118 protein-coding genes (1 of these 118 running past the window's edge) are annotated in these 115343 nt (G+C 37.7%); 73 read left to right on the plus strand and 45 right to left on the minus strand.

What is annotated here, in order from left to right:
• The 4 genes from OQX63_RS19240 to yiaA form a co-directional block, all read right to left on the minus strand.
• On the minus strand, nt 1-400 hold a 400-nt coding region (locus OQX63_RS19240; RefSeq protein ID WP_265852437.1), incomplete at its 3' end, for a CYTH domain-containing protein.
• A 1-nt stretch (nt 401) separates the two neighbouring features.
• Nucleotides 402-2351, minus strand: a complete 1950-nt coding sequence (locus OQX63_RS19245) for a beta-N-acetylhexosaminidase (RefSeq protein ID WP_265852438.1) — start codon at nt 2349-2351, stop codon at nt 402-404.
• Between the two features lie 279 nt (nt 2352-2630).
• The gene (locus OQX63_RS19250; protein WP_265852439.1) at nt 2631-3356 is read right to left on the minus strand and encodes a gamma-glutamyl-gamma-aminobutyrate hydrolase family protein; all 726 of its coding nucleotides are present in this window, start codon (nt 3354-3356) and stop codon (nt 2631-2633) included.
• A 145-nt stretch (nt 3357-3501) separates the two neighbouring features.
• A complete protein-coding gene (gene yiaA, locus OQX63_RS19255) occupies nt 3502-3912 on the minus strand; it encodes an inner membrane protein YiaA (protein WP_265852440.1) in 411 nt (136 codons plus the stop codon).
• A 168-nt stretch (nt 3913-4080) separates the two neighbouring features.
• On the opposite strand from yiaA, the gene OQX63_RS19260 reads away from it, so the two are divergent.
• The gene (locus OQX63_RS19260) at nt 4081-5577 is read left to right on the plus strand and encodes an NAD(P)H-hydrate dehydratase (protein WP_265852441.1); all 1497 of its coding nucleotides are present in this window, start codon (nt 4081-4083) and stop codon (nt 5575-5577) included.
• A 105-nt stretch (nt 5578-5682) separates the two neighbouring features.
• Nucleotides 5683-6384, plus strand: coding sequence for an AIM24 family protein (locus OQX63_RS19265; RefSeq protein ID WP_265852442.1), 702 nt, complete (start codon nt 5683-5685; stop codon nt 6382-6384).
• A gap of 159 nt (nt 6385-6543) precedes the next feature.
• On the opposite strand, the gene OQX63_RS19270 is transcribed toward OQX63_RS19265, so the two are convergent.
• The 4 genes from OQX63_RS19270 to OQX63_RS19285 all read right to left on the minus strand — a co-directional run bounded on the left by OQX63_RS19270 (nt 6544) and on the right by OQX63_RS19285 (nt 9510).
• A complete protein-coding gene (locus tag OQX63_RS19270) occupies nt 6544-7401 on the minus strand; it encodes an anti-sigma factor (protein ID WP_265852443.1) in 858 nt (285 codons plus the stop codon).
• Nucleotides 7402-7403: 2 nt separating this feature from the next.
• Nucleotides 7404-7955 (minus strand): RNA polymerase sigma factor, encoded by a 552-nt coding sequence (locus OQX63_RS19275; RefSeq protein WP_265852444.1) that lies wholly within the window; start codon nt 7953-7955, stop codon nt 7404-7406.
• A 112-nt stretch (nt 7956-8067) separates the two neighbouring features.
• Complete coding sequence (gene lipA / locus OQX63_RS19280) at nt 8068-8961, minus strand: lipoyl synthase (protein ID WP_265852445.1); 894 nt, start codon at nt 8959-8961, stop codon at nt 8068-8070.
• 117 nt (nt 8962-9078) lie between these two features.
• On the minus strand, nt 9079-9510 hold the full coding sequence (locus OQX63_RS19285; RefSeq protein ID WP_265852446.1) for a GNAT family N-acetyltransferase: 432 nt from the start codon (nt 9508-9510) through the stop codon (nt 9079-9081).
• 325 nt (nt 9511-9835) lie between these two features.
• Here OQX63_RS19285 and cysS point away from each other — a divergent pair, with 325 nt between their 5' ends.
• From cysS to OQX63_RS19310, 5 genes are all read left to right on the plus strand, one after another.
• On the plus strand, nt 9836-11296 hold the full coding sequence (cysS, locus tag OQX63_RS19290; protein WP_265852447.1) for a cysteine--tRNA ligase: 1461 nt from the start codon (nt 9836-9838) through the stop codon (nt 11294-11296).
• A 44-nt stretch (nt 11297-11340) separates the two neighbouring features.
• Nucleotides 11341-12021, plus strand: coding sequence for an aspartate/glutamate racemase family protein (locus OQX63_RS19295; protein WP_265852448.1), 681 nt, complete (start codon nt 11341-11343; stop codon nt 12019-12021).
• 183 nt (nt 12022-12204) lie between these two features.
• Nucleotides 12205-13188 carry a M28 family peptidase gene (locus tag OQX63_RS19300; protein WP_265852449.1) on the plus strand — a complete coding sequence of 328 codons (984 nt, stop codon included), beginning with the start codon at nt 12205-12207 and terminating at the stop codon, nt 13186-13188.
• 88 nt (nt 13189-13276) lie between these two features.
• Nucleotides 13277-14134, plus strand: a complete 858-nt coding sequence (locus OQX63_RS19305) for a nuclear transport factor 2 family protein (RefSeq protein ID WP_265852450.1) — start codon at nt 13277-13279, stop codon at nt 14132-14134.
• A 238-nt stretch (nt 14135-14372) separates the two neighbouring features.
• Nucleotides 14373-15260, plus strand: coding sequence for a glycerophosphodiester phosphodiesterase family protein (locus tag OQX63_RS19310; protein ID WP_265852451.1), 888 nt, complete (start codon nt 14373-14375; stop codon nt 15258-15260).
• Between the two features lie 139 nt (nt 15261-15399).
• Here OQX63_RS19310 and OQX63_RS19315 read toward each other — a convergent pair whose 3' ends face one another.
• The 7 genes from OQX63_RS19315 to OQX63_RS19345 all read right to left on the minus strand — a co-directional run bounded on the left by OQX63_RS19315 (nt 15400) and on the right by OQX63_RS19345 (nt 20853).
• A complete protein-coding gene (locus OQX63_RS19315; protein ID WP_265852452.1) occupies nt 15400-15591 on the minus strand; it encodes a hypothetical protein in 192 nt (63 codons plus the stop codon).
• 140 nt (nt 15592-15731) lie between these two features.
• On the minus strand, nt 15732-16253 hold the full coding sequence (locus OQX63_RS19320) for a hypothetical protein (RefSeq protein ID WP_265852453.1): 522 nt from the start codon (nt 16251-16253) through the stop codon (nt 15732-15734).
• A gap of 255 nt (nt 16254-16508) precedes the next feature.
• Nucleotides 16509-17012: a hypothetical protein gene (locus tag OQX63_RS19325; protein WP_265852454.1), complete on the minus strand. Its 504-nt coding sequence runs from the start codon at nt 17010-17012 to the stop codon at nt 16509-16511.
• The gene (locus OQX63_RS19330; protein WP_265852455.1) at nt 17009-17596 is read right to left on the minus strand and encodes a class I SAM-dependent methyltransferase; all 588 of its coding nucleotides are present in this window, start codon (nt 17594-17596) and stop codon (nt 17009-17011) included. Before OQX63_RS19330 ends, OQX63_RS19325 begins: the two co-directional genes overlap by 4 nt.
• Nucleotides 17597-17884: 288 nt before the next feature.
• Nucleotides 17885-18847, minus strand: coding sequence for an AAA family ATPase (locus OQX63_RS19335; protein ID WP_265852456.1), 963 nt, complete (start codon nt 18845-18847; stop codon nt 17885-17887).
• Nucleotides 18848-18852: 5 nt separating this feature from the next.
• Complete coding sequence (locus OQX63_RS19340) at nt 18853-20211, minus strand: peptidylprolyl isomerase (protein WP_265852457.1); 1359 nt, start codon at nt 20209-20211, stop codon at nt 18853-18855.
• A 54-nt stretch (nt 20212-20265) separates the two neighbouring features.
• Entirely contained in the window at nt 20266-20853 is a 588-nt protein-coding gene (locus tag OQX63_RS19345) for a hypothetical protein (protein ID WP_265852458.1), read from the minus strand.
• 104 nt (nt 20854-20957) lie between these two features.
• Between OQX63_RS19345 and OQX63_RS19350 the strand changes: the two genes are divergently transcribed.
• A complete protein-coding gene (locus OQX63_RS19350) occupies nt 20958-21611 on the plus strand; it encodes a hypothetical protein (protein ID WP_265852459.1) in 654 nt (217 codons plus the stop codon).
• 91 nt (nt 21612-21702) lie between these two features.
• The gene (locus OQX63_RS19355; protein ID WP_265852460.1) at nt 21703-22275 is read left to right on the plus strand and encodes a non-canonical purine NTP diphosphatase; all 573 of its coding nucleotides are present in this window, start codon (nt 21703-21705) and stop codon (nt 22273-22275) included.
• A 2-nt stretch (nt 22276-22277) separates the two neighbouring features.
• Here the strand turns inward: OQX63_RS19355 and OQX63_RS19360 are convergent, their stop codons facing one another.
• Genes OQX63_RS19360 through OQX63_RS19370 form a run of 3 tightly spaced genes read right to left on the minus strand, consistent with a single transcriptional unit; the run spans nt 22278 to nt 25244 of the window.
• Nucleotides 22278-22583: a type II toxin-antitoxin system RelE/ParE family toxin gene (locus OQX63_RS19360; RefSeq protein ID WP_265852461.1), complete on the minus strand. Its 306-nt coding sequence runs from the start codon at nt 22581-22583 to the stop codon at nt 22278-22280.
• The gene (locus OQX63_RS19365; RefSeq protein ID WP_265852462.1) at nt 22583-22804 is read right to left on the minus strand and encodes a hypothetical protein; all 222 of its coding nucleotides are present in this window, start codon (nt 22802-22804) and stop codon (nt 22583-22585) included. The genes OQX63_RS19360 and OQX63_RS19365 overlap by 1 nt, the downstream gene beginning before the upstream one ends.
• A 37-nt stretch (nt 22805-22841) precedes the next feature.
• Complete coding sequence (locus OQX63_RS19370; RefSeq protein ID WP_265852463.1) at nt 22842-25244, minus strand: OstA-like protein; 2403 nt, start codon at nt 25242-25244, stop codon at nt 22842-22844.
• Nucleotides 25245-25309: 65 nt separating this feature from the next.
• Here OQX63_RS19370 and tilS point away from each other — a divergent pair, with 65 nt between their 5' ends.
• The 4 genes from tilS (at nt 25310) to OQX63_RS19390 (ending at nt 29440) form a co-directional block, all read left to right on the plus strand.
• Nucleotides 25310-26641: a tRNA lysidine(34) synthetase TilS gene (gene tilS, locus OQX63_RS19375; protein WP_265852464.1), complete on the plus strand. Its 1332-nt coding sequence runs from the start codon at nt 25310-25312 to the stop codon at nt 26639-26641.
• Entirely contained in the window at nt 26642-27130 is a 489-nt protein-coding gene (locus OQX63_RS19380; protein ID WP_265852465.1) for a hypothetical protein, read from the plus strand.
• Nucleotides 27131-27594: 464 nt separating this feature from the next.
• Nucleotides 27595-28737, plus strand: coding sequence for an N-acetyl-alpha-D-glucosaminyl L-malate synthase BshA (bshA, locus tag OQX63_RS19385; RefSeq protein WP_265852466.1), 1143 nt, complete (start codon nt 27595-27597; stop codon nt 28735-28737).
• Nucleotides 28738-28993: 256 nt separating this feature from the next.
• The gene (locus OQX63_RS19390) at nt 28994-29440 is read left to right on the plus strand and encodes a KTSC domain-containing protein (RefSeq protein WP_090502232.1); all 447 of its coding nucleotides are present in this window, start codon (nt 28994-28996) and stop codon (nt 29438-29440) included.
• A 396-nt stretch (nt 29441-29836) separates the two neighbouring features.
• Here the strand turns inward: OQX63_RS19390 and OQX63_RS19395 are convergent, their stop codons facing one another.
• From OQX63_RS19395 to OQX63_RS19410, 4 genes are all read right to left on the minus strand, one after another.
• A complete protein-coding gene (locus tag OQX63_RS19395) occupies nt 29837-30130 on the minus strand; it encodes a GIY-YIG nuclease family protein (protein ID WP_265852467.1) in 294 nt (97 codons plus the stop codon).
• A 231-nt stretch (nt 30131-30361) separates the two neighbouring features.
• Entirely contained in the window at nt 30362-30856 is a 495-nt protein-coding gene (locus OQX63_RS19400; RefSeq protein ID WP_265852468.1) for an SRPBCC family protein, read from the minus strand.
• An 18-nt stretch (nt 30857-30874) separates the two neighbouring features.
• Complete coding sequence (locus OQX63_RS19405) at nt 30875-31984, minus strand: lactonase family protein (RefSeq protein WP_265852469.1); 1110 nt, start codon at nt 31982-31984, stop codon at nt 30875-30877.
• A 271-nt stretch (nt 31985-32255) separates the two neighbouring features.
• Complete coding sequence (locus OQX63_RS19410; RefSeq protein ID WP_265852470.1) at nt 32256-33824, minus strand: pseudouridine synthase; 1569 nt, start codon at nt 33822-33824, stop codon at nt 32256-32258.
• 263 nt (nt 33825-34087) lie between these two features.
• Between OQX63_RS19410 and OQX63_RS19415 the strand changes: the two genes are divergently transcribed.
• The 7 genes from OQX63_RS19415 (at nt 34088) to OQX63_RS19445 (ending at nt 43573) form a co-directional block, all read left to right on the plus strand.
• Nucleotides 34088-34870 carry a lytic transglycosylase domain-containing protein gene (locus tag OQX63_RS19415; protein ID WP_265852471.1) on the plus strand — a complete coding sequence of 261 codons (783 nt, stop codon included), beginning with the start codon at nt 34088-34090 and terminating at the stop codon, nt 34868-34870.
• A gap of 412 nt (nt 34871-35282) precedes the next feature.
• Nucleotides 35283-36323, plus strand: coding sequence for a ferredoxin--NADP reductase (locus tag OQX63_RS19420; protein WP_265852472.1), 1041 nt, complete (start codon nt 35283-35285; stop codon nt 36321-36323).
• Between the two features lie 281 nt (nt 36324-36604).
• Nucleotides 36605-36886 carry a hypothetical protein gene (locus OQX63_RS19425; protein WP_265852473.1) on the plus strand — a complete coding sequence of 94 codons (282 nt, stop codon included), beginning with the start codon at nt 36605-36607 and terminating at the stop codon, nt 36884-36886.
• A 239-nt stretch (nt 36887-37125) separates the two neighbouring features.
• Nucleotides 37126-38085, plus strand: a complete 960-nt coding sequence (locus OQX63_RS19430) for a hypothetical protein (RefSeq protein ID WP_265852474.1) — start codon at nt 37126-37128, stop codon at nt 38083-38085.
• A gap of 112 nt (nt 38086-38197) precedes the next feature.
• Entirely contained in the window at nt 38198-41113 is a 2916-nt protein-coding gene (gene uvrA / locus OQX63_RS19435; RefSeq protein ID WP_265852475.1) for an excinuclease ABC subunit UvrA, read from the plus strand.
• A 262-nt stretch (nt 41114-41375) separates the two neighbouring features.
• Nucleotides 41376-42143, plus strand: a complete 768-nt coding sequence (locus tag OQX63_RS19440; protein WP_265852476.1) for a TatD family hydrolase — start codon at nt 41376-41378, stop codon at nt 42141-42143.
• A 410-nt stretch (nt 42144-42553) separates the two neighbouring features.
• On the plus strand, nt 42554-43573 hold the full coding sequence (locus OQX63_RS19445) for an asparaginase (RefSeq protein WP_265852477.1): 1020 nt from the start codon (nt 42554-42556) through the stop codon (nt 43571-43573).
• A 150-nt stretch (nt 43574-43723) separates the two neighbouring features.
• On the opposite strand, the gene OQX63_RS19450 is transcribed toward OQX63_RS19445, so the two are convergent.
• The gene (locus OQX63_RS19450) at nt 43724-43870 is read right to left on the minus strand and encodes a hypothetical protein (RefSeq protein ID WP_265852478.1); all 147 of its coding nucleotides are present in this window, start codon (nt 43868-43870) and stop codon (nt 43724-43726) included.
• 217 nt (nt 43871-44087) lie between these two features.
• Here OQX63_RS19450 and OQX63_RS19455 point away from each other — a divergent pair, with 217 nt between their 5' ends.
• The gene (locus tag OQX63_RS19455) at nt 44088-45500 is read left to right on the plus strand and encodes an MBL fold metallo-hydrolase (protein WP_265852479.1); all 1413 of its coding nucleotides are present in this window, start codon (nt 44088-44090) and stop codon (nt 45498-45500) included.
• Between the two features lie 155 nt (nt 45501-45655).
• Entirely contained in the window at nt 45656-46621 is a 966-nt protein-coding gene (locus OQX63_RS19460; protein WP_265852480.1) for a YpdA family putative bacillithiol disulfide reductase, read from the plus strand.
• Nucleotides 46622-46764: 143 nt separating this feature from the next.
• On the opposite strand, the gene OQX63_RS19465 is transcribed toward OQX63_RS19460, so the two are convergent.
• The 3 genes from OQX63_RS19465 to OQX63_RS19475 form a co-directional block, all read right to left on the minus strand.
• A complete protein-coding gene (locus OQX63_RS19465; RefSeq protein ID WP_265852481.1) occupies nt 46765-47409 on the minus strand; it encodes a hypothetical protein in 645 nt (214 codons plus the stop codon).
• Between the two features lie 75 nt (nt 47410-47484).
• Nucleotides 47485-47982, minus strand: coding sequence for a hypothetical protein (locus OQX63_RS19470; RefSeq protein ID WP_265852482.1), 498 nt, complete (start codon nt 47980-47982; stop codon nt 47485-47487).
• 236 nt (nt 47983-48218) lie between these two features.
• Entirely contained in the window at nt 48219-49211 is a 993-nt protein-coding gene (locus OQX63_RS19475; RefSeq protein ID WP_265852483.1) for an alpha/beta hydrolase, read from the minus strand.
• A 289-nt stretch (nt 49212-49500) separates the two neighbouring features.
• Between OQX63_RS19475 and OQX63_RS19480 the strand changes: the two genes are divergently transcribed.
• The 3 genes from OQX63_RS19480 (at nt 49501) to OQX63_RS19490 (ending at nt 53274) form a co-directional block, all read left to right on the plus strand.
• Nucleotides 49501-50472, plus strand: coding sequence for a polyprenyl synthetase family protein (locus OQX63_RS19480; protein WP_265852484.1), 972 nt, complete (start codon nt 49501-49503; stop codon nt 50470-50472).
• Nucleotides 50472-51527 (plus strand): TerC/Alx family metal homeostasis membrane protein, encoded by a 1056-nt coding sequence (locus OQX63_RS19485; protein ID WP_265852485.1) that lies wholly within the window; start codon nt 50472-50474, stop codon nt 51525-51527. The genes OQX63_RS19480 and OQX63_RS19485 overlap by 1 nt, the downstream gene beginning before the upstream one ends.
• A 298-nt stretch (nt 51528-51825) precedes the next feature.
• Complete coding sequence (locus OQX63_RS19490; RefSeq protein ID WP_265852486.1) at nt 51826-53274, plus strand: M20/M25/M40 family metallo-hydrolase; 1449 nt, start codon at nt 51826-51828, stop codon at nt 53272-53274.
• A gap of 178 nt (nt 53275-53452) precedes the next feature.
• On the opposite strand, the gene OQX63_RS19495 is transcribed toward OQX63_RS19490, so the two are convergent.
• Nucleotides 53453-53881 carry a CBS domain-containing protein gene (locus tag OQX63_RS19495; protein WP_265852487.1) on the minus strand — a complete coding sequence of 143 codons (429 nt, stop codon included), beginning with the start codon at nt 53879-53881 and terminating at the stop codon, nt 53453-53455.
• A gap of 141 nt (nt 53882-54022) precedes the next feature.
• On the opposite strand from OQX63_RS19495, the gene OQX63_RS19500 reads away from it, so the two are divergent.
• From OQX63_RS19500 to OQX63_RS19510, 3 genes are all read left to right on the plus strand, one after another.
• A complete protein-coding gene (locus tag OQX63_RS19500) occupies nt 54023-55339 on the plus strand; it encodes a hypothetical protein (RefSeq protein ID WP_265852488.1) in 1317 nt (438 codons plus the stop codon).
• A gap of 137 nt (nt 55340-55476) precedes the next feature.
• On the plus strand, nt 55477-56793 hold the full coding sequence (ahcY, locus tag OQX63_RS19505) for an adenosylhomocysteinase (protein WP_265852489.1): 1317 nt from the start codon (nt 55477-55479) through the stop codon (nt 56791-56793).
• 273 nt (nt 56794-57066) lie between these two features.
• Nucleotides 57067-57408 carry a DUF6370 family protein gene (locus OQX63_RS19510; protein ID WP_265852490.1) on the plus strand — a complete coding sequence of 114 codons (342 nt, stop codon included), beginning with the start codon at nt 57067-57069 and terminating at the stop codon, nt 57406-57408.
• A 170-nt stretch (nt 57409-57578) separates the two neighbouring features.
• Here the strand turns inward: OQX63_RS19510 and OQX63_RS19515 are convergent, their stop codons facing one another.
• From OQX63_RS19515 to OQX63_RS19525, 3 genes are all read right to left on the minus strand, one after another.
• A complete protein-coding gene (locus OQX63_RS19515; RefSeq protein ID WP_265852491.1) occupies nt 57579-58559 on the minus strand; it encodes a polysaccharide deacetylase family protein in 981 nt (326 codons plus the stop codon).
• A 308-nt stretch (nt 58560-58867) separates the two neighbouring features.
• A complete protein-coding gene (locus OQX63_RS19520; protein ID WP_265852492.1) occupies nt 58868-59248 on the minus strand; it encodes a GtrA family protein in 381 nt (126 codons plus the stop codon).
• A 1-nt stretch (nt 59249) separates the two neighbouring features.
• On the minus strand, nt 59250-60890 hold the full coding sequence (locus tag OQX63_RS19525) for an ArnT family glycosyltransferase (protein ID WP_265852493.1): 1641 nt from the start codon (nt 60888-60890) through the stop codon (nt 59250-59252).
• Between the two features lie 83 nt (nt 60891-60973).
• Between OQX63_RS19525 and OQX63_RS19530 the strand changes: the two genes are divergently transcribed.
• The 3 genes from OQX63_RS19530 (at nt 60974) to OQX63_RS19540 (ending at nt 63440) form a co-directional block, all read left to right on the plus strand.
• Nucleotides 60974-61690 carry a pyridoxine 5'-phosphate synthase gene (locus tag OQX63_RS19530; protein ID WP_265852494.1) on the plus strand — a complete coding sequence of 239 codons (717 nt, stop codon included), beginning with the start codon at nt 60974-60976 and terminating at the stop codon, nt 61688-61690.
• A gap of 103 nt (nt 61691-61793) precedes the next feature.
• A complete protein-coding gene (locus OQX63_RS19535; RefSeq protein ID WP_265852495.1) occupies nt 61794-62684 on the plus strand; it encodes an EamA family transporter in 891 nt (296 codons plus the stop codon).
• A gap of 192 nt (nt 62685-62876) precedes the next feature.
• On the plus strand, nt 62877-63440 hold the full coding sequence (locus tag OQX63_RS19540; protein WP_265852496.1) for a hypothetical protein: 564 nt from the start codon (nt 62877-62879) through the stop codon (nt 63438-63440).
• A gap of 42 nt (nt 63441-63482) precedes the next feature.
• Here the strand turns inward: OQX63_RS19540 and OQX63_RS19545 are convergent, their stop codons facing one another.
• From OQX63_RS19545 to OQX63_RS19555, 3 genes are read right to left on the minus strand one after another with little or no spacing between them, the layout of a single operon-like run.
• Entirely contained in the window at nt 63483-64805 is a 1323-nt protein-coding gene (locus OQX63_RS19545; protein ID WP_265852497.1) for a serine hydrolase domain-containing protein, read from the minus strand.
• A 4-nt stretch (nt 64806-64809) separates the two neighbouring features.
• Nucleotides 64810-65400 (minus strand): HAAS signaling domain-containing protein, encoded by a 591-nt coding sequence (locus tag OQX63_RS19550; protein WP_265852498.1) that lies wholly within the window; start codon nt 65398-65400, stop codon nt 64810-64812.
• Complete coding sequence (locus OQX63_RS19555; RefSeq protein ID WP_265852499.1) at nt 65397-65735, minus strand: PadR family transcriptional regulator; 339 nt, start codon at nt 65733-65735, stop codon at nt 65397-65399. Before OQX63_RS19555 ends, OQX63_RS19550 begins: the two co-directional genes overlap by 4 nt.
• A 464-nt stretch (nt 65736-66199) precedes the next feature.
• Here OQX63_RS19555 and gcvP point away from each other — a divergent pair, with 464 nt between their 5' ends.
• The 3 genes from gcvP to OQX63_RS19570 all read left to right on the plus strand — a co-directional run bounded on the left by gcvP (nt 66200) and on the right by OQX63_RS19570 (nt 70530).
• Nucleotides 66200-69076 carry an aminomethyl-transferring glycine dehydrogenase gene (gene gcvP, locus OQX63_RS19560; RefSeq protein WP_265852500.1) on the plus strand — a complete coding sequence of 959 codons (2877 nt, stop codon included), beginning with the start codon at nt 66200-66202 and terminating at the stop codon, nt 69074-69076.
• A gap of 401 nt (nt 69077-69477) precedes the next feature.
• Nucleotides 69478-69690 carry a helix-turn-helix transcriptional regulator gene (locus OQX63_RS19565; RefSeq protein WP_265852501.1) on the plus strand — a complete coding sequence of 71 codons (213 nt, stop codon included), beginning with the start codon at nt 69478-69480 and terminating at the stop codon, nt 69688-69690.
• 252 nt (nt 69691-69942) lie between these two features.
• Nucleotides 69943-70530 (plus strand): YceI family protein, encoded by a 588-nt coding sequence (locus tag OQX63_RS19570; RefSeq protein WP_183764989.1) that lies wholly within the window; start codon nt 69943-69945, stop codon nt 70528-70530.
• 609 nt (nt 70531-71139) lie between these two features.
• Here the strand turns inward: OQX63_RS19570 and OQX63_RS19575 are convergent.
• The gene (locus tag OQX63_RS19575; RefSeq protein ID WP_265852502.1) at nt 71140-71907 is read right to left on the minus strand and encodes an MBL fold metallo-hydrolase; all 768 of its coding nucleotides are present in this window, start codon (nt 71905-71907) and stop codon (nt 71140-71142) included.
• A 223-nt stretch (nt 71908-72130) separates the two neighbouring features.
• Between OQX63_RS19575 and recJ the strand changes: the two genes are divergently transcribed.
• The 12 genes from recJ to OQX63_RS19635 all read left to right on the plus strand — a co-directional run bounded on the left by recJ (nt 72131) and on the right by OQX63_RS19635 (nt 80725).
• Nucleotides 72131-73831, plus strand: coding sequence for a single-stranded-DNA-specific exonuclease RecJ (gene recJ / locus OQX63_RS19580; protein WP_265852503.1), 1701 nt, complete (start codon nt 72131-72133; stop codon nt 73829-73831).
• Nucleotides 73832-73931: 100 nt separating this feature from the next.
• The gene (gene lptB, locus OQX63_RS19585) at nt 73932-74672 is read left to right on the plus strand and encodes an LPS export ABC transporter ATP-binding protein (protein ID WP_090502159.1); all 741 of its coding nucleotides are present in this window, start codon (nt 73932-73934) and stop codon (nt 74670-74672) included.
• Between the two features lie 164 nt (nt 74673-74836).
• Nucleotides 74837-76354: a GH3 auxin-responsive promoter family protein gene (locus tag OQX63_RS19590; RefSeq protein ID WP_265852504.1), complete on the plus strand. Its 1518-nt coding sequence runs from the start codon at nt 74837-74839 to the stop codon at nt 76352-76354.
• Between the two features lie 31 nt (nt 76355-76385).
• Complete coding sequence (locus OQX63_RS19595) at nt 76386-76610, plus strand: hypothetical protein (RefSeq protein WP_227256344.1); 225 nt, start codon at nt 76386-76388, stop codon at nt 76608-76610.
• Nucleotides 76611-76615: 5 nt separating this feature from the next.
• Nucleotides 76616-77017: a putative toxin-antitoxin system toxin component, PIN family gene (locus OQX63_RS19600; RefSeq protein WP_265852505.1), complete on the plus strand. Its 402-nt coding sequence runs from the start codon at nt 76616-76618 to the stop codon at nt 77015-77017.
• An 18-nt stretch (nt 77018-77035) separates the two neighbouring features.
• Nucleotides 77036-77443, plus strand: a complete 408-nt coding sequence (locus OQX63_RS19605) for a hypothetical protein (RefSeq protein WP_265852506.1) — start codon at nt 77036-77038, stop codon at nt 77441-77443.
• The gene (locus OQX63_RS19610; protein ID WP_265852507.1) at nt 77444-78070 is read left to right on the plus strand and encodes a DUF2306 domain-containing protein; all 627 of its coding nucleotides are present in this window, start codon (nt 77444-77446) and stop codon (nt 78068-78070) included.
• 3 nt (nt 78071-78073) lie between these two features.
• Nucleotides 78074-78961 (plus strand): YARHG domain-containing protein, encoded by an 888-nt coding sequence (locus OQX63_RS19615; protein ID WP_265852508.1) that lies wholly within the window; start codon nt 78074-78076, stop codon nt 78959-78961.
• A 17-nt stretch (nt 78962-78978) separates the two neighbouring features.
• A complete protein-coding gene (locus OQX63_RS19620) occupies nt 78979-79407 on the plus strand; it encodes a YkvA family protein (RefSeq protein WP_265852509.1) in 429 nt (142 codons plus the stop codon).
• On the plus strand, nt 79391-79711 hold the full coding sequence (locus tag OQX63_RS19625; RefSeq protein WP_265852510.1) for a DUF2752 domain-containing protein: 321 nt from the start codon (nt 79391-79393) through the stop codon (nt 79709-79711). Before OQX63_RS19620 ends, OQX63_RS19625 begins: the two co-directional genes overlap by 17 nt.
• Nucleotides 79712-79719: 8 nt before the next feature.
• Nucleotides 79720-80217 (plus strand): CCC motif membrane protein, encoded by a 498-nt coding sequence (locus OQX63_RS19630; protein WP_265852511.1) that lies wholly within the window; start codon nt 79720-79722, stop codon nt 80215-80217.
• 97 nt (nt 80218-80314) lie between these two features.
• On the plus strand, nt 80315-80725 hold the full coding sequence (locus OQX63_RS19635; RefSeq protein WP_025145566.1) for a BrxA/BrxB family bacilliredoxin: 411 nt from the start codon (nt 80315-80317) through the stop codon (nt 80723-80725).
• 336 nt (nt 80726-81061) lie between these two features.
• Here the strand turns inward: OQX63_RS19635 and cdaA are convergent, their stop codons facing one another.
• Together cdaA and folP are read right to left on the minus strand one after the other, a co-directional pair.
• Nucleotides 81062-81853, minus strand: coding sequence for a diadenylate cyclase CdaA (cdaA, locus tag OQX63_RS19640; RefSeq protein WP_055907998.1), 792 nt, complete (start codon nt 81851-81853; stop codon nt 81062-81064).
• A gap of 213 nt (nt 81854-82066) precedes the next feature.
• Nucleotides 82067-82918: a dihydropteroate synthase gene (folP, locus tag OQX63_RS19645; protein ID WP_265852512.1), complete on the minus strand. Its 852-nt coding sequence runs from the start codon at nt 82916-82918 to the stop codon at nt 82067-82069.
• Between the two features lie 99 nt (nt 82919-83017).
• On the opposite strand from folP, the gene OQX63_RS19650 reads away from it, so the two are divergent.
• From OQX63_RS19650 to OQX63_RS19670, 5 genes are read left to right on the plus strand one after another with little or no spacing between them, the layout of a single operon-like run.
• Nucleotides 83018-83563: a DUF1599 domain-containing protein gene (locus OQX63_RS19650; RefSeq protein WP_265852513.1), complete on the plus strand. Its 546-nt coding sequence runs from the start codon at nt 83018-83020 to the stop codon at nt 83561-83563.
• Between the two features lie 32 nt (nt 83564-83595).
• Entirely contained in the window at nt 83596-84747 is a 1152-nt protein-coding gene (locus OQX63_RS19655; RefSeq protein WP_265852514.1) for a BT_3928 family protein, read from the plus strand.
• Between the two features lie 2 nt (nt 84748-84749).
• Nucleotides 84750-85805 carry an ABC transporter permease gene (locus OQX63_RS19660; RefSeq protein WP_265852515.1) on the plus strand — a complete coding sequence of 352 codons (1056 nt, stop codon included), beginning with the start codon at nt 84750-84752 and terminating at the stop codon, nt 85803-85805.
• Between the two features lie 3 nt (nt 85806-85808).
• Nucleotides 85809-86255, plus strand: coding sequence for a DinB family protein (locus OQX63_RS19665; protein WP_265852516.1), 447 nt, complete (start codon nt 85809-85811; stop codon nt 86253-86255).
• 19 nt (nt 86256-86274) lie between these two features.
• Complete coding sequence (locus OQX63_RS19670) at nt 86275-86778, plus strand: shikimate kinase (RefSeq protein ID WP_265852517.1); 504 nt, start codon at nt 86275-86277, stop codon at nt 86776-86778.
• Nucleotides 86779-86898: 120 nt separating this feature from the next.
• Here OQX63_RS19670 and crtD read toward each other — a convergent pair whose 3' ends face one another.
• Nucleotides 86899-88386: a 1-hydroxycarotenoid 3,4-desaturase CrtD gene (gene crtD, locus OQX63_RS19675; RefSeq protein WP_265852518.1), complete on the minus strand. Its 1488-nt coding sequence runs from the start codon at nt 88384-88386 to the stop codon at nt 86899-86901.
• A 39-nt stretch (nt 88387-88425) separates the two neighbouring features.
• Here crtD and OQX63_RS19680 point away from each other — a divergent pair, with 39 nt between their 5' ends.
• The gene (locus tag OQX63_RS19680; RefSeq protein WP_265852519.1) at nt 88426-89085 is read left to right on the plus strand and encodes a virulence RhuM family protein; all 660 of its coding nucleotides are present in this window, start codon (nt 88426-88428) and stop codon (nt 89083-89085) included.
• A 1-nt stretch (nt 89086) separates the two neighbouring features.
• Here OQX63_RS19680 and OQX63_RS19685 read toward each other — a convergent pair whose 3' ends face one another.
• Together OQX63_RS19685 and OQX63_RS19690 are read right to left on the minus strand one after the other, a co-directional pair.
• On the minus strand, nt 89087-90790 hold the full coding sequence (locus tag OQX63_RS19685; RefSeq protein WP_265852520.1) for a M28 family peptidase: 1704 nt from the start codon (nt 90788-90790) through the stop codon (nt 89087-89089).
• Nucleotides 90791-90834: 44 nt separating this feature from the next.
• Nucleotides 90835-91293 carry a DoxX family protein gene (locus tag OQX63_RS19690; protein ID WP_265852521.1) on the minus strand — a complete coding sequence of 153 codons (459 nt, stop codon included), beginning with the start codon at nt 91291-91293 and terminating at the stop codon, nt 90835-90837.
• A 296-nt stretch (nt 91294-91589) separates the two neighbouring features.
• On the opposite strand from OQX63_RS19690, the gene OQX63_RS19695 reads away from it, so the two are divergent.
• From OQX63_RS19695 to OQX63_RS19710, 4 genes are all read left to right on the plus strand, one after another.
• Nucleotides 91590-92660 carry a serine hydrolase domain-containing protein gene (locus OQX63_RS19695; protein WP_265852522.1) on the plus strand — a complete coding sequence of 357 codons (1071 nt, stop codon included), beginning with the start codon at nt 91590-91592 and terminating at the stop codon, nt 92658-92660.
• 179 nt (nt 92661-92839) lie between these two features.
• A complete protein-coding gene (locus OQX63_RS23415; RefSeq protein WP_025145553.1) occupies nt 92840-92950 on the plus strand; it encodes a hypothetical protein in 111 nt (36 codons plus the stop codon).
• A 206-nt stretch (nt 92951-93156) separates the two neighbouring features.
• On the plus strand, nt 93157-94569 hold the full coding sequence (gene rlmD, locus OQX63_RS19705) for a 23S rRNA (uracil(1939)-C(5))-methyltransferase RlmD (protein WP_265852523.1): 1413 nt from the start codon (nt 93157-93159) through the stop codon (nt 94567-94569).
• Nucleotides 94570-94640: 71 nt separating this feature from the next.
• On the plus strand, nt 94641-95054 hold the full coding sequence (locus OQX63_RS19710; RefSeq protein ID WP_265852524.1) for a hypothetical protein: 414 nt from the start codon (nt 94641-94643) through the stop codon (nt 95052-95054).
• Nucleotides 95055-95179: 125 nt separating this feature from the next.
• On the opposite strand, the gene OQX63_RS19715 is transcribed toward OQX63_RS19710, so the two are convergent.
• Both OQX63_RS19715 and OQX63_RS19720 read right to left on the minus strand, forming a co-directional pair.
• Complete coding sequence (locus OQX63_RS19715) at nt 95180-95884, minus strand: head GIN domain-containing protein (RefSeq protein WP_265852525.1); 705 nt, start codon at nt 95882-95884, stop codon at nt 95180-95182.
• A 178-nt stretch (nt 95885-96062) separates the two neighbouring features.
• Complete coding sequence (locus OQX63_RS19720; RefSeq protein WP_265852526.1) at nt 96063-97457, minus strand: serine hydrolase; 1395 nt, start codon at nt 97455-97457, stop codon at nt 96063-96065.
• A 133-nt stretch (nt 97458-97590) separates the two neighbouring features.
• On the opposite strand from OQX63_RS19720, the gene OQX63_RS19725 reads away from it, so the two are divergent.
• A complete protein-coding gene (locus OQX63_RS19725) occupies nt 97591-98097 on the plus strand; it encodes a phosphoribosyltransferase family protein (protein WP_265852527.1) in 507 nt (168 codons plus the stop codon).
• A 146-nt stretch (nt 98098-98243) separates the two neighbouring features.
• Here OQX63_RS19725 and OQX63_RS19730 read toward each other — a convergent pair whose 3' ends face one another.
• Nucleotides 98244-98789 carry an REP-associated tyrosine transposase gene (locus OQX63_RS19730; protein ID WP_265852528.1) on the minus strand — a complete coding sequence of 182 codons (546 nt, stop codon included), beginning with the start codon at nt 98787-98789 and terminating at the stop codon, nt 98244-98246.
• Between the two features lie 293 nt (nt 98790-99082).
• Between OQX63_RS19730 and OQX63_RS19735 the strand changes: the two genes are divergently transcribed.
• The 9 genes from OQX63_RS19735 to OQX63_RS19775 all read left to right on the plus strand — a co-directional run bounded on the left by OQX63_RS19735 (nt 99083) and on the right by OQX63_RS19775 (nt 105560).
• Nucleotides 99083-99706: a 1-acyl-sn-glycerol-3-phosphate acyltransferase gene (locus OQX63_RS19735; RefSeq protein WP_265852529.1), complete on the plus strand. Its 624-nt coding sequence runs from the start codon at nt 99083-99085 to the stop codon at nt 99704-99706.
• A complete protein-coding gene (locus OQX63_RS19740; RefSeq protein WP_265852530.1) occupies nt 99703-100800 on the plus strand; it encodes a glycosyltransferase in 1098 nt (365 codons plus the stop codon). The genes OQX63_RS19735 and OQX63_RS19740 overlap by 4 nt, the downstream gene beginning before the upstream one ends.
• Nucleotides 100770-101444, plus strand: coding sequence for a carotenoid biosynthesis protein (locus OQX63_RS19745; RefSeq protein WP_265852531.1), 675 nt, complete (start codon nt 100770-100772; stop codon nt 101442-101444). Before OQX63_RS19740 ends, OQX63_RS19745 begins: the two co-directional genes overlap by 31 nt.
• Nucleotides 101445-101476: 32 nt before the next feature.
• Entirely contained in the window at nt 101477-101683 is a 207-nt protein-coding gene (locus OQX63_RS19750; RefSeq protein ID WP_132403526.1) for a DUF2683 family protein, read from the plus strand.
• Entirely contained in the window at nt 101665-101946 is a 282-nt protein-coding gene (locus OQX63_RS19755; protein ID WP_265852532.1) for a Txe/YoeB family addiction module toxin, read from the plus strand. Before OQX63_RS19750 ends, OQX63_RS19755 begins: the two co-directional genes overlap by 19 nt.
• 16 nt (nt 101947-101962) lie before the next feature.
• A complete protein-coding gene (locus tag OQX63_RS19760) occupies nt 101963-102814 on the plus strand; it encodes a 4-hydroxy-3-methylbut-2-enyl diphosphate reductase (protein ID WP_265852533.1) in 852 nt (283 codons plus the stop codon).
• A gap of 183 nt (nt 102815-102997) precedes the next feature.
• Nucleotides 102998-103672: a fatty acid desaturase gene (locus OQX63_RS19765; RefSeq protein ID WP_265852534.1), complete on the plus strand. Its 675-nt coding sequence runs from the start codon at nt 102998-103000 to the stop codon at nt 103670-103672.
• Nucleotides 103673-104035: 363 nt separating this feature from the next.
• Nucleotides 104036-105046, plus strand: a complete 1011-nt coding sequence (gene hemH / locus OQX63_RS19770; RefSeq protein ID WP_265852535.1) for a ferrochelatase — start codon at nt 104036-104038, stop codon at nt 105044-105046.
• A 7-nt stretch (nt 105047-105053) separates the two neighbouring features.
• Nucleotides 105054-105560, plus strand: a complete 507-nt coding sequence (locus tag OQX63_RS19775; protein ID WP_265852536.1) for a gluconokinase — start codon at nt 105054-105056, stop codon at nt 105558-105560.
• Here the strand turns inward: OQX63_RS19775 and OQX63_RS19780 are convergent.
• Nucleotides 105538-106770, minus strand: a complete 1233-nt coding sequence (locus tag OQX63_RS19780) for a 3-deoxy-D-manno-octulosonic acid transferase (RefSeq protein WP_265852537.1) — start codon at nt 106768-106770, stop codon at nt 105538-105540. The genes OQX63_RS19775 and OQX63_RS19780 overlap by 23 nt on opposite strands.
• 134 nt (nt 106771-106904) lie before the next feature.
• Between OQX63_RS19780 and OQX63_RS19785 the strand changes: the two genes are divergently transcribed.
• From OQX63_RS19785 to OQX63_RS19805, 5 genes are read left to right on the plus strand one after another with little or no spacing between them, the layout of a single operon-like run.
• Nucleotides 106905-108215 (plus strand): UDP-glucose dehydrogenase family protein, encoded by a 1311-nt coding sequence (locus OQX63_RS19785; RefSeq protein WP_265852538.1) that lies wholly within the window; start codon nt 106905-106907, stop codon nt 108213-108215.
• Nucleotide 108216: 1 nt separating this feature from the next.
• Complete coding sequence (locus OQX63_RS19790) at nt 108217-109206, plus strand: UDP-glucuronic acid decarboxylase family protein (RefSeq protein WP_265852539.1); 990 nt, start codon at nt 108217-108219, stop codon at nt 109204-109206.
• 1 nt (nt 109207) lies between these two features.
• Entirely contained in the window at nt 109208-110230 is a 1023-nt protein-coding gene (galE, locus tag OQX63_RS19795; RefSeq protein WP_265852540.1) for a UDP-glucose 4-epimerase GalE, read from the plus strand.
• The gene (locus tag OQX63_RS19800; protein WP_265852541.1) at nt 110231-110788 is read left to right on the plus strand and encodes a hypothetical protein; all 558 of its coding nucleotides are present in this window, start codon (nt 110231-110233) and stop codon (nt 110786-110788) included.
• Nucleotides 110789-110802: 14 nt separating this feature from the next.
• Nucleotides 110803-111546, plus strand: coding sequence for a tyrosine-protein phosphatase (locus OQX63_RS19805; RefSeq protein WP_265852542.1), 744 nt, complete (start codon nt 110803-110805; stop codon nt 111544-111546).
• 205 nt (nt 111547-111751) lie between these two features.
• Here OQX63_RS19805 and OQX63_RS19810 read toward each other — a convergent pair whose 3' ends face one another.
• Together OQX63_RS19810 and OQX63_RS19815 are read right to left on the minus strand one after the other, a co-directional pair.
• On the minus strand, nt 111752-112981 hold the full coding sequence (locus tag OQX63_RS19810) for an ABC transporter permease (RefSeq protein ID WP_265852543.1): 1230 nt from the start codon (nt 112979-112981) through the stop codon (nt 111752-111754).
• 163 nt (nt 112982-113144) lie between these two features.
• Nucleotides 113145-113498: a HesB/IscA family protein gene (locus OQX63_RS19815; RefSeq protein ID WP_265852544.1), complete on the minus strand. Its 354-nt coding sequence runs from the start codon at nt 113496-113498 to the stop codon at nt 113145-113147.
• 92 nt (nt 113499-113590) lie between these two features.
• Between OQX63_RS19815 and OQX63_RS19820 the strand changes: the two genes are divergently transcribed.
• Together OQX63_RS19820 and OQX63_RS19825 are read left to right on the plus strand one after the other, a co-directional pair.
• On the plus strand, nt 113591-114121 hold the full coding sequence (locus tag OQX63_RS19820) for a hypothetical protein (protein ID WP_265852545.1): 531 nt from the start codon (nt 113591-113593) through the stop codon (nt 114119-114121).
• A 174-nt stretch (nt 114122-114295) separates the two neighbouring features.
• On the plus strand, nt 114296-115343 hold the 5' portion of the coding sequence (locus tag OQX63_RS19825) for an acyl-CoA mutase large subunit family protein (protein WP_265852546.1). The gene runs 500 nt beyond the window's last position; 1048 of the gene's 1548 nt are visible here — the first part of the coding sequence; it begins with the start codon at nt 114296-114298; the stop codon falls past the right edge of the window.

A 115343-nucleotide genomic window follows, 5' to 3' on the forward strand; every position in this document is an offset into this window, starting at 1 on the left:
TACCTATCCAATCTGGCAGATCAAAAGTTTCATCTTCGCTTTCCAGTTCAATTTCAGCAACAATTAAGCCTTCGTTGTCGCCAGAAAATACATCCACTTCCCAAAGCTTGCCGTTAAATGTAATTTCATAGCGTGTTTTAGACAGTTCTGATTGCGAGAAATTATCTAGCAGTTCTGTGGCTTCATCAACTGGGATTTCGTATTCATACTCCATCCGTGTAGCACCAATGGTTTGGCCTTTTATCGTTAAAAATCCTTTGGTTGCGGTTGCCCTTACGCGTATGGTTTTATCTTTATCAGTGAGTAAATAGCCCTGTCTAAAAAGTTTTCCTTCCGGCTTAATCAGGTCATCCCACTTTTGCTGATCGATTAAAAACTTGCGCTCTATTTCTTTCCCCATTTTATCTTGCCCTTTTCTGTAAATCTGCAACAGGCATGCTGATCAATCTACCGATAGGTTGTTTACCACGATAAGTAATTACGCGTAACATACTGGCATCTTTAGGTACCTGTAGTGCTGCTGTATATTTCGGGTAAAAACGATCGGGCGTAGAGTTGTCAAAACTGTAGTAAATATCCAAACCATCTATTTCTGTGGTCAGTTCTATCATCAATTGTTTGTCAGCACTACGTTTTACGATAAAAATCGGGTCGTAAATAGCAGGTGAGTATTTAATCTCTGCAAAATCCAATCGTTTGAAATGTTGTTGGGTACGATCGACAAAATTGGTCCAGTTTTTCTTTTCAATCGGACTCCAAATCGATTCGGCAATGGCGAATGCACGTGGATAAACCATGTATTCAACCTGTCGGAAGGTAAAAATCTGTTCTGTCCAGAGGTTAGCTTGTGCGCCGATAATATATTGGGCATTTACACCAGCAGGAACAGGATTAAATTGATAAGCTTTATTTAACCTAAGCGAAGCATATACTTTTGGTTCGGTAATGGCATCAGCCTGCATATAATCTAAATAGGCGAAATCAGTCGGACTCATCACTACATTATGTTTGTCATTAGCAGCCTGTATACCATATTTCATTCCTCTCCAACTCATCACGGCAGCTGTTGGCGAAACGCCTCCTTCAAGAATTTCATCCCAGCCCATAAATTTTTTACCTTTCGAAATCACGATCTGTTCTACACGTTTTTCAAAATATGCCTGAACCTGCGGCATGGTTTTTAAACCTTCGCGAACCATTAAAGCTTTAACCTGATCATTCTTTTCCCAAAAATTATGAGGTGCTTCATCACCGCCCATGTGGATATATTCGAAAGGGAACAGTTTGGCTACCTGGGTAAGTACCGAGTCTAAAAAGACATAAACTTTTTCGTTTGCCGGACAAAGTGTATTATCAACCAAAGCTGTTGGTGGCGCACCACGGCTCCAATCCATTATTTTCTCACCCGAGCGTACTTTATAATTTACCGCATCTGGTGTGCAGGATAATTCCGGATAAGAGGCAATAATGGCTAAGCTATGCCCTGGAACATCAATTTCTGGCAATATATTTACAAAACGCTCTTGTGCATACTGAACCAGTTCTTTAATGTCTTCCTGTGTATAAAAACCACCGTAAGTACGGGGTTCGTCAGCGGCAGGTGGGGTGAAATCGCCGAAAGTTCCGGTTTTTTTAACGCTCCAGGCACCAACTTCCGTTAATTTAGGTAAGCCTTTAATTTCAATCCTCCAGCCTTCATCATCAGCTAGATGTAAATGTAAGAGGTTGAATTTATAGCGAACCATGTCATCAATAAATTGTTTTACTTCTTGTTTGGTAAAAAAATGACGGGCAACATCGAACATTAAACCACGCCAGCCTAATTTTGGATAATCTATTACATCAACACAGGGGGCTTTCCATTTGATACCTTTTACAAGTTCTTTGCTTTCTATTTCAGCTGGGAAAAGCTGAAGTAACGATTGAACGCCGTAAAATATACCTGCGGGTTGATTGGCTGTGATGACAACCTGTGTAGAATTAACGTTTAATTTGTATCCTTCTTTACCCAATTGTGCATCTTGCTGGGTGTTTAAAATTAGTTTAACGCTAGGATGGGCCGAATTGCTTACGGTGCTCACAAATTTACCTGTAGCGGTAGTGATCCTGTCAGACAGATAATTAATGGATTGCTTCAGCTCTACACTTTTTACGGCCTGTATAACTACATTTTCGGGCAAAGTAAACATACCTGCCTTTTTTACCAGTGATACAGGCTCAGGTATAATGGCAATTGGTGTTTGTGCAACTTCACTTTCAGCATCGCCGATTTCAGTTTCTGTAACAATAGACTGAGCGGAGATATTAGCTGCAAAAAAACAGCAGGAGATAATCAGGAGTAATTTTTTCATTAAAATAATTAAATCGGATTGACCGGATAAGTATAATCTGCAATTTATTAAAAAAGATTTTAATCGGAGATATTTGTTTTCTCAATTTAACCACAGAGGTTAAAGAGAAAGGCACGGAGATAGCAGAGCCGGAGGCTGATAAGCCGGCGATTTGCCAGCCTGAGCGGAGTCGAAGACTAACAGCAAATCTATCCATGTCAGATTCTTCATTGAGTTATCAATAACGGATTTAAAAAAATCGATCGTCATCTCGACTGTAGCGCAGCGAAATGGAGAGATCTATCTTGGCAGATTTTCACGCTTAAGATTAGTCTTAACGGCATGAATAAAAGCCTGATGTATATTTCTGCTGAACGGGCTTTGCCGATCTTTCAGTCTTTCGGGATGCCATTGTACAAATAACAAGAAAGATTTTCCTTTAGGTTCGATCCGTTCCATGGCTTCGGTAACTCCATCAGAAGAAATGGCACTCACTACAAGTCCTTTTCCGGTTTTATCAGTACTTTGATGGTGATTGCTATTAACCAGTCCCTTATCGGTATCCACAATCTGGCTCAGCCAGGAAGAGGGATTTACCATAATCTCATGATAGCGGTCTGATTTATCGTGCATTTTAGAATGATCGAATTTTCCCCATGTCGGGATGTCTGGAATTAAAGTGCCACCAAAAAATACATTTCCTACCTGTATGCCCCTACAAATGCCTAAAACAGGAATAGAATTGGCTTCGGTATAGGTTAACACCTTAAATTCGAATTCATCTCGCTTTTCATCTACATCATCATCATAACAGTAATGGTAGTATTCAGGATGGTTATAAAATCGCGGGTGCACATCTTCACCACCAGTTAAAACAATACCGTTGCATTTTTTGATCTCTTCGAAATTATTGAGTTTATATCCAAGTTGGATTACGACTACATTTTTATTGTAAGATAATACCCAGTCGCGGTAAATTTCATATTTACTACAATCGGTAACGCCAATGATTATTTGATCAGACATATTAATCGCATAGATTTATCTTATTTGCTTTGAAGGTAATGTGCCAATATTTTAATTATACTGATGAGCTTCGCTATCTGAAACCGCAGGCATTATAAAGTAATTCATCATGCCTGCGGCTCGTTTTGTTAATGTACGCAGATATTTAACTGTCCTGATCTTTGTTTTTATTCACAATCTGGCTGTCCCTCGTGTTTTTCTGCACGGCAATGGCACCAAATAACGAGAGTAAAAAGGCAAAGGCATAAAATCCTTTTTCACTAGGTAACAAGGTGGCATTCCACAAACCGATTACCAGTAAGGTGATGGTTAATAAGGTAGAAAACCAACTGATGCCATAATAAATTTCGGTAACCGGAATTCCTTCCAATTTATCGCGAACAGCTTTTTGCAAAGAGATTACCGCGAACAGACCGAACATTAATACGGTAAAATAATATCCTTTTTCGTTAAGAAGCATATCAGAACGCCACAGGCCTACAATAAAGCCAATCATTCCGGTACCTAGTGCAATCCAGGAAGCTGCCACGAATGCATTTGATGGTTTTTGATTCATTGTTTTGAGATTTAATTTAATTCTATAGACAAAGCTAAAGTTGGGTAAAAGGTATAAAATTAAAAGCATTTGTTATAAAATGTTTTTAAAATCTGGAATCTTCTGATACAAAAAATCAAACAAAATTCTATCTTTTGCATTATAGCTGTATACTCTTATTTTAGTCATATGCGAACATTGCTTACTTCTGCTCAAATGCGCAGTGCTGATCAGTTTACCATCGCCAACAAACCTATTGCATCGATTGACTTGATGGAAAAGGCTGCAAGGGCCTTTGTACAGTGCTTTTTGAGAGAGGAGTTCGATACAAGCCAAAGCGTAGCTATATTTTGTGGGAAAGGAAATAATGGGGGAGATGGACTGGCTATTGCACATTTGCTTATTGCCAACGGATATGAGAATTTAAAAGTTTACATGGTTAATTTCTCTGAAAAACAGAGCGACGATTTTGCGATCAACCTGCAACTGATTGAGGAAACACGTTGTAAAAAAACAATCATTAATCAGGTTGCTGATCTAAAAAACCTGAAGGCCGATATCATTATTGATGCCATTTTAGGTTCTGGCTTAAATAAACCGTTAACTGGAGAATTTGAAGCCCTTACTCAGGTTATAAACAAGTTGAATAAAAAAGTATATGCGGTTGATGTACCTACCGGTTTTTTTGCTGAAGGTAAACTGCCTAAAGATTATAATGGTATAAGAGTCTATAAAACAATTTGCTTTCAAAGGCCGAAGATTAATTTCTTTTTCCCGGAGTCGGCCATGGCGACTGAAAAATATGAAGTGGTTGACATTGATCTGGATGAGAATTTTATACAAAAGCAAGAGACCGATTTTTATTTGCTGGAAGAACTTGATATAGAGAAAATCCTGCAGCCCCGAAAATTGTTCAGTCATAAGGGTACTTACGGCCACGCATTGATTATTGCAGGAAATAGCAATACCATGGGGGCAGCTTTGCTTTCAGCTATGGCTTGTTTACACACAGGGGCAGGATTAACTACTGCATGTATTCCACCAGATGGATTAATTGCCTTAAATGCTACTTTGCCAGAAGTAATGGCATTGCCGAGGGATGAATACACGAGGATAGAAAATCCAAAGAAATATCAGGCAATTGCTATTGGTCCCGGCTTAGGTACAGAAGCTGATCATGAAAAACTATTGGAAAGTTTGATTATGGTAAACCAGCCACTCATTATTGATGCAGATGCACTGAACATTTTGGGCGAAAGGCCTGATTTGCTTGATAAACTTGCTGCAAATACCATTATCACCCCGCACATGAAAGAGTTCGATCGGTTATTTGGCGGCCATGATAATTGGTGGGACAGGGTGCAAACGGCCAAAGTACGTGCTAAGAAGCAAGGAATCGTTATTGTGCTTAAAAATCAGTATACTTTTATCTGTCTGCCAACAGGTAAAGTATTCATCAATCCAACAGGTAATCCGGCAATGGCGCAAGGTGGAATGGGTGACGTTCTTACGGGCATGATTGCAGGTTTTATCGCACAGCGTTATTCAGCAGCAGATGCTGCTACCCTGGCCTGTTATATTCATGGAAAGGCAGGCGATTATTTAGCAGAAGAACAATTTGTGGTTGCTGCATCGCAGCTTGCCACTAGAATCTCAAAAGAGATCAGGGCGCTTGTATCTAAATGATTTAGATACAATTATGGAGAAAAATCATTAGCCTACATGCTTCTGATTTATAATTTTCAGAAATATTTTTAATTAACAGATATCTTAAAACGGAAAACAAATTTTATGGCACAAAGAGCGTACACACTAAATGAGTTAATTCAGGAATCGGCAGAAAACCCAAATGAAAATGATTTCTTTGAACTAGAGAAACCGGCCATGCTGGAGGTAAATCTTAAAAATCAAAAAATCCTGGCAAAGGCAGGCTCTATGGTCGCTTATATAGGAAGTATCGATTTTAAAAGAGAAGGACTATTGAGTAAAGGTTTAGGTGGTTTACTAAAAAAAGCGATCTCTGGTGAAGGCACTTCGCTCATGCATGCAACTGGAACGGGTAAATTATATCTGGCCGATGAAGGGAAGAAAGTAAAAATCATCAAACTTCAAAACGAAGCAGTTTTTGTAAATGGTAATGATGTTTTAGCATTAGAAGAGAATATTAAAAATGAAATAAAAATGCTAAAAAGTATTGCGGGGATGATGAGCGGCGGTTTATTTCAGGTTAAATTATCAGGTAGCGGTTATATTGCCATTACCACACATGGCGAACCCATTTTATTGAGGGTAACTGGTAACCAACCTGTATACACTGATCCGAATGCTACGGTAGCCTGGTCGGAAAATTTAACGCCGAACATTAAAACCAATTTAACTTTTGGCTCTTTTATCGGTAGGGGAAGTGGAGAATCTTTCCAATTAGAGTTTTTTGGCGAAGGATGGGTATTGGTACAGCCTTATGAAGAAGTGAAGTACGCAGCAAAATCTTAATCGTCGAATCGTCATCTCGACCGCAGTGGAGAGGTCTTAATCAATAAGTTTTCTCAACTGCCTTTCACTTCGCTCGAATTAATTTAGGGTGTAAAAACAAAAAAAAATCCCGGCATTTTTCAATGTCGGGATTATAATAAGTTATTTAATTATTATCCTTTACACCCCACCCATAACAGTTAGTTTATCCATTGTTGGATTAACACTTCCGCCCATAGGCTCTAGCGTTACTGCAAAAGCCTGCGCCTCTTGTATGGCCTGCATTTTTACCAATGCTTCATTATGGATAGAATCCGCTTTCCCGAAAACACCTAAACTTATCGGTTTGCCATTTACCAAAGCCCATAACTGATATTCATGCTCGGCATCGGTTTTTGGTAAATCCATTGCCACATAATTAATCAATACACTTTTATCTTTTTTATTCCAGTAAACCTTCATCTTAGATGTTGGACTAAAAGCCTGCCCCGCCATACGAATAGTTGCCCATTCTTTGCTATCGGCCATTGCGGCCATATTACCTAAGCCCTGGTTTTCAAACTCCAGCTTGCTAACCACACCTGCAAATTTTTGTTTATCCAGGCTTAAGCTCGCAATCTGGTCATGCGCAGCGTTTAACTTATTATACGTAATAAACAATGCTGCTGTACTCACTACCAATAAGGCTATACAAGCAACTAAGGCATAACGTAAAGTTCTCACCTTAGCATCACTTCCATTTAAACGTATAATTTTTGCTTCTTCTGTATAAATTGGTTCCGGTTGAACACTCACATGTTCATCAACTTCGTTTAATCCCAATTTTTCCAATAACCTTGTTTCTATATCCGCAGAAGGCTGAACGGCGTTTTGCATAGCATATTGCTCCAAAGCTTGCTCAATAGCGGCTATTTCATCCATTACACCAGGGTATTGAGATGCTATTTCCTCTACCCGTAATATTTCTTCAGGTGATAAATCACCTAAAACATAAAGTTCAAGTACTCCAGATTCGATATATGCTTTTAAATTTTCCACGCTCAATTAAAACTCCTTCTCAATTCAATAATAGCCAACCGGATCCGGGTTTTCACCGTACCTAATGGCAGATCTAACTTTTCTGCGGCTTCCACATGTGTGAAACCCTTGTAATAAACTAAATCAAGAACTGCTTGTAGATCCGGTTTAAGGTTATCTACAAGTTGCTTAACACCAAGAACATCCGGGTTAAACGTAACCTTGTTTTGCTCATCAACGAAACTTACGTTATTTTCTATATCTTGGTTTTTGAGTGAATTCTTAAAATCTTTAGAACGTAATTTGTCGATGGATAAATTGCGTGCAATATTCATCATCCACGTAAATAAACGTCCTTTAGTATGATCATAGTGTGCGGCAGATTGCCAGATTTTTACAAAAGTTTCTTGTAGCACATCCTCAGCAAGCTCTGTGTGGGTAATAATGCGTGAAATAACACCATAAAGTGCTGACGAGTACATACCGTACAATGTTTTTAGTACCGCTGGATCTTTCGATTGCAGTGCTAGCACAAGTTCTGGCTCAGTTAGGGTTAATTTTTTAAATGCAGTCACTATGGTTACTAAGATACAATACACAACAGCAAAAGCAAAAAAAAGTTTTATAAATACATTCCGCCAGGGAATACGATTATAAAACTTTCTTCAGTCTAATTGAATAAGTGAACTATATTATCCCTTCAATTGGGAAAAGATGTTTTTCAGCATGGTAGGATGAACGCACCAGCGGACCACTTTCTACATATTTTAAGCCTTTTGCCAGGCCGGCTTCTTTATACATGGCAAAGGTATCAGGATGGATCCAATCAACCACAGGATGGTGGTTGCGGGTTGGCTGTAAATATTGGCCCAAGGTTAGGATGTGAACGCCATTGGCCACTAAATCGTCCATCGCTTCAAAAATATCTTCCTCAGTTTCACCCAAACCAAGCATTATACCTGTTTTTGTTCTTAAACCAAATTCCGAAATTCTTTTTAATGCTTCTAAACTTCTATCGTATTTCGCCTGGATGCGTACCTGTCTGGTTAAACGCTTAACGGTTTCCATATTGTGCGAAACCACTTCCGGGCGTTCTTCTAAAACGCGGTATAAGTTATCCCATTGACCTTTAAAATCGGGAATCAAAGTTTCTAAAGTGGTAATTGGGCTTTCTCTGCGGATAGCTTGTAGGGTTTCTGCCCAAATAATTGAGCCGCCATCTTTTAAATCATCGCGATCTACCGAGGTAATTACGCAATGTTTAACCCCCATTAATCTCACTGAATCTGCAATACGGTTAGGCTCATCAACATCAACAGCCAACGGCCTGCCTGTAGCTACAGCACAAAAAGAACAGCTGCGGGTACAAATGTTCCCTAAAATCATGAAAGTTGCCGTACCTGCACCCCAGCATTCGCCCATATTAGGGCAATTGCCACTTTCGCAAATGGTATGGAGCTTGTGCGTGTCTACTAAACTGCGAACTTGCGCATATTCTTTACCAACGGGTAATTTTACACGTAACCAATCTGGTTTACGCTTTACTTCAGTCACAGCAGGTACTACCGGTAAATCAATCATGGTACAAAGTTAACGAATAGGATTGAATTGTTGCAATGGCGAAATGTTTGAGCGTTGTAATAAAGTTTAGCAAAGACCAGCATGTAATGTCAGATAGAAATATCTGACACCAGAAAGTTAATCCAGCTCCATTTCAAAAGCAATCTGACGTTTATGCTCTTTAAAGCCTGCCCGCTCATAAAATTGATGACTTTCCGTGCGTTTGGTGTTGCATCTAACCTTTAATTTTTTCACCTGATGCTGTTCTGCCCAAAGCTTTACGCCTTCAATTAATTGTTTTCCAATTTTTAGGTTGCGGTAAGCAGCATCAACAACCAATCCTCCGATTTCGACAAAAGGATCTGATTCTAGCCTTAAGGTATAAAAACCGTGGATCCAACCAACCACCTTATTTTCGAAAATGGCAACATAAGCGCAGTTCTCGTTGCTATTATTAATCTGCCTGATCCTAAACAATATTTGTTCGATATTGCTATCGTAACCCAATTGTGTGGATAGTCCGGCCACACTTTCTGCATCTTTTTCGGTTATTACTCTAATTTCGACCATTATTAATAAGGTATTATGTTGAACTAAATTAGGATTAAAAAATTATTCTACCATCAGAAGTTTACGGTCCCAAATGCACCAGGCCTTGCCACTTAAACCCTATTGAAACGGCAGCTCCCGATTTTTTCATCGGGACTACAGCGGAAAGAGGGACTGCTTTTTCCGATAAGCAGTACAGCACCTTTTCAAAAAAACAAATAATCTGAAAGCCTTCGGGCAAAGTAAATAATGACATATGCTGCCTGTAAATGTTAGCTAAAAATCATAAGCTTAACAATACCATTTTAAAGGTTTTAACTTTCTAACTAAATCTTACATTTGCAATATGGATAATGGTTTACAGCTTTACAATACGCTTTCACGCAAAAAAGAACTTTTTCAACCCTTAAATGCACCCAATGTTGGGATGTATGTTTGCGGTCCTACTGTCTATAGCGATGTGCATTTGGGCAATTGTCGTACATTTATTTCTTTCGATTTAATTTTTAGGTACCTAAAGTATGCTGGTTATAAGGTACGTTATGTACGTAATATTACCGATGCAGGCCATTTAGAAGGTGATAGAGACGAAGGTGATGATAAGTTTGCAAAACGCGCGAAACTGGAGCAGCTTGAGCCAATGGAAATTGTACAGAAATATACCTTAGGTTTCCATGATGTGATGCGCATGTTCAACACGCAGCCACCAAGTATCGAACCTACCGCTACAGGGCATATTATTGAGCAGATTGAAATGGTTAAAGTAATTATAGCCAACGGTTATGGTTATGAAGTGGATGGCAACGTATATTTTGATGTAGAAAAGTATAGCAAGGAGTATAATTATACGATTTTAACCAACCGCAACCTGGAAGATATGCTGAATAATACCCGCGAGCTGGGTGGGCAGGATGAAAAACGTGGAAGGTTAGATTTTGCACTATGGATAAAAGCAAAGCCAGAAACCTTAATGCAATGGCAATCGCCATGGGGCATGGGCTTTCCAGGTTGGCATATCGAATGTTCAGCCATGAGTGCTAAATATCTGGGCGCTGAATTTGATATCCATGGTGGTGGAATGGACCTGGCAGCAACACATCATACCAACGAAATTGCACAATCTGAAGCTTGCAGCCATAAACAGCCTGCACGTTACTGGATGCATACCAATATGCTTACCGTAAACGGTACACGCATGTCTAAATCGGCCGGCAATGGTTTTCTTCCTCTAGAGTTATTCACCGGTGACCACCCTTTGCTGAAAAAAGGCTATAGCCCGATGACAGTAAAGTTTTTTATGTTACAGGCGCATTATCGCAGTACTTTGGATTTCTCTAACGATGCACTGGATGCTTCGGAGAAAGGTTTCCGTCGTTTAATGTCGGCTATTGGCTTATTGGATAAACTATCTGTTTCTGAACAGAACGATTTTGATATTGATGCGTTGAAAGAAAAATGCATTAATGCGATGAATGACGATTTTAACAGTCCGATTTTAGTTGCCGAGTTATTCGAAGCCGTTCGAATTATTAATACTGTGTATGATGGTAAAGGGAAAATTTCAGCAGAAGCACTTGAAAAATTAAAGCAGTTGGTTAACGATTTTGTATTCGACATTTTAGGACTCAAAGATGAGGACGCTGGGAGTAACGACTTAAATGGCGTTTTAGATATGGTAATTAACCTGCGGACTGAGGCCAAAGCGAATAAAGATTATGCAACTTCTGATCGGATCCGCATCGGATTGCAGGAATTAGGCATCCAGCTTAAAGATGGCAAAGAAGGAACAACATGGAGTAAGGCTTAGTTAGTCATGAGCCTATAGTCCAAAGTTATGAGTCGATTTAAACAATGAGAAAAATTGGTTTAGTAGGGGGCATTAGCTGGGTATCGACAATAGATTATTATCGTTTTATAAACGAGGGCGTAAATGAGCGCTTGGGCGGATTAAATTTCGCTGAGTGTTTAATTTACTCCCTTAATTTTGGTGATGTTCAGGATAAGACCTGGGAAGGATCATTTGACCTTTTACTTGTTGCTTGTGAGCGTTTAAAGCGTAGTGGTGTAGAAGCCATTGTGTTATGTGCCAATACTGCCCATCTTTTTGCAGACCAGCTTCAGGAAAAAATTGCATTACCTATTATCCATATTGGCACCGAAACTGCTAAGGTCATAAATGCTACTGGCATTAAAACCGTGGGTCTACTAGGTACCGTATTTACCATGGAGAAGGAGTTTTACATCAAAAAGCTCGAAGACCATGGATTAAACGTTTTGGTGCCTGCCCCAAAAGCAACATGCGATTACATCCAGTTTACGCTTAAAGAAGAATTGGGCAGAGGATTGATTTTAGAAGAAACCAGGGCGAAGTATATCAAAATAATTAATGATCTGATCGCGGATGGAGCCGAAGGGATAATCCTTGGATGTACAGAAATCCCTATGCTGATCAATCAGGATGATTTCGAGATCCCGGTATTCGATACCACTAAAATTCATTGCCAGGCCATTGTGGATTACATGCTTTCTTAGACCACACTTTATTATGCTAGGGCTGAAAACAAATCTCATAAGTTTTCATGCTCACCTAGAGTTTTTCCCCCTTCAAAGGGGAATAGACTATTTCCTAGCAATAAATTTGTCTCCCTTTGAAGGGGGGCAGGTGGGATGAGAGATAATTACACTACTTTAAACAATTTTCAGTTAGTTTGAAAAATGAATAAAAAACTTTTAATACTGCCTTTATTAGCGTTAATCGGATTTGAGGCATGCCAGAATAAAACAAAGCAGGGTGCAGATAAAAATGGGGAAGAAAGTGCAGCAAAGCTTTTGTCGCCTGATTTTAATGCAGATAGCGCTTATGCCTATACCAAAGCACAGGTAGATTTTGGTCCGCGGGTACCCGGAACCACTGCGCATCAAAAATGCGCAGATTATTTAGTGGCCAAACTAAAATCTTTCGGGGCCGAAGTGAGTATTCAGGGCGAAAAAACACAGGCTTATGATGGCAAAAGCTTTCAGTTAAAAAATATTGTTGCTGCATTTAACCCCGGTAAAAAGAACAGGGTATTAATTACTGCGCATTGGGATGCCCGCCCGTTTTCGGATCAGGATCCCGATCCGAAAAACCATACAAAAACTTTTGATGCAGCGAATGATGGTGCAAGTGGTGTAGCGGTAATTTTGGAAATGGCACGCCAGATACAACAGAAGCAGCCTGATGTTGGGGTAGATTTTGTGCTTTGGGACTTAGAAGACTATGGCAAGGCAAATGATGAAACGCCTGATGAAACCACTTGGTGCCTGGGCTCGCAATATTGGGCTAAAAAAGCCATTTCTTCGGATTATAAAGCACTTTATGGTATTAATTTGGATATGGTTGGCGGTGGTAATGCACAGTTTACGCAAGATGAAATTTCGCGCCAGACTGCGCCTGATGTGGTCAACAAAGTATGGGATATTGGCAACGAAATTGGTTATTCCTCTTATTTTACCAAAATTCCGAGCGGTAAATTGGTTGATGATCATTTCTGGATGAATAAAGCTGGTGTTCCCTCTATTGATATTATCCATTACAACGATAACAGTGGTTTTTACATTAACTGGCATACCCAATTGGATAATTTAGCGAATATTGACAAAAACACATTAAAAGCAACCGGCCAAACCGTTTTAGAAACCATTTATAGGGAAAAATGATGGGTAACAATGTTCAATTGTTAGTTACTTTTAAGGCCACACATCAAAGAAAATTTTATATTCGCCAAACATATTATAATAACTCATAATGAAACACTTATTTTCAACTGCAATCGCTTCGCTCTTAGCTTTAGGCGCTTTTGCTCAAAAAAGCGACGGAACAACCAAATCTTTAATAAATGCTGAAAAGGATTTTGCTAAGTCAATTGCCAAAAATGGAGATAAAGAAGCTTTTATAGATTACTCAACCACAAGTACTTTAGTATTCAGGCCAAACCCAGTTAATGCCAAAACTTTTTATGCTGGCAAAGCAGATGCTGAAAAGGATGTAACATGGACCCCAAACCTGGCGAAAGTATCACGCAGTGGCGATTTAGGTTTTACTACAGGACCATATGAAGTTGGTACTTCAGAGAAAAAATACGGTCAATATCTATCAATCTGGAAATCAGAAAACGGCAGATGGAAATTAGCTATTGATTTAGGAACGGAAAGCAATAAACCTTTAACTCAGGTTTCGCCATCATTTGTGGAACCAAAAGATCACGTTGCGCCAAAATTTTTGAATGAAAGAGAAATTAAGGCTGGGAAAGAAATTATCATCACTACTGAAAAGACCTTAAATACCTTATTAAAAACGCATGGAATTGCGGCATTTGGTGGCTTTTTAACCAATTATGCCCGTTTACTTTTCCCGGGTAACGATGCCATTGAAGGAAAAGGAAAGATTGTTGCTTTTTATAACAGTATGATCAGCAAAATTAACTTGAAAACAACCAGTGTAGATAAAGCTATCGGTAGTGATTTAGCTTATACTTATGGTGTTGCTACTATCGATTATAAAGCCGATTTACGAGAAAGTTTTAACTACGTTTTCGTTTATGAAAAGGGAGCAGATGCAAGCTGGAACTTAATTGTACAGGCTTTTGTACCAGCAGAAAGATAAATAACCAAAATGTGAATTGAAAAAGGGGCTATCTATAAACCAGAAGCCCTTTTTTTTATTTTTATAGATTTGCCATGGTTTGCTGATACCTTCGGGCTTAGCCCTGATTGAAGCGGCATCCTTGTAGCGCAGCGGAAAGATATAGCAGAAAGCAGGAATAAACGTTAAAAACAGCACTGTATCTGCGCTACGAAAGAAAATATTGCCAATAAAATTATCTATTTTACGTTTAAAAATCATGTATAAAAATTTACTAATCTTCTCTTTTCTCCTATTATTTTGTTTTAACGTTTCTGCTCAAAGAAAGAAATTCGATGTACAGGGTAAAGCAGGTGCACGCGGAATTATGCCCGAAAATACAGTTGAAGGCATGTTAAAAGCTATAGATTTAGGCGTTACCACCTTAGAAATGGATGCCGTGATTTCTAAAGACAAACAAGTTGTACTTTCGCAGGAGCCTTATTTTAATAATGAAATTTCGCTACAGCCTAATGGAAAAGCGATAACGTTGAAAGACCAAAAAAATTTTAACATCTACAAAATGGACTACGAGCAGATTAAAAAGTTTGATGTAGGTAGCAAAGTTCATAACCGTTTTCCCGGGCAGATGAAGTTTAAAGCTTACAAGCCCTTACTCTCCGAAACCATAGATGCAGTTGAGGCCTACGTTAAAGAACACAAACTTGCCAAACCGGTTTATAGTATTGAAACGAAAACGATTAAAAATGGCGACAATGAATTTCACCCGGAGCCTGCAGAATTTGTGGAGCTGATTATGGATGTGATTCATTCAAAAAAAATTGCTAAAAGAGTTATTATCGAATCGTTTGATATGCGTACGCTACAATATCTGCACGAGAAATATCCAAAAATACAAACCGCTTTATTGATTGATGAAAAGGAACCTTTTGAAGATTATATCGAGAAATTAGGTTTTAAACCAACTATTTATAGTCCTTATTCTGTATTGGTTGGTAAGGGGCTGGTAGACCGGTGCCATGAAATGGGTATAAAAATTATTCCTTGGACTGTGAATACAGTAAAGGATGTAAAATACTTTAAAAATTTAGGCGTAGATGGCATCATTACCGATTTTCCCAATATTATGGGACAATTGGATAAATAACGCTAATCTTAGTCTATAGGCGGTGTCTCATCGACCGAAATAAAAGTTTAGCTGGTTGGTGTGACACCAACCAATAGAAGTAGGTAAACAAAAAAAGCGCTGGTTTACAGCGCTTTTCATTTGATCCTTTTACTAATGCCTAGTGATGCGATTCAGGAGATTCTGTGTGGTGTGCTTCAGTTTTCTCATGTGAAGAAGTTTCTTCACCATGGTGGAAAATTGGTCTGGTGAAAGCCACAAGCAGAATTAAAACAATAATCCATGCCGTTAATGGCAAAGCCCAAATGCCTTTTGTTTGCTGAACCGGTGCGTGTGAATCGTGAGCTGACATATCGAATATTTTTGATTTTAAAATTTATGCTTTGTAATTGTGTGGTAAAGATAGTAACAAAATTAAAATAACAAGGGCAATTTGCCGAATAGTATTTTAAGATCAGTCCGTTATTCAAAAAGGATAAAAGGCAGCGCCTTTTATCCTTGTAAATCGTAAATCATCACTTTAGTACTATTCATTTTGCTTTTAATACGGGTTTGGTGTTCCTGTAAAGTATTCTGCTCCTCCTGAACCGCATTAAAAAGTGCTGCTTTTTTGAAATAATTTGCCGCTTCTGCAAAATTTTGTTGTTGCTCAGCATGTAAACCTAAACATTCGTAAATGTGCGATTCGCAAATGCCGGGTACAAGTAAAGCCTTTTCTGCAACCTGTTTTACCAATTTGTGCATTTTAAGTGTAATAACAAGTTCCAGGTAGGGTTTGTATACTTCCGGGAAATCAGGATCCAGCTCAATGCAACGTTTGTAATAATAACCTGCGGTTTTATAATCTTTAAAATGATGCTGATAAATATCGCCCAATTGAAAATAGGCTCTGGCATAATCGGGGTCGAAAACGATAATTTCGTTAAAATACTGAAGCGCCTTTGGTAATTCGCCCCAGTGCAATTCTTCAATGGCCTGTAGATATTTTTCTTCTACAGTGGTATAAATGTCCATAACGGATATCATTAATTTTGTTAAGCGGTATTTTGCTTAGCAAATGGGTAATTAAATTAATTTTTAAATTCTGGTTTATGCGATGATGGCAAAAACTCTAAGGGTTGGGAAGGGAATTTAAGTCAATACCCAAACCCTTTATGCCACAAGACGGGCTAAAGTGCATTTTTTGGATATGTAGTTGACGTAGCATTTCTGTAATTTTGATGCAAAGATATTTATTTTCAGTGAAATGCAAATATAAAATGAGATTTTCTACTTCATTACATGCGAAAAATAAACTATAGCATAGCTTGATAGGCAGAGTATACTGTTTGGGGCGAGCGAGTGAAACAGGTTTTCGAAGTTTTTTTGGGTGTCGATAATTTTTGCGGCTATGAACCAAAAAAACAGTGAAATGGCAATATCCAAAAAATCAAAACGGCCATTGGTAAGGTGAATTAACTGCATCAGCTCTAAACCAATAGCAAAAACAAGTGGAATGAAAACACAATTGATGCGCTTTTGATACAGGTTGAAATAAAATTCTTTTGAGGTTAAAGTGATGCAGAAAACCCATAAACCTTCAGGTAGCGAATAAATAATGTATTTATTTAGGGGAAGAGCTAAATTGATTGAACTTTTAAGACCATCGTAAGTTTTAAAAGAAAACAGGTAGATCACCAGCTGATTGATCAGTGTTTTATCGGTTCTGTAAAATACATAAATAAACAAACTGAAGATCATTGCAAAGAAAATATACCAATAATGTTTTTTCAAGGCTTAGCGAAAATTAGAATTCTAAAATAGGAGAACGGTTTTAAAATAATTTCTTTTTCCAGTTTAAATTGATTGATCCCCATAATATCTTTTAGGTAAAATAAGGATTTTAAATGAAACCATTTTGACCAGAAGTTAAAAATGCGGTCTGTATATTTTAACCCATTATCAGGGGTGAAATGATTTAAGATAAGGAGTTTTCCGTTGGATTTTAAAACCCGATGGCATTGTGTTAAAAGTTTTTCAGGATTATCTGCAACGGCAATAACATGTGATAAAACCACATAATCGAAGGTATTGTCTTCAAAATTAAGTTCTTCACCGTTCATTTGGAAAAGTTCGATGTTGCCCATTTGGTTCTTCATGGCGGCACTTAACATTGATGTAGAAATTTCTATCCCGGTTATTTTATGGTTTTTGTATAAGTGAAAATGCGAACCGTTCCCCACACCGATTTCCAATAAATTTCCATAAGGCAATTGATTGATCCCGTTGAAGAATTTTTTCTTTTGAGGTTTAAGAAAAAGATCAACCAGTGGGTATAAAAATGAAAAACGGTTATAGAAATTGGTTTGAGCGCTCAATTTTTTAGATTTAAGTGTTAAATCTAATTAAAGCATTTTTAATTTGCCGCCTGTGCCTTAAAATATTAACGAATTGCAAATCCCGGCTGTTGGGAATCTTAAGGCGCTTGAAAAGCCGCGAAGAATCGTCATTGCGAGAAAGGCTTTTTCAGCCAACGAAGCAATCTTTCTTGTAATGATCGCTAACATGAAAGATTGCTTCGTCGTACCTCCTCGCAATGACGGTTTTTACATGGAGTCTGTCAATGGAAGCGGAGCATAGCGTAGTCGAGATGACGATTCTATTTACTACAATAAATCTTTAATGATTTTTTCGATGGATAAACCTTCGGCTTCGGCGCGGTAGTTACGAACAATACGGTGACGTAAAATAGGTTCAGCAACTGCTTTAACATCTTCGATATCTGGTGAGTATTTTCCGGTTACTGCAGCATGGCATTTTGCGCCTAACACCAAAAATTGTGAAGCACGCGGACCAGCACCCCAGCTAATGTATTTGTTTACTGTATCGGTAGCAAATTCTGTATTCGGACGGGTTTTCGTTGCCAGTTTTACTGCATATTCCAGTACATTATCAGTTACGGGAATATCACGGATCAGTTTCTGAAAATATTGGATATCATCTGCATGGATAATTTTCTGCAGCTGGATGGTTTTATTGCTCGTGGTGTTTTTTACGATGTTTAACTCATCTGCAAAAGCAGGATAATTTAATTGGATATTGAACATAAAGCGGTCTAATTGAGCTTCGGGTAGGGGATATGTTCCTTCCTGTTCAATTGGGTTTTGCGTAGCCAGAACGAAAAATGGCTTCGGCAGGGCATGTGTTTGCCCGGCTGCGGTTACCGATTTCTCCTGCATGGCCTCTAACAGCGCCGCTTGCGTTTTTGGTGGCGTACGGTTAATTTCATCAGCAAGAATAATATTGGAAAAAACAGGCCCTTTTATAAATTTAAAGTGCCTGTCTTCTCCTAAAATCTCCGCACCGATAATGTCGCTTGGCATTAAATCAGGCGTAAACTGGATCCTGTTGAAATTAAGATCAAGAACGGAAGCCACGGTTTGTACAAGTAAAGTTTTAGCCAATCCGGGTACGCCAACCAACAGACAATGTCCGTTGCTAAAAATGGCGATTAAAACAGATTTTATGATGTCATCTTGTCCAACTACTACTTTGCTTATTTCAGCTTTAATGTTGTTGAAAGATTGATGAAGTGCATCAACAGCTTCTACTTCGTTCTTATACTGCATTGGTGTTATTTTGCGGCCGTGGTTTTTGTCCAGATTTTTAATTCATCACAGGTGTTAAATTCGTCATCGATTTTAATGTATGTACTTTCGCGACGTTTTTGAAACCATTCGCTTAAAGTACGATTAATTTTATCACTTTGTGCGGCATCTCTGATTTTTGGAAAATCTTGAGCTAAGTTTGCCTTGTGTGGTGGAATTTTAGATTTTAGATATAAAATGCGGTAACCTTGTTTTCCATCAGCTGCAGTAAATAAATCCGGTTTGGAAATACCACCGATTTTCATGCTATCGATTACCAAAAAAACCGAAGGATCTAATTTATCAACCGGAATAAAGGTGCTTCTTGCCTGAACGTCCTGTGCATTAAGCATCATACCGCCATTGTATTTCGTTTCTTTATTATCTGAATATAGATTTGCAGCAGCAGCGAAACTTAATTTTTTACCCATAAGGTTATTATAAATGCTATCTGCATGTAACTTTAAACGTGTTAAGCTTTCTGGTGTAGTTTTAGGCATAATTAAAATATGTCTAACATGTACCTGCTCGCCCCTACGCTCCAAAACCTGTAAAAAGTGGAAGCCATAATCTGTTTCGAACACTGGTGAAATTTCTCCTGCTTTTAATTTAAATGCCCAGGCCGTAAATTCTTTAACCATGGTGTTCCTATCAATAAAGCCATAATCACCACCATCTGATGCAGAACCCGGATCTTCAGAATAGGTTTTTGCCAAAACACCCATATCCTCACCACTTTTAACCCTTAAACGAAGTGCTTCAATCTTATCGCGGAATTTCTGTTTTTCTGCCCTGGTTAACTTCGGGTTTAAAATGATTTCACCAACTTCAACTTCTGTATTGAATTCTGGAATGCTATCGCCTAATGATTTGAAGTATTTCTCCACTTCCATTGGCGTTACATTAATATTTTCGGTGATTTTTTGCTGCATTTTATTTGCAATCAATTCATCTTTTATTGATGGTCTGATTTCATCTTTATACTGTAGTACCGATTTGTTTAAGAACTGCTCCAAACGCTCTTGCCCGCCGGCACGTTGCATGCTGTAACGCATACGCTTGTTTACTTCATCATCAACGGCACCATCTTCAACCATCACCGAATCGATTTCGGCTTGTTGTTTAAGTAATTTTTGGGTTAAGGTTTGTTGTAATATTTTACACTTAATATCATTGTTCGGTTGGTTACCCTGATAAAGATATTGCGTGTATTGTTGGTTTAAGTCAGATAGCAGGATAATATTATTTCCTACAACAGCAGCAACTTTATCTACAGTGTGTTTTTGAGCAAAACTGTTTAAAAACAGGCAAATTAAAGTGGTTGCTACTAAAAAAACTTTCTTCATTCTATTTGTTATATTTTTCAAATTTAATACTTATCGTCAAACAAAATCAGGTGTTTATAACTTGGCAAGTTTCTTCAGCTCACTTTCATTAATTTTAATCTGATATTTTTGTTTCAGGCTTTTTAGCCATTTTTCTTCTAAACGCTGTTGGTAATCAGCAATTACTGCTCCCCGCACTTCATTTAGAGGTTTATTGTAATTCTTTTGGTTTTTAACGTAAAATTCATTTATGGCCTGCTCATCTTCCTGTGCCTTATTCCAGATTTTTTGTTCCGAAACATTGAACATTAAAACACCTTCCCGGTATTCATTCAATAAGAAATCATGGTCTTTACTACTAACCCCAGCTTTTTTATGTTTGGCCAATGCATCTTCATAAGTTTTAATTTCTTGCTGGTAATCTGCGTCTTTATCCAATCCCATCTCGCGGGCATCTAAAACCTTAAGCTTAAAATTTATGTACAAGTTTAAATAGGCTTGTAAAGTATCGTACGGCACACTAACATTTCCGTTATGGCTTTTTTTGTACGCCCACGTAAATTCTTTAGCACTTATTGATTTTCCGTTTACCACAGCAACGTTTTGTGCAAACGAAATGCTATAAATAAAGCTGAAAACGAATAGGGAGTAAGCTTTCTTCACGCAGAGCACTCTATAAATTTTAAGGGATAAAAGTAACAATTAGCAGGGCTATTATAAGATATTTAACTAATTTTAACAGAAATTATTATCCAACAAAAATACGAATGGAAAACCAGGTTACCAACAATGCGAATGCTTTACGTTTATTTTTTACTGAAGAGGTTTTCTTGGTAAAGGATGAAAGTGTAGAAATTCTGCCTTTACGTAATGTTGAGCCGGTTTTTATTGCTGAAAATGTTTCTGTTAAAGCAACAGAAGAACCTGTTTTAAAGTCAGAAATAGCTCAAATTCCTGCGATTAATCCTACAAATTCGCCTAAAGTTTATCCACAAGGTCCTGAAATTCCGCATATTGTGGCAGAATCTGCACCGGAAAAAATATTTAAATTTTTGGGTGGAAATAAAAAATCAGTACTCATTTTAGTTAATGATAGTGAACATGATGTAAGTACCGAACAGGGTAGAGAACTTTTGCGGAAAATTGTTAAAGCTGTAGATTTGGGTACTCCAGATTTTGCCCTTCTAAATTATTCAAATTATAAAGGAACAGATTTCGTAGCGTTGCACCGGTTTTTCAAACCTGCCATTATGTTATCTTTCGGAGTAGCGTTTGCCGACCTAAAATTGAACCTTACCTGGCAGAATGAAATCATCGCTCATGAAACCACCAGAATTATCTTTGCTCCAAATCTCCATCATCTGGATAGCGATTTAAATGCTAAAAAAATGCTTTGGGGGCACCTTCAGAAAATTAAATAAGCAAGTAATAAAGAAACGTTTAACTTTTCAAACCCTATACCCTATACCCTATACCCTATACCCTATACCCTATACCATTTACCTTCCTAAAATGAAAAAACTTGTATTTGCAACCAATAACCAACATAAAACTGAAGAAATACGTGCTGCACTTAAAGGTAAATACGAAGTGTTAAATCTGGAAGACATTGGATGTTTGGTTGATATTCCTGAAACTGCTGATACTTTTGAAGGCAATGCAACTTTAAAGAGCAGTTATGTAGTTAAACATTTTAATTTGGATTGTTTTGCCGATGATAGCGGTTTAGAAGTTGAAGCCTTAAATAACGAACCTGGCGTGTATTCTGCTCGATATTCTGGCAGCAGGGATAGCTTAGAAAATATTCAAATGGTTTTGGCAAAGCTTGAGGGGAATCCAAACAGAAAAGCAAGGTTTAAAACGGTAATTTCCTTGATGCAGGATGGGAAAAATCATATTTTTGAGGGTGTAATAGATGGGACCATCAGAACAGCTTTATCAGGTTCTAAGGGTTTCGGTTATGATCCTATCTTCCAGCCAGACGGTTATGAGATTACATTCGCTGAAATGGATATGGCAGAGAAGAATAAAATTAGCCACAGGGCTATTGCATTAAAAAAGATGTTGGTTTTTTTGAAGGGATAGAACTATAAAAATCTTTTTTTCTTTTTACCACTTTGTCGATTATCTATAATAAAAGTTACGATCTCTAAAGTGTTGCTTTTTCGTTTAATTCGGTACACAACAGATATATGTGGTATGATGATGCCTATATGTGTATTCTTTGTTTTGTATGTTTTTCTTGAGATCAACGGTTCTTCAGATAGTGTTTCGAGATAACTAAAAACCCTTGTTACGAATTTTTTTACCTCTATTTCTGTCCAGTTGTCTTTTAGATAATCAATATTTTGTTGGAAAGTTTCACCAGCCTTTTTAGACCAAATAATATCCATTATACACTGAATCTTTTTTTAGCCTCTTCGTGGCTAAAACTTTCGCCACGATCAAGTTGATTTATACCTTCTATAATGTCGTTTTGCTGGTTACTGTTTAATCCATCAAACCAGTCAAAGTCTCGTGCGGTAATTAGCGATTTAATATCCCTAATTAGACTTTCATCATTCGAATTAATGATCTGTTGAAGTATATTTAGTTTTTCCGATTGTAAATCCATAAATAAATTTAACCATTATTTAGCGAATACCCAAAAACTACATTTTACGAACCGCCTTTTTCACCTGAACCGAATCTTTTTTTGGCAGGATAGGTTTAATGCCGAGGTTTGCAGTATCTACCGGTTTAGTTTGAGGCGATTTTTGATCAACTTTTAAGCTATCTTTCTCTAAAGTAATTTTGGATTTAACAGCAGGTGCCGTTGTTAATGGTTTACTTGCTGCTGCTTTTGCACCAGTCCCAGTTTTAGCCACAACTGTTTTCGCTTTTGTTTTCGGTTTAGCTTTGCCAGATGAGCCAATAGCATCTTTCTTTGATTTCGGACGTTCGGTAGGTTTCCATGAAAATCCTTTTAATACATGGTCTTTAGCAATCGTATTTTCGGGATTCAAAGCCCCCTCTATTCCTTTAATATATACAATCTCCTCAATGGCATTTTCTTTATCCTTAAAGATGAACTTTATCCTGCTACTTAAGGTTTGGTTCATTTCTTTATACACTTTTGTGCTGTCATCCTGGGTGTAATAAATGCTTTCGGCGTTGCCATCCACATATAAGGTTTTAAATTTCCCGTTGGTAAAGAAACCTGTCATCAACCTACCTTTTATTTGATTAAACCTTAACGAATCTTTTGGCGTATTTACTAAAAATGCATTCCTAAAAGCCTGTAAATTATTTAGTTTCTTATTCTTGAACTGAACAAATATAGTATCGCCAACCTGCTGAGAACCTTCCGACCAGATGATCGGGTTGCTGTAGCAACGTAAGGTAGAATCGGCACTGGTATAAAACAGACTGTCGGTTTTAGCCTGTATATTCGTTTTAAAAATCTTAACGCCATGGTAAGCCTTTATAATACGCGTTTGAACGGTATCAGCCGGGTTAAATTTAGCCGTATCAGTTTTTAATGCACCTGCTTTTAAATTCCCCAGAACTTTCGTTAAATTATCTTTGCTACCAGGTTTTGTGATGTTTTTTTGCAGGCTGTCAACATTGGCTTTCGGAATATCCTTTGCCAAAGGAGAAGCCTTGTCAGTGATCTTTTTTTGTAAACTATCGATGTTGGTTTTCGATAGGTTTTTTGTAATCAAATTGGTTTTGTCAGCTAGTTTTTTCAGACTGTCTGTTTTAAGCTTAGGCAGATTTTTTATTATTGAATCGGCTTTTGCCTTTAAAATATTGCTTTTTTGCAAACTGTCCAAATTAACTTTAGGCAGTCCTTTGCCAAGTGAATCTACTTTTGATTTTAAACTATCGATACTTTTATCTTTCAGGTTTAGCTTGTCTTCTGTTTCAGCATCACCTTGTTTTTTCTTTTTATCAGCCTTGTTATTTCTGGAATTACGCTTATTTCTATCTTCTTTTTGGCTTGATTCAGGTTCTGTTTTATATTTTGGTTCGCCTTTTTCTTTCTTCCCGCCATCTTCATCATCCTCCCCAACCTGGTTGTCAGCTTTTATGGAAATTTTAGGCACTAATTTCAAGGTTTTCTGCAGCACCATCTGCGTTTCCAGCGTATCTGCACCCATCCATAAACTATCAGGCCTTTTTTTATTCTTCACCATGACCGAATCTTCCGTGCCAATTCCCAGGTATGCATTACGGGTAACCAAGGTCCGTTGATCCAGTTTGTAGTAGTAGCCTAAATCGCCAAACATTTTCATCTTATCCTTGGTGTCAGAGAAAACGATGTTTTTAACCGCTTTACCAACGCCCTGTTTACCATAATAATATAAACTATCTCCTTTTAGAGATCGCGTACCCTGTGTATAGAGATTTTTCTTTCCAAAAAAAGCATCTTCTGTAAAAGTATTGTATTGGCCATTTTCTGTATACAGGTTATCATCTTTACCCTTGATATTGGTTGGTCCGTAAAAATAGGTCCATTTATCCTGGGTATTGTAACTCATGGTATCGGATTTAATGGTCGATTGAGGCGTAACCACTACCACATCATATTTAAAATAAGCAACATTTCTTTGGCTAAAGTAATATCCATTTTTACTGGTAAGGGTTACATCCTTATTTACAATTTTGCCACCACTGGTATAAGTTCCGATTTTAGTGAGTGTGTTGTAATCCAATATATTAGTAGTTAAAACGGAAGTAGGATCAACCATTCTTACATTTCCTGTTAAATGTGCTTGTTTTTTATTTCCATCATATTCGAGCTGATCGGAATAGATATCTGTGTTTTCCTGATGGATATGAACTTTCCTGTAAGCCTCGAAATAATTCCGCTCACTATAAAATACCGCGCTATCACAGGCTAGGGTAGCGTTGTCCTGTTGAAAAACAGGAAAATTAAGGTAGGTTGCTTTCTTTTTTATGTCGCCAGAGATATGCTGATAAGAAACAATTTTAATTTTCGAAGCAGGTTGCTGGCCGAATAAAAATGCCGGACTGATTAAAAGGAATAAAAAGACAAATAGTTTTTGCACACTACAAAGTTAGTTTTTTGTTCCGAACGTTCGGAATACCAGTTAAAATTAAATATTTTTGATGGATGTTACCCCTTAGTCAATTTCAGGATTTTATTGAACAGCAAAAATTATTTGTTCAGGGTAATCGCATTCTTTTGGCTGTAAGTGGGGGAAAGGATTCGGTATTAATGCTGCATTTGTTTAAAGCAATAGGTGTTGATGTTGGTGTGGCACATTGTAATTTTAATTTGCGAGCTGATGAAGCGCAACGTGATGAAAGTTTTGTTGCATTATTGGCCGAAAATTTTGAGTTACCTTTTTATGTAACGCATTTTGATACCAAAAAATATGCAACCGAAAATAAAATTTCTACCCAGATGGCCGCACGCGATCTGCGCTATAATTGGTTTGAAGAAATTAGGCGTACAGCTGGGTACGATTATATAGCCCTGGCGCAGCATCAGAACGATGCGGTAGAAACTATACTCATTAACCTTACGCGTGGTACAGGCATAAGTGGATTGCATGGCATTTTACCTAAGCGTGATTTTCTGATCAGGCCTTTACTTTTTTTAAACCGCCAGCAGATTGATGAATTAGTAAGGATTAATAACATAGATTTTGTAGAGGATAGTTCGAATGTAAGTACAAAATATACAAGGAATAAAATCAGGCTGCAGGTGGTACCGCATCTGCAGGAAATCAACCCTAATCTCGAAAAAACATTTGCTGAAAATATAGCACGTTTCGCTGAATTAGAAGCTTTTTTGGATATTCAGGTGCAAAAACTTGCTGATGAAATCCTGATTCAAAGAAGTGATGGTGTTTATATTTCCCTGGATGAGATTTCCAGACTAAACCCGCAAAAGCTAATGCTTTACGAGTTGCTTAAGCCTTTTAATTTTGGTGAAAATGTAGTGTATGAGATTATAGATAGTTTAAAGGCCTTAAGTGGTACGCATTTTTTTAGCACTACACACCAGGCAATTATCAATAGAAATGATCTGGTAATTGTTGAAAAGAATATATCGGTTACAGCTAATCAGTTTATTCATCCCACAACAGAAAACATCGCCTTTGGCAACGCAGAAATTTCTTTGATGTTTACTGATGAAGTTAAATTCGAAGTGTATACGGATAAAGCTTTTGTAAATGCAGATAAATTAATTTTCCCGTTGGTACTGCGGAACTGGCAACATGGAGATAAATTTATTCCATTGGGCATGCGTAACCCTAAAAAGGTAAGTGATTATTTTATCGATGCGAAAGTTCCCTTACATTTGAAAAGCACTACGCCAATTCTGGTTAACGGGAATGGTGAAATTATCTGGATTGCTGGTATGCGGCAGGATAACCGATATAAATTAACTACAGCAACAAAAAAAGTTGCTATATTCGGACTCAAAATTAAATAAGTGGAAAGCAAGTACGCCTATATCGAAAAACAATACATCGGACGTGATTATGTGCGCATTTTCATCAGGCTTATTATGGCTGCTTTCTGTTTTGGTGCATACGTTTACGAGCGCGATCGTGACAATACGCAGGATCTTTTCCTTGTTGTAGGCTTCGGGATCATAGGTGTTTCGATGCTTTTGCTTTTCCTCATCCAGTACAAAATCGTTGTAGATAATGGTAGTGTTATATTGGATGGCCTTTGGACGACCAAGCGTGTTAAGATCGACCTTAAAAGTATTATAGATGTACGTAAGGCTACCTACAGCCGTTATTTTTTCAATAATCCGGTTTATAACCTGCATACAAAAGGTACGATTCGTTTTTATTCATCAGGTAAGGATGCAGTGGTACTAACCGATCGGGATGGCCTGGAATATTTTATTGGTACCCAAAGGCCTAATGAACTTTTCCTGGTGATAAAAGAAGAAATGCGCAATCTTAAATAGTTTACTAAAAACTACTATTGATTTTGAGGCCAAAACTAATGGCTAATATATAGTTATAGAAATCCATTTTTGTTTTGGAAAGCAGCTGCAGATGGTTATAGGTTAATGCTGTCCCGCTATCTCTCTTGCTCCCGTAAGAAAAAACGGGGAGCATTCGTTCTATCGGTTTTAGATTGGTTAGGTTATGGCAACTATGCCTGGTTTCCGGGCCACAGCCTTAAGTTCTTAGCCCTGATTGGAGCGGCAGCCCCTGAGGTACGAAGGGCTACAGCGTAAAGCAGGAATTAACTTTAAAAAGGACTTGTGGTACTGCGCTGCAAAATAAGCATAACACACGTTACTGTTCAAGCGCGAAGAGAAGGTTATAACAATATGATATTAATATTATAACTTTTATTGCAATAAACCGACACGCATTATAGATTAAAATCGGCTACATTTGCGCTAACAACAATACATTTACGATGAAGATAGGAATTGTTTGCTACCCCACTTTTGGCGGTAGTGGAGTAGTTGCAACAGAACTAGGTAAAGCGCTGGCTAACGAGGGGCACCAGGTTCACTTTATTACTTACAGTCAGCCCGCCAGGCTCGATTTCTTTTCTTCCAATCTGTTTTATCACGAGGTATCGGTAAGGGATTATCCGCTTTTCGATTATGCTCCATACGAATCGGCGCTGGCCAGCAAACTGGTAGATGTTGTTCGGTTTGAGCAATTGGATGTATTACACGTTCATTATGCCATTCCACATGCCTCTGCTGCTTTTATGGCGAAGCAGATTTTAGCCAGCTATGGACTTCACATCCCAGTGGTTACTACTTTGCACGGTACTGATATTACTTTAGTGGGTAAAGACCCGACATATAAACCCGTGGTTACTTTTTCTATTAATCAAAGCGATGGTGTAACTACCGTGTCGGAAGATTTGAAAGAAGATACCTATAACCATTTCGAGATTACAAAAGAAATTAAGGTCATACCGAATTTTATCGATTTTTCGCGCTTTAGTTTACAGGCAAAAGGACATTTTAAAAAAGCGATTGCGCCAAATAATGAGCGTATTTTAATCCACACCAGTAATTTCAGAAAAGTGAAACGTACGGCTGATGTGATCAGGATTTTCGAAAAAGTACAGGCCGTTATTCCTTCAAAACTTTTAATGGTAGGGGACGGACCTGAACGCGCTTATGATGAGCAGTTGTGCAGATCGTTGAATATTTGTGAAAACGTGAGGTTTTTAGGTAAGCAAGATGCAGTTGAAGAAATTTTATCGGTTTCAGATCTTTTCTTAATGCCTTCAGAATCTGAAAGTTTTGGTTTGGCAGCATTAGAAGCAATGGCTTGTAAAGTGCCTGCAATTACCACGAATGCCGGCGGTTTACCAGAACTTAATGTGGACGGCTTTTGCGGTTACATGAGCGATGTTGGTGACGTAGACGCGATGGCTGCACATGCCATTGAAATTTTAAAAGATGACGAAACGCTTAACCGTTTTAAAGAAAATGCATTTAAAAGGGCGCAGGATTTCGATTTAAACAAGATTCTGCCAGTTTATATCGACTACTACAAAGAAGTAATCGAAAAATCATTACAGGCTAAATATTAGTAGTCAGAAAGATATTTATGGATTTGTCAAAAGTTTTGCTGCGCTGTGCTTGCGTTGCAAAACTTTTTTATTTATGTGGGTTTCATTGTAATAGACACTTCTGAATTTCTCAAAAGGTCATTCGCATCAACAATATTAGAGAAAAGTAAACTTTCTCAAAATCAAATGATTATAAATTGTATCTTTGCAGCTTGAAACGGTTTGGCGGTTAAAAATTCCTAAATCATTTCGGCAAAATTAAAAAGAGGTTACCCAAATGAAGAAAATTGTTGATTACAGAAAGCTTTTGAGCGTAGATAAAAATGCTGAATTAAAAGAGCTTAAATCTGTGTACCGTACATTGATGAAAGATTGTCACCCTGATAAATTTCAGCAAGAGGAAGAGAAGTTGGATGCAGAAGCGAGAAGTAAAGAAATTATCGAGGCTTACCATTTCCTGGTAAGTATTGCGCCTGAAACACGCGAACAAAATATCGAAACATATACACAAACGACTACCTTGTCGAACATTCAGGATTTCGAATACAAACAACAGGTGTTAAATATCCAGTTTTTTGATGGAAGTGTTTACGAATATTTCGATGTGCCAAAAGCAATTTACGTGAAATTGGTTAATGCTGATTCTCCAGGCCGTTTTGCCCGCAGGCATATTTTTAATGAATTCCCGTATCGTAATGTGGCCAGGGTTGCAGAACCGGCATAGTACGTAATCATATATTATTTAAATGGCTCCAATGAAAATCGGGGCCATTTTTATTTCATTACGGTAGTGTGGAGTACTTCGTTACTTTATATGCCCTGGAACGAGTTCAGGGTGACGATCGCTCGTGAATTCCGTCATACTGAACTTGTTTCAGTATCTTTCATGCTGTAAATATCCTGGGATAAACTCAAGATAAACGATGGTGGGATAAATTCTTCATATTGAACTAGTTTCAGTATCTATCGTATTAGCGTTTTCTTATTAATACGCTGAAATAAATTCAGGATGAGTGTTCAGGCGTTCCGTCATACTAAACTTGTTTCAGTATCTATTATGCTATTAAGATCCTGAGATGAACTCAGGGTGACGATCGTGTGGAATGTGCGTCATCTTGCTTTATTCGAGGGTTTTAAACAAATCGTTCCAATTTGGGTTATTTTGATTAATCAGATTTATCTTCCAAGCTCTCTTCCAGTTTTTGAGTTGTTTTTCTTTCGCAATGGCTTCCTCGATAGAATCGAACTGCTCATAATAAACGAGTTTACTACAATTGTATTTTGCTGTAAATGAATCTGGATATTTCTTCTCTTTATGTTCGATAATCCTAAAATACAACTCCGAAGTAACACCGATGTATAAGACGGTGTAGGTATGATTAGTTAAAATGTAAACACAGCCACCTCGTTCCATAACCTCTGTTGTTTTATTTCATTTATTTTCTTCCAATAAAGATGCTGAAATAAATTCAGCAGGACGCCCGAGTAAGATAAAGGGGCTTAATTTATTTACGCATATCGTCATACTGAACTTGTTTCAGTATCTATCATGCTATAAAGATCCTGAGATGAACTCAGGATGACGAGCGGGTTAGATGCTTGTCTAGCTGAATTAGTTTCAGTATTTATTGATAAATCCATCACCTCAATTATTCAACATGGGTTTAAAGCGGTTATCTTTGTTTCTTAAGTCTAATCCCCCTTCATAAACGGATTTTAAATTAACCAGATAAAAACTCCAGCCATTGTGGCAACCCAGGCGGATGTTGCGCTTTGAATGATCATCTTCAGGGATATTCTTTTGGGTCAGTTCCAATATAGTATACTCAAATTCCTCGTAGAGTTTAATGCCAACTAAACAATCTCCAGCAAAGGTGAATTGAAAATAATCCAGGCCATTTGCTTCAGTTACTTTTCCGGTTTCGATATCGTGATATAAATACCATGTCCATCGGTAACGATCACCTTTAAGTGCATGCTGATTTTTATCAAGCAAGACCTCATTTTCATCTGTGAATGAGGCATCATTTAAAAACCATTTTTCAATTTCGCTGGCCTTTGTCCATGCGTTGTATATATCCGCAAGTTTAGCTTTAATGGCAATCCTCATCGTAAACCTTGTCCAATCGAAGTTTTCCATTGGCTAAATTTTAACTGGTTAATTAAAAACTAAACATACCGGGGCGCCAACATCAATTCTTTTACCGCTATCTTTTAATTTGCCTGTGGTTTTATTCCGGTTAAAAATAACAATGTTATTGGTGTACTGATGTCCGATCAATAAGAATTTTCCGGTCGGATCAATCGTAAAGTTTCTTGGTCCTTTTCCCAGGGTACTTACCGTTTCAATAAATTTCAATTTTCCGGTAGGTAAAATAGAGAATGCAGAAATGCTATTGGCATCTCCACGGTTGGTTTCGTATAAGAATTTTCCATCTGTCGAAACATGGATATCTGCCCCGTCAACCTTGCCTGTAAAATCTGTCGGCGTAGTGCCGATCTCCTGAATTTTGGTTAAATTTCCATCTGAATACGCAAAAACAGTTATGCTGCCGTTAAATTCGTGCGCTAAGTAGGCAAATTTTCCATTTGGACTAAAAGTAATGTGTCTTGGACCAGTACCTGCATTGGTTTTTATAACCGATTTTACGGTTAATATTTTTTCTTTCGAAGTTGGATTATATTTGTAAATATAAGTTTGATCTTCGCCCAGGTCGTTAACAATTAAGTATTGATAATCTGGTGTAAATTTTGTCATGTGTACATGAGCGCTTTCTTGTCTACCTTTCGGATCGATGCTTTTTCCGGTATGTTTGATTACCTGCAAGGCTTCTGTTAAAGACCCATCAGCTTTTCGTGAAAATACCGCTAAGCTACCACCACTATAATTGGCTACAATTACATTTTTTGCATCAGCGGTAATAAAACAAGGATCGGCACCATGACTGTCAACCTTATTTAAAAAAGTTAAATCTCCTGTTTTGGCATCATATTTAAATGCGCTTACTGTACTGGTAACTCCGGTTTCGTTAACCGCATAAACGAATTGGTTATCTGGTGAAATAGCAGCATAACTAGGATTTGCAGTGTTTTTTGTAATGCTTTTTATCTTCGTAACAGCTGTTAAAGTATTAAAGTCGTAAGTGTAAATTCCTTTACTTTTTCCTGGTGCAGTATAAGTGCCTACAATGAGATTGTAGTTGGTTTTTTGAGCGAAACTAAGGGTCGATAGCATAGAAAGTATAAGCAATGAACTGAATTTTTTCATGAAACGATGATGTTGATTTTAACAAATATAAATAAAGTTGGCCACGGAGGCATAGAAAACAAGGAAGATGTTTCTTAGTTCTCGTCCTCGTTTGTAACGAGGATGAGTGAGAGATGCATTTTTAATGCATGTTCATTGCTGGACGATACAATCGTCTTTCTCCTGCATCCTCGTTAAAAACGAGGACGATGGAGGCTCTGCTTTCTCTGTGCACTTTGTGGTAAAAAATAGCAATACCAAAAAAGGCAGCCAATCGGCTGCCTCTTATATCTTATTTTATTAAATGTTTAATCTGGATCAATTCATGTTCTTCAAGATAGCGCCATCTTCCTCGAGGTAAGTCTTTCTTGGTTAAATTGCCATAAACTACACGATCTAATTTTTCTACATTATAACCTAAGTGTTCAAAAATACGGCGAACAATCCTGTTTTTACCGCTATGGATCTGAATACCGATTTCTTTTTTGGTTCCACCTGCAACATAAGAAATATTGTCGGGTTTAATCAAGCCATCTTCAAGCTCTAAACCAAAAGCAATTTTATTTAAATCGCCTTGTGATAAAGCTTTATCCAATTCAACGTTGTAGATTTTAGTGATACCGTTTTTAGGATGTGATAATTTATCAGCTAAATCACCATCATTTGTCATTAACAATAAACCTGTGGTATTGCGATCTAAGCGACCAACCGGGTAAATGCGTTCACGACTTGCTTTGTCAACCAATTGCATTACTGTACGGCGTTCCTGAGGATCGTCGGTAGTTGTGATATAATCTTTTGGTTTATTCAATAAAACGTAAACTTTTTTCTCGCGTTTTAATAATTCTCCATTATAGCGAACCAAATCCTTTGCGGGGTCTACCTTGTGTCCCAGTTCGGTAATGGCTTCGCCGTTTACGGTAATAATACCGGCAATGATCAGTTCGTCGGCTTTACGACGAGAGCAGATGCCTGCATTTGAAATATATCTGTTTAGGCGAATTAAGCCTTTATCTTCGTTTGTTTTACGGCCCTGGGCAATAACAGTGCGCTCTGGGCGGTTAAATTCTGTATCTCTTGGCTGTGTCTCCTCACGTTTTCTGAACGGACGGCTATCGCCTTCCCTGGGCTCTCTAGGCTTTACATCTCTTGAGCTTCCAGCACTTGGCTTGAAATCATCAGATTTGCCTCTTGATTTGTAATCTTTGTAACCACCTTCTCTCGGTTTAAAATCTCTCGATCCGCCATCTTTCGATTTGAAATCACGGTCACCCGTTCTTGGTTTGTAATCTCTCGATCCGCCTTCTCTGGGTTTAAAGTCGCGGTCGCCAGTTCTCGGTTTAAAATCTCGCGAATCTCCATCCTTAGATTTGAAATCACGCTCTCCTGTTCTTGGCTTATAATCTCTTGCACCACCATCTCTTGTTTTAAAATCCCTGTCTCCTGTTCTTGGTTTGTAGTCTCTTGATCCTCCATCTCTCGATTTGAAGTCACGGTCGCCAGTTCTTGGTTTGTAATCTCTTGATTTAGCGCCACGATCTTCTGAGCTTGAATCTTTAGATTTAAATTCGCGATCTCCGAATTTGAAACTCTGCGGTTCTGCATCTTTTGATTTAAAGTCACGTCCGCCTGATCTTGGTTTGAAATCTTTTTTGTCTCCGAAAGATTTTGATTTGAAATCTTTACTATCTGTGCTTCTGGGTCTGAAGCCATCCTTCGAATCGGATGATTTTTTGAATTTGCTGTCTTTGTCGTCTGACCTTCTTCTGTCAGATCCGGCCGAACTGCTTCTGCCTTCTGTTTTCCGACTGCCTGATTTGGACTTGTCATCCCGACTGTTCCTGTTGTTTTTATTTATCATGATACGCTTTTAACGCATTAAAAATGCGGGCTGCAAATTTATGAAAAAATGGTGAGTATAACAATTATCTGAGCGGAAAAAGTAGATAAAAAAATAGCCTCTAATATAGGGAAAATTGTCTGAAAATCAAAATCTAAAATCCTTGTTTAAAGCACTTTTAAGGCTGTTTTTTGCGCTTATTTCTGTAACTATTTGATAGTGTGGTTATTATTTTTTACCTTTGCCAGCGTTTTTATATAAGTTTCACCAAAAAAAGGAGGAGAATGTTAAAGAAACACATCGTACCATTTTCAGTAGTGGCAACACTATTTATCTTGGCTAAAGTGTTCACTTACCAAATGCCCTTAGCAAAAAAAAGTCTTTTTAAGGAAGAAAAATTAAGCTCTACAATAACAAAAACTGATAGCATAAAAGTTGAAGACGTTGTGAAACCTCTTTCTTTAATGGCCCAGTTAAATTTCGCGGATGAAACCCTGCCTTTGGGCGATAAAAGGGTGGAAAGAAAAATGAAAAAAATTTTAGCCGCACACAGTTACAAGAACACACACACTAATCTTTTGCACCAGAAAGCAGCAAAATGGTTTCCGGTTATCGAGCCAATACTTGCCGCTTACGGTATCCCGAACGATTTTAAGTATTTGGCTTTAGTCGAATCTGGAATGACTGAGGGAACTTCACCTAAAGGTGCAGCCGGAATCTGGCAGTTTATGCCGGGTACTGCCCGTAATTATGGATTAAAAGTGAACGGGGATGTTGATGAGCGCTATAATTTGCGTAAATCTACTATTGCAGCCTGCAAATACATCAGGGAGATGTATAAAGGTTTAGAAAGCTGGACATTAGTGGCTGCGGCCTACAATGTTGGCGACGGGCGCTTACGCAAGCAGATCAATAATCAAAATCAGGACAATTACTACAAAATGAGGCTTAACCGCGAAACTGGTGGCTATGTTTATAAAGTAATTTCTATGAAACAGATCATGGAGCACCCGAAACGTTACGGTTACAAAAAACCGCGAGTATTATTGGCCTATAACGGCGGATAATATAATTAAGATAAAGACAAGCATTTGGTAAGGCGTCCCGGTTTTTAATCGGGACGCTTTTTATTTAAGGTGATTACATGGATTTATGGGATTACACCGATTCGTTTTGCATCATGCTAACCAATGAACTTTTTTGCCACGGAAGCACGGATTAACACAGAAAATCTTACTTCGTTACGCCATCCTGAATTTATTTCAGGATCCTTAACGAGAGGGAAATCAATATCTAAATATAGGAAATAACACATATTGGATAGGCCCTAGGGCAAGTTTCGGACGACGATCGCGTGTGGCGGCGAATTAGATAGTATTCAATTGACCATTTTAAGCGGCTAATCAATTAACTAACAAATGATCATTGAATTTACGCCAACCGCTTTTCGCTTTACGCTCAAAACGCTTTCTTTGCATTATGTTCAAACTGCGCATCAATAAAATAATCAATCAACCTGGCGATAATATAACTTTTCAGTTTGAAGAGGTGGATGAATACCCGGCATATTTGGCGGGACAGTTTTTATCACTGGTTTTTCAGGGAAAAAATAAAGAGGTAAGGAGATCTTATTCTTTCAACAGTTCGCCAGATGTAAATGAACCTTTGGCAATTACCGTGAAACGCGTGGAGAATGGAGAAATTTCGAGGTTTTTGCACCATAAAACCTCGGTAAATGATATTCTTTTGGCGCAAGAGCCACAAGGCTTGTTCAGTTATATTCCGGATGAAAATCTGGAACGTGATCTTTTTCTTTTTGCTGCAGGCGTTGGGATTACGCCATTATTCTCGATTTTAAAAACGGCATTGGTGCGTGAGCAAAAATCGTTGATCACATTAGTATATAGTAACAGATCGAAAGAAGAAACTTTGTTTTACGATGAACTGATCGAATGGCAACAGCAATACCCAGATAGGTTAAAAATTGTCTGGATTTTTAGCAACAGTAAAAACTTAATGACGGCCAGGCTGAACAAGTTCTATATCGATAAATTAATTAAAGAACATTTACATTTCGACAGGGATAGTGCATTGTTTTATAGCTGCGGACCAATAATTTACATGGATTTATGCCGGATTACCTTATTGGGCATGGGTTTCGATATTAAACAGATCAAAAGAGAGACTTTTGTGCTGCCTGAAGATGAGGTTGATGAGGACGATAGTTCTGAAAAAATCGTTGACAAAAATACCTATTCAGTTGTATTAAATTTTAAAGGTGAAACATATCATCTTGATGTGCCCTGGCCAAAGCGGATTTTAGATGTAGCCCTAGAAAATAAAATTAAACTTCCTTATAGTTGCCGTGGCGGTGTATGCAGCACCTGCGTGGCCAATTGTACCAGGGGCGGGGTAAGGATGGATTACAACGAAGTGCTTACGGATGATGAATTGGAAAGGGGTAGAGTGCTGGTTTGTACGGGCCACCCCACAGAGAATGGAACGACTATAGAGTGGTAGGTTAGTTCAATCGTTAATTGGTCATTGCTTCAATTGTTCACAGGGTTAACGTGGCGTTCATAAGCATCATCGTCATCTCGAGCGGAGAGTAACGGAGCCGAGAGATCTTTGGATGTTTAATATATCTAAAATCTTGGTTAATAGTCATTCTCGTTGTATAAATGAAGAAGGCTAATTGATATAAAGAAAATTAACTTAGAATGAATTCCTGCCTTATGGTTTCCCGTAGAGTTTTGTTGTTAAGAAAGAATATTTTCGAGCTTATCAATTAAAACTATAAAATGGCAAATTTTAAAAAGAGTGATTTGAAGCTTCAGTATTCTTGGACGGCTTCTGCAGAAAGCGACAACGCTAAAATTACAGGCTTCCCCGATAATGTACTTCTTGATAGACATGAAGGGTATGAAGTCCTTCCTTTTCTTAATAGGTATATGGGTGAAAAGGGGTGGACAGGTCAAGCTACTCTACATAAGTTAGAGGATGCATTGCGCGACAAACTTCCGGGAACAACTCGAAGTCATGCGAATATTAAGAAGTGGTTAAATGATAATTTTAATCTATAACTAATTCAGTGAAAATTAAAATATATGTCGGGCAACTAGTCCGACATTTTTTTTAGCTCGTTAATGTGTCTTGAGATTATAAGCTAATCATTGCATATAACTAACTGCTTTATGCAATTATTTCGTTTTTAATGTTTATTAGCAAAAGAAAGATAAATTTATCTTAATCAATTAAGATTTTTAAAAACCATTTCTCTAAAAATACAAAACCGTTGGCTCATTATCGGCGTTTATCTGGTATGACAAAAACTTTTTTTACGCTTATCATCTGCCTCATTTGTTTACAATCCTTTGCTCAGGATTCAATAGTGGTAAAAAGAGAGTTTGCCAACAAAGAATATATTCATCTGTACAAAGAAAATGCTGATTTAGCTTATACAGCACCGGGTGGAGAATTGGGTGCGCCTTCAAAATACGTAATCAACGGACGGCTTACCACTACATATATGCTTTTGGGCAGTTATAAATCGCCAATTGCCTTTGCTATTATTCCTGATTTTACGGTACGTGTGCGGACCGAATTTTCTGCTGCTGTACGGACGCCGAGTTACCGTTTGGGGGGAGCGCTTTATGCCAGGTTAAATCCCGATCCCGAACATTATAAATATGCTGAACTGGCTTTTACACATCATTCAAATGGTCAGGACCAGAGTGCGTTTAATCCCGATGGTACAATTAATACCCGTACAGGAAATTTTAACGCAAATTATTTAACACTTTCTTACCGTTTTGGAGATTTTACAGCAATTAATGCCGATGAAAGCTATTATTCCTTCAATCATCGGCTTGGTTTGCAATGGTACAAATTTTTCAGGTACGAGCCAGCGCTTAATGAAGGTTTTGGATTTACAAGAGTGCTTTACGGTTTCTCCTGGCGCAGGTATGATGAAATCGAAAAAAACGCCAGGAATAAACAGAAAGTTAAAAGCGAAAAAGAAACCTGGCGTTTAAATACAGAGTTATCTTATGCCGTAAATAAAATTCCATCCAAAAATTTTGCGAATATCCAGAAGAGACTTAATGCTGAAATCAACTTTAATTACAGTTTTCCGTTTATGAATAATGTGTTTTTGATGGCTGCTGTAGGCTATTATGGCGAAGATAATTACAATATCTACTTTCAGGATCATTATGGTTATGTGCGCTTTGGCTTATCATCTGGTTTCCTTAGAAATAGAAGCCGACATTATGACAATTAATAGGTAATACAGATTGGTTTTGACTTTCTTTTTGATAAAATTTTTAGCATTTTTGCGGATTGAAATCTGGTCTTTTTTAAGCCCAGGTTTTGGCCCCAACTTTAAATAAAATATGAGCAATAAATCTATCGACCTCGGCGAGCAAAAAGATGTAGAAGTATATGGTGCGAGGGTACATAATTTAAAGAATATAGACGTTAGCTTTCCGCGCAACGAACTTGTAGTGATTACGGGTTTAAGTGGCAGCGGTAAATCTTCGTTGGCTTTTGATACCATTTACGCCGAAGGTCAACGCCGTTATATGGAAACTTTCAGCGCCTATAGCCGTCAGTTTATGGGCGGTATGGAGCGCCCAGATGTAGACAAAGTTTCGGGTTTAAGTCCGGTTATTGCCATTGAGCAAAAAACCACCAGTAAAAATCCACGTTCCACCGTGGGTACCATTACCGAAATTTACGATTTTATGCGTTTGCTCTATGCACGTGTGGCTGATGCCTATTCGTACAATACCGGTGAGAAAATGGAACGCATGAGCGAAGACCAAATTCTGCAAAATATCTTTAATAAATTCGATGGTTTGGCCGTAAATATCCTTGCTCCGGTGGTTAAGGGAAGAAAAGGACATTACCGCGAACTTTTTGAGCAGATCCGTAAACAGGGTTATGTAAAAGTGCGTGTAGATGGAGAAATTAAGGATATTACCGCTAAAATGCAGGTAGATCGTTATAAAATCCACGATATTGAAGTGGTGATCGATCGCCTGATTATTGATGTAAAAGATAAAAAACGTCTGCTCGATTCCTTGCAAATCGCCATGAAAATGGGTAAAGGGGTAATTAAAATCAGCGATAAGGATAATAATGTAGCACATTTTAGTAAGTTTTTGATGTGCCCAACCACGGGTATTTCTTACGATGAGCCTCAGCCAAACAGTTTTTCGTTCAACTCACCTTACGGGGCTTGCGAACGTTGTGACGGTTTGGGTTATATTTTTGTGGTGGATAAAGATTCGGTTATCCCAAATCCAAAACTGAGTATTTTAAATGGTGGCTTGGCTCCTTTGGGCGAATACCGCGATATCTGGATGTTCCAGGTGTTAAAAGCCTTGGCCAAAAAATACAGTTTCTCGCTTTCTACGCCAATTGAAAAATTAAGCGACGAAGTCATCAATATCATTTTAAATGGTTCACCTGATTTAATTAAAGTTGAGGTAGAATACAATAAATGGAATGTTCAGAATTATAACATCACTTTCGATGGGATAATTAAAATGCTTGAAGAGCAGAACGAAAAAAGAAGCGAATCTGCAGCTGACGATATGGACGAATTCAGGAAACTGAAAACCTGTCCGGAGTGCCATGGTGCCCGCTTGAAAAAAGAAAGTTTGCATTTTAAGGTTGACGGTAAAAATATTTTTGAACTTTCATCGATGGATATCAACAACCTTCATCAATGGTTTGAAAAGGTTGATGAACGTTTATCTGATCGTCAGAATATTATTGCCAAAGAAATTTTAAAGGAAATTAAAGCCAGGATCGGCTTTTTGACTGATGTAGGTTTAACTTATTTAACTTTAGATCGTACTGCGCGCACACTTTCAGGTGGTGAAGCTCAGCGTATCCGTTTGGCTACGCAGATCGGTTCGCAGTTGATGAACGTCATGTACATTCTCGATGAGCCAAGTATCGGTTTGCACCAGCGCGATAATGAACGTTTGATCAATGCCTTGAAAAATCTCCGTGATTTAGGAAATACCGTTTTGGTTGTAGAGCATGATAAAGACATGATTCTGGAAGCGGATTGGGTAATTGATGTAGGTCCGGGAGCTGGTATCCATGGCGGAACAGTGGTTGCAGAAGGAACAGCCGCACAGATCCTGAAATCAAATACCTTAACTGCCGATTATCTAAACGGTAAAAGGAGCATTGAAACACCAAAAGTGCGCAGAAAAGGCAACGGACATAAATTGTCGCTACTAAAAGCTACCGGACATAATTTAAAAGAGGTTTCTGTAGATTTTCCTTTGGGTAAATTTATTGCTGTAACCGGTGTTTCTGGCAGCGGGAAATCGAGTTTAATTACTGAAACTTTATACCCGATTTTAAACCATCATTTCTTCAGGGCCAAAAAAACACCTTTGCCTTATGAAAAAATCAATGGATTAAAAGAAATTGATAAGGTAATTGAGATTGATCAGGCTCCGATTGGGAGAACGCCACGTTCAAATCCTTCTACCTATACCGGGGTTTTCTCCGATATCAGGAATTTGTTTGTGCAGTTGCCCGAAGCAAAAATCCGTGGTTATAAACCCGGCCGTTTTTCTTTCAACGTTAAAGGTGGCCGTTGCGAAACCTGTCAGGGTGCGGGTTTAAAGGTAATCGAAATGAACTTTTTACCTGATGTGCAAGTACCCTGCGAAGAATGTGGCGGAAGAAGATACAACAGGGAAACTTTAGAAGTTCGTTTCCGTGGAAAATCGATCAGTGATGTGTTGGATATGAGTATCGAAGATGCCTGCACTTTTTTCGAAAATATTCCGATCATCTATAGAAAGATTAAAACCTTAAAAGACGTTGGTTTAGGTTATATCACTTTGGGCCAATCGTCGGTTACTTTATCAGGAGGGGAGGCACAGCGTGTAAAACTGGCCACAGAACTTTCTAAAAAAGATACCGGAAAGACCTTTTATATTTTAGATGAGCCTACAACTGGTCTTCACTTTGAAGATATAAACGTGCTTTTAGGTGTATTGCAAGAACTTGTTGATAAAGGAAATACGATTTTGGTAATCGAGCATAACTTAGACGTAGTTAAAGTTGCCGATTGGGTAATTGATTTAGGAGAAGAAGGCGGTGCTGGCGGCGGAAGGATTTTGTTTGAAGGTACACCAGAAGGTTTAATCCAGAACCCAATCAGCCTAACCGGAAAATTTTTGAAAAAGGAAATGGAATGGAGTCCGCAGTCGGAAGTCGGAAGTCCGGAGCCCAAAGTTAAAGCTCCGAAAAAAAGCAAAGCTGAAAAGAGATAGGCTGCGGAGAATCGTCATTCCCAACTTGATTGGGAATCTTAATGCAAGCGCTTTAAGATTCCCGCCTGCGCGGGAATGACGATTAATCTAATGGAATCTGTTAATGGTAGCCTGTCGGAGAACCTGCTTAAAACTTGGCATAAAGTGTTTCGACAGGCTCAACATAACATATTCAAACTTAAATTAATTTTGAAAATACACTTAACGAACTTCTAACCCATCATCCATTTTACATCATACATCATACATCATACATCAAAACATGATCTTTACCGATACCCATACCCATTTATATTACGAGCAGGATGCCGAAAAACAGGCGCAGTTAATGCAGCGTTGTTTCGAAAGCGATGTAAACCGTTTGTTTTTGCCCAATGTTGACGTGAAGTCAATTGCAATGATTGATGACCTGATGGCGAAATATCCAGCAAATTGTTTTGCCATGGCAGGTTTACATCCCTGTGATGTAAAAGAAGATTACCTGGCACTGTTGGATGTAATATATAATAGTATTGCTGGGCGTAAAATTTATGCCATTGGCGAAATTGGGATTGATTTGTACTGGGATAAAACCACTTTGGAGATTCAGCAGAGTGCTTTCCGGAAACAGATTGCCTGGGCAAAAGCATTAGGATTGCCAATTGTGATCCATTGCAGAGAAGCTTTTGATGAAGTTTTTGAAGTATTGGAAAGTGAAAGAGATGAAAAATTGCGGGGTATATTCCATTGTTTCACCGGGAATTTGGCTCAGGCAAAACAGGCTATTGATCTCAATTTTTACTTAGGCATTGGTGGTGTGGTTACATATAAAAAAGCAGGTTTGGATCTGGTATTGGCAGATATTCCTTTAAACAACCTGGTTTTAGAAACCGATTCGCCTTATCTTGCTCCAGTTCCTTTCCGTGGTAAACCAAACGAAAGCAGTTACCTGGTTTATATCGCACAAAAACTGGCTGATATTTATGGCGTTTCTATCGAAGAAATTGCAGATGTAACTACAGAGAATTCAAAAAAGATTTTTGGCGTTTAATCAATTCGTCATTGCTGTAAGGGTTTTTCAGCCGACGAAGCAATTATTCAGTGGGTTTAGCCATAGCGTCATTTCAAGTGGAGTGCAACGCAGTCTAGAACCCGCAGGCTCAGTGAACTCATCTGTCCGTAGAGTTCCGAAGGACTCTACGGATTCTGAATGGAACAGAGTCTCTGACTCGTTGTAGTTGTTGCGTTTTCGGAAAATTTTATCGCTAGTCCATAGAGACGCTGTGCTTAACGCTACGGACTGTATGCTAATAATTATTAATTATATAATTATTTTAATTTTAAATTATCTAATTGATAATTTTTTTGAAAAATATAGCCTTTTATTGCTAATTTAAAAATATCGCCCGATCATTTGTAAATTTTTAGTTTCTTTGCGCTGAGCAACCTTCACAAAACCAAATGACCAAAATACTTATAATTTATACCGGTGGTACCATCGGTATGGTTAACGATCCTACGAATGGAATGTTAATTCCGTTTGATTTCGAGCAGATAAAAGAAAACGTTCCTGAATTAAGTCGTTTAGATTACGATTTAGATGTACATTCCTTCAATCCGGTTTTGGATTCATCAAATATGGATCCCGAAATATGGAAAACACTGGCAGAACTCGTTTACAACAAATATGATCAGTATGATGGTTTTGTGATTCTGCACGGATCGGATACCATGGCTTTCACCGCTTCGGCATTAAGTTTTATGCTAGAAAACCTCGATAAACCTGTTGTTTTAACCGGATCGCAGCTCCCAATCGGCGAAATCAGGACCGATGCGAAAGAGAATCTTATTACCGCTTTAGAGATTGCAGCGACCAAAGAAGATGGTAAGGCACTTTTTCCTGAGGTTTGCATTTATTTTGATGCACAATTATTCAGGGGCAACCGATCTATAAAATACAATAGTGAAAAATTTGAGGCTTTCCGGTCACCAAATTATCCAATATTGGCGGAGGCCGGAGTACATTTACAGTTTTACAGAAATTATATTTTAAAGGCTACTGGCGGCGAGCTAAAATTGCATACCAATTTTAATGCTAACATTGGTGTACTTAAATTGTATCCTGGAATTACGCCACAAGCCGTTCAGGCCATTACCGATTCTAAGGTAGATGCCATCATTTTAGAAACTTTTGGCTCAGGTAACACTTCTACTGCACAATGGTTTTTAGATAGTTTGCGGCAGGCCATTTTAAGCGGAAAAATCATTATTGATATCTCTCAGTGTAAAAAAGGATCGGTACAACTTGGCCGCTACGAAACCAGTAGGGAATTGTTAAAAATGGGCATTGTAAGTGGTTACGATTTAACTTTCGAAGCTACGGTAACCAAACTGATGTTCGTAATGGGTTTGGGTTTATCCGTAGAAGAAAGCCGTAAATTGATGGATGAATCGTTACGGGGAGAGCTAACAAAGGATTAATGTTTCCAGCGTTTATAATATTTTTTTTAAGGAAATGAGCAGTTCCGCTCTTTTGGAGGTTTTCAGTCCCGCTCACGCTTCTGCCGATGAAGAATCGGCATCTCGCTTCGATCGGGTTTAGAGACAAAGGATAAGTACAATTGGCTAAACCTAGCAAAGTGCAGTATTTGGCGTGATGTAAGGAACAGGCCTTTTGGTTATAAACCTGACAGTAGCGGCAGCTCCCGATTTTTTTATCGGGACTAAAGCGAATGGCAGGGCTTCACTGGCCAAGAACAACAAAACGTTCGTTTTCAAATAAAAAGGATTAAGATTTAGCATTACTAAATTTAATATCTAGATAAGCTGTATCATGCACTACAATAAGTAAAACTTCTGCAATTATGACCAACATCATTTCGGTTATCAGTATTTAGCCCTATTTTTGTTGTAATAGATCCGTCATGCTGAACTTGTTTCAGCATCTTTTTGGTAAGACCCTGAAATAAATTCAGGGTGACGTTGCGAAGAAAACATGAAAATAGAACAGATATATACAGGTTGCCTGGCAGAAGCCGCTTATTACATCGAGAGTGATGGCGAAGCTGCAATTATTGATCCTTTAAGGGAAGTTGCGACTTATTTAAAGAAGGCAGAAAAAGCAGGTGCCACCATTAAATATATTTTCGAAACGCATTTTCATGCCGATTTTGTTTCTGGTCACGTAGATTTAGCCGAAAAATCAGGTGCAGAAATTATTTACGGACCAACTGCCAAAACTGAATTTAAAGCGCATATTGCCAAAGATGGTGAGCAATTTAAAATCGGTAAGCTCACCATAACGGCACTACACACGCCTGGACACACCTTAGAATCGACCACTTATTTATTGACCGATGAAAACGGTAAAGGCCATTGCATTTTTAGTGGCGATACTTTATTTATTGGTGATGTTGGTCGTCCGGATTTAGCACAGAAGGGTAATTTAACCATGGATGATTTAGCCGGAATGCTTTACGATTCGTTAAACGAAAAGATAAAGCCTTTAGCTGATGATGTAATTGTTTATCCTGCTCACGGCGCTGGTTCTGCCTGTGGTAAAAGTATGAGTAAAGAAACTTTCGATACCTTAGGGCATCAGAAACAGGTTAATTATGCTTTAAAGGCTGAAACAAAAGAACAGTTTATTGCCGAAGTAACCGATGGCATTATGCCTCCACCACAATATTTTGCTAAAAATGCGGCTATTAATAAAGGTGGAGTAGAAAGTATTGATGACGTTTACGAAAAAGGACTAAATGCCTTAACGCCTCAACAATTCGAGGATTTGGCGAATCAAACAGGTGCCATTATGCTCGATACCCGCGATCCGCAGGTTTTTGCAAAAGGTTTTATCCCTAATTCAATCAATATTGGTCTTAACGGACAGTTTGCGCCATGGGTTGGCGCTTTGATTACTGATTTGCAACAACCTATTTTACTAATTACCGACCAGGGGAAAGAAGAAGAAACAATTACCCGTTTAACCCGTGTGGGTTATGACAATACCATTGGTTATCTGGATGGAAGCTTCGAAAGATGGACAGATGCCGGAAAAGAAATTGATACCATTGAAACGATTTCTGCTGAAGCTTTTGAGGAGGCGGCATCAAATGATGAAATTACAGCGCTTGATGTGCGTAAACCAGGCGAGTACGAATCAGAACATTTAGAATTTACACTTAGCCGTCCTTTGGATTTTATTAACGAATGGACTGGTGAGATCAATCCGAAAGCTACTTATTATATCCACTGTGCAGGCGGTTACCGCTCCATGATTGCGGCTTCTATTTTAAAATCGCGTGGAGTAGAAAATGTAATTGATGTAGCCGGCGGTTATGGTGCAATAAAAAATACCGGTTTAAAAAGAACAGATTTCGCCTGCCCAAGTAAAGCAATGAAAGTATAATTGGTATAAAAAAGGCTGACTAAGCTTTAACCATTTAAGAGATTTAAGAAAATATAAGCTTATATGCCCTTACATTTCTTATATGTCAGCATAAAACGGTAAATACCCTTTATTTTATATCGTTTTATGCCTTAAAAATTTTAATAAATAGTCAATTGGCAAATCAAAATCATTACGACGTATTAATTATAGGTGCTGGCCCGATAGGGATGGCTTGTGCAATTGAAGCCCAAAAAGCAAACCTTAGCTATGTAATTATAGAAAAAGGTGCTTTGGTAAACAGTTTGTTCAATTATCCTGTATTTATGACTTTTTTTTCTACTTCACAGAAATTGGAGATAGGGGGTGTGCCTTTTGTAACCATCAGCCCAAAGCCTAACCGCAACGAAGCCGTAGAATATTATCGCCGTGTGGCCGAAAAATTCGATTTAAATATCCATCTTTTCGAAAGGGTACAGCAGGTGGTTAAAAACGATCATAATGTTTTCGAAATTAATACTAGTAAAACCAATTATACGGCTGCTAATGTGATTGTGGCTACAGGATTTTATGACGTGCCTTTATTGATGAACGTTCCGGGTGAGGATTTACCCAAGGTAACACATTATTATAAAGATCCGCATTTATATGCCTTTCAAAATGTAGTAGTGGTTGGTGCGAATAATTCGGGTGTGGATGCTGCTTTAGAAACTTACCGCAAAGGTGCCAATGTTACCATGGTGGTAAGGAGCGGTGAACTTGGTCCGCATGTTAAATATTGGGTTCGCCCGGATATACAGAACAGGATTAAGGAAGGTGAAGTTACCGCCCTTTTCGATTCGGAATTGGTTGAAATCCGGGATGGTGAAGTGGACATCAAAACACCTGAAGGAATAAAAACCATTCCGAATGATTTTGTAATTGCCATGACGGGTTATCAGCCAGATTTTTCGATGTTAAGAAAATTCGGTATCGACCTGCCTGAAAGCCTTTGTCCGGCCTACAACGAAGAGACTATGGAAACCAACGTTAAGGGTTTATACCTGGCTGGTGTAGTTTGCGGTGGATTGGATACGCACAAACTGTTTATTGAAAACTCAAGGGTACATGCCAAAATGATTGTGAAGAATATTTTGGGTTAGTGTCTTACGAAGTTTAAACAGGGGATTATCGATCGAATACTTGCATAAGTAGGTAACCTATTTTCCTGGCGCAATCGTCATGCTGAACTTGTTTCAGCATCTATTTGGAAGTAAATAATTGATCTAATTCTGCAGTTACTCGATTACTGTTCTAAATATTTTTGCAACTCATATTTGTCTCCAGCATATACCTCCATCAATTTTTGAACATTTTGAAATATTTTTTTTGCTGGTTCTTCATGATCATGGATTAATCTGAATACATTTCCCCTTTTGTTAACGGCAATATAATTTCCATCCTCCATATCTATAATAGTATAATAATATTTTTCGTCCAACTCAATCTCAATAGTATTTTCAGTTTCTAATAAGTTTTTTTGTTCATCACTAATATTAGAAAGGATTGTTTTTAGTTTTATTTCATCAGTATTTTTAAGGATGAAATCCTCTTTATGTAAGTTGTTAATCCTCAGATGTGATAATTCATAATCACTTCTTAATGTTTTGTTAAGTGGCAGGGAAATATTTTGAATGAGATTATTTGAAACTGTTAATTTTATTGGGATATAAGTTCCTGTATGTTTGTCTAACACTTCAACCCCGGTTAAAAAGAAATGTTGTTTGTGTTTTGTTCTATTTCGCTCATAGTACAAATTATCTGTGCTTTGATGTAAAATATATATTGTTTTATCTGCTAGCTGCCCTGCTGTACTGAAAGTCCAATGCAGATAATTTTCTGCCATCTCAGGAAAAGCATTTGCTAATAATAAAACAATATTCTCTTCCATTTTTTGTGTATCTTTCTTTAAGCGACTTGTATTAATGAAGTTAAATATCATTTTATTTTTTGTTAAAATTATCAGTTACCTCTTCGATTTGCCCCATTTATAAGCTACGGATAACATCATGATCACCACTGCGATCTGCAATATAAGCACAGCTTTAGACACGATTGTCAAAATGATAAAGTTTTGTTTTATCTGTTCTAGTTCGGGCTGTACAGACAATGGTGGATAAACCGTCCAGCCGTTATGTTGATATGGGTTAAAGAAAGGTAAGAGCTGTACAACCAACGATGCAAACAGGATTAAAATAAAGCCTAAAAAGAAAATAAATGAGCGTTGAATTTTTCTGGAAAATGAATATTTAAATTCTTTAAAATAGTAAACGAGAAGGGAAATAATAATGAAAAAGGAGATCAATAAATGCTGCTTTTTAATCACAAAATAGGTGTCATGAAGATTGATGTCAATTGAATTACTAAAAATAGCTTTTCCAAAAAAGATTAGTCCGATAATTATGGTAAATGCAATACAGCCTGTAAGCCATAAAGTTTCTTGTAATATTGGTTTGATTTTCATGATGAGAAAGATTTAGATAAGCTTTTTGTACAGTTGTATTGATTAGGACGATCGTCATCTCGACTGAAGTGCAGCGAAATGGAGCGATCTATTTATACAGATTTAGCTTCTCTGAGCACTTTATGGTTCTCGACTGCGTTTCACTCCGCTTGAAACAATGACCTCATGCGATTGCCCATCTCCATTTAATATTTTTGGATTAAAAATTGATCTCTCAGCAGTACCTTTCTATTAAATCAATAAACAGGAACCTTCAGCGTACTCTCCAAAAAACTTTCAATAGCTATTTCCACACCCGGTAAATCTTTCGAAGTAATATACGATCCCATTACATGATTACCTGCATTGGGTATAGCTACCTTTCTCTTTAAATTATTCGGCGTACCCAGTTCATCGAACATTTTCAACATGGCATCTACCCGAACTACAGGGTCCTGCTCTAGTTCGTTTTTATAATAATAAAGGAGTAAAACAGGTTGCTTTACCTTTTGGAACGTTCTTTTTACCATAGTGCTTTCAATAAACTCTTCCAGTTCTACTAATGATTCGAGCCGGTAATTGGTGTACCAGTATTTTTTGTATTCGTCAGTACGGTCGTCTACCTTACGTTCATCCCCACCTACTACTTTACGGGCAATCTGTAAGCCCCAGGGATTATTCAAAAGCCAGGCATTTTTATCGTTAATGGCCACATTTGGCGACATTAAAATCAAACTGTTAATTTCTGGATAGGTTGCCGCTAATTTTAAAGCCACTGTGCCGCCGGTAGAGGTACCCACTAAAATTACTTTTTTGCCCAGTTTTTTGCCGATGGCATAAGCCTGTTTACTGGTTTCCCAAAGACGGTCGGCTGTAAAATATTGCATGGGTGCCAGGGTATCGATACCATGATCGGCCAGACGGGCAAGGTATAAATTGGCATGCAATGATTTAGCTAAATTTAAGTGTACCGGGTTGCCTTCTGTTTTTGATGCCGAAAAACCATGTAAATACACAATGGCATATTCGGTCTGTTGGTGGAGGCTATCGGCCCATACAATTTCAGCTTCGTTGCCGGGTTTTATTTTATGCATGGATTCGATACTGGCTACATAGCTGTCCAGGTCTTCCAGATCGGGTACTTTGGTCAGCTCCTCACTAAATATTGGTTTTTTAGGTTTTGGTCCTAACAAATAACCAGCAATAATGAATGCCGAAAGGCCAATAATTACTTTGTAGCGTTTTTTCATGCCATTAAATATTGGTTTAAATGTAAAATTTGAATTTAAATAAAGCTAATTTTTAGGGAATTAATTATTACTTTGAGGGGTCTTTTCACCTGCACTGCCCCATCATGTTAAACCTGATAGCGCCAAATAGCCCACAGCCCGAAGCATGAGGGCGAGGACTATGGGCAATAGCAGGAGCAAAGATGTTAACGATTGCTATCCTTTGCTTTTCAAATCCTTAATAATAAGATTGCAGATTACCTTTTTATGGGAAATTAGCTTAAGTTTGCAATCAAAATTTTTCGACTTAATGCCGGGAATCGAACAGATAAAAACACCTATAGCTGCTGATATTAAAGCGTTTGAAAAGACCTTTAAAGAATCTATGCATAGCGACGCACCGTTGCTGGATAGGATTACCCATTATATTGTAAAGCAAAAAGGCAAACAGATGCGACCGATGTTCGTATTTTTTGCAGCTAAACTATGCGGCGGAATTACAGAATCAACCCACCGTGGGGCGGCATTGGTTGAGCTTTTGCATACGGCCACTTTGGTACATGATGATGTTGTAGACAATGCTTATGAACGCCGTGGCTTTTTTTCTATCAACGCTTTATGGAAAAATAAAATAGCCGTTTTGGTTGGCGATTACCTGCTGGCCAAGGGATTACTGCTTTCGGTAAACAATAACGAGCACCGTTTGTTACAGATTGTATCAGAAGCGGTAAAACAGATGAGTGAGGGTGAGTTGTTGCAGGTGGAAAAGGTACGGAGAATGGACATTTCGGAAGACTTATATTTTGATGTGATCCGCCAGAAAACAGCTTCTTTAATTGCTTCCTGTTGTGCTGCGGGTGCGGCTTCAGCAGGTGCTGATGATGCCATGATAGAAAAAATGCGCCTCTTTGGGGAAAAAGTGGGGATTGCTTTTCAGATTAAAGACGATACCTTCGATTTTGGAACCGATGACGTAGGCAAGCCTTTGGGTATTGATATTAAAGAAAAGAAAGTAACCCTGCCTTTAATTTATGCCTTAAATAAAGCGGAGAAAACAGAACGTAAAAAAATGATCAACCTGGTAAAAAACCATCAGGACGATCCGGTTAAAATACAACAGATTATCGATTTTGTAAATGCGCATGAGGGCGTTTATTATGCAAACCAGAAAATGTTGGATTATCAAAATGAAGCATTTGAAATTCTGCATAGCTTTGATGCAGGCGAAGCCAGGACAGGTTTAGAACAGCTTGTACTGTATACCACTGAACGTAAAAAATAATGGGTAACGAATTACTTTTCAGCTTAGGCTTTTTGCTTTTTATTATACTTATTCTCGCTTTAGACCTTGGTCTTTTTAGCAGGAAAGAACATGTGGTGAGCTTAAAACAAGCCGGGATCATGAGTGTGATTATGGTGGCGCTGGCGATAGGATTTTATTTTATCCTGCTGGTTGAGGGGCATCAGTTGCACGGAATAAGGGATTTTGCCCACCTGCAAGAGATTGTAACGCTGCACCAGCACCATATCAAATTAATTCCTAATGATTTTGATGCCAGTTTAGCGGTTTACAAACAAAACCTCGGACTCGAATTTTTAACGGGCTACGTTATTGAGTATGCACTTTCGGTAGATAACATCTTTGTAATTGTACTTATTTTCTCCGCATTTGCTGTTGAGGAAAAATATTATCACCGCGTATTGTTCTGGGGGATATTGGGCGCCATTATTATGCGTTTCATTTTCATTTTTGTTGGAGCGGCGCTGATTACCAAATTTGCATGGATCCTTTATGTTTTTGGTGCTTTCCTGGTGTTTACTGGCGTGAAGATGTTTTTCAGCAAGGAGGAAGATGATAAAATTGATCCCGAAAACCACCCTGTAGTAAAATGGGCCTCAAAAATATTTTCTATTCATCCAAAGTATGAGGGTAAAAATTTCTTTGTTAAAATAAACCATAAAAGAATGGTTACACCATTGTTTTTGGTGTTGTTGATTGTCGAATTTACCGATCTGTTATTTGCAGTCGATTCTATTCCTGCTATTTTTGCCGTAACTAAAGATCCTTATATTGTATTTTTCTCTAATATTTTTGCCATCATGGGCTTGCGGTCTATGTTCTTTTTACTGGTAAATATTATTCATAAATTCCATTATCTAAAAACGGGTTTAGCTTTTTTACTAGCTTTTATCGGAGTAAAAATGTTAGGGCATACTTATTTGGAGAAATGGGGTTTCACCACGGAGCATTCACTGATTGTGATTTTAAGCATCTTAGTGATCAGTATTGTGGCTTCGTTGGTTTTCCCGAAGAAAAAGGCACATGTAAAACCTTAGTTTTATAGTTTTGTCATTCTGAGCGCAGCGAAAATTTTCTTGCGATAAGCGAGAAGATTCGTCATTGCGAGAAGGCTTTTCAGCCGACGAAGCAATCTTTATAGCAAGGATCACTACATGAAAGATTGCTTCGTCGTTCCTCCTCGCAATGACGATTTTTCTATAAGAATCTATCAATGGTCGCAGATGCTTCGTGCCTCAGCATGACAGCACGGTGTAGGTTACTAAAGCAAAATAAACGTTACAGCTGGCAATCTCTATCTAAAATTTGTACTTTCAGCAGATATAACTAAACCTAATGAAATACCTTTTCTCTACCGCCCTTCTTTGCACTACTTTGTTTGCCAATGCACAAGATAAATTTGGAGATGTTTTTGCCAAAATTAATGCTGACGTACAGCAGAACTCAAGCGCTTATCAAACCCTAAAATATGAAACCGAAACCATCGGTCACCGTTTAACGGGTTCTGCAAATGGCGCAAAAGCGGAACAGTACGCCTTCGATTTATTAAAATCTTACGGTTGTGAAGTGAAATTTCAGCCTTTTGAAGTAGAAAGCTGGGCCAGAAAAACTGTCAATGTAGAAATTGGTAACGATAAAAACAACCTCACCAAAATGAAAGCCGTTACGTTGGCACATTCGCCAGTGAGTGCGGATATTACAGGTGAAATTGTAGATGCTGGTAATGGATTGGAAACAGATTATCAGGCCAGTCCTGAAAAATTTAAAGGTAAAATTGCACTGATTTATCTGGGTGTGCTGCCTGGCTCTGCGGCAGGAACGAAATCATTACACCGCTCAGAAAAAACTGCTATTGCCACGAAATATGGTGCCATTGGTGTAATTATCATCAATACAGTAAAAGATGGCGTGCTTTTAACAGGAACCGCTTCGGTAACGGGAAAATTGATCCCAATACCTGCAGTTTGTATCGGTTTGGAATATGGAATGGCTTTAAAAGAGAAGATTAAATCGCAACCACAGACAGCGCATATCGCCATGACGAATTTTTCGGGTTTGATCAAAGCCCGCAATGTAGTGGCCAGCTTTAAAGGAACAGAATGGCCTAAGGATAAAATTGTTGTTGGCGGACATTTGGATAGCTGGGATTTGGCAACTGGTGCTATCGACAATGGAATAGGCTCTTTCGCGATCATAGATATGGCACGGACGTTTAAAAAACTGAATTTAAAAACCAAACGGACAGTAGAATTTGTATTATTTATGGGCGAAGAGCAAGGTTTGCTGGGTTCTAAAGCTTATATCGACCAGGCTAAAAAAGACGGAACCTTAAACCAGGTGAAGTTTATGCTGAACTACGATATGACAAACGATCCGAAAGGCTTCTCTACCTCACGCGCTGAAATGAAAGATTTGTTTACGACTTGGGGAGCTGATATCGTTAAGATAGATACCGGTTTTAAAAACCTGTTTAATGCTGGTGCGGGTTTACACAGCGATCATCAGCCGTTTATGTTAGCGGGTATTCCTACTGGTGGTGGTTTCGGAGGTAAATTGCCAAATAATTCCGGCCCCTTTTACCATTCTGATGGCGATAGCTTTAAACTGGTTGATGAGCAGGAACTTAAAAATACGGTACGCTACAGTGCCATGTTAACTTATGCATTAGCCAATACACCGAAAATCCCGGTAGGTGTTCAGGATGAAGAGGAGTTGAGGGCTTTCTTAGAATCGCAGAACCTAAAGGAGCCTTTGAGTATTGCCGGCGAGTGGAGATGGAAGTAACCTATGGTTTGATTTCTTGCTTTTTCCCCTGCGGGGTTGATTACACAGATATTGGTGTTACACCGACTTTATATAGTTAATCCGCTTAACGTAATTCGTCATTTCGACCGTAGTGGAGAAATCTATTTGATTAGTTCTTAAATAGCTAATTCAATATAGATGAAAATTGGAGCATCAATTACCCGCTAATGTAGCTTTCCAATTGCGAAATGGTCTGTTTTTGATCGGCAATAATAAATTTTACCACATCGCCGATGGATACCATTCCTTTTACTTCGTCGTTTTCTACAACTGGTAAATGACGGATGTGTTTATCGGTCATCAGTTCCATGCAGTGATCAATACTGTCGCTCAATTTGACGGTAATCGGGTTAGCGGTCATGGCTTCTTTAATCAGGGTATCTTTTGATGATTTCCCTTGCAGGATGATCTTACGGGCATAATCGCGTTCAGTGAAAATGCCACGAAGCTTTCCGTATTCCATCACCAATACGGCACTGATGTTTTTTTCTGTCATTACTTTTAAGGCATCCAGAACAGAAATATTTTCTGACACGGAGATAATGAAGACCTGTTTGGTGTCCAGTAAATGTTTTACGCTTTTCATAATGGTTAATTGGTTATAACAATTTAAGAAATAATTAGCTGGATATCAAAGTTTTATTTTAAATCATGTTTAAGTGTTTATATCTAGCAGTTTCCTTATATGTTGAGAAAATTTGTATTTTCGTGACTAAAAAATAATTTAATGCTTTTCAAAAAAATATTCTTTTTATTAATTATAGCTTTGGTTTTTCTCGCTGCCTGCAAGAAAAATACTCCAACAATAGAAAATCCAGTAAAGGAGCTACTTGTAGATACATCTAAAATCAATGGATATTGGGTATTTACAGGTGGTCTGAAAAACTATGATAATCTATATTTTTATGATCACAAAATGCTTCAGGTTAATTCAGGTGATTATTCTGATTTCTTAGTTGATACAGAAATAAGAAATGATACCTTATTTGCCGGCCCTGTACGCATATCATTAAAAAAATTAACAGACGATTCTTTAGTTTTATATGGGAATAATTCTTTTTTACGGCATAAAAGAATTCCACTCCCACAAACTAACTACGGAATTAAAACAGTATTTCCTGTTTTATTAAATGCAATGTGCCTTGATGATGCTAATAACATCTATGGTGCATCTGATGCCATTATTAGAAAGTATAACGCAAAAGGACAGGCTGAAGATCTTCATCATGATGGTTTTTCTGGTAAAAAAATTTTATCTATGCAAATGGATGGTGATGATGGATTTCTTTATCTGACAGGCACTGAGATTGGCAGATTTGATGTTAATAATAAAAAATTCAGTCCAATAATAGTCCGCCGCTACGAAAATCCTGCTCCTGAAAATGTGCATTATACCAACTCTTGGGCAACTGATAATATTATTTCCTTTTGTAAAGCACCGAATGGCGATATTTATTTTTCCTATTCTAATCGCGTGATGAAAATTGAAAAGACTACCGGTACACTATCCACCATTATAGGAAATCCCAATTCTAACAGCTCAATCTTTGATCCTGAGCCAGCGTCTGCCAAATCAATGTCGTTAGGGTATGTTAACTGTATGACGGCTTCAAAAAATGGAGATCTTTATTTTTGCGACTCAAGATCTCCTCAGTCAATTATTTTTAAATACACTCAAAATGGTCAGGTTAAACGGGTTGCTGGTAATATAAAATCTGTAAGGACCATTTCTGGCGATGGGGGGATTGCACGAAATGCATATGTTGACAATATTGTTTCTATAGCTGTTGATGGTGAGGATAATATCTTAATTTCGAGTAATTCTGGTATTATCAGGAAAATAAATGCTAATGATCAAATTATAAATACTATAGCCGGAGTCATCAATTCGAGCTACAATAATCCTACTTTGGCAAGAGGGTTGAACTTTAATAACGCACGTTTGTCGCACATGGCACCAGCAAAAGTGCTCAGTCCAAAAGCAAACGGAGATGTGTTTTTTTTGGAAAGTACTGATCGATTCAGAAAAATATATTTAAGGTAACGTAAATCTATTGACAGAATTAAGATGTGTTCTTAATATTTGTATATTTTACAATCCTCCAACTCACCCACACTTTAATTATTTGGCTTTCACAAAGGGATGCTGTAACTTTGCATCACATTTAAAAACAAATAATTATGTCATCAGTAGAGACAACTTACATTCCTTACAAAGTTAAGGACATTTCACTGGCAGAATGGGGCCGTAAAGAAATCGAATTAGCCGAAGCAGAAATGCCAGGTTTAATGAGTTTACGTAAAGAATTCGGTCCAACACAACCGTTAAAAGGTGCGCGTATTGCAGGCTGTCTGCACATGACCATCCAAACGGCTGTATTAATCGAAACATTGGTGGCCCTTGGTGCTGAAGTTACCTGGTCATCTTGCAATATTTTTTCTACACAAGATCACGCTGCTGCTGCAATCGCTGCTGCGGGTATTCAGGTTTATGCCTGGAAAGGTTTAAACGAAGAAGAATTCGACTGGTGTATTGAGCAAACTTTACACTTCGGTCCGGAGCAACAACCATTAAACATGATTTTGGATGATGGTGGTGATTTAACCAATATGGTTTTTGATAAATATCCTGAGTTGATTGCAGCAATTAAAGGTTTATCAGAAGAAACCACAACCGGTGTTCACCGTTTATACGAAAGAATGAAAAACGGAACGTTGCATTTACCTGCAATTAACGTTAACGATTCAGTTACCAAATCTAAATTCGATAACAAATACGGTTGCCGCGAATCATTGGTTGATGCGATCCGTCGTGCTACCGACGTAATGATGGCTGGTAAAGTGGCTGTTGTTTGTGGTTATGGCGATGTAGGTAAAGGTTCTGCAGAATCATTAAGCTCACAAGGTGTACGTGTTATTGTAACTGAAATTGACCCAATCTGTGCTTTACAGGCTGCAATGGAAGGTTATGAAGTGAAAAAATTAGCTAACGCCATTAAAGAAGCAGATATTGTGGTTACTACAACTGGTAACTGCGACATCGTTCGTGAGCAACATTTCAGGGCATTAAAAGATAAAGCGATTGTTTGTAACATTGGTCACTTCGATAACGAAATCGATATGGCCTGGTTAAATGGCGCTTATGGCGATACCAAAGTGGAGATTAAACCTCAGGTTGATAAATATACCATCGATGGTAAAGACGTAATCGTTCTTGCTGAAGGTCGCTTGGTTAACTTAGGTTGTGCAACTGGTCACCCAAGTTTTGTAATGAGTAATTCATTTACCAACCAAACTTTGGCTCAATTAGAGCTTTGGACGAACACTGCAGCTTACGAAAACAAAGTTTATACTTTGCCTAAACATTTAGACGAAAAAGTTGCCCGTTTGCACTTAGAAAAAATCGGGGTAGAATTAGATGTTTTGGATCAACACCAGGCTGATTATATTGGCGTACCGGTTGAAGGTCCTTTCAAAGCAGATACATACAGGTACTAGTCCTGAGTCTTCAGTCGAGAGTCTGAAGTCGATATGATGAAGAGGGATGTGCAATTTGCATATCCCTTTTTTATTGCCCACTCCCAGAGAGAGGTGCCTGTAAGGTGGGGTGTTCTTGTGTTTTTTTGAAAACGTACGTTCAGTTCTTTTCGGAGGCATTAGTCCTGCTATTCATTCCTCCCGAAAAATCGGGATCCATTTCTATCAGGTTTATTTTACAGCGCATTGTGGTTCTTTTGCCCTTGAAAACTTACATTTGAAAAAAGAAAATAGATGAAAAAGTTAATATTTGGTTTAATTCTTTGTGTATTTGCTATTGCTGTAAATGCACAAACCAGTCCTCGAAAAACTGCAACTGTAAAAGTAATAACCAAACAGGTAGTTGATATTGCCTGTGGCGAATGCCAGTTTAAAATGAAAGGTAAAGATTGCGAATTGGCGGTTAAAATTGATGGCAAACCTTATTTCGTTGATGGTAAAGGCATTGATGATTTTGGAGACGCACATGGCAAACATGGTTTTTGCAATGCCGTAAGTAAAGCTGAAGTTACCGGCGAAATTGTAAACAACCGATTTAAAGCAAAAGAAATAAAGTTATTGCCGGTTAAAAAATAGTGGGTTTACCGCAAAGAAAGCAAAGTTTTCCGCAAAGGGCCGCTAAGTTTGATTTAAAAACGGTCTGAACCCAACCTTGTGTTCTTTGTGCGTTTGTGGTCAATTTATTGTGCGATCTTTGTGAACTCTGCGCCTTTCTTAGCGTCCTTTGCGGTTAAAAACGAGATAAATTATTCAAATTCCTTCTCCAAACCCTGTCTTAAATCGAAAAGCAACCACTGTTTACTTTTCACGTCAGCTTGTTTCGTTTTTAGTAACTGGATAAAATCTTTTACGCCTATTTCCTCATTGCCATTTCCGTGGATCAATACAATGCTTCCAGCGTTAGGTTGCTGTCCTTTGGCCAACCAGGCATCGCTTCCAACGGGGATTAATCCATAAGCTTCAATTTTTTCAACAATTGCTTTATCTGATACCAGGCCAGGGAAACGGAAAAATATGGAAGGAGTTAAGCCGTTTTTGAGCATCAGTTTTTCGTTCTCCAGTACTTCTACATCTAAATTGGTCCCAGGTGCCAACAGGAAATTTTCGGCTAATGGCAGTTTATTTACTTCGTGGTTATAAGTATGGTTTACCCAGGTAATATCCAGCTCTTTTTTCTGTACTAAACTTTTTAACCAATTCAGGTCATCCTGGTGTTTTAACATCCATTTACCCGAAACAGAAACTGCTAATGGAGCGGGCTGTTCTGTCTTTTTAAATTCGTCGAAAACCGATTGGAAAATAATCCGGTCTAAAGCCTTATGCGAAGGACAAAGATCGATGGTTAAGGTAATGCCTTTTTCATTGGGGATGGCGTGATCAATGCCAGCATTTTGAAGTTGCAAATCTTTAGCTGCCGCCGCTTCAATTGATTTGATATAAGCTGTATTTTTAAAAATCGCCAATACATTCTGAAACTGCAAACTGCTTGTGGTATAATTACTGGCCAGATCTACTTTAGTATCTAAAGTTTCTGGATTCACCAGCAATAAATATTTTTGGTTATTTGCAGAAAAGCTTCTAATCGATATCAACTGCTCGTTGGCATGTGTTGCCATGGCATAATTCACTTTATAACGTTTAATATTTTCAAAATTTTGCGCAATTATTTTAGTGCAGAAAAAGCAGATACAAAAAATGATGAGCAGTATTGATTTAGATAACTTCATGTTTCCTTATTTAAAATCTTTCTAATTTAAGTCAAATCCATTATCTTTACAAACATCGCCATGAACAAAGAAAAATTAAAATTATGGTTTAAACGGGTGGGGCTGGTTGGGTTTTTATTCTTCCTGATTAAAGGATTAATATGGCTTGTTGTATTCTACTTTATCGGCAAAAACGTTAGTTAAATTAGTTCATTCGTTCACTTGTCATTAGTTCATTAGTCCGTGCAAATTGCATAATTAAGTCTTCTAAGTCAAGCGTCATCCTGAACTTGTTTCAGGATCTATTTTGAAGGTATACCAAAACTTTTCTACCTAAAAGTAAACAACATATTTGCCAAAAAATTCCACACAAATACGATTACAATTGCAAAAAACTTCGCCACATAAAAGTTGGTTCCGTTTTTTCTTTGGTGGAATAAGTAAATGATAAAGGTATTTAATCCTAAACCGATTAAACTCACGACCAAAAATTTGCTAAACTCTGTTCCCCAATGGCTATTTGTACTCTGGAACGTCCATATCCTGTTAATGAGGTAATTATTAGTTACGGCCAAAGTAAAACCAATGGCATTAGCAATGTATTTATTGATTTTGATTTTCTCTTTGCACAACCAGGTTGCTCCAAAATCAATCGCCATTCCGATCAGGCCGGTCAATCCAAATTTTATAATGCGGAAGAATAAATCCATTTTAATGCAATTTAACCAGATAAAAATGTTCTAATAGCTGAGGACGCGTTTTGGAATTGATAAATTTAGGGGTTAGCTTGGTAATGTGATAGTATTCGAACGATTTTAGTACTTCTGCGCCATAATCTTTTTTCAATTTCGCCAATTCAGATTCTGGGGTGTAAATCACCAGATCTTTTTCATCTTTCGATTTATTTAGCTCCTCGTAGCTCCAAAAGTATTTTGGTTCGCCATTGGCATAAAAATCGAATGAATAAGCATCCGGGTACATTAAAACCGAAGTTTTGGCCTGCGGATAATTCTCTTTTAGCCAATTTCCCGCTTCCATGCCTGATTCATATTTTAGTACCGATGGATAGAAAAATACCGACAGAAATATCATTAAGCCAGCTGAAATCATAGCACTTCTGCCCAGTAAGTTTTCGGTTTTTAATCCTTTGAAAATTAAAAAAGAAATGGCCAATAGAATGACCAAAATTGCAACTGCGATGTAATTATTTGTAAACCCAAAAAAGACAGCAACAGCAGATAAAATCAAAACAATTAGAACTGCCAATATATTTTGAATGGTAAAAAATACTTTTAAGCTTTTCCCTTCCAGTTTCTGTAGATATAAAGCCGTAATGATGGAAAATTGCGGCAAAATGATCAAAATATAATGCGGCAACTGGAATTTCGAAAGTGAAAATAATAGAAAAGTAATGGCTGCACTCGTCCAGATCATGATGCTTTCTGCAGGTAAACTTACTCTGTTTTTCTTTTTGAATAAATTAACTACAGCGGTGTAAAACAATATCGACCAGGGTAAAAAGGCCCAAAGCGTGGTATGCAGAAAGAACGAGATGTCGCCTTTGCCTTTTATTGGTCCGTTGTTAAAAAAACGACCAAACTGACTGTCCCAAAAGAAGAACTTTAAGCCAGAAACGCCGGTTTTTCCAAATACTATCTTTTCAGGGTGCAAGTCGAACTGTATATATAAGGTATATAATTCTGGAATAATAAAAATAAAAATCAATGCAATGGCAATCCACCATTTTAGCTTTAGCAACTGTTTCCATTGCCTGGTGAGCAACCAGTAAATGATAAAGCCACCAAAAACAGGGATTAGCACAAATATGCCTTTAATCATGATGGCGCATGCAGCGAAAAAAGAACCTGCAACAATATGCCAAAAAGAACCTTGATGAGCTTTATAATAATGATAAATGGCTGCCAGGGTAAATGTGGTAATGTAAACCTCAGCACGCACATCGAAAGTAGAAATAAGGATGTGCAGCGAACTCAAAAAAATCAGTGCACTAATCAATCCTGTTTTTTCGTTGTAAATATCTTTCGCCAGTTTATAAAGGTACCATGCCCCCAATAATCCGAATAAAAAAGAAGGAAGTTTATAAGCGAAAGCCGTAATCCCGAAAATTTTAAATGAAGCCGCGGCCAACCAAAAAGTTAAATGCGGTTTGTCTAACCAATCTGCACCACGGACATAGATATTTACCCAGTCGTTCCGCAGCACCATGTTTTTAGCTATGGAAGCATAAAGGGCCGAATCGGGTTCCATTATACCGCCAAAAAGTGCCAATACACTAACCGTTGCAACAATGGCGATTAAAACTTTGTATAGGGTGGTCTCTTTCAGGTTCATTTACAGGAAGCAAATATGAGCAAAAAAAAGTCAAATTTTTTTAAGGTTTAAGATAAACAGGAGCAAAGCCCTATCTTTGCTTTATGACAAAGTTATCGGTTAACATCAATAAAATTGCTACACTCCGCAATAGCCGTGGGGGCAATAATCCTGATTTGGTAAAGGTTGCGTTAGACTGCGAACGTTTTGGTGCGCAGGGAATTACGGTACATCCACGCCCTGATGAACGCCACATCCGTTACCAGGATGTTTACGATTTAAAGGCTGCTATTGCGACAGAATTTAATATTGAAGGAAATTGTAAAGAAGATAAATTTGTTGACCTCGTTTTAGCCAACAAGCCTGCCCAGGTTACTTTGGTGCCAGATGACGAGGGTCAGATTACCTCGAACCATGGCTGGGATACCGTCAAACATAAAGATTACCTGAAAGAAATGGTTGCTGTTTTTCAGCAGGAGGGCATCCGCGTTTCTATTTTTGTCGATCCCGTTGTAGGGATGGTTGAAGGCGCAGCTGAAACCGGAACAGACCGGATTGAATTATATACCGAAGCTTACGCACATAATTATTTTGCTGATCGGGAAAAAGCGATTGTGAATTATATCGCGGCTGCCCATCATGCCAATACTTTAGGTTTGGGCATCAATGCAGGCCACGACTTGGATTTGCACAACCTGCATTATTTTGCTCAAAGTATTCCCGGTTTATTGGAAGTTTCTATCGGTCACGCTTTAATTAGCGATGCCCTTTATTTAGGTTTGGAAACAACCATTCAGAAATACTTACAAAAGCTCGCTTAGGGTTTAACCACAAAGCGCACAAAGATGTACACAGAGCAAACAGAGCCTCTGTGAACTCGGTGTAAAACTCTTTTTCCTCTGTGGTTGAAATAAAAAATATAAAATGCTTAAAGGAATTCTCCTTGTTTTTTTTGGTGCCTGTAGTTTCGGCATCCTGTCTACTTTTGTTAAACTCGCTTATCACGAAGGTTATACTTTGGGTGATGTTACCGGTGCCCAGGCTTTTTTCGGAGCCGTAATTTTATGGGTGTTGGTTTTCTTACAAAGTAGAACAGCAGCTTATAAGGCTAAAGTGGTTCCTGCTAAAACACCTTGGTGGCAAATGGTAATTGCGGGTACCTGTACAGGTCTGGTCAGTATTTTTTACTATCAATGTGTAAAGTTGGTACCCAACTCGGTTGCCATTATTTTATTGATGCAGTTTATCTGGATGAGTATTTTAATGGAATATCTCATTTTTAAAAAGAAACCTACAGGTTTGCAGTTTGCGGCTATTTTATTGGTTTTAGGAGGTACAGTTTTGGCCAGTGGAATGGTAGAAACCAGCATCGGAAGCATGGATGTAAAAGGAATTGGTTTTGGTTTGCTGGCTGCACTTTGTTATGCCGGCTTTTTGTTATTGAGCGGTAGAATAGGGAATGAATATGCGCCACTAAAGAAAAGTGCGCTGATGATTACTGGTGCCTGTATCCTGATCTTCATTATCTTTCCTCCCGCATTTTTGTTTAACGGTGCTTTGGGCGGAAGCCTTTTGAAATGGGGATTGATTATTGCTGTTTTTGGTACCGTAATCCCGCCACTATTCTATGCCGAAGGCGTGCCACGAATTGGTACAGCCATTAGTTCGATATTAAGTGCAGCAGAACTACCTGTCGCCATAATGATGGCCGGTTTTGTGCTGCAAGAGCAGGTTTCGTTTTTGAGGTGGATTGGGGTTGTGGTGATTTTATCGGCGATGGTTTTACCAAACCTGAAGTATCTCAAGAAGAAATAATCTAGTTTTTTACCACAAAGAACACGGAGTGAAAGCACAGAGTGCACAAGTTGGTCCATTATTTATAACAATTTAAGGATGCAGATTGCCAAAGAATCTCCGTTTTCTCTGTGAAAACTTAGTTTGCTCTGTGGTTTATTTGGTAGCATACCGAAAAAATAAATACCTTTAAAAAGCATAAAGCAATTATATATGAAAAAATTTACTGTTTATATTTTATCCCTGATTATTATCGGCTTAGCCGGATGTAAAACTAAAACCACCATCAACCAGGATGAGGCGGCTGAAGTAATTACCAACTATTTGAAAGCCAATCCGGAATATAAAACCACCAGGTTTAAATTTGGTGAGATGAAATTTAACAGTACAAATGATATGTTCGAACTGGGGAAATATAAATCTTTGGCGAGCAAAGGTTTGGTTACCTTAAGTTTGAAAGAAGCAAAAAAGAAATTCCTTTCAAAAGATAGCAGTTTTGTCTATCAGATTACCTTAACCGATAAAGCAAGTCCGCTGGTATTGAAGCAGGATGGCGACAGGGCAACTGTAAAGGTGGTAGAATATGTTTTGTCAGACGAAAAACCGGTTGATTTTGCGCAGGTAAATTCCAGTACCGCCAAAGTAACTGTATCGCTTAAAATGAATACGACCGATTTCGAGCCTTTTGATAAAGAGGCCGATAAAAACAGCAACTTCATTACCAAAACTTATAAATTAAAGTTGAGTAAAGATGAGGGGTGGAAAGTGCAGAAATAGCAGATCAGTCTTTAATAAACTAACCTGCCATCAAGAGTTAATTTAAGTTTTGGTAAACTTAAATTCTTTGCCACCCTGTTTTAGGGTCATCTGGTTTTCGGTGGGATTGAAGGATAATATGATGCCTGCTTCTTCGAATTTAAACTCATTGTTGCCCTTGGAGGTTAACCTGGTTACCGATTGACCTGTGGCCTGTGCGATTAAAGTGGTATTGTCTTTGGTAATGGTTATTTTTATAGGAATAGCTGTTGATACATAGGTGCCTAAATATTTATTTAAGTCTGTAGTACTTTGCTCAATTGTTCTAAAATCTGGAATGTTATAATCCTTGTTAAAAACAGCGCTTAATACGGCCAAGGAAATGGAATTATTATTGAAATTTGAACCATTACTGGTTAAAGCATAAGCTATATTCCCATCATTAAAATAAGAAAATGTAGCACTAAAACCATCTATACTTCCAGAATGTCCAAATCCTGCCTTATCGTAAAATGGAATAGCTGAAATCCCCATGCCGTATTTCCCGTTAAGGGTTTTCATCTGCGTTAAACTCTTTTGAGAAATCACCTTTCCTCCAAATAATGACGTGCTGAAATTCACCAGATCGATTGGGGTTGAAACAATCCCCCCAGCACCGAGTGGAATGGAAATATCAGTTTCATCCTCTAATTTCCAATCCCCTTCAAAACGGTAAGAGTTGGCTTCATTATTTTTGGAATTAATTTTTTTGCCCAAAAACGTGTTTTTCAAGACGAGAGGTTTAGCAATGTACTTATTCAATATTTGGGCATAAGGCATTTTGAACGTTTTTTCCAGGATATATGATAGCAGTAAATAGTTCGAATTGCTGTAGTCTGATTGAGTGTCTGGCTCAAAATCAATCCCGCCCTTACTAATCAAGGCAAGCATTTCTTTTTCAGTTTTAGGTTGTGTATGCCATTTCAGGAATTCCTCTTTGTCATCCGTAAAATCATGTATCCCGCTTCTGTGATAAAGCAAATTCGATATGGAAATCTTTTCTGCATTTTTTATTTCCGGGAAAAATTTCCGGATCGTTAGATCCAGGCTGATTTTCTTTTCTTCAATGGCTTTAAAAATTAAAGCAGCTGTAAAGGTTTTAGAAATAGATCCGATCCTGTATTTTGTGTTTTCGTTTGCTTTTTGCTTTTCTTTAATGTTTGTGAAACCTAAAGTACGTTTATAAATCACATGCCCGTTTTGAGCGACGGCTACACTTCCTATAAACTTGTTGTATTTGCCAAGCGTATCGAAATAAGCGTCCAGTTTGTTTTTATCAAATGATTGTGAAAAGCTGAAATGGGCCAGGATTATCAGAAAGGTAAAGAGTGTTAATTTTTTGATCATGATGTTATTTGTTAATGGTTCTTTTTAATTTAAGGAGTAAAGTGATAATAAGGTAAAGCGCAACTGCCGAGATAACCATTGCGGGAATAAACCAGTTGCCCAAACGCTCATCAGCAGGGTCTACAAAACCTTTTGAATGGCCGAGAATAAAAACTTCACTTGGTTTATAAAAAAAGCCAACTTGTGCGGGATCCCATATTTTAGCGCCAATTAAAAATAAAAAACCAAACAGAAAGAGGTAAAGGATAAAAAATATGATGTACGATATGCCATTGGTTAAATTGAGCAATAAAGCTTTAAAAACATGTATGGGATTAAATGTTTTAGTGGCTTCCGCTAATTTTTTGTCAGCCACCAGTGGTTTGAGTATTTCCTCGGGTCTTCCTAATTTCTCTAGGATATCAAGTAGTTTTTCTACTTCATTTCCGGTTGGATGTTCCTGTAAGTTTTCATAAATATGGCTATTTAGTTCCATCAATATCTCATCCTGGTTTTGCTGATTGAGGCCTTTAACCTCTTTTCTTATTCTGTACAGGTAATCCTTGTAAATCCGCTCAGCCGATTGATCGTTAAATTGTATTTCTTTTAATTTCATTTCGTAATTTTTAAGACAGAGTTGTTCAGATTGTGCCAGTATTCTTCCATTTTGGTCACCGTGTTTTTTCCCTCTGATGTAATGCTATAATATTTTCTGGGAATGCCTGATTCTTGCTCAACCCATTCAGATATAATCAGTTTTTCATCTTTAAGCCGGTTCATGAGCGGATATAGAGTTCCTTCGGCAATTTCAATTTCTGTAATCTTTTTTATTTCATTGATCAGGTCATACCCATAATAGGCCTTTCCGCTTTTTAAAACATTGAGCACAATAAAGGATAAGGTTCCCTTTTTAACCTGCGATATCCATTTATTAATAAAGTCTTCGTTCATAATGTAAAGGTATAACAAAATACATAGTATAACAATGTATGTGGGGCTTAGATTTTGTTATTTTTTATAAATTATTGAAAATGAGTTGTTTGATTTTTGTTTTCTACCGTTAATTTAAAATTTGAGCATTGCATCTTGGGGTTATTGCAGTTTCTTCTGTTTATAAACCCGACAGTAGTGAAAATCCTTTTTGCTGCAGCTGCTTTGTGCCTCAGTATAAAAAAAGCAGCAAAAAGATTGTAACAAATTGCGGGAACAAACTTAAATTTTAGCAGAGCCACTGCTTTCCAAATAATCAAAAAAACAGCTTGAAAGTGGAAAAGCGTTTGTCAGGCTTTTTACTCATAAATTCTATCTATTTTGTCGCTTTTAAGCATAAATAAGACGCCTTTTTTACACTGATTGATAGTGAAATACAGCTTCATTTTTGCTACCTTTGCACGCAAATTTATTATTCATACCGCATGAGCTTAAATATCCACTACAAGGAAGATTTTCAAAATCGTCATATTGCTCCTAATGAGGCTGATACAGCCGAAATGTTGCAAACTGTTGGCGTAAATTCTATTGACGAGCTAATTGAACAGACTGTTCCGACGGCAATCAGGTTAAAACAACCTTTAAACTTGCCTGCAGCGAAATCGGAAACTGAATATCTTGGTGCTTTAAAACAAACTTCATTGTTGAATAAAGTTTTTAAAAGCTTTATCGGTCAGGGTTATTATGATACCATTACCCCGGGTGTAATTTTACGTAACGTATTCGAAAATCCAGGATGGTACACACAATATACGCCATACCAGGCAGAAATTGCACAGGGCCGTTTACAGGCTTTGTTAAATTTCCAAACGATGGTTATCGATTTAACCGGAATGGAAATTGCCAATGCATCTTTATTGGATGAAGGTACTGCTGCTGCTGAAGCGATGTTTATGCAATACAGCTTACGTAAAAACCAGGCAGCTAAAAAATTCTTCGTTTCGGAACTTGTTTTTCCGCAAACGATCGATATTTTAAAAACACGTGCTAATCCTTACGGCATTGAACTGGTTATCGGAAGTCATTTAGATTTTACTGCTACTGAAGAATTTTTCGGTGCAATTGTTCAATATCCGGCAGGAAATGGTGAAGTTTTCGATTATGCGGCTTTTGCATCAGCTTTACACAGTCAAAATATTAAACTAACCGTAGTTGCCGATATTTTAAGCTTAACTTTATTAACGCCTCCGGGCGAGTGGGGGGCTGATGTGGTAGTAGGTACTACACAGCGTTTGGGTATCCCGATGGGTTTCGGCGGACCACATGCCGCATTTTTTGCCACTAAAGAAGAATATAAACGTAATATCCCTGGTCGTATTATCGGTGTAACTATCGATAGCCATGGCGATTACGCTTTACGTATGGCTTTGCAAACCCGCGAGCAGCACATCCGTAGAGATAAAGCAACCTCAAACATCTGTACTGCACAGGCATTATTGGCTATTATGGCTGGTTTTTATGCTGCTTACCACGGTCCTAAAGGATTAAAAGCCATCGCAGAACGTACACACGGTTTGGCCATCAGTTTAGCCTCTACTTTAAAAGGTTTAGGTTTTGAGCAGTTAAACTCCGCTTATTTCGATACCATCCGTTTTGATTTAGGCGATTTAAAAGGTGGTATCCATTCAGGATGTATTGATAACGAAATCAACTTAAATTATGTTGGTAACATAGCAACCATTTCGTTTGATGAAACCAGCACTTTCGAAGATGTAACTTTAATTGCTAAAATCTTTGCAAAGGTTAAAGCTATCGCAGCCGATCAGGTTGATGTGGTAGAAAATGTAGAAACCGTTATTCCAGCCGCTTTACAACGTACTTCTACTTATTTGACACACCCAATTTTTAACTCGCACCACTCAGAGCACGAGATGTTGCGTTATATCAAATCATTAGAAGCAAAAGATTTATCGCTTTGCCATTCGATGATTGCTTTGGGTAGCTGTACCATGAAATTAAATGCTACGGCTGAGATGATTCCGGTTACCTGGTCTCACTTCGGTCGCATCCATCCATTTGCCCCAGCCGATCAGGTATTAGGTTATTATTCTGTTTTCAACGAACTGGATAAATGGTTAAGCGAAATTACCGGATTCGCGGCCATGAGTTTACAGCCAAATGCTGGTGCCCAGGGTGAATATGCTGGTTTAATGGTTATCCGTGCTTATCACCAGGATAGGGGCGATTTCCACCGTAATGTAGCGTTGATTCCTGCTTCGGCACACGGAACTAACCCTGCTTCTGCTGCAATGGCCGATATGAAAATTGTAGTAGTTAAATCTTTAGAAAACGGTAACATTGATGTTGAAGATTTAAAAGCTAAAGCAGAATTACATAAAGACAATCTATCGTGTTTAATGGTAACTTATCCATCTACACACGGCGTATTCGAGGAAAGTATTATCGAAATCTGTGAAACCATCCACGCTAACGGTGGACAGGTTTATATGGATGGTGCTAACATGAATGCACAGGTAGGTTTAACAAGCCCGGCCAATATCGGTGCCGATGTTTGTCACTTAAACTTGCACAAAACTTTCTGTATCCCTCACGGTGGTGGTGGTCCTGGTATGGGTCCGATTGGTGTGGCTAAACACTTGGTTCCTTATCTTCCAGGTCATGCTGTGGTTGATATCGACAAAGGAAAATCTATTTCTGCAGTTTCATCTGCACCTTGGGGTTCGGCTTCTATCCTGATTATCTCTCACGCTTATATTGCGATGATGGGTGCTGAAGGGTTAACCAATGCTACCAAATATGCGATTTTAAACGCAAACTATATGAAAGCGCGTTTAGAACAACACTATCCGGTACTTTATTCAGGTGCTCAGGGACGTTGCGCACATGAGATGATTTTAGATTGCCGTTCGTTCAAAGCTTTCGGAATTGAAGTTACTGATATTGCAAAACGTTTAATGGATTATGGTTTCCACGCACCAACGGTTTCGTTCCCGGTTGCAGGTACTTTAATGGTTGAGCCAACAGAATCAGAGCCTAAACACGAGTTAGACCGTTTCTGTGATGCTTTAATTGCCATCAAAAAAGAAATAGATCAGGTAGAGAATTTAACTTTCGATAAAACAGATAACCCGCTAAAAAATGCACCTCATACCGTTTCAGTAATTACGGCGAACGAATGGGAGCATGCTTATAGCCGTCAAACAGCTGCGTTCCCGCTTCCTTATGTGTTAGAGCGTAAGTTCTGGCCATCGGTTGGTCGTGTTAACGATAGCCATGGCGATAGGTCATTGATCTGTGCCTGCCCTCCTGTTGAGAGTTATTTGGAAGAGATCGTTCCGTAGTTTGCCTTTCTCGTCATTGCGAGGAGGAACGACGTGGCAATCTATTTAGATAAATTAGCAAACGCCTGGATTCGTGTCCTCACGAACATATTGATCTGCAAGTTTTATGGATTCATTTCATAAAACCTGCAGATTTTTTTTGGAAATGAATGTCGGTTTTTCATGGGAGGCTGCAGTCCTGCCATTCGCTTTAATCTCTTTGTGGTTTCTGCTCTCGTTACATCGTCATTGCGAGGAGGAACGACGAAGCAATCTTTTACTGTAAGTGCCAACAAAAAGGATTTCCACTGCTGTCAGGTTTAGGATTGAAAGGTTGTTAGTAGAACCAATATTGCAATTGTTAACTCTTCTGCAGCTGTAGATAACTGGCATAAATAATATATTTGGGTTATCTATCAATTATGACTAAAATCAACTATAATAGAATAAAGGGCGTTTTAGCTGAAAAAGGGATTACCAATAAAGAATTGGCTGATGCATTAAAAATTGCACCCGAGACCGCATCAAGCTGGTGTACCAATACGGCTCAGCCTTCAATTAAAAGACTGTTTGATGTAGCCACATTTTTAGATATTGAAGCAGGCGAGCTATTGGTTAGCTGGAGAAAGAGGTAATATATAGGGGTTGGAACAACTTTACATCCTATGCCTTTTCAGGTTAGCACAAAAACCCTCTACCTTAAACCTTCCGCCTTCTACCTTTCTGTTCACATAAAAAAAAGCATACAGATTAAACCTTAACACAGTCCTGCAGTCAATAGGTTGGATTTTAAATAAATCAGATTTTTTTGAAAAAAGTTAACATAGGTCAATAGCAAGAGATTGGTAGTTCATCTATATTTGTATCAAATTTTAAAAAACCAGAAAATGAAATTAAAAATTAGCTCAATTTTTTTATTAGTGGCAGTAGTAGCATTGTCAGCCTTTAAAAACCCAACTAAACCGGTAACTTATACTGTGGATGCAGCAAAATCAACCATTACCTGGATTGGTAAAAAAGTAACAGGTTCTCACAATGGAACTGTAGCTTTACAATCAGGTAGCTTAGCCGTTAACGGTAAAAGCGTAACTGGCGGTACTTTTGTTATCGATATGACTTCAATTAAAGATGCTGATGGCAGCGCAAAATTAGAAGGTCACTTAAAAGCAGACGATTTCTTCGGTACAGCTAAATTCCCAACTTCAACTTTCGTAATTACTAAAGTTGCGGGTTCAGGTGCTAACGTAACTGTAACAGGTAATTTAACCATCAAAGGTATCACTAAACCATTAAGCTTCCCTGCAACTGTAACGGTAAATGCAGATGGAACAGCTTCAGCTTTAGCTGGTAAAATCGTTGTAGACAGAACTAAATATGACATCAAATACGGTTCAAAATCATTCTTCGATAGCATTGGCGACAAAGCAATTGATGATAACTTCGAATTGTCTGTTAAATTGGTAGCTAAAAAATAATTGTTTCCGTCTCGGAAATACACAGGCCCCGACAAATGTTGGGGCTTTTTTCGTTTAACCGCGAAGAGCGCTAAGTGAAGTCAGTCTAAGCGGAGTCGAAGACTAACCACAGAGCGCACGAAGTTTTACACAGAGGAACACAGAGACGCTATAGCTATACGCATCCAGGTCTGTTTACTTTGTGCATTTCTCTGTAACCTTTGTGGTAAAAAAGACGCTATTTTTTGTTTAATCACGAAGGGGCGCTGAGTTTTTAACCACCGAGTGCATTGAGTTTTACACAGAGGGGCACAGAGTTTTTAATTGTTTGAATATTACACCCAGCTCTGTGAACTTTGTGCCTTTCTCTGTCGCCTTTGTGGTAAAAAAAAGGATGCTATTTTTTGTTTAACCGCGAAGAGCGCTAAGTGAAGTCAGTCTGAGCGGAGTCGAAGACTAACCACCGAGTGCATTGAGTTTTACACAGAGGAACACAGAGACTTTATAGCTATAAGTACCCAGCTCTGTGAACTTTGTGCCTTTTCTCTATGGCCTTTGTGGTAAAAAAAAAGCAACTATGCGCGCTTTGCGCTTCTTCTTTGCGTGCTTTGCGGTAAAAAAAGAAGTCGTTTATCTAATCCTAAACCCACCTTCAACAACATCAACAAAACCAGTTGCTGCGCTTTTACCATGGTAGAACAAACATTCCCAGTTTTCTTCGGCAGCTCTTTTACCAAATTCTTTACGTAATTCCATCGCTTTGCGACCATCGAAATCGTATTTAGCGATAAAGTTTTTAACCAGTTCTTCCGGCTCTGGCAATACATCGCCACCAAAAAATATTTTTTGATTTCCTTCTGTTAAAAGAAAAACCTGGTGGTTAGGGCAGTGTGCACCGGTAAATTCATAAGTAATGGTTTCGTCGAGTGCGCCATCGCCTTCAACAAATTTTAGTTGGGCATTGCGCTGCACAAAATCAAAAATATCGCTATGGTAAGATGATGAAGTGCTGCTAAATGCCGTTTCCCATTCGCCACGGTTAATTATATATTCTGCATCAGGGAAACTTAATTCAACTTTATCATTTTCTTGTTTGTGGATCATGCCGCCAGAATGGTCATAATGTAAATGCGACATTAAAACTTTAGTTACATCAGTAGGATCAAAGCCTGCATTGCGGATGTTTTTATGTAAAATCAGTTCGCCATGGTCATCGCTAAAACCTAAACCCGTATCAAAAAGCACAAGGTCGTTTTTCAGCTCAACCAAAAAAGGCTGAACATTGATAAATAATGATGCGGGTCTATCTTTAAAGTTATGTATGGCAGGGTCGAAAGGCACAAACTTCTTTGTTGCATCAACCGAGTAGGTTCCTTCGAATAAGGTGTGAACTTGCAAAATATGGATCTTTAATGTTTCTACAAAGGTAACAATCTATCAATAATTAAAGATTTGCCTAATGCCACAATTTACAATTAGATCAGACTTGAGTAACCCATTGGTTTAAAATTTAGAGAAAAACCTAAGCTTTTGTTTTAGAGGCGCTCCATAGGTATACCCCTCATACTTCATTCCTTATTATCCAATTAAAATGTATATTTACTGTTCGGAGACAGAATAAATGGAAAAAAGATGGGTGCTGGCATCGGATTGTAATGATGATACAGTAGCAAAATTAGCAGTAGAACTTAACATAGACCGCTCATTGGCACAGATACTGGTGCAGCGGAATATCTGTGATTTTGATCAGGCGAAAGATTTCTTCAGACCAGATCTTGATCACCTTCATGATCCTTTTCTAATGAAGGATATGGATGTTGCTATTGCACGTATTGAAACGGCATTGGCCAGCCATGAAAAAATATTGATTTATGGCGATTATGATGTTGATGGTACCACTTCAGTTGCACTGGCTTTCAGTTTCTTTTCCCAACTCACTAAAAATATAGAATATTACATTCCTGACCGTTATCTGGAAGGCTATGGTATCTCTACTGCAGGGATAGATTATGCCAATGAAAATGGGTTTTCTTTAATTATTGCCTTAGATTGTGGTATAAAATCGATCGATAAAATTGATTACGCCAATACTTTAGGTGTCGATTTTATTATCTGCGATCATCACTTGCCTGGAGATGAACTTCCTCAGGCGATTGCAGTTTTGGATCCTAAACGTACCGATTGTGCATATCCCTTTAAAGAATTGGCCGGCTGTGGCATTGGTTTTAAACTGGCGCAGGCTTATGCTCAAAAACATCAGTTTCCGAAAGAAACCTATCTGCAATATTTAGATTTGGTGATGGTGAGTATTGCTGCAGATATTGTACCTGTTGTAGGCGAGAACCGAATTTTAGCTTATTATGGGCTGAAGAAACTAAACGCTAATCCATGTGAAGGTCTGAGGGCTTTAATGGAGGTTTCGGGCAAAACCGAAAATTACAGCATTACCGATGTGGTTTTTACATTAGGTCCTCGGATTAATGCCGCTGGCAGGATAGATCATGCAAAACATGCCGTTGCCATGCTGCTTTGCCAGGTAGATAGTAATTCACTGGAACAAAGTGAACTCATCAACCTTAAAAATACCGAACGGAAGACCTACGATCAGGACATTACCCGCGAGGCTTTGGCTTTAATTGGCGAAAGTGAAATCCTCATCAATAGAAAAACCACCGTGGTGTTTAACGAAAACTGGCATAAAGGGGTAATCGGGATAGTGGCTTCACGTTTAACGGAAAAATATTACCGCCCAACCATTGTCCTTACTAAGTCTAACGGGCATGTAGCTGGTTCTTGCCGCTCGGTAGTAGGCTTCGATTTATATGAGGCTTTAAGTGGATGCGCTCACTTACTTGATCAATACGGTGGACATAAATTTGCTGCTGGCTTAACCATGCAGGAACAAAATGTGAATGCCTTTGCCGATAAATTTGAAGAAATTGTATCTGCAAGCATTACGGATGAACTGCTTACACCCATGATCAGGATTGACGCTGAAATTGAACTGGCGCAGATAGATGGTAAATTCTACCGGGTTTTATCACAAATGGGCCCATTTGGTCCTGAAAATATGGCACCTATATTTGTTACCCATAACGTATATCTGGCGCAGCATGCCATGGCTGTTGGTCAAAATCATTTAAAAATTAACATAAAACAACAAAATTCGCCTATTTTTGAAGGCATTGCATTCGGATTGGCGGAATTTCAAAATCTTTTACAACCAAAGGTGCCGTTTTCCGTTTGTTATACGTTAGAAGAAAACGTGTGGAAAGATAAAAAGCGTTTGCAGTTAAATATTAAAGGAATAAAAGTTAATTAACTTATAAAATAAATCGTCATCCTGTCCAGATTTCATATCGGGTTCAGGATCTTTTGAGTTAGATGCTGAATCAAGTTCAGCATGACGGAGCAATCAATATATGATATTAAAAGCCGAAAATCTGGTTAAAAAATACAAACAGCGTACTGTTGTAAACAACGTTTCCTTTAACGTGAGTCAAGGGGAAATTGTTGGCCTTTTAGGCCCTAACGGCGCGGGGAAAACAACTTCCTTTTACATGATCGTAGGTTTGATCAAACCAAATGAAGGCCGAATTTTCTTGGAAGAGGAAGACATTACCGAAGATCCGATGTACCGCAGGGCGCAAAAAGGAATTGGCTATCTGGCCCAGGAAGCATCTGTTTTTAGAAAACTTACCGTAGAAGATAATATCCTGGCCATTTTGGAAATGAGCAAATTGACTAAGGAGGAGCAACGTGATAAACTTGAAGAGCTGATTAACGAGTTTAGTTTACACAAAGTGCGCAAAAACCGTGGCGATCTATTGTCGGGAGGAGAGCGCCGCCGTACCGAGATTGCCCGTGCTTTAGCTGCAAATCCTAATTTTATTTTATTGGACGAACCTTTTGCGGGGGTAGATCCAATTGCGGTAGAGGAAATCCAAAGTATTGTTGCTAAACTGAAACATAAAAATATAGGGATTTTGATTACCGACCACAACGTACAGGAAACACTTTCCATTACCGATAGGGCTTATTTGCTTTTTGAAGGGAAAATCCTGGAGCAAGGCGTTCCTGAAGTGCTTGCAGAAAACGAAATGGTGAGAAAAGTATATTTGGGATCGAATTTTGTGTTGAAACGTAAGAAATTTGATGTTTAATAAGATTCAGCAAACAAAATCTAAATTGACATGTTGACTAATCGCGAAGTTAAACCAAACTATAATTTTACTGTGTATAAAAATCTCTGTGTATCCCCATTTAACCAAGGGGCAGGTGTGAAAATCTGTAGCGGCCTGGTGCCCGTTAATTTTAACATTTAAAAATGGCAATTGTAAATTCAATTTTTACCTGGTTAATGAAAAAGCGGATTCACCAGATCGAGCTTTTTATGAAATATCCTTACGACGTTCAGGAAGAGTGGTTCCATAGCTTAATTGATAGTGCCGAAAATACGGAATGGGGTAAATTATACGATTATAAATCAATCTTAACACCGCAACAATACCAGGAGCGTGTTCCCATTCAAAACTACGATACCCTAAAGCCTTACATTGAGCGCATGCTTAATGGCGAACAGAATATTCTATGGCCATCTGATATCAAATGGTTTGCAAAATCATCAGGTACCACGAGCGACAGAAGTAAATTTATCCCAGTGTCTCAGGAATCTTTGGAAGAATGCCATTTTAAAGGCGGTAAAGACATGCTTTCCATCTATTGTAATAACCGGCCCGATAACCAGATGTTTACCGGAAAAGGTTTGGTTTTAGGTGGCAGCCATCAGGTTAACCAATTAAACGAAGATTGTTTTTATGGTGATTTATCGGCTGTGCTGATCAAAAATCTGCCTATATGGGCAGAATATTACCGAACACCCGACATGTCTATCGCTTTGATGGATAATTACGAAATCAAGATGGATCGAATGGCAGAAGCTACCATCAATGAAAACGTAACCAGCATTTCGGGCGTACCCACCTGGACCATCGTGTTGGCTAAAAAAGTGCTTGAACTTACAGGAAAGCAAAATTTACTGGAGGTTTGGCCAAATCTTGAATTGTATATTCATGGTGCCGTAAATTTTGCGCCTTATCGCGAGCAGTTTAAACAGCTTATCCCATCGGCCGAGATGTATTACCTGGAAACTTACAATGCATCCGAAGGCTTTTTCGGAATCCAGGATCAGGATCTCTCCGAAGAAATGTTGCTGATGCTTGATTATGGCATCTTCTACGAATTTGTTCCGATGGAAAACATTGGAGAAGAGAATCCTAAGGCTTTGTTGCTGGGCGAGGTAGAACTGCATAAAAACTACGCCATTGTGATTTCTACAAATGGTGGTTTATGGCGATATATGATTGGAGATACCGTTCAGTTTACCTCACTTTCTCCTTACCGGATAAAAATTACCGGGCGTACCAAACATTTTATCAATGCCTTTGGCGAAGAAGTGATTATAGACAATGCAGAACAGGCCTTAACCAAAGCCTGCCAGGAAACGGGTGCCGAAATTAAAGATTATACCGCCGGACCAATCTATTTTAAAGGAGAAAAAGCCGGAGGGCACGAGTGGATCATCGAATTTGATAAACAGCCAAACGATTTTGAAAAGTTCATTGATATTATGGACAATACACTGCGTGAAGTGAACTCTGATTACGATGCCAAGCGCTTTAAGGATATGGCACTGGCCCGGCCTAAAGTACATAATGCTCCTGCAAATACTTTCTACAACTGGCTAAAAGCAAAGGATAAATTGGGCGGACAGCATAAGGTGCCCCGTTTAGCCAATGAGCGAAAATATGTTGATGATATTTTAGAGATGATGAAATCATCTTAAAATAATATTGATTATATTTGTTTAGTTCACAATGAAAAATATGGAAGCGACAGGGAAATTGACAAATGTTCAGCTAGAGCTATTAAAATTATTTCAATACAATTTACCCGATAATCAATTGAACGATATTAAAGAAATGTTGACCAAATATTTCGCAAAATCGGCATCAGATGAAATGGATAAACTTTGGGATGAGAAAAATTGGGACGAAAATACAATTGAATCTTGGAAGAATGAACATCTAAGAAAAAAGTAACATTAATGAAAGTTGTACTAGATATTAATGTACTTCTTGTCTCAATTCCTAAAAAATCAAAATATAGGCCGATTTTTGATGCTTTAATTAGTGGATATTTTCACTCAGTAATTAGTAACGACATTCTTTCAGAATACGTCGAAATTTTAGAACAAAAAACAAATTTTCTCGTAGCAAGTAATGTTGCAGAGTTGTTGCTAAATCTCAAGAATGTAGAAAAAGTTGACATATGTTTTGAGTGGAAACTAATTTTATCCGATTTAGATGATAATAAGTATGTTGATGCTTATGTGTGTAGTAATGCTGATTATATTATAACAAATGACCATCACTTTAAAATCTTAAAGCAAATAGAATTTCCTAAAGTTAATGTGCTAACAATTGATGAATTTTTATCAGTAATTTAAGAATAACGCTACTCAATCATGAAAAACATTTTATTTCTTCTTTTTATTTTAGGATCATCAATATACGAATCGAAAGCACAAGTAAAGGAAAGCTACAAAGCACAGATTGCCTATAAAATTGTAGAAACCTCGCCAAGGTGCAAGCAACTTACCAAAGGCCTATATGAAAGGATTGTTAAAAACGGAGGCACATCTTATGGTATTATGCTCGAGAGTAGCCCTAACCCTAAAACCGATCCATCACAGGAATACTCAAAAACCTATAATTTTAACCTTCACGAAAGTTACTCGGATAGGATGCCTGTTATCGCCAGGTTTGTGTTCGATCCTAAAAAGCAGCAGCTTTATGAAGATGACGTGGTAAACGCACAGTTGGTTGCCATTCCATTCAATAAAAAATTACTTCTGCTTTTTAATAAAAAATAAATGAAAAGCATCAGCTATAAACAGGTGGCCTGGCTATTGTTTTTTGCCTACTTTTTTATGCTGATGGTACAGCTTACTTTGCGCTACATCCCGATGGGAAGCGATGTATCTTTTCTTCAGATTAAACAAACCGAAGTTTCAGGCATCAAAGCCTATCTCTCCATATTTTATGTACACGTTTACAGTGCTATATTTGTTTTATTGGCCGGCTTTACGCAATTTAATCCAAAAATATTATCCAGATACCCAAAAATACACCAATGGCTGGGCTATTGGTACGTAGGTATTGTGTTGTTCCTTGCCGCACCATCTGGCATTTTTATAGGCTACTTTGCAAATGGCGGCTTAATCGCAAAAACCTCATTTATTATTTTGGGTTTTTTATGGTTTTGGTTTACTTTAAAGGCTGTTTTGTTTATATTGAAAAGGAAAATAATAGCCCATAAAAAGTTTATGTACAGAAGTTTCGCTTTGGCAGCTTCAGCTATTACTTTGAGGCTATGGAAAGTTATTTTAGTATATTTATTCCATCCTGCACCAATGGATGTTTATCAGATTATAGCCTGGTTAGGTTGGATACCCAATTTATTAATCGCCGAATGGCTTATTAAACGAAAAATAATTTAATTGATGAAAAGGATCTTATTATTAGCGCTGTTCCCAATTTTGATGCTTTCTTGCAGGGATGCTAAAAAAACAAATGAAGAAAAAAAAGTTGTTCAGGTAGCTCAGCCTGAAATTCACAAGGAACTTTACGGTTTTTGGGTCGGCGATTTTTATACAGCAGAACAGTTGGAGTATGATGGCGATATGCAGGATGCTTTTGAGAAACTGAATATCAACATTAAAAAAATTACGAAAGATACCGTGATTGCACAAAGCGTAGTATCGGGGAACAGCAGGCCGTTATTGGGCAAGCTATCAGAAGATGGAGGCAAAATTACTTTTGTGTTAGATGAACCAGGTAGTAATAAATATGATGGTAAGTTTGACATCACCTTGGTTGGCGATACCTTAATTGGCAAGTGGAATGCCCACAATAAGGAGCTTAAATGGCCTGAAAAAGAATTTAAGTTATTAAAAAAGAAATTCGAATACAATGCAAGCTTGATGTTACCCACAGAAGCAAACTATGTAGATTGGAGTGATCATAAAATGATAACGAATGTGGATACCCTGGAAGATGGCTCTGTTGATACCTTAGGAATTAATCCTTTTTTCAGAAGTGCATCCGATCAGATTTTTAAATTAAATGCTTCTACTCATCTGCTTAAAGAAGAGGATGTAAAGAATTTAAGAAAATTAGACTTACAGATTATTAAAAATACCATTTTTGCCAGACATGGTTATGCCTTTAAAAAGCAAACTTTTAGAAATTTTTTCGATCCTGTTAAATGGTATGTTCCCGTTAAAAACAACGTTGATGATGATTTAACGCCGATAGAAAATAAAAATATCAAGCTATTAGATCGTTTTACAAAATACGCGGAAGACAATTATGATGCTTTTGGCCGTTAATTTGTAATAGCTTAACCATGAAGTTGAACAGGGAAAAAATATTGGGTTTTTTTAAGAAATCGCAAAGCAAAGCCTCGGTAATCTTGAGCGATAAAACCAAAGCCAGTAATACCATTAAGGATGCGCTAGGCAAGGCGGTTACTAATAAAGGTGATTTAGAAGGGGTTTGGACGAAATTGGTTCTGCTTTTTGCGGTATCTAAAGATTATGTGAATGGCGATTATACCGAAATCCCCAAAAGATCTATTATTGCCATTTTAGGAGGACTGATATATTTCTTATCTCCAATTGATGTAATTCCGGATTTTGTGCCTGTTTTGGGTTTCATTGACGACATCTACATCTTAAACCTGGTGTACAGGCAGGTACTTAAAGACCTGGAAAAATATAAAGCCTGGAAAGATGCCCAGGGAAAAGTAATCGATATAAATGGCTCAACCACATAAAAGTTTTTTAGAATGGTTGAGCGAACACCTTTTTAGTTGTCCGTTTAAAGCCCATTTCGGGATCGATTGTCCGGGTTGTGGCTTGCAGCGCTCAGTTTTAGCTTTGTTTCGGGGCGATTTAACTGCATCATTTAAGTTTTATCCTGCAACAATTCCGCTCATTTTTATAGTGTTATTCACTATTGTTCATCTTAAAGTTGATTTTAAGTTTGGCGCACAGCTGATTAAAATCGTTTTTACAGGAGTTGCAGTAATTATTTTAATCAACTACATTTACAAAATATACACTCACCAATTGATCTAAATATAGCTATGTCAGAAGAACAGGAAAACCCCCAGGAAAATAAACCTATTGATCTTTCAAAGAATCAAAATCCAGAACCCGTACCTTTTCAGCCGCTTGATCAGGGGCCTGCAACTCCACCACCATTCCAGCAGCCGCCACCCTTTCAGCAACCGCCACCATTTGGCCAGTTTGGAGGAGGAGGTTTTGGTCAACAAAACTTACCAAACGCTACAGCCGCTCTTGTATTGGGCATTTTAGCAATCCCAGCTTGTTGTTTTTACGGCATATTTGGATTGATATTTGGCGTAATTGCCTGGATATTAGGCGCTGGTGATATGAAAAAATATCAGCTTAATCCGGGTTTGTATACCGAATCATCATATAAAAATGCAAAAGCAGGCAAAATCTGTGGAATGATCGCAACCATTTTAAGCGCACTATTAATCGTGATGGTTATATTAGTTATAGTTGGAGCCATCTCTAATCCTCAGATGTTTGATAATTTTATCAAAGGAATGAAATAGGTCATTAATTTTACCTTAAAAATATAAATCGGACGGTGCATGCCATTCGATTTTCTTATTTTTGTACTATTGATATTGTAAATAAAAAACTAAGATAATGTATCCAGAATATTTAGTAGAGCCAATGCGTAAGGAATTAACCAACGTTGGTTTTCAAGAGTTAAAAAATGCAGCAGATGTAGATCAAGCGATTAAAGGCGAAGGAACTGTGTTGGTTGTTGTGAATTCAGTTTGTGGTTGTGCAGCAGCAAATGCACGTCCGGCAGCTCGCGCAGCGGCAGCACACGAAAAACACCCTGATAAACTGGTTACTGTTTTTGCAGGTATGGAAAAAGAAGCAGTAGATCAGGCTAGAAATTATATGATGCCTTTTCCTCCATCTTCTCCGGCTATGGCTTTATTTAAAGATGGAAAATTGGTACACATGATCGAGCGTCACCAAATTGAAGGCAGACCAGCACAAATGATTGCTGATAACCTGATCGGTGCTTTTGAACAATACTGTTAAAAATTGATTACACAGATTATTGGATTACACTGATAAGAAAGTAGTTTAAATTATAATGAAATGGTGAGTGGAAACATTCACCATTTTGCGTTTATCTATTTTGGTTGCTGTTTAGTGTTAATTTGTAAAATCTGCTAGTGTAATTTTTTGCCACGGAAACACAGAAAGTACTGAATATTCCCTTCGGTTTGTCATCCTGAGCGTAGTCGAAGGATCTTTATTGTATTTGTTCTGCTAATCGAAAGTTCTGTATTTTAAGGTGAGGGATCCTTCGTTGCATTCAGGATGACAATACCCAATCCTATGTAATTATCTTAAACCCGCTAATCTGTATTACTAAAAATCTTTATTCAGTAATTTTTCCAGTTCTCCGAAAGAAACATTCATTCTTACACGGCCTTGTTTAGCATAAGATATTTCTCCTGTCTCTTCTGATATAATTACGGCAACAGCATCAGTTGTTTCCGAAACACCAATACCTGCACGGTGCCTTAATCCAAATTGCGAGGGTAACTGATCGTTATCCGTCAAAGGCAAAATACAGCTGGCACTTTTAATCTTGTTTTCAGAAATAACCACGGCGCCGTCATGCAGCGGACTGTTTTTCTGAAAGATACTTTCCAGCAAACGTTTTGATATTTTGGCATCGACAAGTTCGCAGCTATTGGCAAAAAACTGTTCGTCGTAAAATTTAACGAATACAATTAACGCTCCTGTGCGTGTTTTCTTCATGCTTTTACAAGCATCAATGATTGGTTTTATACGGGTTAAATTATTTCTTTCAATTTCTTTCCTTCCAAATAAATAACCCCACCAAGCTTTATTCTTTTGCAAAAAGGCATTTTTCCCAATCAGCAAAAGAAAGCGCCTGATCTCCGGGTGGAAAATAACAATCAGCGCAATAATGCCCACGCTCATAAATTTTTCTATGATGGCGGTTAATAATTCCATGTGCAGGGCTTTTACTATCCAGTAAAAAACTGTGATAATAAACATCCCAACAAGCAGGTTAACGGCTAGCGTATTGCGGATTAGGGTATAAACATAGTAAATTAATAAAGCCACCAAAATAATATCTACGATATCAGTTGGCGATACTTTAAGGAAGTCAAAATCAAAACCTTTCATTAGTGGCAAGATAGCAAAACGGATTTCAGTTTACAAGATAGGTTGACTGTTTAAATTGGTTATTAATGATCGTCACCCTGAATTTATTTCAGGGTCTTTGTCGAAAAATAGATGCTGAAACAAGTTCAGCAGGACGAATTTCGGGAGAAGTTGCGGCCTTGTGCAGATTTTATAAAGAATCAGGGCTAAATAACAAATCGCTTGCCCCTGCATTTAACCCAACTTCTCCACCAACCGCACACACTCAACCGCTTCCTTCACATCATGTACCCTTAAAATACCAGCACCTTTTTGTAATGCAATGGTGTTAAGTACAGAGGTTCCGTTCAGGGCCTCTGCTGCTGTGGTACCAAGCGTTTTATAAATCATTCCTTTACGAGAGAAACCCACTAAAACAGGAAGTTTGAAAATTTTAAAAGCTTCCATTTGTCTTAGTAGTTCGTAATTATGTTCAATGGTTTTTCCGAAGCCAAAACCTGGGTCAATAACTACATCATGAATATGCAAAGCAGTAAGTGCCGCAACTTTTTTCGCCAGATAATCGATTACTTCCAGCAATACATTGTTATATGTGGGATTTTGTTGCATATTTTGAGGTGTGCCTTGCATATGCATCATGATATAGGGGACCTGTAGCTTCGCTACTGTTTCGAACATTTGCTCGTCCATATCACCTGCAGCAATGTCGTTAATAATATGCGCGCCAGCTTCAATGGTTTCCTGGGCAACCTTTGCCCTGAAGGTATCAATGGAAATAATAGCTTCAGGAAATGCTTTTACCAAACTTTCTACCACAGGTACTAAACGGTCTGTTTCTTCATTTATAGAAATATCCTGAGCACCAGGCCTTGATGAATAACCGCCAACATCAATAAACGTAGCTCCTTCATTTAAAAACTGGGCAGCTTTTATCAAGGCTTCATCTATCGTTTTTGTACGGCTGTTGTTGTAAAAAGAATCGGGGGTGATATTTAAGATTCCCATCACTTTTGGCGTGCTTAAATCGATAAGCCTACCTTTTATATTTAAGCTTTGTTTGGGCTCAAAAAAGTTTTTTTCTGCCATAATAAACCCTTTCGGGATTTGGGTTTCGCTTTAAAAATGTATCTTTAGCTTTTGTTTTTTCAGCACAAAAATACACTAAAAACTAAATAATTATTGGCTTTGGCACAAACAAATACCTCTACAGAATTTGATGAAGTGATTGCAGTTTGCAAATCATTATTTTTAAAAAAAACTAAAGATTACGGTACTGCATGGCGGATTTTAAGACCAAGTTCGATAACTGATCAGATTTTTATCAAAGCGCAACGCATCCGTACCCTTGAAGAAAAAAAAGTAAGTAAGGTGGGAGAGGGTGTGATATCTGAATACATCGGCATTGTAAACTATTGTGTGATTGCCATGATACAACTCGATTTAACCGAAAGTGACCCATATGAAATGCCTTATGATCAAGTTGAAAAAAGATTTGTAGAAAAGGTAACGGAAACCAAAGATTTAATGTTTGCCAAAAATCACGATTATGGTGAGGCTTGGCGCGATATGCGTATTAGCTCGTTAACAGATCTGATTTTGATGAAAATTTTTAGGGTTAAACAGATAGAAGATAACGAAGGGCTAACACTGGCTTCAGAAGGCGTTAATGCTAATTATCAGGATATGCTGAACTATTCGGTTTTTGCGCTGATCAAACTTGGTGTTAAATAAATAGTAAAATTGCCTATAAAACAGATACATAGATGCGAAATATACTTTTAAGATTTTCCAGAATTTTTGTTGGTGCTTTATTCATATTTTCAGGATTAATCAAAGCAAATGATCCGCTTGGATTTGGCTATAAACTACAGGAATATTTTGAAGTCTTTCACATGAATTTTCTGAGCGGAATGGCTACCGGTATTGCCATTTTACTTTGTACTTTAGAAATTGTTCTCGGTGCCTTATTGTTATTGGGTTTCTGGAGCAAAAAAGTAGCCTGGGGCCTATTGCTACTCATTATCTTTTTTACCCTGCTAACCTTTATATCTGCAGCATTTAAAGTAGTAACCAGTTGTGGTTGTTTCGGCGATGCCATCCCACTTACACCGTGGCAGTCGTTTACGAAGGATTTGATCCTTTTGGCACTTATTATTGTGATTTTCCTAAATAAAAACCGCATTCAGCCATTATTTAAAAAAGAAACAACACAAAAAAATATTGCCATTGCAGTAACGGTTATATCTTTAGGGTTTGGGTTATATACTTATAATGTTTTGCCAATTATTGACTTCTTGCCTTACAAAGTTGGCGCACATATTCCGTCGTTAATGGTGATTCCTCCTGGAGAAAAGCCGGATGAATTTGAAATCATGTATCACCTCAAAAACAAGAAAACCAAAGAGGAAAAAGACATGAGCGATAAAGCCTATCTTAAAACTGAGATCTGGAAAGATAACAATTGGGAAATTATCGGCGAACCGGCAAAAAGGCTGGTTAAAAAAGGATTTGAGCCTAAAATCAAAGATTTGAACATTACGGATGCTTCCGGAACCGATTATACAAAGGAACTGATTGAAAATCCATACTATAATTTAATTTTTGTGGCTTATGATCTGCATGCAACCAATGAAGCCGCTATTGGTAAATTAAATGCACTGGCCTTAAATGCCACTCAACAGTTTAATATCCGTACGGTATTGCTTACTTCTAATTCGGCACAGGATGCACAAGCCTTTATTAAAAAAAACAACCTGTTTTCAGAAGTGTTTTTTGCAGATGCCGTTCCGCTAAAAAGTATGGTAAGGGCTAATCCTGGTATTTTATTAATGAAAAATGGAGTGGTGATCAATAAGTGGCATTACCATAATGTACCCACTTTCGACCAACTCAGCCGAAAATATTTCGATAAGTAAACATGATCGGGTATGCACTAAAAAAACTAATGTATGGACTGCTGGTAATGGGCGGTGTAATATTGGTTGTTTTTGTGCTGTTTAATATTTTGCCTGGCGATCCTGCAAGGATGACAATGGGGCAGCGGGCCGATGTTCAGTCACTTGAAGCAGTACGCAAAGAATTTGGTTTAGACCGATCAAAGCCTGTACAGTTTATTTTATATATAAATGATTTATCACCGATCAGTATTTTGAATAACGATAGTACCAGCCAGCAAAAATACCATTACGCCAAACTGATTGCTTTTGATAAAAAAGTGCTGGCGCTAAAATGGCCCTACCTGCGGAGCTCGTACCAAACCAAACGCGATGTTACTGCAATCCTTTCAGAAACGGTACCTAATACTTTTATCCTGGCATTAACGGCAATGATTTTTGCAACCATCATCGGTGTGTTTTTAGGGGTGCTGTCTGCCGTTTATAAAGATTCGTGGATTGATAAAACAGCCAATGCATTTGCCATTTTAGGCATATCTGCACCTTCTTTTTTCGCGGGGATTATCATTGCCTGGTTATTTGGCTTTGTATTGAGCAATTATACAGGTTTAAAAATGAGTGGAAGCTTGTACTCTTATGACCCTTTTAATGGAGAGGTGTTAACTTTAAGGAATTTATGGCTGCCAATGATTACGCTGGGTTTAAGGCCATTGGTCATTATTGTACAGTTAACCCGTAGCGCCATGCTGGATGTTTTGGCACAGGATTACATTAGAACAGCAAAGGCAAAAGGTTTGGGCAGAAATGCGATTATTTACAAACATGCTTTAAAAAATGCCATGAATCCTGTCATTACAGCTATTTCGGGATGGTTTGCATCTTTATTGGCCGGATCTTTTTTTGTAGAATACATTTTCGGTTATAATGGTTTGGGAAGAACAACCGTAACTGCCTTAGAAATGTCTGATTTTCCGGTGGTAATGGGATCTATTCTTTTTATTGCCTTTGTTTTTGTAGTCATTAATATTCTTGTCGACATTTTATATGCCTATGTTGATCCAAGGGTTAAATTAAGTTAAGTGATGAGTGAAGAAGAAATAATAAAGTATACGGAGCTTGCAGATCAGCGGATTATCGAAATCTTTAAGCTCGCCGAGGTAGAAATGCCTGATGCTGAGCGGCTGTTCAGTCATGTGCTCAATGCGCAGCATATTTGGGCACATCGTATTTCTGGACAAAAACCAACATATGGCGTTTGGGATATTCATCCGAAAGAAAAATTTGAAAGCCTCTCTTTAGAAAATTTTCAACTGATTAAGGAGGCACTGAATCATCATCCTTTAGATCAGCGTATTTTATACTCGAATTCCAAAGGGGATCAATATGAAAACCGTGTAGATGAAATTTTAATTCATTTGTTTAATCATTCTACTTATCATCGTGGACAGGTAGTAACCTTATTAAAAAAGGCTGGTTTTACGCCACCTGTAACTGATTATATTATATTAAAACGCGAGCATTTATTTTAGGCCGGCAATAAGAAATCACATGAAAATTTTCCTTCTCGGCTATATGGGCTGCGGTAAAAGTACAAAAGCAAAACAACTGGCACACCGTTTAGCATGTCCGGTGATTGATCTGGATTCAGAAATTGTTGCGAAAACAGGCAAAAGCATAGCCGAATATTTTGCAGCATTTGGAGAAAGTGGTTTCAGGGATTATGAAAGTGAAATGCTTAAAACCTTCGATTATCCAGAGACCTGTGTAGTGGCTACCGGAGGTGGATTGCCTTGTTTCTTCGATAATATGGAATGGATGAATGCGAATGGAGAAACGGTTTACCTGCAAATGGAACCTGCTGCTTTGGTATCGCGTTTACATAACCGTCAAAAACGTCCTTTAATTAAAGATTTGGATGATGAACAACTCCTTATCTTTATCAAAGAAAAACTTCAGGAACGTGAACCTTTTTATACCCAGGCGAAAATAATTGTAGATGCATTTGACCTCGATGGGGAGAAGCTGGAGGAAGCAATTAGGGGAAGTCATTAGTCTGCAGTCGAGAGTCCTTAGTCTTCAATCATTAATCGCTTTTAGCAATACTGCGATAGGTCGTAAGCTATCAACTATAGACCATCAAACCATCAAACCATTGACCCAATGGCTAATGAACTATTGAACGACTGAACTAATATCATCATCAATAATCTTGGCCGACAATAGTGCCAACGGGATTCCGCCACCCGGATGTACGCTACCACCGCAGAAGTAAAGATTCTTCACTTTCGAACTAAAGTTAGAGTGCCTTAAAAAGGCGGAAAACTGACTGTTGGAGCTATTACCGTACAAAGCACCCTGATACGATCCTGTTTTGCTTTCTATGGCTCTTGGATCAAGTATTTGTTCGCAAACGATATCTTTTTCAATATTCCGGTTTAAAATCCGGTTGATTTTGTTAATAATATTTGCCCTTGCATCCTTAATTAACTGATCCCAGTTTTGTCCTTTATTGGCGGGTACATTAATCATTACGAACCAGTTTTCATTATTTGCCGGTGCATCTGCTCTGATGTGTTTAGCACTGATATTAATGTAAACAGTAGGGTCGCTGCTAATGGTTTTGTCTTTCCAGATGGCATTAAATTCTTTTTGATAATCTTCAGCAAAGAAGATATTATGCAGGCCTAAGTCACTATAATTGCTATCCATGCCCCAGTAAAAAATTAACGCTGAACTGCTTCGTTCCTGGGTTAATAATTTTTTAGGTTCAGTTATACCTTTAAGTAGATTTTTATAGGTGAACCAGATGTCAAGGTTGGAGATCACGATGTCTGCTTTGTAGGTTTTGTCGTTAACTTTAACACCCTCTATCCTAAGTTTGCCTACACTACTATACAAAATTTCTTCAACTTTTTGGCTATAATGAAACCTGATGCCCAGTTCTTCAGCTAATTTCACTAAAGCATTAACAATACCATACATGCCGTCTTTTGGGATAAAAGCACCGAAATGATATTCGAAATGTGGAATTACATTCAATGTAGCTGGTGCCTGATAGGGATCTGAGCCATTGTAAGTGGCATATCGGTTAAAAAGCTGTGTAATGCGCTCATCTTTAAAAAATGATTGGTTTGCCTTAGCCTGTGTTCTGAAAGCATCAATCTGACCGAAACGGAATATTGATTTTAAAGTATCCCAATGCAGGTAACTTTTAAGTTTATGCAAACTTCTTTCTAAAAAAACGCGATGAGTAACCTCATAGATTGTATTACTTTTTTTTAAAAAACGCTGGACTTCTGTCGCGGTTGAATGGGTTTTTTCTTCTATGTTCTTTGCAAATTGATCAAGATCAGCAGTGGCATTTAACCGTAAACCATCTTCATAAAAGTAACGGCAAATTTCCTTTAATTTGATGTATTTAAAATAATCTTCAGGATTTTTTCCAGCCAGTTTAAAAAGTTCGTCTACATATTGCGGCATGGTAAAAAGACTCGGACCGGCATCGAACCTGAAACCATTCATTTTTATTTCCCCAAGCTTGCCTCCAGGTTTTGAATTGGCTTCGAAAATATCGACTTGATAACCTTTTACAGCGAGGCGAATGGCAGATGCAATTCCTGCAATTCCGGCACCGATAACTATGGCTTTTGGTTTAGGCATAATGCGAAAATAGAATAAATATTTTACTAACTTAAGGCAATGACTAAGGATGAAATTATAATTTATAAAAATGAAGCAAGACTACCAATAATAGAAGTGGTTTTCGGCAATGATACTGTTTGGCTTACTCAACAGCAGATGCAACAGCTTTTTAATAAAACTAAACAGAATATAAGCCTCCATATTAAGAATATATTTAGTGAAAATGAACTTGTAAAAGATTCAGTTGTCAAGGAATCCTTGACAACTGCTTTAGATGGTAAACGTTATAATACATTCTACTATTCACTTGATGTAGTTATTTCAGTAGGCTATCGTATAAAATCGGTTGAGGGTACTAAATTCCGCATTTGGGCCAACCAAATTTTAAAAGATTATCTAATAAATGGGTATGCCTTAAATTATAAAAAATTACAAGAGCAAAGCCAGCAACTTATAGAATTGAAGCAGGCTATTAAGCTGGTCGGTGCTGTTCAAAATAACCACTTGCTTAATAATGATAAACTAAAAGACACTTTTAAAATTCTTACAAATGATGTATATGCTTTAGATGTTCTTGACCGTTACGACCATCAGCAGCTGGAAAATGAAGTTTCTGGTCACAGTGGCGATTTTAAAATAGATTACAATTCTGCACTTGAAGCCATAGATGATTTGAGAGTGAAATTTGGAGGAAGCAAACTCTTTGGAAAAAACTAACCTACTTTAATTCCGCTAAATATGCTTTGGTTTGTTTTTCGATCTCATTTGTCGCAAACTTAATGGACGAACCCACTCTTGTGGTTTCTGCTTTAACTGGCATTTTTTTGATGGTTGCCAATGCATCAGCATACCATTTGCACCAAACCTCGATAATATGCTTCTCATCGTCTGCCGATTTTCCTTCAGCGATGGCTTTTTTACTCAGTTCAAATTCAGTTTTTAAGCGTATCAAAGCATCTGCTTTAATTTGAGAAACAGTAGCTATAGCAGTATTTTCATCTGCAGAAATTAAAGTATAAGCTGCAGTTAAACCACTTATACCAACGTTTTTCATTTCAGTTGGCGAAACTTTGTCGATCCTGTCGTTATCCGTATGATAAAACACATCGGTAAAGTGCCACATCAGTAGTCCTGGGATTTTATTTTGTAAAAAAGGAGTGTGATCGCTGCCGCCTTCAAAAGGATTATAGTTAACCGTCCAGTTTGCAAATTTGCCCTGTGTCTTGCAGATATCAAAGATGAAGTCGTTAAAATAATGTGGAAAAAGGTCTTTTTCACTAACATCGCCAGCGCCCCATTCGGTGTGTTTATCTGTACCTCTTGTCCAAATGGCAGAAGGATCGGGCATTTTTTCGATTAAGAAAGAGCCACCAGTTTTTTTAGTGTCTTCGCCAACCATATCCAAACTCATTCCCCACATAATGTCTTTGGCTCTTGTGGTATCTTCAGTAATATATCTTCTTGTTGATACAATTTCATCGCCCCATAAAAAGGTTAAGCTGCGTTTGGGGTTTATCTTTTTTGCCTGGTATAATTCAGCAGTTAATCTTGCCATTTCTGCTAATGTACCCACACCACTGGCATTATCGTTTGCTCCAGGTTCTTGTACGTGGGCGCTAAACACAAAACGTTCATTTGGATTCACGCTTCCTTTAACATTTGCCACAATGGTTAATTCTTCGGAAGGATAAATTTTGGTCTGGATATTTACATTCAATTTAGTCTCACCTTTTAGACAATTGGCTTTTAATTTTTCTTTCGCCGCATAAGATAGGAGCAATGTCCACACTTCGCTATTGGCTTTCATGCTGCCGAACTGAATGGAGGTTTGATGAATTTCTGGTTGGGTATATTTTGGCATCGAATAGCCCAGTACGCCAACGGCTCCGGCATTGCTTGCGATTTGGAGTAAACGCGATGGATTGTTTTCCGAAAACAGAATTTTTCCTTTCAGATCCATCTTTTCTATTTCTGCTGGAACTATTTTTTCGATGTAAACCACGTTAGCCGTAACGCCATCAGTGGGAGTTGAGCCACAGTTAATCGGAATCATGTTACGGTTGGTTTTGTAAGAAATAAGTGGTTGTGCTTCACCTATAATGTTAATAACGGCATCAACAGGCTCCCAGGTGTTATTTTTTATCGCTCTTTTTTCAATCCTGTAAGTTAAAGGTGCTTCAAACTCATCTTGCTTCTGTTCTACAAAACCAGCTTTTTTAAGGATGTTTTCTACATAATGAATGCTTGCATTAAAACCCGTATTGCCGGGTACACGGAAATATTTTTCTACAAAAGCAGTGGTTTCGTAGGCGTTTTTTTCTACGAAGCCAGCCCGCGTTAGCTTGAAGTATTCGTCTGTTGGGTTTTGCGCGTAACATCCCAATCCCGCGAAAAGCAGTAGCAAAATTATCTTCGTTTTCATGATCATCTATAAAAGCGAAAGATACTAAGAATATTTAATGTTGCTTACGCGTAACGTTTGCCCGTTTTATGTTTTAATCCTTCATCAACCGATAATGGACCGGAGCCAACTACCCAAAACATAATCAGCAGAAATAGCACCAATACCGAAAACCACAATTCAGAATTTGGTGTAGAAAAACCCGGGGTAAGGTTAACAAAAAACACGGCAAACAGTAAGATTGGGATCTGGATGACGACGGCAAAGCGGGTAACCAGGCCTAGCGTGATCAAAATACCGCCAACCAAATGTGCAAAGGCAACAACATGAATGGCTACACTGATCAGTACCCCTGAAAAACCAAATACATTGTTTTGTGTAATCATATTCTGGAGTACGGAAGTGTCACTAACGAAAGAGACACCTTTTCCAAAAATGATCAGGCCAAGTACAATCCGAAGATAATCCAGCCATTTCGAATGATGAACATCTCCCCAATGTTCAATTTTACGGATAACGTTCATAATGAACCTCCAGTTTTATGTGAATGATATATTAAGTTACAGATTTATATCATAATATCAAATAACGGACTGAAAATAAAAGTGTTACGCTCTAAAAAAAAAGTGATTTTTTAACATTGCTAGATGTTAACAAGATAACATCTGATTTTCCGTTTCAGAAAAACGGTGTGTTTTGTTTAATGTGAGAATGGCATCATTGAACTCATGATATTGATCAACATTAGTAAATCAAAATCTTTCTTAAATAACTGTAACACGCTACACAGCAAACGCGTCTTAATAAAAAAATCTTATTGATGAAGAGTATATTTGTTGCACTTTTGCTGTCAATTGCAGGCCTTTCTGCAACTGCACAAACTTCTGCCATTAGTTCTTTTATAGAAAGTTACACTCACCAGCACAACTTCAATGGTACTGTGCTTGTTCAAAAAGATTCGGAGATACTGTATCAGGCCAGCTTCGGACTTGCAAATCGAGAGTTTAAAATTCCCTTTAATGATGAGACAAAATACAAGATTTGTTCAATCACCAAATCTTTCACTGCTGCTTTAATACTACAACTTTATGAGCAAGGTAAGATTGAATTGAATGCGAAAATTTCTGCTTATTTGCCTGATTATGCGGGAGAAGGTGCAACGCGTGTATCAATTCATCAATTATTGAATCATACTTCGGGGCTTGCTAATACAGACACAGTTAAAAGCCTGGAAAATGCTTTAAAGTATGGTATTGGATTCTATAACAAGCCATATACATCCGATCAATTAGTGAAAAATTTTTGTTCTAACCGGTTAGTTAATGAGCCCGGTAAGAAATTTGATTATAATAATGGCGATTACATTATTTTAGGTAAAATTTTAGAAAGAATCTATCATAAATCCTATGAGAAAATTTTAAGTGATCAAATATTAACCCCGTTACATATGTACCATTCTGGATTACTTTCTCAAGATAAACTAGTTGACAGTCTCTCCAATACGTATTTTTTAAGGACTGACCTTAATCAAATAGTTCCAGATCTTCCTATGTATAATCAGGACTGGTATGCGGCTGGGGCAATGTATTCAAATACCAAAGACCTGCTAAAATTTTTCAATGCGCTGTTTGATTTAAAACTTATTAAAAAGGAAACTTTAGCGCTAATGCTCAAGCCCGGTTTAGACAATTACGGCTATAGTGTTTGGATCAGGGATTACACAGGTGCGAATAGAAAGTATAAACGAATGGAGCGATATGGTAGTATCTTAGGGGCAAATGCAGTTGTATTTCGTTATTTGAACGAGAACGTTACTGTAATTGTTTTAAGCAACACTAATCTAACGGATTTAGGAGACTTTGCTGTAAAAATAGGAAGAACCATCTTTTAACTAAGAAGATAGCGACTTGATTGGTGTGACTGGTGATATAATGATTTGAACATAAATTAGTTATGACTGAAATTTAAAGTTTTAACCATTTGATGTAAAATTAACATAAAATTAATTTGTACCGTTTTAGTTTTTGGTATGAATTTAGTATTATTGCTTAAATAGATAGGTTTTTTATCATGAGCAAAGAAATATTAGAGTTTTCTGTACAAGTAGATGAAAAATTTGACCTAAAATTTAACTGGTTAGATGGCTTTTGGGGCGCTGCATTTAAATTTTTTGGAAAATAATTTTTAAAATCAAAAATATATTGAATCAGTTACCCTAAACTGAGAGGAAAAGTATTGCCTGCTCTTTCTGATAGAACATTTATCTTGATCATTAATTCTACTTTAGTCCTTCAATTATTTATATTCATTCCAACTTTAGCGCTCAGTTTTAGTCTTTACCCTTTGGTCTTTCCTCTTTCAGCTTTTAGCCTTATCTTTGCAAAATAATGAGTAGAAGAAAACCTGGTACGGTAACGATTGTTCCAAACGTACAAATAATTGATATTGCAGAAGAAGGAAAAGGTGTTGGCAAGGCTGATGAATTGGTCATTTTTGTGGATAAAGCTGTTCCTGGAGATGTAGTAGATGTACGTTTAACGAAAAAGAAAAAGAATTTTGCTGAAGCAATCATTGATCAGCTCCATGAAAAATCAGCATTGCGTACCGATCCTTTTTGTCCTCATTTCGGAACCTGTGGCGGCTGTAAATGGCAGCATATGGGGTACGATGCTCAATTAAAGTTTAAACAGAAAAATGTTGAGGCAGCTTTACAGCGTTTAGGCAAAATAGATACTTCAGGAACAGAACCTATTTTAGGTTCGGCAAAAAACAGATATTACCGTAATAAATTAGAATTTACTTTTTCGAATAAACGTTGGTTAGAAAAAACGGATGTTGAACGCGGTGAAGATTTTGATATGAACGCATTGGGTTTTCACGTGCCCTTACGCTTCGATAAAATTTTAGATATCGAACATTGTTATTTACAGGATGAGCCATCTAATTCGATTAGAAACGCTGTTCGTAAATATGCTTTAGAAAATGAGCTATCTTTTTACGATCTGCGTAACCATGAGGGTGTTTTGCGTAACCTGATTATCCGTACTTCTAGCACGGGAGAAGTGATGGTTGCGGTCGTTTTTGCTTATCCAGAACAAACACAGGTTGACGGTTTAATGGAGTTCCTTAAAAATGAATTCCCACAAATTACCTCATTGCTTTATATCGTTAACCAAAAGAAGAATGATACCATTTTCGATCAGGAAGTAGAGGTTTTTGCTGGCCGTGATCATATTTTTGAAGAAATGGATGGCATCCGCTTTAAAATTGGGGTAAAATCTTTTTATCAGACCAATTCAGAACAAGCCTTCGAATTATATAAGATCACGCGTGATTTTGCAGGATTTAAAGGCGACGAACTGGTTTATGATTTATATACCGGTGCAGGTACCATTGCGAATTTTATTGCAAAAAACGTGAAGCAGGTAGTAGGCGTAGAATATGTGCCAACCGCAATTGAAGATGCGAAGTTTAACTCCGAATTAAACGGGATCGATAATACCATCTTTTATGCTGGCGATATGAAAGATATCCTGACTTCAGAATTCATATTAGCGCATGGTAAGCCAGATGTGGTCATTACCGATCCGCCACGTGCCGGAATGCACGCAGATGTAGTACAAAGATTATTGGAAATGGAAGCCGAAAAAATTGTTTATGTCAGCTGTAATGCGGCCACGCAAGCAAGAGATTTAGAGTTACTGAAAGAGAAATACGACGTGGTGCGCATTAAACCTGTAGATATGTTTCCGCATACGCAGCATGTAGAAAATGTAGTACTTTTAAGATTGAAGGCCTAAGATGTAAAAATGGAAGCTATATGATGGAATTTTAAAACGTTTCAACATTTAAACCTTTCAATAACAAAAAAATGGATAGAGAAGAATTATTAAGTGCGACGCCGGAAGATAGTGGCGCACCACAAAAGAAGCAGGAGAGTCCGCTGGTAAGCTTAGAAAAAGACCTGGAGTTTTATGCTGATGCAATTAAAGAGGTATCCATTGAAATTATGGTTGAAGGCATTTCTGCCTATCCCATTTTTATTGCTCACCAACACGAAGTAAATCTAGGAGAGGTTATTTTAAATAAAGAAGAACTCAATACCAATTGGACCATACAGGCCTCTACATTAGAAGAATTTGTAGAAAAAGGAATTATTAGCAAGGAGAAAAAAGAACCTTTCTTAAAAGTATATAAGAAACCGGAAGACTTTATGTGTGTATTTGTGATCGTTCCTGAAGGCGCTAACTTTATTTATTATCCGTATAAAAAAGGTAGAGGGTAGAAAGGCTGAGGGTTTAAGGTCTCCTCACTATAGCCTATAATGACCATAATCTGTGCAATCACCTTCAAAAAAAACGCCGCTTTGCATCCACAAAGCAGCGTATTATTATTAACTAAACTAAAGTTTTAATTTACATGGTGTACATCTCCGCTTTTTGAACTTGATGTTTTCTTGAGTGCAGCATTCCCTTTATAACTTACATCACCGCCACCACTTGCACTGGCCTCCAAGCCTTTATTTACATAAAGACTTACATCAGAACCACCAGAAGCCTGCACTTTTGCATAATCCGCAATTAATTCATAAGCATCGATATCGCTACCCCCACTTGATTGAATAGTCATATTTTCTGTTTTGCCTTTTAAATCGATATCGCTGCCTCCGCTTGATTGGATAGATAGATCTTTGCAAACTAGAGTAATTTTTAAATCTGATCCGCCAGAAGAGCGGATGGCAAGTTTATCGGTTTTAATCTGATTTTGTGTAAAAACATCCGAACCTCCTGAGGCTGCAATTGCGTTTAAGGTTTTAAAACTTACATAAGCTTTAATGGTACGGTTTTTAAACATGCCACTCCAGTTAATGCCATCTTTAAATTTTATGGTAACATTGCCGCCGCTTTGCTCAACAACAATATCTTTTAATGTTTCTGAATCAGATTTTATGCTCACACTCTCACTGCCACCTTGGGTTAGATACAAGTCGATTCCACTGCTTACGCCAATACTATTAAAATTTTTAACCGTGAAATTTTTAGTTTCCTGTGCTTTAGCGATGTAGCTGGTTACCACTATAAATAAAATGGCTGATGATTTGAGAAGGATTTTCATAGTCGTTTTTTGTTAAATGATTCTGGAGCCAATTCTGATGCAGTATTTACATAGTAAGGCTTTGATTTTCTGTTTTGGTTATAGATATTAGACGCATCTCTGGTGGAAACGTTGCAAACAATCTAAATTATTTTTCAAATGGTTGAAAAACCTGGATGGTCTTCTTATGAATTTTACACTATTTATCCATTTTAGTGCATTTTAGAATATTATCTCCGTCTTTAATTAAAAGGGTATCTATAATACCTTTTTCATTTTTTGTAAAAATTATCTTTGGATCAAAATCCCAAAGAAAAAATATTTCCTGTGTTTGCGGGAACAGATTGAAGGTTGGTAAACCAATTGTTTTCAAGATTAAATTCTTATCTTTTTTATAAATATTTACCTCTTCTCCATCTGGCCTTATGTATTTGCCTGTATAGGTATTTAATATATCATCGCTTATCTTAAAAACTTTAGGAATGTCATTTAGTGCCGTGCTTTTGAGAGCTTTATGTATAATTTCTGTTCCTTCAGGCCAAAAAGACCTGACAATGTTATTGCAAATGATTTGTCCGTTGTCTCCATTTGTTAATACAATTATGCCACGTTTTGATTTTGGAAGTAATACGATAATTGCCGCTACGCCTGCATCATTACCTCCATGTTCCATTGCATATTCATGATTGGGTAAATCTTTAATTAGTCGCCAGCCTAGTCCCTGCATTAAATTCTGATTAATTTTAGCCTGTCCTTTAATTATTTCGTTAAATAATTGCTTAGAAATATGGAGGCCATTTAAAGTTTCAATGCCAAATTTACTAAGGTCAGTAACTGTTGTGATCAAATCATCTGCAGCACTTGGTTCGGAAGCATAATTACTTTTGGTGTATTCTTTTCCATTAGCATCATACCACCTGCTAAATCTTTTTAAATCTTGTTTACCGTTCCATTCATGTTTGGTGTCGATCATACTGAATGGTTTAAATAAAATCGAGTCTGAAAGTTGAACTAAAGATTTATGAAATTTATGCTCTATGGCTTTTTTGAGATACTCCATTCCTTCTCCCGAATAATTAAATTTGGTTCCTGGCGCAAATTCAAATTGAAGTTTTCCTGATGCATTCATCCATCTCCAATTGCTAAATCCTGATTGTTGACTTAAGATATGGCGGGTTGTTAGTTTTTTTGATAATGAATCAGATGCAATATCAGGATCGGTATAATAATGATATAGTGGTTCATCTAATTGCCAATCGCCATTATCGATTAGTTTTAATACAAGCGTTGAAAATATCACTTTAGTTACTGATGCTACATTGAAGAGTGTATTAACAGGTTTTAGAGATCCGGTAGAATCCTTGCCATATACTTTTGCATGTATTAACTTTCCATCTTGTATTATGCCAAGGCCTACATTTGGAACATTTAAATCTTTTTGCCAGGCAGCTATTTGACCTTCCAAAAGTTTAATTTTCTCGTCAGATTTATTTTGCTTGATCGTTTTACTAAGACTATTATTTTGAGCATAATTGCTAGTCGGAATTAATAGAAATAAAAAAAGATAAAAAAATATTTTGTTTAAATGTTTCATTTCCCCAGCGTGTTCTATTTGGATTATCAGACGGTGAGGAGGAGAAAACGTTGCAAGCAGTTGAAATTATTTTTCAAATAGTTTGAATTTCATCCTTAAAATCGTTCTTTTTGTATTCAATCCTTTTTATACAATGGCATCGCAATTACTTATTCTTAACAAGAAACAGATTCAGCAGAAAATAGACCGTATCGCTTATCAGATTTTAGAGGATAACCTGAACGAGAAAGAAGTGGTGCTGGCCGGTATTTGGGACCGTGGCTACAAACTGGCATTAAGATTAGAAAAAGTACTTAAAAAGATTTCAGGTTTTAAACTCACCTTATTGCGTATTGACCTGCAGAAGCAAAGCAGCAAATTGGTGGCTTCAACAGATTTGGATGAAAGCCATTGGAAAAATAAGGTAATTATTATTGTTGATGATGTATTGAACAGTGGTAAAACCCTTGCTTATGGTTTAGGTGTTTTCTTAAACACCCCACATAAAAAAATCCGTACGGTAGTTTTGGTTGATCGAAGCCATAAAATCTTTCCTATTGCAACTGATTTTGTTGGACTTGAACTTGCTACCATCTTGAAAGAACATGTAGATGTGGTGATGGATGTGGAAGGAGAAGAGGATCGGGTTTATTTGAGCTAAGTAAGAATTGGTATCGTCCTCGTTTGTAACGAGGATGTATGAGAACAGCGATTGTATCGCTGATTAAACGTTGTTAATAATTTGCACCACATTACAAATGTGGATCTCGCTGATCCTCGTTACAAACGAGGACCATGCATTTTTATTTAAATCAGCTCAATTTTTAACAAGCCGTTAAGGCCTGCATAATCTATGGCACTGCTATAAATATAATGCTCCGGAATTTCTACAATAGCAGCTTTAACTGGATTATCGTGTATATAATCTAATTTTTGATATGCATCTATTTCTTGCAAATCAATGGGATGATTGTCGTCTTGCCAGATTTTATAGTTTTCGGCTCGGTTGGTTTTTCGGGCTTCAAAATTAAACTTATCTAAAAGCCAATCTCTTCTACTTTCGGGTATTTCTTTAATTGCTGTTGCAAGTTTTTTAGAGGTAAATTTTTTAAAGTCTCTTAAAAAATCAGACATTTTATTTGGCTCTTCACATCTTCCAATAAAATGAATATGGTTGGTCATTAGCACCCAACCATTTAATATTAATCCTTTACTTTCTATACAGTAATTTAATGAATCGACAATTATGTTTTTATATTCTGATCGTGTAAATAAATCGATCCAATCAACTATTGTGCAAGTTATAAAATAAGTTTGATACTGATCAGTAATGATATATCTGCTTCCTCCCATAATAATAGACATTTAAATCTTTTAATAATTTTATACCAGCGATAACGTGGTGTCCGGGAGATTTATAGTAAATATAAATAAATATTCGTTTATTATAACTAGTTATCGTCCTCGTTTTTAACAAGGATGTATAAAAAAAAGCGGTTTTATCGCTTATTGTGAGTTATTGTGCAGTTGTGTATCACATTATAAATGTGGATCTCAGCGATCCTCGTTACAAACGAGGATCATCATTTTTACAGTCTATTGAGACCAAATTTGTAATTCACCTCAATTTTTTGCAATTTTCCAAAATGTATCAGCCCAGAAAAAACAATCTGATTTTTAAATTTTTCTCCTGGTATATTCAGTTTATCATCAAAAAGGATTTTGCTGCATTCAATTATAATGCCCTGGAAACCAGATCTGATTCTGCTGTGCTGATTTTGGCCAATCATTTTAGCTGGTGGGACGGCTTTTTTCTGTTTTACATCAACAAAAAAATATTAAAGAAACAGTTTCATGTTTTGGTCAATGCCGAAAACTATACTAAAATAGGTTTCTTGAAATATCTTGGTGCTTTTGCTGCCGAAAATAAAGGTAAAGACATTTTAGAAACACTTAATTATGCAGGCAAATTGTTAGATAATCCATCAAACTTAGTATTAGTATTTCCACAGGGAAAATTGTATTCTAACCACTTAAAAGGTATTAGTTTTGAAAAAGGGGTAATGCAGATCATTAATGGCAGTCAGAAAAAAATCAATATCATTTTTGCTGCAACTTTTATCGATTATTTTGCGAAGAGAAAACCAACAGCTTATACTTATCTACAGCATTGGGAGAATGAAGAGTATGTGAGTTTGCAATTGTTAAAAAGCGCTTATAATAAACATTATGATCAATCGGTTGTTAAACAAAATCAGCTGGTTGAATGACAATTTTTATTTACGCCGTTTTAATTTTTCTGGTGATCCGGTTTTCGGTTACCGTTTTCAATTTCCTCTCTAACCCAAAGTTACCAAGAGTAGTTAAACGCCATCATGATCAGGTTTCAATCCTGATCCCTGCAAGAAATGAGGCGGAGAATATTTTAGAATTGCTTGTTTCAATAAAAAATCAGGATTATACCGATTACGAGGTTATTGTTTTGGATGATAATAGTAGTGATAATACGTTGGGGCTTGTCGAAAAATTTTGCCTAAACAATCCAAAATTCAGCGTGATAAGCGGGCAGGAGTTACCTCCAAACTGGCTGGGAAAAAACTATGCTTGCCAGCAGCTCAGCGAATTGGCTACCGGTAAATACCTTTTGTTTATTGATGCTGATGAAACAATTAAAAGAGGACTGATCAATAGCCTCATTAGCCGGATGGAAATTGGAAACCTGACCCTGCTCAGCATCTTTACTAATCAAATGATGAAATCAATAGGCGAATGGTTAACTGTACCCTTAATGCATTTTATCCTGTTAAATTTATTGCCTTTACGTTTGGTTAAACTTTCTAAAAATCCGGCATTTGCAGCGGCCAGCGGACAATGTATGTTTTTTGATGCCAATCATTACAAAGAAAACCAATGGCATGAGCGGGTTAAACATCAGGTTGTAGAAGATGTGGAGATTATGAAATTGGTAAAACAGGAAAAATTTAAAGCAGAAGCACTTCTGGCCAACGGACTGATCTATTGCAGGATGTACAGGAATTTAAGTGAAAGCTTAAATGGCTTTAGCAAAAATTTACTGGCAGGTTTTGGTAATAACATTATAATATTATTATTTTACCAGCTTTTGGTAACCATAGGGCCGTTAATTTTAATCTTAAACTTTAATGTAGCTTTACTTGTATTACCATTAACTTTAATAGTATTAAGTAGAATGATGATTTCCTATTTATCCGGACAGCATGTTTTGATAAATTTGGTATTACATCCTTTACAGATGTTGTTCTTCTTAATCATTTCACTCATTTCTATTAAAAAACATATTTTTAAAACGAGCACATGGAAGGGCAGAACGATCAAAACGATTTAAAGGTTAAAAGGGTTGCAGTAGCCATAATAGTCGTTTTTCATGTTGTTGGCTTGTTTGGCTTCTTAATCCCTGCTGCACAGCCTTATTTTATCAAATTAGTACCCTTTCATTTATTGCTGATGTTCGCTGTAATTGTTTTTTCGTACAATGCTGATGTAAAACGATTATTGTTGTTCGTCTCAGGGGTGTTTCTCTGTGGCTTTTTAGTAGAGGTATTGGGGGTGCATACCGGAAAGATATTTGGCAGCTACTATTATGGCAATACTTTAGGATATAAAATTGCTGCAGTTCCATTACTTATGGGCGTAAACTGGGTCATCCTGATCTTCAGTGTGGGACAAATGCTCAAAAGCATGAAAATCAGGAACAGTATTTTAGCATCACTTATTGGCGCTTTTGTTCTGGTTGGTTTCGATTTCTTTTTAGAGCCTGTAGCCATGAAATTTGATTACTGGCAATGGGATTGGCATGAAATCCCTGTTCAAAATTATGTGGCCTGGTTTATTGTTTCCGTCATCTTATTAAAGTTTTATTATGCCTTAGGCCTAAAACAGCAGAAATATATTGGTGTGGCCATGTTTGCCTCGCAGCTAATCTTTTTTGTTGTCTTATACATGACAACCAGAACAAATATTTTTGCTTAATTTTGTGATGCTATTTTAATTAACTTTATAACATGGAAACATTAATCGTACAGCCTAAAACTAAAAAACAACTTTTGGCAGTTGAGGCCGTGTTACAAGCGTTGAATGTATCTTTTAAAAAAGAAAAAAGTTACAGTCCGACATTTATAGATGAAATAGCTAAAGGAGAAGAGGATATAAAAAATGGACGTCTAACCAGGATTAAGGATGTTCATAATATATGGGAAAGTATTTTGTAGATATTACTGATCAGGCTAAACAACAGTTGGCTGCCATACTTAAATCCGGAGATCAGGCTTCAATAAAGAAACTCCAACAAATTTTTATAGAATTAAGTGTCCATCCAGCATCAGGAGTTGGTAAGCCTGAAAAACTAAAATTTGAATTTTCAGGCTATTGGTCGAGACAGATAAATAAAAAAGATAGGTTAGTCTATAAGATAGATGAAGAGATTATTACAGTATTTGTAATTTCTGCAAAGGGACATTATGGCGATAAATAACTAATCCTAAAAACAAATGAGCAATTTAAACTTACAGGTCAACATTGATAAATCATCAGGCTTTTGCTTTGGCGTAGTGTATGCGATAGAAATGGCTGAAGATATTCTGGATAACGAAGGTTATTTATATTGCCTTGGCGATATTGTGCATAACGATGAGGAAGTGGAGCGTTTAACCAACCGCGGATTAAAAATCATCGATCACGAAGTCTTAAAAAACTTAAGGGATGAAAAAGTTTTGATCAGGGCACATGGTGAGGCGCCCTCAACTTATCAACTGGCTTTAGAAAATAACCTGACATTAATAGATGCATCATGCCCTGTTGTACTAAAGTTGCAAAACAGGATTAAAAATTCTCATGATGACGATGAGCAAGTACTTATTTTTGGTAAGCATGGCCATGCTGAAGTAATCGGATTACAAGGGCAAACAGATGGCAAGGCGATTGTTTTTCAGGATTTAGCCGAGTTAGATGGTGTTGAACTTCCCGCTAAATTTACGTTGTATAGCCAAACCACCAAAAGCACCGATAAATTCTATCACATAAAAGATGAATTATTGAGCCGTGGTTACGAAGTTAAGGCTAATGATACCATTTGCAGGCAAGTATCTAACAGATACGAAGAACTGGAAGATTTTGTGAGTCATTACGATAAGATCGTTTTTGTTTCGGGAAAGAAATCTTCTAACGGAAAAGTGCTCTACGATGTTTGTAAAAAATATAACGATAACTCATATTTCATTTCGAATGTAGAAGAATTAGATCAGCGCTGGTTTAATGAAAAAGATAAAGTTGGTATCTGCGGGGCTACCTCTACACCGATGTGGCTGATGGAAAATGTTAAGGCCGCTCTGGAGCAGTATTAGATTGTAGGAAGATCTGAATAGGTATTAATGAAAGATTTATAGAGTAGAATCGTCATCTCGACTGGAACGCAGTGGAATGGAGAGATCTGCTTTGATAGATTTAGCTTCGCTGAGCACTACGTGGTTCTCGACTTCGTTGCATTTCGCTCGAGATGACGGTCGTTTATAATAATATAATATAAATTGAAAAAGATAAACCCATACGCCGGAATTCTGGTTGCATTAACTGTAATTGCATGTTGGTTTATTTCCCTTTATTTTTTGTTAACCTGGAATTTTGCCTGGAGCAATCCTTTGGTGTATCTCATGATTTTCGTGCAGATGCATTTGTATACCGGTTTATTTATCACCGCTCATGATGCCATGCATGGAACGATATCCCCGAACGCCAAAGCAAATAATTTTATTGGTTATCTTTCCGTTTTTCTCTACGCAGGTTTTTTTTATAACGGTTTGTATGCAAAGCATCACCGGCACCACCGTCATGTACATACCGAAAACGATCCGGATTTTGCGCCACATGGCTTTTGGAAATGGTATTTCCGTTTCATGTTAAACTATGTTACCATCATCCAGTTGGTAATTATGGCCATAGCTTTTAATGTGTTGAAAATCTGGGTTGATGAAAAAAATCTATTATTATTTTGGGTGTTGCCATCCTTATTGAGCACTTTTCAACTCTTTTATTTTGGAACCTACGTACCCCATAAAGGAGAGCATAATAATGAATATCATTCTTCAACTTTGCAGAAAAATCATTTTGTTGCCTTTATTACCTGCTATTTTTTTGGGTATCATTTAGAGCACCATGAAAAGCCAGGTATGCCCTGGTGGCAGCTGTATAAAACCAAAGGATAATGATATCATTATTTATGTTGCCAGATGTTGCTGGCTGATACTAAAATAGCTTTCTTTTGATTTTCCTGATGAATATTTTATTTTTTCTCACTGTCAGATGTAAAGTCTGATGGCACACTGGTAGTATATCTACTGCGTCGGGTGTTACCATTTCGCATTGGCTAATTCAAGACTTCTACTTTTTTTAACCGTTAGATGGGAAAAACCTGATAGGATTTTGAAATTCAAAGATTTTAGCTGACGGTATTTAAAAATGTAAAGTGTTAATTTTTGACTTAAAAATGTCGGCAATCACATTTTTAATATAGTGAAAAAACAATAAAAAGGGCGATATTTGCATCCACAAAACATATTTCTTTATAGATGAGCAAGAAGGGAATTTTACTGGTAAATTTAGGAACACCTGATAGTCCGGCAACAGCCGATGTAAGAAAATACTTAGATCAATTTCTGATGGATGAACGGGTAATTGATATTCCTAAACTGAACAGAACATTATTGGTTAAAGGCATTATTGTTCCCTTCCGTAGTCCTAAAACGGCTAAACTATACAAAGAAATCTGGAATGAAAGCGGTTCACCGCTCTTATTTTACAGTAGGTTGCAGGCTAAAATGCTTCAGGAGAGATTGGGCAACGACTACCATGTTGAACTGGCTATGCGTTACCAAAGTCCATCCATTGCTTCGGCACTATCAAATCTAAAAGCAGGTTTGGTAGAAAGTATACAGGTGATACCCATGTTTCCGCAATATGCCTCTGCCAGTACTGGTTCGGTGATGCAACTGGTAATGGAATTGGTGAGCAAGTGGCCAACGGTTCCACCGATCTCATTCATTAATTCATTCCATGATAACGAATTAATGATTAAAGTTTTTGCCGAAAATGCCAGGAAACATCACGTAGAAAGTTATGATCATGTATTGTTCAGCTTCCACGGCTTGCCTGAACGTCAGCTTTTAAAATGTGACCATACTGGTAGCTATTGTTTAAAAACTGCCGATTGCTGTCAGACATTAAATGATACCAATAAATTTTGTTATTCAGCACAAGGGCATGATACTGCCAGGTTAATCGCTAAAGAATTAAACTTATCTAAAGATCAGTACACCGTTTGTTTCCAATCGCGTTTAGGTAAGGAGCCATGGGTGCAGCCTTATACTACCGATGTGTTAAAGAAATTGGCTGCCGAAGGAAAAAAACGTCTTTTGGTTTTTAGTCCGGCTTTTGTAGCCGATTGTTTGGAAACACTTTATGAAATCACTGTAGAATACCATGAGGAATTTAAGACTTTGGGTGGCGAACATGTTCAGTTAGTAGAAAGTTTAAACGATAGTCCTGTATTTATTGAGGCTTTAGCCGGAATGGTAAAATAGATTAACGATGGGAAGTTTTATTATTTTGATGGGCGTTTCAGGAAGTGGTAAAACAGTAATCGGAAAAGCCCTGGCGCCAAAAATAAATGCAGAATTTATAGATGGCGATAACCTGCATTCGCAACGGAATGTAGATAAAATGGCTGCGGGTATTCCGCTAACAGATGCCGATCGTTTAGATTGGCTACAGTTGATTGCTAAAGTTGGCCGCGAACATGCTGGCAATGGAGCCAACTGTATCATTGCTTGTTCTGCGCTTAAAAAATCTTACCGGGATCTGTTGAGAGTGGATAATCAATCGATACGTTTTGTTTATTTGAAAGGAAGTTTCGATTTGATCCACGATCGGATTGTGAAACGTGCTCATCAATATATGCCTTCCAGCTTATTGCAAAGTCAGTTTGAAACTTTGGAGGAACCACAGGCAAATGAACCAGATGTATTTACGGTTTCCATCGATCAAAGTATCCCCGAAATAGTTGAAGAAATTGTTAAGGCTGATCTGATTTCGTAATTACCGAAATAATCTGATCTGTTGCTCCTTTTTTATCCTCCACATATTTTCTCGCTGCATCGGCAGCATGTTGATTATTTGAGAAAGCATTAAAGGCATCAATTAGTTCTACAGTTGAGGATATACTTTTGGCTGCACCAATGGCAATAAGATCTTTTGCTTCCTGAAATTTATCGTATTTAGGTCCGAAAATTACCGGCAATCCAAATGCCGCGGCCTCTAAAGTATTATGAATCCCTGTCCCAAAACCACCACCAATGTAAGCTACTTTCCCGTATTGATATAATGAAGAAAGCATGCCAATGTTATCGATGATAAGCGTTTGGGGTTTAGCGTTTAGGGCTTTGGGGTCAGCACTGAAAACTGAAAACCGGACACTGTTAACTGAAAACTGTTTTTCAATACTTTCAATATGGCTTTCGTGGATCTCGTGTGGGGCGATGATAAATTTCCAATTCGGATATTTCTGGGGGAGATCTGATAATATTCTTTCGTCTTCCGGCCAGGTACTTCCGCAAACTAAAGTAGGGGCGCTACCAGTAAAGCTTTCAATAATGCCAAGCTGTTTTGGCGATTGTGCATTTTCATAAACCCGGTCGAAACGGGTATCACCACTTACGGTTACATTATTTAGTCCGATTGATTTTAAAAGGCTCTCGCTTTCTTTATTTTGTACAAAAAAGTAGGTAACAGATTTTAAAATATTGCAGTAAAAGCCGCCGTACCCTTTAAAAAAGGCCTGACTTTCTCTAAAGATTCCAGATATTACGTATAAAGGAATACTCTGTTCTTTTAATTCCTTAAAATAGAAATGCCAAAATTCATATTTGGTAAAAATAGCCATTTCCGGATTGATGCCAGCTATAAAACGTTTGGCATTAGCAGCAGTATCAATGGGGAGATAAAATACGTCGGCCAGGGCATAGTTTTTCCTAATTTCATATCCCGAAGGTGAAAAAAAAGTAACTATAATTTTCTTTGCCGGATAAAGGGCTTTTAATTTTTCTAGAACGGGTCTGCCTTGTTCAAATTCGCCTAGAGAAGCAAAATGGAACCATATATGTTTTTCGGCAGGATTAATTTTCTGGGCAATTAAGGTAAAGATATTTTTGCGGCCATTGATAAACAATTTGGCTTTAGGATTAAATAATGAGAATATCCTGATGAGTAAAGTATAGCCCCAGATTCCGATGATGTAAAGTAATTTCATATCTTCGTGCCAAGATAAAACGAATATATTTAAAAAACTTAAAAATATATGGAAGCCATACAATTTTACCGGGTATTCAAACTGAATAAATAAAATTGTGGCGTAGTTTGTAGCTGATAAAAATAAATTAACAGATGAAGATAGCCGTTATTGGTACTGGATATGTAGGTTTAGTTACCGGAACTTGTTTAGCAGAAACAGGAAATGATGTAATATGTGTGGATATTAATGAAGCAAAGGTAAAACAGATGCAGGCAGGCGAAGTGCCGATCTACGAACCTGGTTTAGATCTTTTGTTCCACAGAAATATCGAACAGGAAAGATTAACCTTTACCACCAACCTTGCCGATGCAGTAAAAGAAGCGCAGATTATTTTTATGGCATTGCCAACGCCTCCGGGTGGTGATGGAGCAGCCGATCTATCGTACATTCTCGGTGCTGCGAAAGACATTTCCAAACTAATCACTGAATATAAGGTGATCGTAAATAAGTCAACCGTTCCGGTGGGTACTGCCGATAAGGTAAAAGCTGTTTTTGCTGAAAATACTTCGGTTGAAGTAGATGTGGTTTCGAACCCTGAATTTTTAAGAGAAGGCGTAGCGGTTGATGACTTTATGAAACCAGACCGTGTGGTATTGGGTACCAAAAGCGAAAAAGCTAAAAAATTAATGGCCGAACTATATGGGCCTTATGTACGTCAGGGTAATCCTATTCTTTTTATGGATGAGCGTTCGTCTGAACTGACCAAGTACGCCGCAAACTCCTTCCTCGCTACTAAAATCACTTTCATGAACGAGATTGCAAACCTTTGCGAACTTGTAGGCGCTGATGTTGATGCAGTAAGAAGAGGGATAGGTTCTGATGAGCGTATCGGTAAACGATTCCTTTTCCCGGGGGTGGGTTACGGTGGTTCATGTTTTCCGAAAGATGTCCAGGCTTTGGTCAAATCATCTGATGATTATGCTTACGACTTTCAGATCCTGAAATCGGTAATGGAAGTTAACGAAAAGCAAAAAACAGTCCTTGTTGATAAGGTGTTAAAATATTATAAGGGTGATATAAAAGGCAAACATTTTGCACTTTGGGGTTTGGCCTTTAAGCCAGAAACCGACGATATCCGTGAGGCACCAGCCTTATATATTATCGACGAACTGGTTAAGAATGGGGCTACTGTTTCTGTTTTTGATCCGGAGGCAATGGCCAATGTTAAAAATGTTATTGGCGATAAGGTAAGTTACGCTAAAAACCAATATGAAGCTTTAGAAGGCGCTGATGCACTCCTGATTGCAACAGAATGGTCGGTTTTCCGTAACCCTGATTTTGATAAAATAGATAGCATCCTCAAAAATAAAATCGTTTTTGATGGCCGGAATTTATACGATCTGCAAAAAATGATCGATCTTGGCTATTATTATAATAGTATTGGCAGAAAATTGATAGATTAAAATGGGGCAGAAAAGGATATTGATTACGGGTGCTGCCGGATTTCTAGGTTCGCACCTTTGCGACCGTTTTGTAAAAGAAGGCTATCATGTTATTGGAATGGATAACCTGATTACAGGGGATATGGCCAATATCGAACACCTGTTCAAACTGGAAAATTTTGAGTTTTACAACCACGACGTTTCCAAATTTGTTCACGTTCCAGGTAAGCTGGATTATATCTTGCATTTCGCCTCACCTGCAAGTCCGATTGATTATCTTAAAATCCCGATTCAGACGCTTAAGGTAGGTTCTTTGGGAACGCATAATCTTTTAGGATTGGCGCGTAATAAAAATGCAAGGATGCTGATTGCGTCAACTTCTGAAGTGTATGGTGATCCAAACGTAAACCCACAGCCTGAAGAATATTGGGGCAATGTAAACCCTGTTGGTCCGCGTGGTGTTTACGATGAGGCGAAACGTTTTCAGGAGGCCATTACCATGGCTTACCATACTTTTCATGGTGTAGAAACCCGTATTGTGAGGATTTTTAATACCTACGGACCGAGAATGCGCCTTAATGATGGCAGAGTTTTACCTGCTTTTATAGGGCAGGCATTAAGGGGAGAGGATCTAACTGTTTTTGGTGATGGAAGTCAGACACGCTCTTTTTGTTATGTAGATGATCTGATTGAAGGTATTTATCGGTTGTTAATGAGTGATTATGCCCAACCGGTTAACATTGGTAATCCCGATGAAATTACGATCAAACAGTTCTGTGAGGAAATTATTAAACTAACAGGCACCACACAAAAAATTGTTTATAAGGAACTTCCACAAGATGATCCGAAACAGCGCAGACCAGACATTACCAAAGCAAAAGAGCTATTGGGTTGGGAGCCTAAAATAGGCCGTGCCGAAGGATTAAAAATTACTTACGAATACTTCAAGTCATTGCCCCCAGAGGCTTTGGCTAAAATTGATCATAAAGACTTTACCACATTTAACCGTTAAAATGGCAAAAATATTAGTTACTGGTGGAACAGGATACATTGGTTCGCACACAGCTGTAGAATTACATCACGCAGGATACGAAGTTGTAATTATCGATAACCTCTCTAACTCGAATATCAAAATTTTAACCCAGCTGCATGCCATCACCGGCAAATGGTTCGATTTTCACGAAATTGATCTTCGGGACGAAAAAGCGGTGCAAGAATTTGCAGAAAACCATACAGATATTGATGGGATTATTCATTTTGCAGCGTCTAAAGCAGTAGGTGAATCGGTAGAGCAACCCTTAAAATATTATAAAAACAACTTTTACGGATTGATTAACCTGTTAACCTCGTTTAACAGGAAAATTAATTTTGTATTTTCTTCATCATGTACCGTTTATGGGCAACCAGAAACCTTGCCTGTAACCGAGGCTGCACCTGTGCAGAAAGCAGAATCTCCTTATGGAAATACCAAACAGATCGCTGAAGAAATTTTAGCTGAAACTGCTGCGGTAACACCTGATTTAAATGTAATTGCTTTACGTTATTTTAATCCGGTTGGCGCTCACGAAACCGCTTTGATCGGAGAACTACCAAACGGGGTGCCTGCAAACCTGGTTCCTTTTATTACCCAATCTGCCATTGGTAAACGCGGTCCGATTACGGTTTATGGCAATGATTACGATACGCCAGATGGTTCGGCTATTCGCGATTATATCCATGTGGTAGATCTTGCAAAAGCACATGTTGCCGCTATAAAAAAATTAGAAGATGGAAACCCGAACGGTAATTACGATGTTTTCAATATCGGTACCGGCAAAGGATCTTCAGTTTTAGAGATTATTGCTGCTTTTGAAAAAGTAAACGGCGAAAAACTGGATTATAAAATCGGTCCGAGGAGGGCAGGAGATATTGTTCAGATTTATGGAGACGTACAGAAATCTAATAAGGAACTCGGCTGGAAGGCCAACCTCGATATTAATGAAATGATGCGCTCGGCTTGGGAGTGGGAAAAATACATTAAGGCTAATCCTTTTTAAATGAAGTTATCGGAGCACAAAGATTTAAAAAATGCCATTACCGAACTGCCTGTTAAAGAAAAAGACAAGCTGTTACTGCGTTTGGTAGCGAAAGATAAAGTGCTTACCGAACATCTTCACTATAAACTATTAGAGGATGAGGCTGATCTGGAAGATCGTAAAGAAAGGATTAAAGCTGATGTTGATGAACAGATTCCTGAACTGAAAAAACTAAATGCCAAAGAGGCTTTAGTAAAAGTAAGGAAGATGATTACCTCTGTTAATCATTTTTATAAAGTGACAAAAGACCCTATAGGAGAGGTCGAACTAAAACTGTTTATACTTAATGCCATCCCTTTAGATTATAAAAAATCAGCTTTTGGTTATCGCGATTTTATGATGCTTTTTAGTGTTTATTACATTAAAACGGTTGCGGTAACCATTAATAAATTCAAAAAACTTCATGAAGACCTGCAGTTCGATTTAAGTGAAAGCTTGAATCAGTTGCTAGATAAAATCTATTCCTCTAAATTAGCTGGCGCAGCAGAAGCTAGTAATTTGCCAAAAGAGATCAGTTAAAGCTATGACCTATCATGATGTTCGGATTTTTTAAAAAGAAAAAGAAAATAGCGCCCGAATTTAATTTTTCAGGTATTAAGACAGATATGCATTCTCATATTATTCCTGGAATTGACGATGGTGCAAAAGACCTTAAAGATTCATTGCTGCTTGCTAAAAAGTTTAAGGCCTTGGGCTATCAAAAACTGATTGCTACACCTCACATCATGGCTGATTATTTCCGTAATACACCAGATACCATTAACCGTGGATTGGATATCTTAAGAAAAGGACTCGAAGAGAATGAAATCGATTTAAAAGTTGATGCTGCGGCTGAATATTATCTGGATGAAACGCTGGAAAAGAAAATCAGGCAGAAAGAGGTGCTAACTTTTGGAGAAAACTACCTTTTGTTCGAACTTTCTTATATTAACCCCCCTCAAAACCTGATTGATTTTATAAAAATAATACAAGATGCGGGTTATAAACCCGTTTTGGCTCACCCGGAAAGATATTCGTATTACCATAATACTTTCGAAAATTATCATCAGGTCAGAGAAACAGGTTGTCTGTTCCAGTTAAATTCTATTGCTTTAACAGGTTATTACGGTAAAGGAGCGAAAAAAGCAGCGGAAAGCATGGTAGAGAAACATCTGGTCAATTTTCTGGGCAGTGATATGCATCATTTAAGACATGCCGCCGCGCTCGAAGATAGCCTTAACACTCCCTCAATGCAACAGTTGCTTACACAACATCAACTTAATAACGTGTTGCTTTAATGTTCATTGGTTCACTTGTCATTTGTTCGGCATATTTTATATGCTATTGGTTGACATCCAATGTGCTGATGATTGATAGCTTCGTTGACTAAAGCAGGTGGGCAGGCTAATTCGTTTATACAATTAACCAATTTAAACAGTTAATCGATTAACGCATTAGGACTTGAACCAATAAACCATTGGCCACTGAACTAATGAACCAATTCTATTCATACCTTAACGCCTCTACAGGATCTAGCCTGGAGGCTTTTTTTGCCGGATAATAGCCCGATAGAATTCCAACAAGTACACATAATACAAAGCCGCCAATAATAAACAGCCATGGAATTAAGAATGAACCACCCATAGCCAGTGAAATCAGGTTTCCTAAAACAATTCCGAGAAAAATACCGAATACACCACCAATTAAACAGATTACTACGGCCTCAATTAAAAACTGGCGACGGATTACTTTTGGGTTGGCACCAATTGCTTTACGGATACCAATTTCACGTGTACGTTCGGTAACTGAAACCAGCATGATATTCATTAAACCTATTGAGGCTCCAATTAAAGTGATAATACCAATTGCAACACCACCAATGGCCACAAAGGCCAGGTTTTCGAATAATGTTTGCGCAATGGCATCACTTTTGGTAATCTCGAAATTATTGGTTTCGTTTACCTTTACTTTGCGGATGTTTCTGAATAGGGCAGTAGATTCGCCAATAATGTTTTCCTGCATATCATTACTAGGTACCATTACTGTAATGGTGTAAGATGGATTGGCATTGGCATTAATCTGCTTTGCTTTTAGCAGCGGCACATAAACAGCCCTGTCGCCACTAAAGCCCATACTCGATCCTTTTTTCTCTAATATGCCAACAATTTTAAACCGGTTATTGCCTACATTAATCAGCTTATCCAAAGGATCTGCATCTTTGAACAATTTTTCTACTACTTCGCCGCCAACAATACAAACATTACTTCCCAACTGTATTTCAGAAACGCTAAAATTTCTCCCTTGTGAGAGATTTAAACCTTGAGCGCCCAAGCCATTTTCATCAATTCCCTGAACGTTAATATTTGGGTTGGTTTTTAAACTGCCATATTTTATAGTGGAGCCACCACTGGCAAAAACACTTACGGCAACAGTAGCCGGAGTATTTAAGCTATCTTTAAACTTAACGGCATCTTCGTAACGAATGGCTTTAAAAGGTTTTGGTCTTTTCCCATTCCCGATCCTGATTCCCGTACCACGGTTCCTGATGGTGAATGAGTTGGCTCCCATACTACTAAAAGCATCTGTCATACTTTTTTTTACAGCATCAAGCGTGGTTAAAATCCCCACCAAAGCCATTAAACCAATGGCAATAATTAAGGCGGTAAGCATAGTGCGCAAGCGGTTCGCTTTAATAGATTCTAATGCCAGTCGGATGTTTTCTCTGTAATTCATTTATGGTAAGTATCAAGTATCGGATCAAGTATTGAGTATCAAGTATTAAGATGGATGAACCTTATACCCTACACCTTATGCCTTCAACCTCTATGGGTAAAAATAAAAAAAGTCCCGATGTTTAGACAAGGGGACTGCATGATATGTTACAAGAATATTTTATTTATGCCGAGAAACTCGTGCCACAGCCGCAAGTACTGGTTGCATTGGGGTTAACGAAAGTAAAACCACGCGAATTTAAACCATCCTGCCAGTCGATCATCATGCCCATTAAGTACATCTGATGTGCTTTATTCATGAAAACCTTAATGCCCTCAATAAAATATTCCTGATCGCCATCTTTTTTCTGATCAAACCCTAAAACGTAGTTCATGCCAGCGCAACCACCGCCCTCTACGCCAACGCGTAATCCGTAATCCTCGCCAATCTCCTGCTGATCTTTTAATTTATATAACTCTTTAGCTGCTCCTTCAGAAAAAGTAACTGGTGCAAATGCTGTATCAACTGTTGTGCTCATGTTATTTAAATTTTATCTGTTACAAATATAAATAATAATGTACATTTTTGCTTTTAACGGACAGTTAATATTACTGTACTTAAACAATACTTATGAATATACAACAGATTTTAATCGATATAATAATCTTATTTGCAGGCATTTTCATTGCATTAATGGCAGTTTATTATATGTTGAAGAATGATATCCAACGTTTCTTTAACTTAAAAAATATTGAACTGAACAAAGAAAGCCGCGCGCATATTTTGCCCTTACGCTTGCAGGCGCACGAACGTTTAATTATATTTATTGACCGTATTAATCCGGCTAACTTACTTGTTCGTTTACATCAGCAAGGAATTGCAATCGCTACTTTACAAGCTGGAATTTTAAATGAAATCCGCTCAGAGTACCAACATAACATTACCCAACAATTGTATATAAACAGTGTGACTTGGGGGGTGGTAAGAAAATTAAAAGATGATACCATTGCCATGGTCAATAATGCCGTACAAGGTTTACCCGCCGATGTAAATGGAATTGAACTCAGCAAAGCAATTTTACAGCACATGGCCAGTATAGATGAAAATCCTTACGATTTAACAATCGAATTAATCAAGAAAGACATTCATATGCTTTTTTAGGGTTAACTGGTTAATCGTTTAAATCGGTTAATTGCTTGAATAAATTATTAGCCGTTTTGCTTAGTTAACCGATTAACCAGTTTCAACAATTAACCAAATAAGTTATGAACTATCAAACCGTTGACTACGAACCAGCAAAGAACTAATGGCTAATAAACCATTGAACTAACCAATATGAGCGAGAACAAGCATACCACCACTTCGGGGATTGAAATAAAAGCTTTGTATACCGAGGCGAAACCAATGGAAGAGCTACCTGGAGAGTTTCCTTTTACCAGGGGAATTCAGAAAGATATGTACCGTGGCCGCTTGTGGACGATGCGGCAGTATGCCGGTTTCTCGACCGCTGAAGCATCAAACAAGCGTTATCATTATTTATTGGCTCAGGGAACAACCGGATTATCTGTTGCTTTTGATCTTCCAACGCAAATTGGTTACGACTCTGATCATGAAATGGCTGATGGAGAGGTAGGCAAGGTGGGAGTGGCTATCGATTCATTAAAGGATATCGAAATTTTATTTGATGGTATTGAGCTGAAAAATATCACGACTTCGATGACGATCAATGCAACGGCTTCAATTTTGCTGGCCATGTATATTGCGCTGGCCAAAAAACAAGGTGCAGATTTAAAGCAGATTTCGGGCACTATACAGAATGATATTTTAAAAGAATATGCAGCGAGAGGAACATACATCTATCCGCCAAAGCAATCTATGCGGTTAATTACCGATATTTTTGAGTTTTGCAGTAAAGAAGTACCTAAATGGAATACCATTTCCATCTCTGGCTACCATATTCGCGAAGCTGGCTCTACGGCTGTGCAAGAACTTGCGTTTACATTGGCTAATGGCAAAACTTATCTAAAAGCCGCTTTAGATAAAGGTTTAGATATAAACATCTTTGCCAAACGTTTGTCATTCTTCTTCAATTGCCATAATAATTTCTTTGAAGAAATAGCTAAATTCAGAGCTGCAAGGCGTATGTGGGCGAAAATTACTAAAGATTTGGGCGCAACAGATGAAAAGGCCCAGATGTTAAGGTTCCACACCCAAACCGGAGGTTCAACCTTAACCGCGCAACAGCCATTAAACAATGTGATCAGGGTTAGCAACCAGGCTATGGCTGCGGTTTTAGGTGGAACACAGTCGCTGCATACCAATGGTTATGACGAAGCGCTTTCACTTCCAACAGAATCTGCTGCGAAAATTGCTTTACGTACTC

It is taken from the genome of Pedobacter sp. PF22-3, from assembly GCF_026239555.1.
Lineage (GTDB): Bacteria > Bacteroidota > Bacteroidia > Sphingobacteriales > Sphingobacteriaceae > Pedobacter.

Bases quoted from the DNA above. Each gene is read 5' to 3' on its own strand.
- OQX63_RS19245 (WP_265852438.1), bottom strand. From the start codon at position 2,351: ATGAAAAAATTACTCCTGATTATCTCCTGCTGTTTTTTTGCAGCTAAT.
- OQX63_RS19250 (WP_265852439.1), bottom strand. From the start codon at position 3,356: ATGTCTGATCAAATAATCATTGGCGTTACCGATTGTAGTAAATATGAA.
- yiaA (WP_265852440.1), bottom strand. From the start codon at position 3,912: ATGAATCAAAAACCATCAAATGCATTCGTGGCAGCTTCCTGGATTGCA.
- OQX63_RS19260 (WP_265852441.1), top strand. From the start codon at position 4,081: ATGCGAACATTGCTTACTTCTGCTCAAATGCGCAGTGCTGATCAGTTT.
- OQX63_RS19265 (WP_265852442.1), top strand. From the start codon at position 5,683: ATGGCACAAAGAGCGTACACACTAAATGAGTTAATTCAGGAATCGGCA.
- lipA (WP_265852445.1), bottom strand. From the start codon at position 8,961: ATGATTGATTTACCGGTAGTACCTGCTGTGACTGAAGTAAAGCGTAAA.
- OQX63_RS19285 (WP_265852446.1), bottom strand. From the start codon at position 9,510: ATGGTCGAAATTAGAGTAATAACCGAAAAAGATGCAGAAAGTGTGGCC.
- cysS (WP_265852447.1), top strand. From the start codon at position 9,836: ATGGATAATGGTTTACAGCTTTACAATACGCTTTCACGCAAAAAAGAA.
- OQX63_RS19295 (WP_265852448.1), top strand. From the start codon at position 11,341: ATGAGAAAAATTGGTTTAGTAGGGGGCATTAGCTGGGTATCGACAATA.
- OQX63_RS19300 (WP_265852449.1), top strand. From the start codon at position 12,205: ATGAATAAAAAACTTTTAATACTGCCTTTATTAGCGTTAATCGGATTT.
- OQX63_RS19305 (WP_265852450.1), top strand. From the start codon at position 13,277: ATGAAACACTTATTTTCAACTGCAATCGCTTCGCTCTTAGCTTTAGGC.
- OQX63_RS19310 (WP_265852451.1), top strand. From the start codon at position 14,373: ATGTATAAAAATTTACTAATCTTCTCTTTTCTCCTATTATTTTGTTTT.
- OQX63_RS19315 (WP_265852452.1), bottom strand. From the start codon at position 15,591: ATGTCAGCTCACGATTCACACGCACCGGTTCAGCAAACAAAAGGCATT.
- OQX63_RS19320 (WP_265852453.1), bottom strand. From the start codon at position 16,253: ATGGACATTTATACCACTGTAGAAGAAAAATATCTACAGGCCATTGAA.
- OQX63_RS19335 (WP_265852456.1), bottom strand. From the start codon at position 18,847: ATGCAGTATAAGAACGAAGTAGAAGCTGTTGATGCACTTCATCAATCT.
- OQX63_RS19340 (WP_265852457.1), bottom strand. From the start codon at position 20,211: ATGAAGAAAGTTTTTTTAGTAGCAACCACTTTAATTTGCCTGTTTTTA.
- OQX63_RS19350 (WP_265852459.1), top strand. From the start codon at position 20,958: ATGGAAAACCAGGTTACCAACAATGCGAATGCTTTACGTTTATTTTTT.
- OQX63_RS19355 (WP_265852460.1), top strand. From the start codon at position 21,703: ATGAAAAAACTTGTATTTGCAACCAATAACCAACATAAAACTGAAGAA.
- OQX63_RS19360 (WP_265852461.1), bottom strand. From the start codon at position 22,583: ATGGATATTATTTGGTCTAAAAAGGCTGGTGAAACTTTCCAACAAAAT.
- OQX63_RS19365 (WP_265852462.1), bottom strand. From the start codon at position 22,804: ATGGATTTACAATCGGAAAAACTAAATATACTTCAACAGATCATTAAT.
- tilS (WP_265852464.1), top strand. From the start codon at position 25,310: ATGTTACCCCTTAGTCAATTTCAGGATTTTATTGAACAGCAAAAATTA.
- bshA (WP_265852466.1), top strand. From the start codon at position 27,595: ATGAAGATAGGAATTGTTTGCTACCCCACTTTTGGCGGTAGTGGAGTA.
- OQX63_RS19390 (WP_090502232.1), top strand. From the start codon at position 28,994: ATGAAGAAAATTGTTGATTACAGAAAGCTTTTGAGCGTAGATAAAAAT.
- OQX63_RS19395 (WP_265852467.1), bottom strand. From the start codon at position 30,130: ATGGAACGAGGTGGCTGTGTTTACATTTTAACTAATCATACCTACACC.
- OQX63_RS19400 (WP_265852468.1), bottom strand. From the start codon at position 30,856: ATGGAAAACTTCGATTGGACAAGGTTTACGATGAGGATTGCCATTAAA.
- OQX63_RS19405 (WP_265852469.1), bottom strand. From the start codon at position 31,984: ATGAAAAAATTCAGTTCATTGCTTATACTTTCTATGCTATCGACCCTT.
- OQX63_RS19410 (WP_265852470.1), bottom strand. From the start codon at position 33,824: ATGATAAATAAAAACAACAGGAACAGTCGGGATGACAAGTCCAAATCA.
- OQX63_RS19415 (WP_265852471.1), top strand. From the start codon at position 34,088: ATGTTAAAGAAACACATCGTACCATTTTCAGTAGTGGCAACACTATTT.
- OQX63_RS19420 (WP_265852472.1), top strand. From the start codon at position 35,283: ATGTTCAAACTGCGCATCAATAAAATAATCAATCAACCTGGCGATAAT.
- OQX63_RS19425 (WP_265852473.1), top strand. From the start codon at position 36,605: ATGGCAAATTTTAAAAAGAGTGATTTGAAGCTTCAGTATTCTTGGACG.
- OQX63_RS19430 (WP_265852474.1), top strand. From the start codon at position 37,126: ATGACAAAAACTTTTTTTACGCTTATCATCTGCCTCATTTGTTTACAA.
- uvrA (WP_265852475.1), top strand. From the start codon at position 38,198: ATGAGCAATAAATCTATCGACCTCGGCGAGCAAAAAGATGTAGAAGTA.
- OQX63_RS19440 (WP_265852476.1), top strand. From the start codon at position 41,376: ATGATCTTTACCGATACCCATACCCATTTATATTACGAGCAGGATGCC.
- OQX63_RS19445 (WP_265852477.1), top strand. From the start codon at position 42,554: ATGACCAAAATACTTATAATTTATACCGGTGGTACCATCGGTATGGTT.
- OQX63_RS19455 (WP_265852479.1), top strand. From the start codon at position 44,088: ATGAAAATAGAACAGATATATACAGGTTGCCTGGCAGAAGCCGCTTAT.
- OQX63_RS19465 (WP_265852481.1), bottom strand. From the start codon at position 47,409: ATGGAAGAGAATATTGTTTTATTATTAGCAAATGCTTTTCCTGAGATG.
- OQX63_RS19470 (WP_265852482.1), bottom strand. From the start codon at position 47,982: ATGAAAATCAAACCAATATTACAAGAAACTTTATGGCTTACAGGCTGT.
- OQX63_RS19475 (WP_265852483.1), bottom strand. From the start codon at position 49,211: ATGAAAAAACGCTACAAAGTAATTATTGGCCTTTCGGCATTCATTATT.
- OQX63_RS19480 (WP_265852484.1), top strand. From the start codon at position 49,501: ATGCCGGGAATCGAACAGATAAAAACACCTATAGCTGCTGATATTAAA.
- OQX63_RS19485 (WP_265852485.1), top strand. From the start codon at position 50,472: ATGGGTAACGAATTACTTTTCAGCTTAGGCTTTTTGCTTTTTATTATA.
- OQX63_RS19490 (WP_265852486.1), top strand. From the start codon at position 51,826: ATGAAATACCTTTTCTCTACCGCCCTTCTTTGCACTACTTTGTTTGCC.
- OQX63_RS19495 (WP_265852487.1), bottom strand. From the start codon at position 53,881: ATGAAAAGCGTAAAACATTTACTGGACACCAAACAGGTCTTCATTATC.
- OQX63_RS19500 (WP_265852488.1), top strand. From the start codon at position 54,023: ATGCTTTTCAAAAAAATATTCTTTTTATTAATTATAGCTTTGGTTTTT.
- ahcY (WP_265852489.1), top strand. From the start codon at position 55,477: ATGTCATCAGTAGAGACAACTTACATTCCTTACAAAGTTAAGGACATT.
- OQX63_RS19510 (WP_265852490.1), top strand. From the start codon at position 57,067: ATGAAAAAGTTAATATTTGGTTTAATTCTTTGTGTATTTGCTATTGCT.
- OQX63_RS19515 (WP_265852491.1), bottom strand. From the start codon at position 58,559: ATGAAGTTATCTAAATCAATACTGCTCATCATTTTTTGTATCTGCTTT.
- OQX63_RS19520 (WP_265852492.1), bottom strand. From the start codon at position 59,248: ATGGATTTATTCTTCCGCATTATAAAATTTGGATTGACCGGCCTGATC.
- OQX63_RS19525 (WP_265852493.1), bottom strand. From the start codon at position 60,890: ATGAACCTGAAAGAGACCACCCTATACAAAGTTTTAATCGCCATTGTT.
- OQX63_RS19530 (WP_265852494.1), top strand. From the start codon at position 60,974: ATGACAAAGTTATCGGTTAACATCAATAAAATTGCTACACTCCGCAAT.
- OQX63_RS19535 (WP_265852495.1), top strand. From the start codon at position 61,794: ATGCTTAAAGGAATTCTCCTTGTTTTTTTTGGTGCCTGTAGTTTCGGC.
- OQX63_RS19540 (WP_265852496.1), top strand. From the start codon at position 62,877: ATGAAAAAATTTACTGTTTATATTTTATCCCTGATTATTATCGGCTTA.
- OQX63_RS19545 (WP_265852497.1), bottom strand. From the start codon at position 64,805: ATGATCAAAAAATTAACACTCTTTACCTTTCTGATAATCCTGGCCCAT.
- OQX63_RS19550 (WP_265852498.1), bottom strand. From the start codon at position 65,400: ATGAAATTAAAAGAAATACAATTTAACGATCAATCGGCTGAGCGGATT.
- OQX63_RS19555 (WP_265852499.1), bottom strand. From the start codon at position 65,735: ATGAACGAAGACTTTATTAATAAATGGATATCGCAGGTTAAAAAGGGA.
- gcvP (WP_265852500.1), top strand. From the start codon at position 66,200: ATGAGCTTAAATATCCACTACAAGGAAGATTTTCAAAATCGTCATATT.
- OQX63_RS19565 (WP_265852501.1), top strand. From the start codon at position 69,478: ATGACTAAAATCAACTATAATAGAATAAAGGGCGTTTTAGCTGAAAAA.
- OQX63_RS19570 (WP_183764989.1), top strand. From the start codon at position 69,943: ATGAAATTAAAAATTAGCTCAATTTTTTTATTAGTGGCAGTAGTAGCA.
- recJ (WP_265852503.1), top strand. From the start codon at position 72,131: ATGGAAAAAAGATGGGTGCTGGCATCGGATTGTAATGATGATACAGTA.
- lptB (WP_090502159.1), top strand. From the start codon at position 73,932: ATGATATTAAAAGCCGAAAATCTGGTTAAAAAATACAAACAGCGTACT.
- OQX63_RS19590 (WP_265852504.1), top strand. From the start codon at position 74,837: ATGGCAATTGTAAATTCAATTTTTACCTGGTTAATGAAAAAGCGGATT.
- OQX63_RS19595 (WP_227256344.1), top strand. From the start codon at position 76,386: ATGAAAAATATGGAAGCGACAGGGAAATTGACAAATGTTCAGCTAGAG.
- OQX63_RS19600 (WP_265852505.1), top strand. From the start codon at position 76,616: ATGAAAGTTGTACTAGATATTAATGTACTTCTTGTCTCAATTCCTAAA.
- OQX63_RS19605 (WP_265852506.1), top strand. From the start codon at position 77,036: ATGAAAAACATTTTATTTCTTCTTTTTATTTTAGGATCATCAATATAC.
- OQX63_RS19610 (WP_265852507.1), top strand. From the start codon at position 77,444: ATGAAAAGCATCAGCTATAAACAGGTGGCCTGGCTATTGTTTTTTGCC.
- OQX63_RS19615 (WP_265852508.1), top strand. From the start codon at position 78,074: ATGAAAAGGATCTTATTATTAGCGCTGTTCCCAATTTTGATGCTTTCT.
- OQX63_RS19620 (WP_265852509.1), top strand. From the start codon at position 78,979: ATGAAGTTGAACAGGGAAAAAATATTGGGTTTTTTTAAGAAATCGCAA.
- OQX63_RS19625 (WP_265852510.1), top strand. From the start codon at position 79,391: ATGGCTCAACCACATAAAAGTTTTTTAGAATGGTTGAGCGAACACCTT.
- OQX63_RS19630 (WP_265852511.1), top strand. From the start codon at position 79,720: ATGTCAGAAGAACAGGAAAACCCCCAGGAAAATAAACCTATTGATCTT.
- OQX63_RS19635 (WP_025145566.1), top strand. From the start codon at position 80,315: ATGTATCCAGAATATTTAGTAGAGCCAATGCGTAAGGAATTAACCAAC.
- cdaA (WP_055907998.1), bottom strand. From the start codon at position 81,853: ATGAAAGGTTTTGATTTTGACTTCCTTAAAGTATCGCCAACTGATATC.
- folP (WP_265852512.1), bottom strand. From the start codon at position 82,918: ATGGCAGAAAAAAACTTTTTTGAGCCCAAACAAAGCTTAAATATAAAA.
- OQX63_RS19655 (WP_265852514.1), top strand. From the start codon at position 83,596: ATGCGAAATATACTTTTAAGATTTTCCAGAATTTTTGTTGGTGCTTTA.
- OQX63_RS19660 (WP_265852515.1), top strand. From the start codon at position 84,750: ATGATCGGGTATGCACTAAAAAAACTAATGTATGGACTGCTGGTAATG.
- OQX63_RS19665 (WP_265852516.1), top strand. From the start codon at position 85,809: ATGAGTGAAGAAGAAATAATAAAGTATACGGAGCTTGCAGATCAGCGG.
- OQX63_RS19670 (WP_265852517.1), top strand. From the start codon at position 86,275: ATGAAAATTTTCCTTCTCGGCTATATGGGCTGCGGTAAAAGTACAAAA.
- crtD (WP_265852518.1), bottom strand. From the start codon at position 88,386: ATGCCTAAACCAAAAGCCATAGTTATCGGTGCCGGAATTGCAGGAATT.
- OQX63_RS19680 (WP_265852519.1), top strand. From the start codon at position 88,426: ATGACTAAGGATGAAATTATAATTTATAAAAATGAAGCAAGACTACCA.
- OQX63_RS19685 (WP_265852520.1), bottom strand. From the start codon at position 90,790: ATGAAAACGAAGATAATTTTGCTACTGCTTTTCGCGGGATTGGGATGT.
- OQX63_RS19690 (WP_265852521.1), bottom strand. From the start codon at position 91,293: ATGAACGTTATCCGTAAAATTGAACATTGGGGAGATGTTCATCATTCG.
- OQX63_RS19695 (WP_265852522.1), top strand. From the start codon at position 91,590: ATGAAGAGTATATTTGTTGCACTTTTGCTGTCAATTGCAGGCCTTTCT.
- OQX63_RS23415 (WP_025145553.1), top strand. From the start codon at position 92,840: ATGAGCAAAGAAATATTAGAGTTTTCTGTACAAGTAGATGAAAAATTT.
- rlmD (WP_265852523.1), top strand. From the start codon at position 93,157: ATGAGTAGAAGAAAACCTGGTACGGTAACGATTGTTCCAAACGTACAA.
- OQX63_RS19710 (WP_265852524.1), top strand. From the start codon at position 94,641: ATGGATAGAGAAGAATTATTAAGTGCGACGCCGGAAGATAGTGGCGCA.
- OQX63_RS19715 (WP_265852525.1), bottom strand. From the start codon at position 95,884: ATGAAAATCCTTCTCAAATCATCAGCCATTTTATTTATAGTGGTAACC.
- OQX63_RS19720 (WP_265852526.1), bottom strand. From the start codon at position 97,457: ATGAAACATTTAAACAAAATATTTTTTTATCTTTTTTTATTTCTATTA.
- OQX63_RS19725 (WP_265852527.1), top strand. From the start codon at position 97,591: ATGGCATCGCAATTACTTATTCTTAACAAGAAACAGATTCAGCAGAAA.
- OQX63_RS19730 (WP_265852528.1), bottom strand. From the start codon at position 98,789: ATGGGAGGAAGCAGATATATCATTACTGATCAGTATCAAACTTATTTT.
- OQX63_RS19735 (WP_265852529.1), top strand. From the start codon at position 99,083: ATGTATCAGCCCAGAAAAAACAATCTGATTTTTAAATTTTTCTCCTGG.
- OQX63_RS19740 (WP_265852530.1), top strand. From the start codon at position 99,703: ATGACAATTTTTATTTACGCCGTTTTAATTTTTCTGGTGATCCGGTTT.
- OQX63_RS19745 (WP_265852531.1), top strand. From the start codon at position 100,770: ATGGAAGGGCAGAACGATCAAAACGATTTAAAGGTTAAAAGGGTTGCA.
- OQX63_RS19750 (WP_132403526.1), top strand. From the start codon at position 101,477: ATGGAAACATTAATCGTACAGCCTAAAACTAAAAAACAACTTTTGGCA.
- OQX63_RS19755 (WP_265852532.1), top strand. From the start codon at position 101,665: ATGGGAAAGTATTTTGTAGATATTACTGATCAGGCTAAACAACAGTTG.
- OQX63_RS19760 (WP_265852533.1), top strand. From the start codon at position 101,963: ATGAGCAATTTAAACTTACAGGTCAACATTGATAAATCATCAGGCTTT.
- hemH (WP_265852535.1), top strand. From the start codon at position 104,036: ATGAGCAAGAAGGGAATTTTACTGGTAAATTTAGGAACACCTGATAGT.
- OQX63_RS19775 (WP_265852536.1), top strand. From the start codon at position 105,054: ATGGGAAGTTTTATTATTTTGATGGGCGTTTCAGGAAGTGGTAAAACA.
- OQX63_RS19780 (WP_265852537.1), bottom strand. From the start codon at position 106,770: ATGAAATTACTTTACATCATCGGAATCTGGGGCTATACTTTACTCATC.
- OQX63_RS19785 (WP_265852538.1), top strand. From the start codon at position 106,905: ATGAAGATAGCCGTTATTGGTACTGGATATGTAGGTTTAGTTACCGGA.
- OQX63_RS19790 (WP_265852539.1), top strand. From the start codon at position 108,217: ATGGGGCAGAAAAGGATATTGATTACGGGTGCTGCCGGATTTCTAGGT.
- galE (WP_265852540.1), top strand. From the start codon at position 109,208: ATGGCAAAAATATTAGTTACTGGTGGAACAGGATACATTGGTTCGCAC.
- OQX63_RS19800 (WP_265852541.1), top strand. From the start codon at position 110,231: ATGAAGTTATCGGAGCACAAAGATTTAAAAAATGCCATTACCGAACTG.
- OQX63_RS19805 (WP_265852542.1), top strand. From the start codon at position 110,803: ATGATGTTCGGATTTTTTAAAAAGAAAAAGAAAATAGCGCCCGAATTT.
- OQX63_RS19810 (WP_265852543.1), bottom strand. From the start codon at position 112,981: ATGAATTACAGAGAAAACATCCGACTGGCATTAGAATCTATTAAAGCG.
- OQX63_RS19815 (WP_265852544.1), bottom strand. From the start codon at position 113,498: ATGAGCACAACAGTTGATACAGCATTTGCACCAGTTACTTTTTCTGAA.
- OQX63_RS19820 (WP_265852545.1), top strand. From the start codon at position 113,591: ATGAATATACAACAGATTTTAATCGATATAATAATCTTATTTGCAGGC.